This window comes from Shewanella donghaensis, from assembly GCF_007567505.1.
Taxonomy (GTDB): Bacteria; Pseudomonadota; Gammaproteobacteria; order Enterobacterales; family Shewanellaceae; genus Shewanella; species Shewanella donghaensis.
The window spans coordinates 1,557,132-1,672,474 of record NZ_CP041783.1 but is presented as its reverse complement, the minus strand read 5'-3'; the positions used below and the strand labels follow the sequence as shown (position 1 = coordinate 1,672,474).

Annotated in this window: 107 protein-coding genes (1 of these 107 only partly in view); 71 read left to right on the top strand and 36 right to left on the bottom strand. The window is 39.6% G+C overall.

The window, feature by feature from the left end:
* From fliL to FPK91_RS07000, 21 genes are all read left to right on the top strand, one after another.
* Positions 1–278, top strand: the 3' portion of a protein-coding gene (fliL, locus tag FPK91_RS07100) for a flagellar basal body-associated protein FliL (protein ID WP_144209946.1). It extends 247 nt beyond the left edge of the window; 278 of the gene's 525 nt are visible here — the last part of the coding sequence; its start codon lies beyond the left edge, outside the window; its stop codon occupies positions 276–278.
* A 27-nt stretch (positions 279–305) separates the two neighbouring features.
* Positions 306–1,331 carry a flagellar motor switch protein FliM gene (fliM, locus tag FPK91_RS07095; protein ID WP_144209944.1) on the top strand — a complete coding sequence of 342 codons (1,026 nt, stop codon included), beginning with the start codon at positions 306–308 and terminating at the stop codon, positions 1,329–1,331.
* A 110-nt stretch (positions 1,332–1,441) separates the two neighbouring features.
* Positions 1,442–1,828, top strand: a complete 387-nt coding sequence (fliN, locus tag FPK91_RS07090; RefSeq protein ID WP_144209942.1) for a flagellar motor switch protein FliN — start codon at positions 1,442–1,444, stop codon at positions 1,826–1,828.
* Positions 1,829–1,852: 24 nt separating this feature from the next.
* Complete coding sequence (gene fliO, locus FPK91_RS07085) at positions 1,853–2,266, top strand: flagellar biosynthetic protein FliO (RefSeq protein ID WP_227006709.1); 414 nt, start codon at positions 1,853–1,855, stop codon at positions 2,264–2,266.
* A 5-nt stretch (positions 2,267–2,271) separates the two neighbouring features.
* On the top strand, positions 2,272–3,018 hold the full coding sequence (gene fliP, locus FPK91_RS07080; protein ID WP_144209939.1) for a flagellar type III secretion system pore protein FliP: 747 nt from the start codon (positions 2,272–2,274) through the stop codon (positions 3,016–3,018).
* A 12-nt stretch (positions 3,019–3,030) separates the two neighbouring features.
* Positions 3,031–3,300: a flagellar biosynthesis protein FliQ gene (gene fliQ / locus FPK91_RS07075; RefSeq protein ID WP_144209937.1), complete on the top strand. Its 270-nt coding sequence runs from the start codon at positions 3,031–3,033 to the stop codon at positions 3,298–3,300.
* Between the two features lie 3 nt (positions 3,301–3,303).
* Positions 3,304–4,107, top strand: a complete 804-nt coding sequence (fliR, locus tag FPK91_RS07070) for a flagellar biosynthetic protein FliR (RefSeq protein WP_144209934.1) — start codon at positions 3,304–3,306, stop codon at positions 4,105–4,107.
* A 6-nt stretch (positions 4,108–4,113) separates the two neighbouring features.
* Positions 4,114–5,244, top strand: coding sequence for a flagellar biosynthesis protein FlhB (gene flhB, locus FPK91_RS07065; protein WP_144209931.1), 1,131 nt, complete (start codon positions 4,114–4,116; stop codon positions 5,242–5,244).
* A gap of 115 nt (positions 5,245–5,359) precedes the next feature.
* Positions 5,360–7,459, top strand: a complete 2,100-nt coding sequence (flhA, locus tag FPK91_RS07060) for a flagellar biosynthesis protein FlhA (protein ID WP_144209928.1) — start codon at positions 5,360–5,362, stop codon at positions 7,457–7,459.
* A 30-nt stretch (positions 7,460–7,489) separates the two neighbouring features.
* Positions 7,490–8,875 carry a flagellar biosynthesis protein FlhF gene (gene flhF, locus FPK91_RS07055; RefSeq protein ID WP_144209925.1) on the top strand — a complete coding sequence of 462 codons (1,386 nt, stop codon included), beginning with the start codon at positions 7,490–7,492 and terminating at the stop codon, positions 8,873–8,875.
* Positions 8,876–8,879: 4 nt separating this feature from the next.
* A complete protein-coding gene (locus FPK91_RS07050) occupies positions 8,880–9,761 on the top strand; it encodes a MinD/ParA family protein (RefSeq protein WP_144214232.1) in 882 nt (293 codons plus the stop codon).
* Positions 9,754–10,473, top strand: coding sequence for an RNA polymerase sigma factor FliA (locus FPK91_RS07045; protein WP_144209922.1), 720 nt, complete (start codon positions 9,754–9,756; stop codon positions 10,471–10,473). The genes FPK91_RS07050 and FPK91_RS07045 overlap by 8 nt, the downstream gene beginning before the upstream one ends.
* 41 nt (positions 10,474–10,514) lie before the next feature.
* Positions 10,515–10,898 (top strand): chemotaxis response regulator CheY, encoded by a 384-nt coding sequence (gene cheY / locus FPK91_RS07040; protein ID WP_144209919.1) that lies wholly within the window; start codon positions 10,515–10,517, stop codon positions 10,896–10,898.
* Between the two features lie 14 nt (positions 10,899–10,912).
* Positions 10,913–11,650, top strand: a complete 738-nt coding sequence (locus FPK91_RS07035) for a protein phosphatase CheZ (protein ID WP_144209916.1) — start codon at positions 10,913–10,915, stop codon at positions 11,648–11,650.
* Between the two features lie 16 nt (positions 11,651–11,666).
* Positions 11,667–13,886, top strand: coding sequence for a chemotaxis protein CheA (locus tag FPK91_RS07030; RefSeq protein WP_144209913.1), 2,220 nt, complete (start codon positions 11,667–11,669; stop codon positions 13,884–13,886).
* Positions 13,887–13,910: 24 nt separating this feature from the next.
* Positions 13,911–15,035 carry a protein-glutamate methylesterase/protein-glutamine glutaminase gene (locus FPK91_RS07025; protein ID WP_144209910.1) on the top strand — a complete coding sequence of 375 codons (1,125 nt, stop codon included), beginning with the start codon at positions 13,911–13,913 and terminating at the stop codon, positions 15,033–15,035.
* Positions 15,036–15,048: 13 nt separating this feature from the next.
* Positions 15,049–15,468 (top strand): membrane anchored protein in chemotaxis locus, encoded by a 420-nt coding sequence (locus tag FPK91_RS07020; RefSeq protein WP_227006708.1) that lies wholly within the window; start codon positions 15,049–15,051, stop codon positions 15,466–15,468.
* A gap of 29 nt (positions 15,469–15,497) precedes the next feature.
* Entirely contained in the window at positions 15,498–16,289 is a 792-nt protein-coding gene (locus FPK91_RS07015; RefSeq protein WP_144209907.1) for a ParA family protein, read from the top strand.
* Positions 16,273–17,391: a chemotaxis protein CheW gene (locus tag FPK91_RS07010; protein WP_144209905.1), complete on the top strand. Its 1,119-nt coding sequence runs from the start codon at positions 16,273–16,275 to the stop codon at positions 17,389–17,391. The genes FPK91_RS07015 and FPK91_RS07010 overlap by 17 nt, the downstream gene beginning before the upstream one ends.
* An 8-nt stretch (positions 17,392–17,399) precedes the next feature.
* Positions 17,400–17,894, top strand: a complete 495-nt coding sequence (locus tag FPK91_RS07005) for a chemotaxis protein CheW (RefSeq protein WP_144209902.1) — start codon at positions 17,400–17,402, stop codon at positions 17,892–17,894.
* A gap of 85 nt (positions 17,895–17,979) precedes the next feature.
* Positions 17,980–18,378 carry a DUF2802 domain-containing protein gene (locus FPK91_RS07000; protein WP_144209900.1) on the top strand — a complete coding sequence of 133 codons (399 nt, stop codon included), beginning with the start codon at positions 17,980–17,982 and terminating at the stop codon, positions 18,376–18,378.
* 16 nt (positions 18,379–18,394) lie between these two features.
* Here the strand turns inward: FPK91_RS07000 and FPK91_RS06995 are convergent, their stop codons facing one another.
* A complete protein-coding gene (locus FPK91_RS06995) occupies positions 18,395–18,694 on the bottom strand; it encodes an EscU/YscU/HrcU family type III secretion system export apparatus switch protein (RefSeq protein WP_144209897.1) in 300 nt (99 codons plus the stop codon).
* A 20-nt stretch (positions 18,695–18,714) separates the two neighbouring features.
* Positions 18,715–20,820, bottom strand: coding sequence for a hypothetical protein (locus tag FPK91_RS06990; RefSeq protein WP_144209894.1), 2,106 nt, complete (start codon positions 20,818–20,820; stop codon positions 18,715–18,717).
* Between the two features lie 340 nt (positions 20,821–21,160).
* On the opposite strand from FPK91_RS06990, the gene FPK91_RS06985 reads away from it, so the two are divergent.
* Both FPK91_RS06985 and FPK91_RS06980 read left to right on the top strand, forming a co-directional pair.
* Positions 21,161–21,946 (top strand): MlaA family lipoprotein, encoded by a 786-nt coding sequence (locus FPK91_RS06985; protein WP_144209891.1) that lies wholly within the window; start codon positions 21,161–21,163, stop codon positions 21,944–21,946.
* Between the two features lie 50 nt (positions 21,947–21,996).
* Entirely contained in the window at positions 21,997–23,151 is a 1,155-nt protein-coding gene (locus FPK91_RS06980; RefSeq protein WP_144209888.1) for a response regulator, read from the top strand.
* Between the two features lie 104 nt (positions 23,152–23,255).
* Here FPK91_RS06980 and FPK91_RS06975 read toward each other — a convergent pair whose 3' ends face one another.
* On the bottom strand, positions 23,256–24,761 hold the full coding sequence (locus FPK91_RS06975) for a peptide MFS transporter (RefSeq protein WP_144209885.1): 1,506 nt from the start codon (positions 24,759–24,761) through the stop codon (positions 23,256–23,258).
* Positions 24,762–25,370: 609 nt separating this feature from the next.
* On the opposite strand from FPK91_RS06975, the gene FPK91_RS06970 reads away from it, so the two are divergent.
* The 4 genes from FPK91_RS06970 (at position 25,371) to ltaE (ending at position 28,534) form a co-directional block, all read left to right on the top strand.
* Positions 25,371–25,895: an OmpA family protein gene (locus FPK91_RS06970; protein ID WP_144209882.1), complete on the top strand. Its 525-nt coding sequence runs from the start codon at positions 25,371–25,373 to the stop codon at positions 25,893–25,895.
* A 26-nt stretch (positions 25,896–25,921) separates the two neighbouring features.
* The gene (locus FPK91_RS06965) at positions 25,922–26,746 is read left to right on the top strand and encodes a mechanosensitive ion channel family protein (RefSeq protein ID WP_144209879.1); all 825 of its coding nucleotides are present in this window, start codon (positions 25,922–25,924) and stop codon (positions 26,744–26,746) included.
* Between the two features lie 101 nt (positions 26,747–26,847).
* The gene (gene tpx, locus FPK91_RS06960; protein WP_144209876.1) at positions 26,848–27,432 is read left to right on the top strand and encodes a thiol peroxidase; all 585 of its coding nucleotides are present in this window, start codon (positions 26,848–26,850) and stop codon (positions 27,430–27,432) included.
* Between the two features lie 76 nt (positions 27,433–27,508).
* A complete protein-coding gene (gene ltaE / locus FPK91_RS06955; RefSeq protein ID WP_144209873.1) occupies positions 27,509–28,534 on the top strand; it encodes a low-specificity L-threonine aldolase in 1,026 nt (341 codons plus the stop codon).
* A 178-nt stretch (positions 28,535–28,712) separates the two neighbouring features.
* On the opposite strand, the gene FPK91_RS06950 is transcribed toward ltaE, so the two are convergent.
* The 4 genes from FPK91_RS06950 to FPK91_RS06935 form a co-directional block, all read right to left on the bottom strand.
* Complete coding sequence (locus tag FPK91_RS06950) at positions 28,713–30,014, bottom strand: NAD(P)/FAD-dependent oxidoreductase (protein WP_144209870.1); 1,302 nt, start codon at positions 30,012–30,014, stop codon at positions 28,713–28,715.
* Positions 30,015–30,455: 441 nt separating this feature from the next.
* Entirely contained in the window at positions 30,456–30,821 is a 366-nt protein-coding gene (locus tag FPK91_RS06945; RefSeq protein WP_144209867.1) for a cytoplasmic protein, read from the bottom strand.
* A 385-nt stretch (positions 30,822–31,206) separates the two neighbouring features.
* A complete protein-coding gene (yiaY, locus tag FPK91_RS06940) occupies positions 31,207–32,355 on the bottom strand; it encodes an L-threonine dehydrogenase (protein ID WP_144209864.1) in 1,149 nt (382 codons plus the stop codon).
* Positions 32,356–32,639: 284 nt separating this feature from the next.
* Positions 32,640–33,281: a peptidylprolyl isomerase gene (locus tag FPK91_RS06935; RefSeq protein WP_144209861.1), complete on the bottom strand. Its 642-nt coding sequence runs from the start codon at positions 33,279–33,281 to the stop codon at positions 32,640–32,642.
* A gap of 281 nt (positions 33,282–33,562) precedes the next feature.
* Between FPK91_RS06935 and FPK91_RS06930 the strand changes: the two genes are divergently transcribed.
* Both FPK91_RS06930 and FPK91_RS06925 read left to right on the top strand, forming a co-directional pair.
* Complete coding sequence (locus tag FPK91_RS06930; RefSeq protein WP_144209858.1) at positions 33,563–34,870, top strand: DEAD/DEAH box helicase; 1,308 nt, start codon at positions 33,563–33,565, stop codon at positions 34,868–34,870.
* Between the two features lie 87 nt (positions 34,871–34,957).
* Positions 34,958–36,004, top strand: coding sequence for a CobW family GTP-binding protein (locus FPK91_RS06925; RefSeq protein ID WP_144209855.1), 1,047 nt, complete (start codon positions 34,958–34,960; stop codon positions 36,002–36,004).
* Positions 36,005–36,127: 123 nt separating this feature from the next.
* On the opposite strand, the gene nadK is transcribed toward FPK91_RS06925, so the two are convergent.
* Positions 36,128–37,006: an NAD(+) kinase gene (nadK, locus tag FPK91_RS06920; RefSeq protein ID WP_144209852.1), complete on the bottom strand. Its 879-nt coding sequence runs from the start codon at positions 37,004–37,006 to the stop codon at positions 36,128–36,130.
* Positions 37,007–37,104: 98 nt separating this feature from the next.
* On the opposite strand from nadK, the gene grpE reads away from it, so the two are divergent.
* Entirely contained in the window at positions 37,105–37,710 is a 606-nt protein-coding gene (gene grpE / locus FPK91_RS06915) for a nucleotide exchange factor GrpE (protein ID WP_144209849.1), read from the top strand.
* A gap of 113 nt (positions 37,711–37,823) precedes the next feature.
* On the opposite strand, the gene dxs is transcribed toward grpE, so the two are convergent.
* From dxs to xseB, 3 genes are read right to left on the bottom strand one after another with little or no spacing between them, the layout of a single operon-like run.
* Positions 37,824–39,701 carry a 1-deoxy-D-xylulose-5-phosphate synthase gene (gene dxs / locus FPK91_RS06910; protein ID WP_144209846.1) on the bottom strand — a complete coding sequence of 626 codons (1,878 nt, stop codon included), beginning with the start codon at positions 39,699–39,701 and terminating at the stop codon, positions 37,824–37,826.
* Between the two features lie 20 nt (positions 39,702–39,721).
* Positions 39,722–40,603, bottom strand: coding sequence for a (2E,6E)-farnesyl diphosphate synthase (ispA, locus tag FPK91_RS06905; protein WP_144209843.1), 882 nt, complete (start codon positions 40,601–40,603; stop codon positions 39,722–39,724).
* Positions 40,604–40,605: 2 nt separating this feature from the next.
* Positions 40,606–40,842 (bottom strand): exodeoxyribonuclease VII small subunit, encoded by a 237-nt coding sequence (gene xseB, locus FPK91_RS06900; RefSeq protein ID WP_144209840.1) that lies wholly within the window; start codon positions 40,840–40,842, stop codon positions 40,606–40,608.
* Positions 40,843–41,233: 391 nt separating this feature from the next.
* Between xseB and pomA the strand changes: the two genes are divergently transcribed.
* The 3 genes from pomA (at position 41,234) to thiI (ending at position 44,764) form a co-directional block, all read left to right on the top strand.
* Positions 41,234–42,001: a flagellar motor protein PomA gene (gene pomA, locus FPK91_RS06895; RefSeq protein ID WP_144209837.1), complete on the top strand. Its 768-nt coding sequence runs from the start codon at positions 41,234–41,236 to the stop codon at positions 41,999–42,001.
* A gap of 3 nt (positions 42,002–42,004) precedes the next feature.
* Positions 42,005–42,940: a flagellar motor protein MotB gene (locus FPK91_RS06890; RefSeq protein ID WP_144209834.1), complete on the top strand. Its 936-nt coding sequence runs from the start codon at positions 42,005–42,007 to the stop codon at positions 42,938–42,940.
* A gap of 369 nt (positions 42,941–43,309) precedes the next feature.
* Entirely contained in the window at positions 43,310–44,764 is a 1,455-nt protein-coding gene (gene thiI / locus FPK91_RS06885; RefSeq protein WP_144209831.1) for a tRNA uracil 4-sulfurtransferase ThiI, read from the top strand.
* A 181-nt stretch (positions 44,765–44,945) separates the two neighbouring features.
* On the opposite strand, the gene FPK91_RS06880 is transcribed toward thiI, so the two are convergent.
* Positions 44,946–45,182, bottom strand: a complete 237-nt coding sequence (locus FPK91_RS06880) for a hypothetical protein (protein WP_144209828.1) — start codon at positions 45,180–45,182, stop codon at positions 44,946–44,948.
* 181 nt (positions 45,183–45,363) lie between these two features.
* Between FPK91_RS06880 and FPK91_RS06875 the strand changes: the two genes are divergently transcribed.
* From FPK91_RS06875 to rlmM, 4 genes are all read left to right on the top strand, one after another.
* Complete coding sequence (locus FPK91_RS06875; protein ID WP_144209826.1) at positions 45,364–46,275, top strand: transcriptional regulator GcvA; 912 nt, start codon at positions 45,364–45,366, stop codon at positions 46,273–46,275.
* Positions 46,276–46,326: 51 nt separating this feature from the next.
* A complete protein-coding gene (locus tag FPK91_RS06870; RefSeq protein WP_227006707.1) occupies positions 46,327–47,055 on the top strand; it encodes an alpha/beta family hydrolase in 729 nt (242 codons plus the stop codon).
* 21 nt (positions 47,056–47,076) lie between these two features.
* On the top strand, positions 47,077–47,460 hold the full coding sequence (locus tag FPK91_RS06865; RefSeq protein WP_144209823.1) for a DUF423 domain-containing protein: 384 nt from the start codon (positions 47,077–47,079) through the stop codon (positions 47,458–47,460).
* Positions 47,461–47,643: 183 nt separating this feature from the next.
* Complete coding sequence (gene rlmM, locus FPK91_RS06860) at positions 47,644–48,738, top strand: 23S rRNA (cytidine(2498)-2'-O)-methyltransferase RlmM (RefSeq protein ID WP_144209820.1); 1,095 nt, start codon at positions 47,644–47,646, stop codon at positions 48,736–48,738.
* A gap of 95 nt (positions 48,739–48,833) precedes the next feature.
* On the opposite strand, the gene queF is transcribed toward rlmM, so the two are convergent.
* A complete protein-coding gene (gene queF / locus FPK91_RS06855; RefSeq protein ID WP_144209817.1) occupies positions 48,834–49,688 on the bottom strand; it encodes an NADPH-dependent 7-cyano-7-deazaguanine reductase QueF in 855 nt (284 codons plus the stop codon).
* A 59-nt stretch (positions 49,689–49,747) separates the two neighbouring features.
* Here queF and syd point away from each other — a divergent pair, with 59 nt between their 5' ends.
* On the top strand, positions 49,748–50,398 hold the full coding sequence (gene syd / locus FPK91_RS06850; protein ID WP_144209815.1) for a SecY-interacting protein: 651 nt from the start codon (positions 49,748–49,750) through the stop codon (positions 50,396–50,398).
* 315 nt (positions 50,399–50,713) lie between these two features.
* On the opposite strand, the gene FPK91_RS06845 is transcribed toward syd, so the two are convergent.
* Both FPK91_RS06845 and FPK91_RS06840 read right to left on the bottom strand, forming a co-directional pair.
* Positions 50,714–51,487 (bottom strand): Zn-ribbon-containing protein, encoded by a 774-nt coding sequence (locus FPK91_RS06845; RefSeq protein WP_144209813.1) that lies wholly within the window; start codon positions 51,485–51,487, stop codon positions 50,714–50,716.
* Positions 51,488–51,535: 48 nt separating this feature from the next.
* Positions 51,536–51,868, bottom strand: coding sequence for a hypothetical protein (locus tag FPK91_RS06840; protein ID WP_144209810.1), 333 nt, complete (start codon positions 51,866–51,868; stop codon positions 51,536–51,538).
* Positions 51,869–52,062: 194 nt separating this feature from the next.
* Here FPK91_RS06840 and FPK91_RS06835 point away from each other — a divergent pair, with 194 nt between their 5' ends.
* Positions 52,063–52,449 carry a DUF3192 domain-containing protein gene (locus FPK91_RS06835; RefSeq protein WP_144209807.1) on the top strand — a complete coding sequence of 129 codons (387 nt, stop codon included), beginning with the start codon at positions 52,063–52,065 and terminating at the stop codon, positions 52,447–52,449.
* On the opposite strand, the gene FPK91_RS06830 is transcribed toward FPK91_RS06835, so the two are convergent.
* Positions 52,446–52,676 carry a DUF2789 domain-containing protein gene (locus FPK91_RS06830; RefSeq protein ID WP_144209804.1) on the bottom strand — a complete coding sequence of 77 codons (231 nt, stop codon included), beginning with the start codon at positions 52,674–52,676 and terminating at the stop codon, positions 52,446–52,448. The two genes, FPK91_RS06835 and FPK91_RS06830, sit on opposite strands and share 4 nt — an antisense overlap.
* Before the next feature lie 168 nt (positions 52,677–52,844).
* Between FPK91_RS06830 and FPK91_RS06825 the strand changes: the two genes are divergently transcribed.
* Both FPK91_RS06825 and FPK91_RS06820 read left to right on the top strand, forming a co-directional pair.
* The gene (locus FPK91_RS06825) at positions 52,845–53,474 is read left to right on the top strand and encodes a GNAT family N-acetyltransferase (RefSeq protein WP_144214227.1); all 630 of its coding nucleotides are present in this window, start codon (positions 52,845–52,847) and stop codon (positions 53,472–53,474) included.
* A 13-nt stretch (positions 53,475–53,487) separates the two neighbouring features.
* Positions 53,488–53,802: a DUF962 domain-containing protein gene (locus FPK91_RS06820; protein WP_144209801.1), complete on the top strand. Its 315-nt coding sequence runs from the start codon at positions 53,488–53,490 to the stop codon at positions 53,800–53,802.
* 1,703 nt (positions 53,803–55,505) lie between these two features.
* Here the strand turns inward: FPK91_RS06820 and FPK91_RS06815 are convergent.
* Complete coding sequence (locus tag FPK91_RS06815) at positions 55,506–55,892, bottom strand: DUF3301 domain-containing protein (protein WP_144209798.1); 387 nt, start codon at positions 55,890–55,892, stop codon at positions 55,506–55,508.
* Positions 55,889–56,917, bottom strand: a complete 1,029-nt coding sequence (locus tag FPK91_RS06810) for a DUF3549 family protein (RefSeq protein WP_144209795.1) — start codon at positions 56,915–56,917, stop codon at positions 55,889–55,891. Before FPK91_RS06810 ends, FPK91_RS06815 begins: the two co-directional genes overlap by 4 nt.
* Before the next feature lie 120 nt (positions 56,918–57,037).
* Here FPK91_RS06810 and FPK91_RS06805 point away from each other — a divergent pair, with 120 nt between their 5' ends.
* Together FPK91_RS06805 and truC are read left to right on the top strand one after the other, a co-directional pair.
* Positions 57,038–57,355, top strand: a complete 318-nt coding sequence (locus tag FPK91_RS06805) for a YqcC family protein (RefSeq protein WP_144209792.1) — start codon at positions 57,038–57,040, stop codon at positions 57,353–57,355.
* Between the two features lies 1 nt (position 57,356).
* The gene (gene truC, locus FPK91_RS06800; RefSeq protein WP_144209789.1) at positions 57,357–58,238 is read left to right on the top strand and encodes a tRNA pseudouridine(65) synthase TruC; all 882 of its coding nucleotides are present in this window, start codon (positions 57,357–57,359) and stop codon (positions 58,236–58,238) included.
* Positions 58,239–58,369: 131 nt separating this feature from the next.
* Here the strand turns inward: truC and FPK91_RS06795 are convergent, their stop codons facing one another.
* On the bottom strand, positions 58,370–58,552 hold the full coding sequence (locus FPK91_RS06795) for a hypothetical protein (RefSeq protein WP_144209786.1): 183 nt from the start codon (positions 58,550–58,552) through the stop codon (positions 58,370–58,372).
* Positions 58,553–58,710: 158 nt separating this feature from the next.
* On the opposite strand from FPK91_RS06795, the gene FPK91_RS06790 reads away from it, so the two are divergent.
* From FPK91_RS06790 to purU, 3 genes are all read left to right on the top strand, one after another.
* Complete coding sequence (locus tag FPK91_RS06790) at positions 58,711–59,175, top strand: flavodoxin (RefSeq protein WP_144209782.1); 465 nt, start codon at positions 58,711–58,713, stop codon at positions 59,173–59,175.
* The gene (locus FPK91_RS06785; protein WP_144209779.1) at positions 59,127–60,599 is read left to right on the top strand and encodes a PTS transporter subunit EIIC; all 1,473 of its coding nucleotides are present in this window, start codon (positions 59,127–59,129) and stop codon (positions 60,597–60,599) included. Before FPK91_RS06790 ends, FPK91_RS06785 begins: the two co-directional genes overlap by 49 nt.
* Positions 60,600–60,815: 216 nt before the next feature.
* On the top strand, positions 60,816–61,688 hold the full coding sequence (gene purU / locus FPK91_RS06780) for a formyltetrahydrofolate deformylase (protein WP_144209777.1): 873 nt from the start codon (positions 60,816–60,818) through the stop codon (positions 61,686–61,688).
* An 89-nt stretch (positions 61,689–61,777) separates the two neighbouring features.
* Here purU and dapD read toward each other — a convergent pair whose 3' ends face one another.
* From dapD to map, 3 genes are read right to left on the bottom strand one after another with little or no spacing between them, the layout of a single operon-like run.
* On the bottom strand, positions 61,778–62,602 hold the full coding sequence (gene dapD, locus FPK91_RS06775; RefSeq protein ID WP_144209774.1) for a 2,3,4,5-tetrahydropyridine-2,6-dicarboxylate N-succinyltransferase: 825 nt from the start codon (positions 62,600–62,602) through the stop codon (positions 61,778–61,780).
* Positions 62,603–62,620: 18 nt separating this feature from the next.
* Complete coding sequence (glnD, locus tag FPK91_RS06770) at positions 62,621–65,200, bottom strand: bifunctional uridylyltransferase/uridylyl-removing protein GlnD (RefSeq protein WP_144209771.1); 2,580 nt, start codon at positions 65,198–65,200, stop codon at positions 62,621–62,623.
* Between the two features lie 23 nt (positions 65,201–65,223).
* A complete protein-coding gene (gene map / locus FPK91_RS06765; RefSeq protein WP_144209768.1) occupies positions 65,224–66,015 on the bottom strand; it encodes a type I methionyl aminopeptidase in 792 nt (263 codons plus the stop codon).
* 327 nt (positions 66,016–66,342) lie between these two features.
* Between map and rpsB the strand changes: the two genes are divergently transcribed.
* From rpsB to tilS, 17 genes are all read left to right on the top strand, one after another.
* Positions 66,343–67,071: a 30S ribosomal protein S2 gene (rpsB, locus tag FPK91_RS06760; protein WP_144209764.1), complete on the top strand. Its 729-nt coding sequence runs from the start codon at positions 66,343–66,345 to the stop codon at positions 67,069–67,071.
* 115 nt (positions 67,072–67,186) lie between these two features.
* A complete protein-coding gene (gene tsf / locus FPK91_RS06755) occupies positions 67,187–68,038 on the top strand; it encodes a translation elongation factor Ts (RefSeq protein WP_144209761.1) in 852 nt (283 codons plus the stop codon).
* Between the two features lie 67 nt (positions 68,039–68,105).
* Complete coding sequence (gene pyrH, locus FPK91_RS06750; protein WP_144209758.1) at positions 68,106–68,843, top strand: UMP kinase; 738 nt, start codon at positions 68,106–68,108, stop codon at positions 68,841–68,843.
* Positions 68,844–68,952: 109 nt separating this feature from the next.
* On the top strand, positions 68,953–69,510 hold the full coding sequence (gene frr, locus FPK91_RS06745) for a ribosome recycling factor (RefSeq protein WP_144209756.1): 558 nt from the start codon (positions 68,953–68,955) through the stop codon (positions 69,508–69,510).
* Between the two features lie 83 nt (positions 69,511–69,593).
* A complete protein-coding gene (locus tag FPK91_RS06740) occupies positions 69,594–70,418 on the top strand; it encodes an isoprenyl transferase (RefSeq protein ID WP_144209753.1) in 825 nt (274 codons plus the stop codon).
* 21 nt (positions 70,419–70,439) lie between these two features.
* Complete coding sequence (locus FPK91_RS06735) at positions 70,440–71,297, top strand: phosphatidate cytidylyltransferase (protein WP_144209750.1); 858 nt, start codon at positions 70,440–70,442, stop codon at positions 71,295–71,297.
* Positions 71,298–71,301: 4 nt separating this feature from the next.
* Positions 71,302–72,492 (top strand): 1-deoxy-D-xylulose-5-phosphate reductoisomerase, encoded by a 1,191-nt coding sequence (gene ispC / locus FPK91_RS06730; protein ID WP_144209747.1) that lies wholly within the window; start codon positions 71,302–71,304, stop codon positions 72,490–72,492.
* A gap of 14 nt (positions 72,493–72,506) precedes the next feature.
* Entirely contained in the window at positions 72,507–73,877 is a 1,371-nt protein-coding gene (gene rseP / locus FPK91_RS06725) for a sigma E protease regulator RseP (RefSeq protein WP_144209744.1), read from the top strand.
* 30 nt (positions 73,878–73,907) lie between these two features.
* Complete coding sequence (gene bamA / locus FPK91_RS06720; protein WP_144209741.1) at positions 73,908–76,391, top strand: outer membrane protein assembly factor BamA; 2,484 nt, start codon at positions 73,908–73,910, stop codon at positions 76,389–76,391.
* Between the two features lie 55 nt (positions 76,392–76,446).
* On the top strand, positions 76,447–76,944 hold the full coding sequence (locus FPK91_RS06715) for an OmpH family outer membrane protein (RefSeq protein WP_144214225.1): 498 nt from the start codon (positions 76,447–76,449) through the stop codon (positions 76,942–76,944).
* Positions 76,944–77,963, top strand: a complete 1,020-nt coding sequence (lpxD, locus tag FPK91_RS06710; protein ID WP_144209738.1) for a UDP-3-O-(3-hydroxymyristoyl)glucosamine N-acyltransferase — start codon at positions 76,944–76,946, stop codon at positions 77,961–77,963. The genes FPK91_RS06715 and lpxD overlap by 1 nt, the downstream gene beginning before the upstream one ends.
* A gap of 36 nt (positions 77,964–77,999) precedes the next feature.
* The gene (fabZ, locus tag FPK91_RS06705) at positions 78,000–78,461 is read left to right on the top strand and encodes a 3-hydroxyacyl-ACP dehydratase FabZ (protein ID WP_144209735.1); all 462 of its coding nucleotides are present in this window, start codon (positions 78,000–78,002) and stop codon (positions 78,459–78,461) included.
* Positions 78,458–79,228, top strand: a complete 771-nt coding sequence (lpxA, locus tag FPK91_RS06700) for an acyl-ACP--UDP-N-acetylglucosamine O-acyltransferase (protein ID WP_144209732.1) — start codon at positions 78,458–78,460, stop codon at positions 79,226–79,228. The genes fabZ and lpxA overlap by 4 nt, the downstream gene beginning before the upstream one ends.
* Before the next feature lie 8 nt (positions 79,229–79,236).
* A complete protein-coding gene (gene lpxB / locus FPK91_RS06695; RefSeq protein ID WP_144209730.1) occupies positions 79,237–80,403 on the top strand; it encodes a lipid-A-disaccharide synthase in 1,167 nt (388 codons plus the stop codon).
* Positions 80,403–81,035: a ribonuclease HII gene (gene rnhB, locus FPK91_RS06690; protein ID WP_144209727.1), complete on the top strand. Its 633-nt coding sequence runs from the start codon at positions 80,403–80,405 to the stop codon at positions 81,033–81,035. The genes lpxB and rnhB overlap by 1 nt, the downstream gene beginning before the upstream one ends.
* Positions 81,036–81,228: 193 nt before the next feature.
* The gene (dnaE, locus tag FPK91_RS06685; protein WP_144209724.1) at positions 81,229–84,705 is read left to right on the top strand and encodes a DNA polymerase III subunit alpha; all 3,477 of its coding nucleotides are present in this window, start codon (positions 81,229–81,231) and stop codon (positions 84,703–84,705) included.
* Positions 84,706–84,777: 72 nt separating this feature from the next.
* A complete protein-coding gene (gene tilS, locus FPK91_RS06680) occupies positions 84,778–86,190 on the top strand; it encodes a tRNA lysidine(34) synthetase TilS (protein ID WP_227006706.1) in 1,413 nt (470 codons plus the stop codon).
* Here tilS and dgcS read toward each other — a convergent pair.
* Positions 86,167–87,063, bottom strand: a complete 897-nt coding sequence (gene dgcS, locus FPK91_RS06675) for a diguanylate cyclase DgcS (RefSeq protein WP_144209717.1) — start codon at positions 87,061–87,063, stop codon at positions 86,167–86,169. The genes tilS and dgcS overlap by 24 nt on opposite strands.
* 179 nt (positions 87,064–87,242) lie before the next feature.
* Here dgcS and FPK91_RS06670 point away from each other — a divergent pair, with 179 nt between their 5' ends.
* Both FPK91_RS06670 and FPK91_RS06665 read left to right on the top strand, forming a co-directional pair.
* Entirely contained in the window at positions 87,243–89,195 is a 1,953-nt protein-coding gene (locus tag FPK91_RS06670) for a monovalent cation:proton antiporter family protein (RefSeq protein ID WP_144209714.1), read from the top strand.
* A 165-nt stretch (positions 89,196–89,360) separates the two neighbouring features.
* Complete coding sequence (locus FPK91_RS06665; protein ID WP_144209711.1) at positions 89,361–92,597, top strand: DEAD/DEAH box helicase; 3,237 nt, start codon at positions 89,361–89,363, stop codon at positions 92,595–92,597.
* Positions 92,598–92,636: 39 nt separating this feature from the next.
* Here the strand turns inward: FPK91_RS06665 and FPK91_RS06660 are convergent, their stop codons facing one another.
* The 6 genes from FPK91_RS06660 to FPK91_RS06635 form a co-directional block, all read right to left on the bottom strand.
* Entirely contained in the window at positions 92,637–93,848 is a 1,212-nt protein-coding gene (locus FPK91_RS06660) for a CDP-glycerol glycerophosphotransferase family protein (protein WP_144209708.1), read from the bottom strand.
* Between the two features lie 61 nt (positions 93,849–93,909).
* Positions 93,910–94,305, bottom strand: a complete 396-nt coding sequence (gene tagD / locus FPK91_RS06655; protein ID WP_144209705.1) for a glycerol-3-phosphate cytidylyltransferase — start codon at positions 94,303–94,305, stop codon at positions 93,910–93,912.
* A gap of 49 nt (positions 94,306–94,354) precedes the next feature.
* Positions 94,355–95,773 (bottom strand): sugar phosphate nucleotidyltransferase, encoded by a 1,419-nt coding sequence (locus tag FPK91_RS06650; RefSeq protein WP_144209702.1) that lies wholly within the window; start codon positions 95,771–95,773, stop codon positions 94,355–94,357.
* Between the two features lie 8 nt (positions 95,774–95,781).
* Positions 95,782–97,752 carry a WecB/TagA/CpsF family glycosyltransferase gene (locus tag FPK91_RS06645; RefSeq protein ID WP_144209699.1) on the bottom strand — a complete coding sequence of 657 codons (1,971 nt, stop codon included), beginning with the start codon at positions 97,750–97,752 and terminating at the stop codon, positions 95,782–95,784.
* A 302-nt stretch (positions 97,753–98,054) separates the two neighbouring features.
* Entirely contained in the window at positions 98,055–99,113 is a 1,059-nt protein-coding gene (locus FPK91_RS06640; protein WP_144209696.1) for a glycosyltransferase family 2 protein, read from the bottom strand.
* A 10-nt stretch (positions 99,114–99,123) separates the two neighbouring features.
* The gene (locus FPK91_RS06635; RefSeq protein WP_144209693.1) at positions 99,124–100,440 is read right to left on the bottom strand and encodes an oligosaccharide flippase family protein; all 1,317 of its coding nucleotides are present in this window, start codon (positions 100,438–100,440) and stop codon (positions 99,124–99,126) included.
* A gap of 359 nt (positions 100,441–100,799) precedes the next feature.
* Here FPK91_RS06635 and FPK91_RS06630 point away from each other — a divergent pair, with 359 nt between their 5' ends.
* The 4 genes from FPK91_RS06630 to FPK91_RS06615 all read left to right on the top strand — a co-directional run bounded on the left by FPK91_RS06630 (position 100,800) and on the right by FPK91_RS06615 (position 103,440).
* Positions 100,800–101,159, top strand: coding sequence for a hypothetical protein (locus FPK91_RS06630; protein WP_144209690.1), 360 nt, complete (start codon positions 100,800–100,802; stop codon positions 101,157–101,159).
* A gap of 157 nt (positions 101,160–101,316) precedes the next feature.
* A complete protein-coding gene (locus FPK91_RS06625) occupies positions 101,317–102,108 on the top strand; it encodes a glycine betaine ABC transporter substrate-binding protein (RefSeq protein ID WP_168926911.1) in 792 nt (263 codons plus the stop codon).
* Between the two features lie 185 nt (positions 102,109–102,293).
* Complete coding sequence (locus tag FPK91_RS06620; RefSeq protein ID WP_144209687.1) at positions 102,294–102,950, top strand: NAD(P)H-dependent oxidoreductase; 657 nt, start codon at positions 102,294–102,296, stop codon at positions 102,948–102,950.
* A gap of 199 nt (positions 102,951–103,149) precedes the next feature.
* Complete coding sequence (locus FPK91_RS06615; protein WP_144209684.1) at positions 103,150–103,440, top strand: putative quinol monooxygenase; 291 nt, start codon at positions 103,150–103,152, stop codon at positions 103,438–103,440.
* Between the two features lie 105 nt (positions 103,441–103,545).
* Here FPK91_RS06615 and FPK91_RS06610 read toward each other — a convergent pair whose 3' ends face one another.
* The 6 genes from FPK91_RS06610 to FPK91_RS21205 form a co-directional block, all read right to left on the bottom strand.
* The gene (locus FPK91_RS06610; RefSeq protein WP_144209681.1) at positions 103,546–104,826 is read right to left on the bottom strand and encodes an O-antigen ligase domain-containing protein; all 1,281 of its coding nucleotides are present in this window, start codon (positions 104,824–104,826) and stop codon (positions 103,546–103,548) included.
* Entirely contained in the window at positions 104,766–106,322 is a 1,557-nt protein-coding gene (locus FPK91_RS06605) for a GumC domain-containing protein (RefSeq protein WP_227006705.1), read from the bottom strand. Before FPK91_RS06605 ends, FPK91_RS06610 begins: the two co-directional genes overlap by 61 nt.
* A 10-nt stretch (positions 106,323–106,332) precedes the next feature.
* The gene (locus tag FPK91_RS06600; RefSeq protein ID WP_144209678.1) at positions 106,333–107,541 is read right to left on the bottom strand and encodes a polysaccharide biosynthesis/export family protein; all 1,209 of its coding nucleotides are present in this window, start codon (positions 107,539–107,541) and stop codon (positions 106,333–106,335) included.
* Positions 107,542–107,578: 37 nt separating this feature from the next.
* Positions 107,579–107,974, bottom strand: coding sequence for an STAS domain-containing protein (locus tag FPK91_RS06595; protein ID WP_144209675.1), 396 nt, complete (start codon positions 107,972–107,974; stop codon positions 107,579–107,581).
* A 418-nt stretch (positions 107,975–108,392) separates the two neighbouring features.
* Positions 108,393–108,704: a hypothetical protein gene (locus FPK91_RS06590; RefSeq protein ID WP_144209672.1), complete on the bottom strand. Its 312-nt coding sequence runs from the start codon at positions 108,702–108,704 to the stop codon at positions 108,393–108,395.
* Between the two features lie 78 nt (positions 108,705–108,782).
* Positions 108,783–109,283, bottom strand: a complete 501-nt coding sequence (locus FPK91_RS21205; RefSeq protein ID WP_144209668.1) for a type II secretion system protein — start codon at positions 109,281–109,283, stop codon at positions 108,783–108,785.
* A 1,013-nt stretch (positions 109,284–110,296) separates the two neighbouring features.
* On the opposite strand from FPK91_RS21205, the gene FPK91_RS06580 reads away from it, so the two are divergent.
* Entirely contained in the window at positions 110,297–110,845 is a 549-nt protein-coding gene (locus FPK91_RS06580; RefSeq protein ID WP_144209666.1) for a DUF4377 domain-containing protein, read from the top strand.
* Positions 110,846–111,623: 778 nt separating this feature from the next.
* Here the strand turns inward: FPK91_RS06580 and FPK91_RS06575 are convergent.
* The gene (locus tag FPK91_RS06575) at positions 111,624–112,937 is read right to left on the bottom strand and encodes a metal-dependent hydrolase family protein (protein WP_144214219.1); all 1,314 of its coding nucleotides are present in this window, start codon (positions 112,935–112,937) and stop codon (positions 111,624–111,626) included.
* Between the two features lie 201 nt (positions 112,938–113,138).
* On the opposite strand from FPK91_RS06575, the gene FPK91_RS06570 reads away from it, so the two are divergent.
* Entirely contained in the window at positions 113,139–115,181 is a 2,043-nt protein-coding gene (locus FPK91_RS06570; RefSeq protein ID WP_144214217.1) for a S9 family peptidase, read from the top strand.
* The last annotated feature ends 162 nt before the right edge of the window (positions 115,182–115,343 follow it).

Here is a 115,343-nt window from a genome sequence, read left to right as displayed (position 1 = left end):
TCAATTTACCCGGTGTTGATCGTGCAAGATTAGTTGAAATTAAAGTTCAGTTAATGGTACGCGGTGATGATGGCACCACGGCAAAAATGCATATACCGCTTATTGAAGATGCGTTGTTAACCACCTTTAGCGCTGCAGATGTACAAAAACTCAGTACTCAAGCTGGCAAGGATGAACTAAGGCAGCTGGCATTATTAAATGTACAAAATACATTGCAACCAGTTACTGGCCAAAAAGTTGTTGAAAAGGTGCTTTTTACTGGCTTTGTAATGCAATAACGTTGTGAAGAAATCCAAGGTGATGATGTGAGTGATTTATTAAGCCAAGATGAAATTGATGCTCTACTGCACGGGGTCGATGACGTTGATGAAGATGAAATCAATGATAGTGATGAGACCCGTTCTTATGATTTTTCATCACAGGATCGTATTGTTCGTGGGCGAATGCCTACGCTTGAAATTGTAAACGAACGATTTGCCCGCCATTTACGCATTAGCATGTTCAACATGATGCGTCGTGCTGCTGAAGTCTCTATCAATGGTGTACAAATGCTCAAGTTTGGCGAATATGTCCATACTTTATTTGTGCCTACAAGCTTAAATATGGTGCGATTTAGTCCATTAAAAGGGACTGCATTAATTACCATGGAAGCGAGATTAGTCTTCATTCTCGTGGATAATTTCTTCGGCGGTGATGGTCGCTTTCATGCAAAAATCGAAGGGCGTGAATTTACACCAACAGAACGTCGTATTGTTCAATTATTATTAAAAATCATTTTTGAAGATTATAAAGATGCCTGGGCACCTGTTATGGATGTCGAGTTTGAGTACCTCGATTCTGAAGTTAATCCTGCAATGGCGAATATTGTTAGCCCAACCGAAGTTGTGGTGATTAATTCATTCCATATTGAAGTTGACGGCGGTGGTGGTGATTTTCATATCACCATGCCTTATTCAATGATTGAGCCGATACGTGAATTACTTGATGCCGGTGTTCAAAGTGACAAACAAGATACCGATATGCGTTGGGGACAAGCACTTCGTGATGAAATCATGGATGTAGATGTGGGTATTGATGTCAACATCATCGAGCATGACGTAACGTTAAGGGATGTTATGGGCTTTAAAACCGGTGATATTATTCCTATCGAGTTACCTGAACATGTCATGATGCGAGTAGAAGACTTACCAACGTATAGATGTAAGTTAGGTAAGTCTCGCGATAATCTAGCATTGAAAATTAGTGAAATCATACCAAGACCAGAAACCGCAAAATCAGAATTGCAGTTGATCACTCGCCAAGGTAAAGCGCGTGATATTTCAGATTTATAAGCTTAACTGCAATGCCGTACGGCTCTGGAATAAAGATGATATTAAAGATTACAAACAATCATGCAACCAAGAATAAGCTGCATGATATTTTATATTTATAAGGTGATGTAATGAGTGATGATACTGACGATTGGGCAGCAGCAATGGCTGAACAGGCTATTGAAGAAGCTAAAGAAGCTGAACAAGTAGCACTTGATGAGCTTGTGGATGAAGCTGCTCCGATCTCTAAGAGTGAAGCAGAAAAGCTTGATGGAATAATGGATATTCCCGTCACTATTTCAATGGAAGTAGGGCGCAGCTTTATTAGTATTCGTAATTTATTACAACTTAACCAAGGTTCAGTTGTCGAGCTCGATAGAGTGGCAGGTGAACCCCTTGATGTTATGGTTAACGGTACATTGATTGCTCATGGCGAAGTTGTGGTTGTGAACGATAAATTTGGTATCAGACTTACCGATGTGATTAGTCAAACTGAACGTATTAAAAAATTGAAGTAATAAGCTAATTATTAAGGGCTTACTGTGCTAAATGTCATTTCATCTTTAGTCTTATCAAGTAATACTGTAAATGAGACCGCATCAGTCGTGGTCGTAGATAAAGCACCAGAAGCCTCAAATATCGCGGCATTATCAAGCATGATGGGCGGGCTGATTGTCGTTATTGTCATAATATTTGTGCTGGCTTATATCGTAAAAAAATTAAACTTAGTTCAGTCAAATCAAGGGGTGATAAAAACGATTGCGGTAACCTCACTCGGCCAAAAAGAAAAATTAGTCGTAGTTGAACTTGAAGGCCAGCAGTATTTATTAGGTGTGACCTCACAACAGATTAATTTAATTGAAAAGTTAGACTCTTCGGTAGAGATTGAAACTAATACTTTTGCTAGTCGGCTTAAGCAAGCAAAAGCACAAACAGCAGAAAAGGCCAAGGAATAGCAATAATGAAAAAATGGATAGTGATTACATTATTGGCAGGATTGTTTTTTACTCCATTAAGCTTTGCTGAACAAGGATTACTCAAAGCAGTAACTGTTACCGCTGGGGCTGATGGCGGTACGGAATACTCTGTCACCATGCAGATCCTGTTGCTAATGACTGCAATGAGTTTTATTCCTGCAATGGTCATCATGTTAACGTCATTTACGCGGATCATTGTGGTGCTATCTATTCTGCGACAAGCACTCGGTATGCAGCAAACACCCTCAAATCAAGTACTAATTGGTATTAGTATGTTTATGACTTTTTTCATTATGGCGCCCGTATTCGACAAAATCCATGCACAAGCTGTTGAGCCATACATGAATGAAACCATGACAATGCAGCAAGCTTTTGAGGTAGGTAAAGAGCCGTTAAGGCAGTTTATGTTATCGCAGGTGAGAACGACAGATTTAGAAACCTTTATTGAAATATCGGGTTATACCAACATTGCTTCACCAGAACAGGCCCCAATGACAGTGTTGGTGCCAGCATTTATTACCAGTGAGCTAAAAACAGCCTTTCAAATAGGTTTTATGTTGTTTGTCCCTTTTTTAGTCTTGGATCTGGTCGTGGCGAGTATTTTGATGGCAATGGGTATGATGATGTTGTCTCCAATGATTGTTTCTTTGCCATTTAAAATTATGTTGTTTGTACTCGTTGATGGCTGGGGTCTAGTATTAGGCACCCTAGCAAATAGTTTCGGAACATAAGGAGCGACACAGATGTCACCAGAATCACTGATTGATATTTTTCGCGAAGCCTTATCCGTCATTGTATTAATTGTATCGGCAATCATTTTACCTGGTTTGTGTGTTGGCCTCGTTGTGGCGGTGTTTCAGGCAGCGACATCTATTAACGAACAAACATTAAGTTTTCTTCCTCGTCTATTAACCACATTATTCTCGCTGATGTTTTTAGGTCATTGGCTAGTACAAACTATGATGGACTTTTTCTATACCATGGTGGATATGATCCCGCTGGTTATAGGTTAATTTATGGACATTTTATTTGAGGAGATTAGTCAAACAATCGCCGCGTATATCTGGCCATTATTTCGTATTTCTTCAATGTTAATGGTGATGACCGTCTTTGGATCGAAAACGACCCCTTCTCGTATTCGATTATTATTAGCAATGGCTATTACCGTTGCTGTTGCACCAGTTTTACCTCCCATCGAATACATTGAATTATTCTCTTTAAGTGCAGTATTTATTACCGCACAACAAATTCTAATAGGCACAGCAATGGGTTTTGTGACTATTCTTGTCATGCAAACCTTTGTATTAACCGGCCAAATTATAGGTATGCAAACCAGTTTAGGTTTTGCCTCAATGATTGATCCTGCGTCGGGGCAACAAACCCCTGTGGTGGGTAATTTCTTTTTGTTACTTGCGACGCTGATATTTTTGAGTGTTGATGGCCATTTGCTGATGTTTAAAATGCTGGTGGCGAGTTTTGAAACATTACCTATTTCTAATCAAGGTTTTACGATTGCTAATTATAAGAAGTTAGCCGATTTTGGTAGTTACATGTTTGGCGCTGCATTAACAATGTCTATTTCTGCGATTGTGTCACTGTTATTGATTAACCTTTCATTTGGGGTTATGACCAGAGCATCACCTCAGTTAAACATTTTTGCCATTGGTTTTCCTGTAACCATGGTGAGTGGCCTACTCATTTTATGGTTAACCTTAGAGCCGATCATGTCTCATTTTGATCAAGTTTGGATGCAAGGGCAGTTGCTCATGTGTGATATTTTACAATTAACGTGTCAGATTGATGGCTCAATAAGCCAGTAGGGTTATATGGCAGAAGATACTGGTCAAGAACGCACAGAAGACCCCACCGCCAAGCGACTGCAACAGTCGCGTGATAAAGGTCAGGTTGCTCGGTCTAAAGAGCTCGGTACTGCAGCAGTATTATTAGCCTCTGCTGTAGGATTTGCTCTAGTAGGCCCCGATCTCGCAAGAAGTTTACACAGTGTTATGAGCCAGATGCTGACGATGGAAAGGGATCAAATCTTTGATACTAATTCAATGTTCAGAGTTTGGGGGATCATCGGCAACGAACTTGCTTGGCCACTCATAAGTCTTATCGCTTTTTTAGCATTTGTAGCATTCTTGGGGAATATTGTCTTAGGTGGCATCACTTTTTCTGTAAAAGCTTTTATGCCTAAAGGCAGTAAAATGAACCCTGCTAAAGGTTTCAAAAGGATGTTTGGCACTCAAGCTTTAGTTGAGCTAACTAAAGGTATTGCTAAGTTTGCTGTAGTTGCTATTTCCGCATATTTTTTATTAACATTTTATTTCTTGGAAATTCTAACCCTATCTACCGATCATCTACCTGGCAATGTATATCATGCATTGGAATTATTGGTGTGGATGTTTATTTTGTTGTGCTCGTCAATGTTACTAATTGTTGTCATCGATGTACCTTTTCAAATATGGAATCACAATAAACAGCTAAAAATGACCAAACAAGAGGTCAAAGACGAATACAAAGATTCTGAAGGTAAACCAGAAGTAAAAGGCCGTATTAGGCAAATGCAGCACGAAATGGCCAATAAACGCATGATGTCAGAGGTGCCTAATGCAGATGTGATTGTTGTCAACCCTGAACACTATGCCGTTGCGGTAAAATACGATGCTATGCGATCTGCTGCGCCTTTTTTATTAGCAAAAGGTGTTGATGATGTGGCATTTAAAATTCGTGAGCTTGCCCGCGAACATGAAGTTCCGATAGTTTCAGCGCCACCACTAGCAAGGGCTATTTATCACACCACTAAAATAGATCAGCAAGTGCCAGAAGGTCTATTTACTGCCGTTGCACAAATTCTTGCTTATGTGTTCCAGCTTAAGCAATATCAGAAGGGACGCGGTAAGCGGCCCAAGGCCATTCCTCTAAATCAACCCATTCCAGATGATTTAAAACATTAATTGGTTTAATTAATAAGCGTTCAAGTCTGTAATGCTTGGGTTCTCCTAAATTTGGCTTAGTAATTGCAATTCGCTTGTATCAGCGTCAAAATAATTACTAGAAGGTTTATCGCCAATGAATGTGAAAGTAGCACTAGATCAAGCTAAGCAAATTCGGTTTAGCTCATTTAAAGGTATTGGTACGCCTTTATTAGTGCTTGCGGCATTAGGTATGGTTGTACTACCAATGCCACCTTTCTTACTCGATATCTTATTTTCTTTCAATATTGCACTGGCACTTGTTGTCTTACTGGTATCAATTTACAGTGATCGCCCTTTAGATTTTGCAGCGTTTCCTAGTGTGTTACTTGTCGCGACATTACTCAGATTAGCATTAAATGTTGCATCAACTCGTATCGTGTTACTTGAGGGACATAACGGCGGCGATGCAGCTGGTAAAGTCATTGAAGCATTTGGTTCGGTAGTGATCGGCGGTAACTATGCCGTTGGTTTAGTGGTGTTCTTAATTCTGATTATTATTAACTTCGCCGTTGTGACTAAAGGTGCCGGACGTATTTCTGAAGTGAGTGCCCGTTTTACCTTGGATGCGATGCCTGGCAAACAAATGGCTATCGATGCTGACTTAAACGCTGGCACGTTAACGCAAGAGCAAGCGCGTGTACGTCGTGCCGAAGTGACTAAAGAGGCCGATTTTTACGGTGCAATGGATGGTGCTTCAAAATTTGTAAAAGGTGATGCCATTGCTGGCATCATGATTTTAGTTATCAATATTCTAGGTGGTTTTGTTATTGGTATGGTGCAGCACGGTTTAGATTTCTCCAGTGCTGTTGAGATATATACCTTATTAACCATTGGTGATGGTTTAGTCGCACAAATCCCAGGCTTATTGTTATCGATTGCTGCAGCGTTAATGGTCACACGCCAAAATGAATCTGGTGATATGGGCGGAATGATGATCAGCCAGATGTTTGATAGTCATAAATCGATGGCTATCGCATCGGCAGTGTTATTTGTCATGGGTGTTGTTCCTGGCATGCCACACTTTGCGTTCTTAACATTTGCGGTTATAACAGCGGTTAGCGCTTATTTTATTTATAAACGTAATAATGATAATAAAACAGCCGCACTTGAAAAAGCCGTAAAAGGTCCTGCGGAAGTTAAAGATACAGAACCTAAAGAGTTAAGTTGGGAAGATGTTCAGCACGTTGACACCATTGGACTTGAGGTTGGCTATCGCCTTATTCCTTTAGTAGATAAAAGCCAAGGCGGCGAATTATTAAGCCGCATTAAAGGTGTACGTAAAAAACTATCTCAAGAATTGGGTTTTTTAGTACCAGCAGTGCATATTCGCGATAATTTAGATTTGTCACCGAATAGCTACCAAATATCCTTAATGGGGGTTGTCGTTGGTGAAGCTGAAGTAAGACATGATTGTGAGTTGGCAATTAACCCTGGTCAGGTTTATGGCAAACTTGATGGCATTGAGACAACGGATCCCGCTTTCGGTCTTGAGGCCGTGTGGATTGCGCCAGAACAACGTGAACATGCACAAACATTAGGTTACACAGTTGTTGATACTGCAACGGTTGTTGCCACACATATTAGCCAATTACTAACGAATAATGCGGCGAAATTACTGGGCTATGAAGAAGTGCAGCAGTTAGTCGACATGCTTGCTAAAAATTCACCTAAATTAGTTGATGGCTTTATACCAGACATAATGCCATTAGGCTCTGTGGTTAAAGTGATGCAAAACCTTCTTAATGAAGGAGTTTCTATCCGTGATTTACGAACTATTGTTCAAACACTGCTAGAATACGGTACTAAGAGTAACGATACGGAAGTATTAACAGCGGCAGTGCGTATTGCGTTGAAGCGAATGATTGTCCAGGAGATTTCAGGACCAGAACTAGAAATCCCTGTCATAACATTGGCGCCAGAGTTGGAACAGATGTTGCACAAGTCTATGCAAGCGACAGGTGGTGAAGGCCCTAATATTGAACCAGGCCTTGCAGAACGTATGCAGAAGTCATTATTAGATGCTTCACAGAAGCAGGAAATGGTTGGACAACCAGCCATTTTATTGACATCAGGTATGCTTAGATCAACCTTGTCACGATTTGTTAAATATACTATTCCTAATTTACGGGTTATTTCGTACCAAGAAATACCAGATGAAAAGCAAATACGAATCGTATCTGCAGTTGGGCAATAGCAATGACTTTCAGTTTGAAAGAGGTGCGTAGTGAAGATTAAACGATTTTTTGCCAAAGACATGCGTTCTGCATTAGCCCAAGTTAAAGAGACTTTGGGTTCTGATGCGGTAATCATGTCGAATAAAAAAGTAACTGGTGGTATAGAAATTGTTGCAGCAGTTGACTACGATGAGCCTAAAGCTGATGTGGCTGTTAACTCTCCGGTACCGGGCTTTATGAATTTAAGCGATGATCAAGTATCTATTGGTGCGAGCAAGCCAGCAATAAAAGCGCAAACTAAAGTCAGCCCACCACCTGTGGCAGATTCATTACAAGCATTATTAGAGAAACAACATATTCGTTTGCAACAGCAAATGACTCAGCAACAAGAAGAACCAGAACTACCTGATTGGGCTAAGCAGCTAGAAGCAAGCAAACCTGCTTATAAAGAATCCAAAAAACCACAACAATTTGTTGAACCATCTCGACCTTCCCCAAAAGGTCATTCTACTGAAATGGAAGCAATGAGAGAAGAGATGGCATCATTACGTGGTTTGTTAACCCATCAAGTGTCATCATTGATGAAAGAACAAAAAAAGCGTACCGATCCTGTCGGTGCAATGCTTGAAAGTAAGTTAATCGCAGCTGAGTTTTCACCAGCTGTCGCAACAAAGTTATCAGGATTAAGCCAACACTTTTCACCTGCAGATTTAGTGAGGGCTTTACCACAAAGTTTGGCAAACTTATTAGATAACCAAGGTGATGATATTGTTAGAACTGGAGGTGTCGTTGCTTTTGTTGGTCCTACCGGTGTGGGAAAGACAACATCGCTGGCTAAATTAGCAGCAAGATTTGCTGCACATCATGGCCCAGAGCAAGTTGCATTGATAACAACTGACCATTATCGCATTGGAGCCTTTGAGCAATTGGCAACTTATGGCAAAATAATGGGCTGTCCAGTTAAACAAGCACATGATTTAGCTGAATTAGAACAAATTCTTTATCAGTTTAAGAATCGTAAGTTAGTATTAATTGACACTGCAGGTATGGGACAGCGTGATTTACGTCTATATCAACAGTTAGATGACTTGATGGCAAACACTAGAATACCAATTAGAAGCTATTTAGTGATGTCAGCAACATCTCAAAGAAAAGTATTAGAAGATGCTGTGGAACATTTTAAAAGAATCCCATTATCAGGGTGTATACTGACAAAGTTAGATGAATCAGTATCAATTGCTGGTGCATTAAGTGTATTAATACAAAATGGGTTACCATTGAGTTATGTAACAGATGGTCAACGCGTTCCTGAAGATATGCAAGTTGCTGATACACTTACGCTAGCAAAACAAGCTTTAGCAGCATTAAACGAGACAAAACCTCAAACGTCACATGACACTGCGTGGTCAAATGACATGGCCTATGCATTCGAGTAAAGATATGACCCGAGATCAAGCAAGTGGTTTACGTATGATGAATCAACCAAATAACGATAAAGTAAAAGTAATTGCAGTTAGTGGTGGTAAAGGCGGCGTGGGTAAAACCAGCGTGTCTATTAATACCGCAGTTGCACTTGCTGAGAAAGGCAAACGTGTTTTAGTACTCGATGCCGATTTAGGACTCGCTAACGTCGATGTGATGCTAGGGATTAGAGCTGAGAAAAATTTATCTCATGTTCTATCTGGTGAATCTGAACTGGATGACATTATTGTTAGAGGCCCTAAAGGTATTGGTATTGTTCCCGCTACGTCAGGGACACAAGCAATGGTTGAGCTAACACAAGCTCAACATGTTGGCTTAATTCGTGCCTTTAGTGAAATGAAAACTCAGTTCGACATATTAATCGTTGATACTGCAGCCGGTATCTCCGATATGGTGCTGAGTTTCTCTCGTGCTTCACAAGATGTATTGATTGTAGTTTGTGATGAACCGACATCAATAACAGATGCTTATGCACTGATAAAAATCCTCAGTCGTGAGCATGGTGTGTTCCGCTTCAAAATTGTTGCAAATATGGTGCGTAGTTTGCGAGAAGGTATGGAGTTATTTGCAAAACTAAGTAAAGTAACAGATAGATTTTTAGATGTAGCTTTAGAACTTGTTGCAACCGTGCCATTTGATGAAAATTTACGCAAATCAGTTCGTAAGCAAAAATTGGTTGTTGAGGCATATCCAAAGTCACCAGCAGCGATTGCTTATCATGGTTTAGCGAACAAAATTATGAGTTGGCCAGTGCCTCAGCAACCAGGTGGGCATTTGGAATTCTTTGTAGAACGTCTTGTTCAACGTAAAGAGTCACAAGAGGATTCGTCGAGTGAATAAAGCCGCAGCGTATACTCAGTTTGATAATAAAACTTCAATTGTTGAACAGTATGCTCCGTTGGTAAAAAGAATTGCACATCATATGTTGGCAAGGCTGCCTGCATCGGTGCAACTTGATGACTTATTACAAGCAGGGATGATGGGGTTACTGGAAGCATCGTCAAAGTTTGATGGCAGTAAAGGGGCTAAATTTGAAACCTTTGCTGGGATCCGTATACGTGGATCAATGATTGATGAAATTCGTCGTGGCGACTGGGTGCCACGCTCCGTGCATCGCAATCAACGCAGAGTCGCTCAAGTTATTGATGAGTTAGGCCAAGATCTAGGGCGTGATGCAAGGGATACTGAAATTGCAGAAAAATTGGAGATGTCACTAGATGAGTATCACCATATTTTAAACGATGTTTCAGTAGGAAAGATCATAGGGATTGAAGATTTAGGGGTGTCGGAAGATGTAATTGTAACCAATGAATTAACCCATGATGAAAGTTATGATTCATTGGCTGAAACGCAATTTAAATCAGCGTTAGCAGAAGCCATTACAACATTACCCGAAAGAGATGCGCTAGTTTTGTCATTATATTATGACGAAGCATTAAATTTAAAAGAAATCGGTGCCATTCTTGAAGTCAGCGAGTCGCGTGTTAGCCAGATATTAAGTCAGGCAATGCTAAGACTCAAAGGTAAACTCAAGCATTGGACACAGGTATAATTACTAATAAGAGCAGTGTTTGAAGCTCACCGGAGGAAACCTTGGACAAGAATATGAAGATACTTATTGTTGATGATTTTTCAACAATGAGACGTATCATTAAGAACTTGTTGCGAGACTTGGGATTTAACAATACTCAAGAAGCAGATGATGGGTCAACAGCATTACCGATGTTACAAAAAAGTGATTTTGATTTTGTTGTAACAGATTGGAATATGCCAGGAATGCAAGGTATTGACTTGTTAAAGGCAATTAGAGCCGATGATTCATTGAAGCATTTACCTGTGTTAATGGTAACAGCTGAAGCGAAACGTGAGCAAATTATTGCTGCAGCACAAGCTGGTGTTAATGGCTATGTTGTTAAACCATTCACAGCAGCAACGTTAAAAGAAAAGCTCGATAAAATCTTTGAGCGTTTAGCGTAAGCAAAGGATAAGTTATGCAGGAAGCTACGATAGGGCTCATCGATCTTGAGCAAGCCCAGCAACTTGTTAAATTGCTTGAAGATGGTAAACAAGAACAAGCTGATGAGGTCATTCGTGACTTATCAGCGCCTCTCCAACGAGAGTTATTTGATGAAGTAGGTAAATTGACTCGTCAATTACACAGCTCATTAAATGAATTTCAGTTGGATACTCGCCTAGCTGAACTTGCCAACACCGAAATACCTGACGCAAAAGAAAGATTGAACTTTGTCATTGATATGACAGAGCAAGCTGCAAATAAAACCATGGATGCAGTTGAAGAATGTCTGCCTTTGGCCGATACAATAATTAGTAACATTCAATCGGTCACACCAATGTGGGACAAATTGATGCGCAGGGACATATCTTTAACTGAGTTTAAGTCCTTATGTCACGATGTTCAGCACATTATGTCGCATAGCGAACATGATTCAAATCGCTTAAGAGAGCTGCTAAATCAAATATTGATGGCGCAAGATTTCCAAGATTTGACTGGGCAAATGATTAGCCGTGTTATTGATTTAGTTAGAGAAGTCGAATGCAATTTAGTTTCCATGCTGACAATCTTTGGCGAAAGTGCAGCTGACTCAGAACGGGTCGTTGAAGAAAATAATATTGAAGCAGAAGGCCCTATCTTAAATGCCGAAACACGTGAAGACGTTGTGACAGGCCAAGATGAAGTTGATGATCTGCTATCAAGTCTGGGTTTCTAATTAGGAGTCAAATTTAATGTCTTTTGATGTTGATGAAGAGATACTCCAGGACTTTTTGATTGAAGCTGGTGAGATTTTAGAGCTTCTACAAGAGCAACTTGTCGCTCTTGAAAATAATCCTGATGATAGTGATTTACTAAATGCGATCTTTAGAGGTTTCCACACTGTCAAAGGTGGAGCAGGCTTTTTAAGTCTTGGCCCTATGGTCGATGTTTGTCACGAAGCCGAAAATACGTTTGATTTACTTCGAACTGGCAAGCGTGAAGTAAATGCCGATTTAATGGATATCATTTTACAAGCTGTTGATGCAATTAACAGCATGTTTGCACAAACTCAGCAAGGTCAGCAACAAGATGATGCGGATCCTGGTCTTTTACAACGCTTAAAATTATTGAGTTCTGGCGCGCCATTACCATCTGAAGTCTCCGCGGTTGTAGAAGACGTTATCGTTGCACAAGAGCCCATTGCCGATATCGCCCCAAATTTCATTGAAGAACCAAGTGATTCTGCAGGTTCAATAGATGATATCGATGAAAGTGAATTCGAGGCATTACTCGATGCACTTCATGGGGAAGGTAAAAGTCCTACAATTAAAAGCAGCACAGACGCTGTAAATCAGGTTGCTTCTGAGCCAGTAGGGAGTGCTGCAAGCACATCAAGCGATGAAATTACAGATGATGAATTTGAAGCCCTACTTGATGAACTGCATGGCTCAGCTAACGCAAATTCACCAGTAGTTCCAGAACCACAGGTTGTTGCAGAAGTCGTCAGTGCACCAAGTGTAGATTCTGATGATATTAGTGATGATGAATTTGAAAAACTATTAGATGAATTACATGGCAAAGGATCTGCTCCTGCTGCTGTTACAGCGCCTAAAGCATCGACTCCTGCAGCAGTAAAGCCTAGTACTCCGCCAGTGCAAGCAACTGCCACAGTAAAAGCATCAGCGCCATCAACAACTCCATCAGTAACACCTAAACCAGTTGCGCCTGCTAAGGCTCCTGCAGTTGCAGCTAAAAAAGCTGAAGCGCCTAAAGCACAGTCAGCAATGCCGCAAGGTGAAACAACGGTGAGAGTTGACACTTCTCGACTTGATCAGATTATGAACATGGTCGGTGAGTTAGTGTTGGTGAGAAATAGATTAGTCAGCTTAGGGATCTCTCGTGATGATGAAGAGATGTCTAAAGCACTTGCTAACTTAGATCTTGTTACTGCCGATTTACAAGGCGCAGTAATGAAAACCCGAATGCAGCCTATTAAGAAAGTTTTTGGTCGCTTCCCAAGGGTTGTTCGAGATTTAGCAAGAACACTGAATAAAGAAATTGATTTAATCATGGTAGGTGAAGATACCGACCTTGATAAAAACTTAGTTGAAGCACTTGCCGATCCATTAGTCCATTTGGTCAGAAACTCTGTTGATCATGGCATTGAAATGCCAATTACCCGTGAAGCAAGTGGTAAGTCTCGAACTGGTACAATTACGCTGTCAGCGAGTCAAGAAGGTGACCATATTCTTCTCAAAATTGAAGATGATGGCGCCGGAATGGATGCTGAAAAATTAAAAGAAATTGCCATCAGTCGCGGTGTGTTAGATGAAGATTCTGCATCGAGAATGACTGATAACGAAGCGTATAATTTAATTTTCGCTCCGGGTTTTTCTACCAAGGTAGAAATCTCTGATATTTCAGGGCGTGGAGTTGGTATGGATGTGGTAAAAACCCGCATTACTCAACTAAACGGCACTGTGCATATAGATTCAGTCCAAGGTAAAGGCACAATATTAGAAATCAAAGTGCCTCTGACATTAGCTATTATGCCAACGTTGATGGTCGATGTTGCTAAGCAAGTGTTTGCTTTACCACTTTCAAGTGTTAACGAAATATTCCATCTAGATCTAACTAAAACCAATGTAGTCGATGGTCAATTAACCGTTATTGTGAGAGATAAAGCCGTTCCCTTGTTCTACCTCGAGCAATGGCTACATCGTAATAAAACAAATCTAATTCATGGTGACAAAAAACAGGGTCATGTCGTTATTGTTCAACTTGGAACAATGCAAATAGGATTTGTTGTCGATGCGCTAATCGGTCAAGAGGAAGTGGTGATTAAACCGCTAGGTAGTATGTTGCAAGGAACGCCAGGAATGGCTGGTGCAACCATTACTTCAGACGGAGGTATTGCACTTATTCTGGATGTACCGGGCTTATTAAAATATTACGCCAAAAGTAAAAATTAAAAGTTCCAATATTTAAGGAATTAAATGGCTACTAAAGTTTTAGTTGTAGATGATTCAAGCTTCTTCAGACGCCGCGTGAGTGAAATTGTCAATCAAGACAATGACCTTGAAGTCGTTGGTGTTGCAGTCAATGGCCAAGAGGCCATTGAGATGGCTGTAAAGTTGAAGCCGCAAGTTATCACTATGGATATCGAAATGCCCGTTATGGATGGTATTACTGCTGTCCGTAAAATAATGGCGACCAATCCAATCCCAATTTTGATGTTTTCCTCTTTGACCCATGATGGCGCTAAAGCAACACTTGATGCTTTAGATGCTGGTGCATTGGACTTTTTACCTAAACGATTTGAAGATATTGCATCAAATAAAGATGATGCAATAAAGCTACTCCAACAAAGAGTGAAAGCATTAGGGCGAAGACGTCTTTATAAACCGATTCAAAGAGCTAATACAGCCCGCTCGGACTCTGCTTCAAGCCTTGGTTCTGCAAGAGCCTCTATATCGACCAAGTCATCAAATGTTGTTGGAACTGCGCCTGTAAGCAGTGTTTCTTCGATTCGTGCCAGTGGCAAGAAATATAAAGCATTGCTTATCGGCACCTCAACAGGCGGGCCTGTTGCACTTCAGAAAATCCTAACGGCATTTCCAGTAAACTATCCGCATCCAATTTTATTAATACAACACATGCCTGCTGCTTTTACGCCAGCATTCGCTAGTCGTTTGAATAGCTTGTGTAAAATTGAAGTGAAAGAAGCACAAAGTGGAGATGTGCTTAAACCCGGTTGTGCTTATTTAGCCCCTGGTGGCATGCAACTAATGGTTGAAAGAAGTGGTTCTCTTGGCCGTTTGAAGGTGATTGCAGGTAATGCTGACATGAATTATAAACCTAGTGTCGACATTACTTTTGCTTCAGCTTCAAAAGTCTTCGGTAGTGATGTTCTCGCTGTTGTACTTACCGGTATGGGCGCAGATGGCCGTGAAGGTGCTAGAATGCTGAAAGCTGTCGGTGCCAATATATGGGCGCAAGATGAAGCCAGTTGTGTGGTGTATGGTATGCCTCAAGCGGTTACTGCCGCAGGTATTTCAACTCATTCTATTGCTTTAGAAAATATGGCAGAAGCTATTCTTAAAGAGACATCTCGTGGCTAAGGCAAGTCGTTCAATGAGCACTCAACAGATGTTGGTTGTGTTTTTATTAGTGATCGCGGTGATTTCATTCGCGAGCTTGTATTTTGATAGTGCAAAAAAAATGCGAGATTTGCAGTTTCAAGTTGAGCAATTAAAGTCGTCACAAGTGTTGTTGATGGTGCCAGATGACCAAGCCGCAGATATCGCCGCTTGGTTGACAAAACACCCAGATAAAACCAAAGCGTTAGCCCAAAAGGCGGCGAATGGTGAACAAATAACACTAACATTAGGTCCAGGCGTTAGCTCTAATACTAATGAGGTTTCGCCACCTATGCTAGAGACCGTTAATGATACGGTTATCGAAAATACACAGGGCGTGAAAGTTATTCCTCTACCACATGGTGGAATTAGGGTAACGACTCGTGAAACTGATTTACCCCAGAATAACCAGTAAAAGATAATAACAATACTGCGAGGCGTGATTTGAAAGTCTGGACAATTGCAAACCAAAAAGGTGGAGTTGGAAAAACGACGACGGTTGCCAGTCTAGCCGGCGCATTGGTTAAGCGTGGCCAAAAAGTCTTAATGATCGATACCGACCCTCATGCATCGCTTGGCTATTATTTGGGCATTGATTCAGAAGAAATTCCAAGCTCGTTATACGATATTTTTCTGGCCCATAAACAATTAACCTTGTCAGAGGTTGAAAAACATATTGTCCCTACCTCGATTGACGGACTAGATCTAATACCTGCTTCAATGGCATTAGCTACGCTAGATAGAGCTTTAGGGCATCAAGAAGGGATGGGGTTGGTGATACGAAACCTTTTAGCCTTGCTAGATGATAAATACGATATTGCTCTCATTGATTGCCCTCCCATTCTTGGTGTTTTAATGGTCAATGCATTAGCTGCAAGCCAGCACATTATCATTCCGGTTCAAACAGAGTTCCTAGCCATTAAAGGCTTAGAGCGAATGATCAAGACCATGGCTTTGATGGGGCGTTCTAAAAAAACAACGTACAGTTTTACGGTTTTACCAACCATGTTTGATCGTCGAACCAAAGCGTCACCAGTGGCATTAAAGTCATTGGAAGAAATGTATCCAGATACATTGTGGCCAGACGTTATTCCTGTTGATACTAAGTTTAGAGATGCCAGTTTAGCCCATGTTCCCGCATCGCATTACACCCCAAGTAGCCGAGGTATGAAAGCCTACAATCGATTACTTGACGACTTATTATCGAAGGAGTTAACACATGTCAAAATCGGTTGATGAGACTGTTTTTGATTTTTTCTGCATTCTTTTACAGGAGCCTACGGAAACCGTTCCTGATGCGGAAGAGTTTGAGACTGATAAGAAGGCTCTGTCAGCGATTGAAAATGACAACGAAAGCTTAATTAAACAATCCACTTTTGCAGAGGATGTTGTTAAAGAAGTTAATGTTGAAAAAAATAACAAAAATGCACTTTCAAGTGAAATACAACCATCAAGTCATATTAAAAAAGAGCAGGTTAATTCGTCGATGTTTCAATCTCCAGCACCAGCTCGTGTAAATCGGCCTGATACAGCGCAGAAGCACTTTGCTCAATCTAGTGTTGATAAAGATGCGCTATCTAAATTATTATCCGCCGTTTCTAAACCGAATTTAGCAAAAAAATCGGTAGTAGATGTACAACAAAGTATCAAAAATAAGGCTGAAGAGTTACGTCGTAAGATAGAGGGTGACGGGAGTGTTGTTCCCCTGGCTGCAGAAGTGCAATTATCTGAAACAGAAAATAAAGATTTAAAAAAGTCAGCCGATAGAGTTATTAATAAAGCGGTTAATGTTGATTCAGAACAAGAACCACAGCAATTGAAATCTGCTGATATTGCTTTGTCGTCAGTTCCACCTAGTATAACTAACAATATACAAGAAGTATTAGATGATGAATTTCAGGTTTTATTTTTCAATGTTGCGGGGTTAACCCTTGCTGTACCATTGGTTAGTTTGGGTGGTATTGTTAAAATAGAACATATTAATCACCTGATTGGGCGTCCTAAGTGGTTTTTAGGGGTGCAAACTCGTAGAGAGCAAACGGTAAATGTGGTTGATAGTTGTCAATGGGTTATGCCAGAGAAGTATACTAAAGAATTGGCGGATTCAATTGATTATCAATATATCGTAATGCTTGAAGATAGTGACTGGGGATTTGCATGTGAGTCTTTAGTCAACTCGGTAAAAATTAATAAATCTCATGTCAATTGGCGTGAGAAAGCAGGTAAGCGACCGTGGCTTGCTGGTGTTGTTAAAGAACAAATGTGTGGCATTTTGAATGTGCAGGCGCTCATTGAGATGCTAGATGCAGGATTAGGTTGTCAAGATTCGATTGACTGAGGTTATTTATGACAGACTCAAGAAATGTAGCAACAGCAGCTGCAGGTAAAGAAGACGTAGTATTACAGTGGGTTACATTTAAATTAGATAATGAAACTTACGGTATCAATGTTATGCAAGTGCAAGAAGTGTTGCGCTATACTGAGATCGCACCAGTGCCTGGTGCACCTCTTTATGTATTAGGTATTATTAATTTGCGCGGTAATGTCGTGACAGTTATTGATACTCGCTCACGTTTTGGTCTTAATTCGGCTGAAGTGGATGACTCTTCTCGAGTTGTGATTATTGAAGCAGAAAAACAAGTCATTGGTATTTTAGTCGATAGTGTGGCTGAAGTGGTATATTTGCGTCGTTCTGAAATAGATAATGCGCCTAATGTCGGTACTGAAGAAAGCGCCAAGTTCATTCAAGGTGTGAGTAATCGTGATAATGAGCTATTAATTTTAGTTGATTTAGACAAATTATTGTCAGACGATGAATGGGCTGAATTAACACAGTTATAAGATTTTCTTATTCAAACAAAAGCCAGCATTAATTTGCTGGCTTTTGTGTTTTAATAACTTAAATAAGCTTTATCAAGGAATATCAATGACGCAAGAATTACTTATTTTCATTGTTGTCTATGTTTTAAGTGTTATCGGTATGGGAATATTCTTCTCAAAAAGAACCACTAAACTTCAATCCAAAGTCGATGCTCTTACCGTGTTGGTGAAAGAGAATGATAGACAACGAGAAAGTCTAAAACGAGAGTTACAAGAACTACGAAGTGGCACCATAGGTGTCGGTAAGCGTGTATTAGAGTTAGAGCAAAAAATTAGTAAGCAATCTGAGATAATAGAAGAGGCAAGTCAGCAAGATCCGCAATCGAAGTTATATTCAAGGGCATTAAAAATGGTTGCATTGGGTGCGGGTGTAGAAGAGCTGGTTCAAGAGTGTGAATTACCTAAAGCGGAAGCTGAATTGATTATTCGCTTACATAAAAAATAATTCGATAGTCTACTCATTAGGCTTGTTCAATAATTTTTTGGTGTAAGTTGTCCCATTGTTCAGGAAATTTCCCATCTAGCATATAAACAAAGGCGATGAGTTCGGCAATTAATGTATAGAGCTCTTTTGGCACTTCATCTCCAAGTTCTAGAAGCTGTAAAAAATTACTTAGATTTTCATCTTGATGGATAAATATGCCTGCATCTTTTGCAAGCGATATGATTTCTTCAGCGACTAAGTCTTTACCTGTCGCAGTAATTTTCGGTGCACTATTGCCATCAAAACTCAGTGCTACAGCCTGTTTTTTATTTGTCATAATGTGTCTTAATTCTGATGTTACGCATTCGTCTTGACCAGATAATGATCACCTGGTAATAATGTTGCTGGGACTTTAGCCATTTCGGTTGATATCTCTCGTGGTTGAAATCCTGCATGCTGTATTTTAGATGATAAAGTTTGTTGATACTGGTTAACTTTGGTAAGCACTTGCTGATTATCGCCAGTAAATTTAAGATCCAAATACTCGCCTTGTTTATAGGCATTGATCAACAAGGGGCCCTGAGCCAAATTAAACTTCAACTGTAATCGCCAGTTAGATTCATTTTCGTCTTGGTCGCCTTGGCTCTCTTGTTCAAACTTACCTTCTAGTTGCTCATTTCTTTGGCTGATTGAATATGGCACTGCAAAATACCAAGCTTGATTTTGAGTAATATCACTACTGGCCTGCTGATACAACGCTACGCTACTGGTTAGCTTTGCTATCGACTCAAGGCTTCCGGCCTTATCCAATGCACTAAATAGATTCTGTGCCTGCACTGAGTTACTGAAGACCTTTTGCTGAAGCTTAGTGATATAGCTTTGCAGTTTTGGGCTAAGTGTTGAACCATTATTTGGGGATTTAAACCCAAGTAATAACTGGAACAAAGTCGTTATTGCACCACCTGTTAAGCCAATATTGGGTGTTGAGTGTGTATTGGTAACATTAAGGCTAGTTAAGCTTGAAAGCTCACCTTTAAGCAAGCTGATATTAACCAATTGAGTGAGCGGCATCGGATCGAGTTTTGGAATGAATTTCAATAGTTCAGAGGCTAAATTATTTGAAATATTGTTGTTAAGTACTTTTGTTGGCATAGCACCAGCTTTGAGCAAATTTTGGTTAAGCACTTCAAATGGACTTTTAGTGTTATTTTGCTCTGTTCTACTAATGATGGGTTCAATTCTGGTATTGCTGCTGGCATTAGTACTGGCATTAGTACTGGCATTAGTACTGGCATTAGTACTGGCATTAGTTCTGGCATTAGTACTTGAAGTTAGTTGAGCTAGTGTTTGAGATATCTGGCTGCGCTGATCAGCAGTCAGATTTGTAGAGTTAACTTTCTCCGTTAGCTGATTCAAATTATCAATTTTTTGTGATGAAAGTGTTGTTTTGCCTTGAGAAATAACCTGGTTAAGTAAAGTTGTTATTTGGGTTTTCTGCTCTGAAGATATTTTTTGATTACTGTTTAAAATGTTCTTTATGTCCAATGGGACTTTATCACTGCTCAACGCTACTTTTTGTCGTTCCATAACAGATTGATTTAACTGTGTAGGTATTGTTTGCTGAGACAATTTGGCAGGTACAGGTGCTAGTGGAATATTTTCTAGTTTTTTTAGATATTGCCCTAATAATTGGGCTGGTTCATTTTTAGTGATTACAATATGATTTGAATTAATAATTGCTTGCGCGTGCTGTTTTTTTACCGAGGAAAAATCTACCGTCTCAACATGTAAAATAGGGGTTAATTTTAGCAATAGTTTCCCTGAGTCTTGGCTAATATGAGCGAGGTGCTGGCCATTGGGTAGCTTAATTGATGCTGAAATAATCACTTTTGTTCCATTCTCAAATTGCATATTGTTCGCTTTGATATCTACAGAAGGCAGGGGATAACCATTTGACCTTGCGGCTAACTTCATGAGTTGTGATGGTGAAATATCATTGCTTTGAGCAAGCTTTATTAGTTCAATCGGTATTTTGATTTCAAGTGCTTTAGCGACTAACACCAACTGGCTCTGAACTATAATCTTTGCAGGTGCAGGTATAAGTTTATCAGCTGTCAGAGGTGGCATTTTTGATAACGCTAAAACTGCCTCTGAACTAAGCATTAATTTGGCGCCACTTTGCAGTAATCTGGCTATTTTTTCATTAGATTTAAATTGAAAGCTGTCTTGATCAATTTCAACATTCAATGTTTGAGAGTTGACATATTGATTAACGCGATCAGCTATAACAGGTTTAGTATTTGGCGTTGACACTTTTATTGAAACCAAACTAGCTTCATTTTCTACCAATGGCGCTGGCAGTGATCCCTTTGAAGAAGGGGAAGCAAGCAGGGATTTAGCCACTGGTTTTGTGTCTATTAAAATGTTTTTATCTATATTGTTATTTGATTTAGTTACAGGCATTAAATCTATTATCACCTTTAAATATGTTCTATTACAATTTAAGCGTTGATCTCCTAAGCTTGCTAAGTATCCTTAGCGGTAAGCTCATTGCTTAGGTGCTATATTTATCAGGTCGTCATGGTTAAAGACTGCCATTTGAGTCTTCCGCAATAATTAGCGAGTCCGCTGATAAGTCGTTGCTTGAAAATCGACTTATTTCATTTTATTGATAGTCTTTGTATCGACTCAAATCACCTTAGCTTTAATTTTGCTTTTTGTCTTTAATCCCAATATAAATATTAGTTAGTCAGTGTTTTCGATAAATTTACTTTGATTCTAGTTGTCCTGTATAGAGAGATGTATGAAGTATAAATGGATGTTACTTTTTTTGTTGGTGGGTTGTTTTTCATTTACGTTAAAGGCTGAGCAAAAAACGCCTTTATCAGCAGAGCTTGAAGAAAAGCCAGCAGTCGAAATTCTATATAATGATCCGCGCGATCCTATTGAAGGATTTAACCGCGCGATGTGGGATTTTAATTACCTGGTACTAGACCGACATTTTTTCCGCCCTGTGGCGCATGGATATAATGATTACCTGCCAACCCCTGTAAAGTCAGGTGTTAATAATTTTGTGAGAAATTTCGACGAGCCAAGCTCCCTAGTGAACAATGCCTTACAGGGGAAGTGGGATTGGGCAGCTAATGCTGGTGGCCGATTTACCATTAATACAACGCTTGGATTATTTGGTGTTATTGATGTGGCAAATATGATGGGAATGTCACGAAAACAAGATGATTTCAACGAAGTCTTAGGTTATTACGGCGTTCCGAATGGACCTTATTTTATGGCGCCATTTTTTGGGCCTTATGTGACAAGGGAACTCGCCGCAGATTGGGTTGATGGTCTATACTTTCCACTATCAGAGTTTTTATTATGGCAATCCATTGTGAAGTGGGGGTTAAAGAATCTAGACTCTCGTGCTTCTGCCATTGATCAAGAGCGCTTACTTGATAACGCGCTTGACCCTTATACATTTGTAAAAGAAGCTTATTTTCAGTACATGGATTATAAAGTTTATGATGGCAATGTGCCTGTTAAACAAAATGATGATGATTTACTGGATGAATACTTATCTGAACTTGATTAATACTGCCGAGTTTAAAACTTGTTCGGCAGGTGAACTGCCGGAGTCGTTATATGGCATTAACCAATGTCACTGTTTTATTAGTTGAAGATGATGCTGTATTTAGGCAGTTGTTGGCTGATTTTTTAAGCCAGCAAGGTGCTGTAGTATTTCAAGCTAATGACGGTGAAGAAGGTGTCGCTGTTTTTAGTCAGCACCTAGTCGATATTGATATTGTGATAGCCGATTTGAGTATGCCAAGGTTAGGTGGTCTCGGTATGCTCAAACAAATCGTTAAACTCAATCCTGCAGTGCCTTCCATTGTTATATCCGGTAATAATGTTATGGCTGATGTCGTTGAGGCATTACGCTATGGCGCTAGTGATTACCTTGTTAAACCGGTTGCTGATTTGTCGATCATTGAGCTGGCAATTGAGCAAGCTATCGCCCCGCAACAAAATCAGTTTGATGTCATCGACTTTAATGACAGTCATGCTGTAATTAACTCCGCAGCGAATATGAGTGAAGATTTGTCTTACCAGGAGTTAATCGATAACTTCTCTTTGCTTGAGCATAGTGCAGAAGCCGCTAAGAGTGTACAGCAACAACTTTTCCCCGCCTCAGATATTCGTTACCCACAAGCGAGTATTCATTATAGTCTTTGTAAGAATAGTGATGTTAGTGCCTATTTTATTGATTCTACTATGGTTGGCGATAAGCATTTAATTATGTATATGGCACATTTTCATCCTGAAGATAATAGAGCTGCATTTGGTTGTGTGTTATTACGCAGTTTTGTAAATCAAAAGCTCAAAGAGTATCGAAACAGTATCAGTAACACCCTCATTGAACCTTTCAATATGTTGAGTTACTTAAATGAAAGGATGGCCAATTCAGGGCTTAGCTTAAATGTGGATATGGTGTATGTGTGTGTTGAGTTAGAACAATATAGAGTCGCGATAGGACAAGCGGGCAGTGGTTTACGATGTTATTTACGCAATAGTAAAGGCTTGGCTCCTATCGCCATCTCTGAGTCATTACCATTAGGTACTGTTGAGTGGAATAAGCCCAGCATGCAATTTAGGAGTCTGTTGCCAGAAGAAACTATTTGTATAGCGAGTAATGATGCTAAACAGCGACAGCGCTTACTTAATGATCAGTTTGATGGTTTGTTTTATAACGTAGATTTGTCGGCAGGTGGTTTCATGGAGCTCGAACTGACAGCTTAGCGCTATGGGTTAAATGTATTCGCATATCAGCATCAGACACAGTCAATAAAAAACCTCGCATTTGCGAGGCTTTTTTATTTGATATGATTATTTGAGATAATTACTTATCGGTTAATCGCTTCATGTTCAGCTGTTACTGCAATTTCTTCAGCTAAAGCTTGTTCTTCTGTTTCATTGTGACCTTCAGCGCCGTGCATCCAAGTCACTAACTTGTCAGCCATGAAGTATAAGATAATACCTGATATTGCTGAGGTAATCGCGATACCTGCAAAGATACCCATCGCATTGGCTAGTTGCTCTTCTTTAGTGCCATCGTGGCCAATAAATGAACCAACGATACCACCAATTTTATTAGCGATAGCAACGAATAGGAACCATGCACCCATCATCAATGAAGCGATACGAAGTGGAGCCAATTTAGTTACCATTGATAAGCCAATCGGCGATAAACATAACTCACCCATTGTATGGAAGAAGTATGCACCTACTAACCACCACATACTTGACTTAGCACTCGCATCACCATCCATTTCAAGTACTGCACCAATCATGAATAAGAAGCCGATACCTAAAAGGATAAGACCAAGTGCAAACTTAACTGGAGAGTTAGGTTCATTTTTACCTAGACGGATCCATATAGATGCCAGTACTGGGGCGAAAATAACAATAAACATCGCGTTAAGAGATTGGAACCATGTCGTTGGAACTTCCCAGTTACCAATCGAACGGTCAGTAAAGTCGTTGGTAAATAGGTTTAATAAACCACCTGCTTGTTCGAAACCAGCCCAGAAGATAATAGTGAATAGACCCATTATCATAATCACTTTAATGCGGTCACGTTCGATTTTAGTTAGTGGTTCTTTACGTACTTCACCTGCGGCTTCATTTTTTTCTTTTTCCACTTTAGCTGAAGGGTATCGACCGATATCACCAAGAAGCTTTTGTGCAAAAATGAATTGAGTGATTAAAGATAACACCATACCAACACCAGCACAGAAGAAACCTGCTTGCCAGTTATTAATAAAAATTTCTTGGCCTTCAAATAATACTGTTTGTCCAAATGCTGTATAAGCCCATGCAACAACAAAACCAGCTAGCGCAGCACCGACGTTAATACCCATATAGAAAATAGTGAATGCACCATCACGACGATGATCGCCTTCTTCATATAAGTCACCAACCATGGTAGAGATGTTTGGCTTAAATAAACCGTTACCAATGATGAGAGTAAATAGACCTATATAGAATGCTATAGTTTCTGAACCTGGGATCCAGCTATGTGGGAAAGCAAGTGTAAATTGTCCGATGGCCATAAGTGCGCCACCGATATAAATCGCTTTACGTTGGCCAAGCACATTATCAGCTAACCAGCCACCAATGAGAGGGGTTAAATAAACTAAACCAGTAAAAGTACCGTATAGAGATAGTGCATCAGCACTTGTCCAACCTAAGCCGTGCCCGCCTTCACCTTGTACTTTATCTACGAGATATAGAACCAAAATGGCACGCATTGCGTAGTAACTGAATCTTTCCCATAGTTCTGTTGTAAACAGCAGGAAAAGCCCCTTGGGATGACCAAGCATGGTCCCCTGTGGTTTTACATTGCTCATTAAGTCTTCCACCTTAAGCTTGTGATTTGCCTGCGGGACAAGTGTCACCACAGAAATTGTTGTTTGCAATTGTGATTTTTTTCAACGTATTGATATTTTCAGAATGGAATTCTGCGTGTTTCAATTTGGTTGCTATAAAATTAATCACTTTTTGTTTAATTATTATATTAAATGTTGTCATTTTGAGGTTTTAAACATAAAAACCTCAAAAAGCTAACCTTATATACCTCTTAACTGCGTTAAAAGTCAATGGGCATGGGGCATGTCACTGCGTAATCTATTACCTTAAATCACCATTTAAACAGTAACAAACGATACTTTTGTTGGTTTTCTGATGTTTGTGGTGCGGCTGTTGAAGGTCTGAATGCCCAAATCAAGTTTCTAGCCTATTTAGCTTCTAAGCTTGCAACGCCTTTGTTGTGGAGATTCGCGAGTTGTAAAAAAGACCCTATACTTGTTTTAGTTCGCGTTAAAACTTTGCAAAACCTTAACAAACAGATAAAATGTAACTTGTTGGATTTTAGTGGCTAAATGACTTTTAACAGTCAATTGTTTTACCTTTTGGTAACAAGGCTGCTTTGATTAACCAAGTTTGCTTCAGGAGGTGGCATGTTATATCGGCAAATTGCAGGTTTATGTTGTCTCTTTATTTGCTGTTCAGTCCTGGCATGGAGCGATAAAGACCAAGATGGTGTTCCGGATAAAAAGGATGCTTGTCCAAATACACCGTCAGGCGCCGTTGTTCTAGCAAATGGTTGCCAAAGGGTTTCACAACAAGGCGATGATCAATCTTCTAAGGCTGAGCTTAATCACTCAGTTTTTTTTGAATTTGGAAAGCATGCCGTTTTGGCTAGTGAATACACGGCTATAGAGCGTGCTTACATGATGATGGAACAAGTCGGATTTTCTACGGTAACTGTTGTTGGTTATACAGATAACGTCGGGAATGAATTGTTTAACGTTAAGTTGTCAATCGAAAGGGCCGAATCAGTGAAAGCTATATTGGTAAAACAGTATGCAATTAAACCTGATGTCATTGAGGTTATTGGTAAGGGGAGCGATGCACCATTATCAAGTAATAGAACTGCGCTAGATAGAAAAAAAAATAGACGTGTAGAAATTAAGTTTAAATAATAATAGTTAATTAAGGGAGTTAAACAATGGAAAGTATAGAAGGTTTGATGGCTCAGGCACCTGAGTTTTTAATCACTTATGGTCTTAAAGTTGTCATGGCAATTGTGATATTTATCATTGGTAAATATCTGGCAAATGTAGCAAAAAAAGTAACTTCAAAATTACTTATAGGCCGTAAAATTGACGAAACTGTCGCATCTTTTGTCGGTAATCTTGTTTGGGGCGTTGTCTTTGTATTTACTATCATTGCAACACTTGGACAAATTGGTGTTCAAACAGCGTCACTTGTCGCTGTATTGGGTGCTGCAGGTTTAGCTGTTGGTTTAGCACTTCAAGGTTCACTGTCTAACTTTGCTTCAGGCGTATTGATGGTTATCTTCCGCCCATGTCGCGTTGGTGATTATGTTGATGCTGCTGGTGTATCAGGTACTGTTGATGAAATCACTATTTTTTCAACTCGTTTATTAACGCCTGATAATAAAGTTATCATTGCACCTAACTCTGCAATGATGGACGGCACAATTACGAACTACTCAGCACAAGAAAAACGTCGTATTGATATGGTTATCGGTGTGGGTTACGGCGCGGATATTGCTAAAACTAAACAAGTTCTTACAGAAGTATTAGAAAATAATGCTTATGTGCTAAAAGATCCTGCTTATACTATCGCACTTGCTGAATTAGCTGACTCATCAATTAACTTTGTTGTGCGTCCTTGGGTTAAAACTCCTGATTACTGGGGTGCTAAATTTGAGTTGTTAGAGCAAATTAAAAATGCCCTAGATGCAGCTGGAATTGAAATTCCATATCCGCAAATGGATTTACACATGAAAGAAATGCCTGCTAAGTAATTTATAATTTGTTTATAAATAACTAACAGTGTATTAATTAAGTGTATTGATTAAAAGCCAGCATCTAGCTGGCTTTTTTGTTTTTTTAGATGAGGTGAGTTATGTATAAAAAGTTATTACCGGCGCTAACTATAGTGGTTGCTATGGTGGTGCCTAAAATTTGCTTTAGTGATGAAGCGATTCAAATTACTATGGGCGGTAAGCCAATGTTTCTTGAAGGACAACAGGTCCGCGTTCACTCTGCCGCGCCTAGCTTTACTGTTGTTGATGAGATTTTTGAGCCTATCAATTTAGATGACTTTAAAGGCAAGACAGTTTTAATTAGTGCTGTACCTAGCTTAGATACCGGTGTTTGTGCACTTCAAACAAAGCGTTTTAATAAATCTGTTGGTCAATACGATGATAACGTGGTTATGTTGACCATTAGCACTGATTTACCATTTGCACAAAAGCGCTTTTGTCAGGCTGAGCAAGTCGATAAAATGGTTGTTTTGTCAGATTCAGTGTGGCGTGATTTTGGTCAGAAATACGGTTTGCTGATCAAAGATCGAGGTTTACTTGCTAGAGCGATTTTCATTATTAATGCACAAGGCATACTGAAATATAAAGAATTGGTGTCTGAAGTTGCACATCATCCTGATTACGATGCAGCCTTATCAGCACTAAATAAAATATCTGCAGATTAATGCAAGCTTAGCTCGACTTTATTCATGTAGAATAAGATAACTTTGTGGTTGAAAGAACTTATTTTTGAGAGCTAATATGATCGATTTTCGCAGTGATACGGTAACAAAACCAACAGATGCGATGCGCAGGGCAATGGCTAATGCTGAAGTTGGTGACGATGTTTACGGTGATGACCCAACCGTTAATAAATTACAAGACATGGCTGCTGAGCTTTATGGTTTTGATAGTGCATTATTTGTTAGCTCAGGAACTCAGGCTAATTTACTGGCATTAATGAGCCATTGTGACCGTGGCGATGAATACCTATGTGGTCAACAAGCTCATAATTATAAATTTGAAGGCGGCGGGGCTGCGGTATTAGGTAGTATTCAACCTCAACCTTTAAATAATCAAGCGGATGGCACGATTTTACTTGCAGATATTGAAGCGGCAATCAAGCCAGATGATGTGCACTTTGCCCATACACGGTTACTCAGTATCGAAAATACGATTGGCGGTAAAGTTATCCCGCAGCAGTATCTTGCCGATGCTCAGGCATTAGCATTTAATCGTAATCTCAAAATTCATCTTGATGGTGCTCGTGTTGCCAATGCTGCAGTGGCTCAAAACATTTCTATTAGTGATATTACTCAATACTTTGATTCAGTTTCAATATGCCTCTCAAAAGGCTTAGCAGCACCGATAGGCTCGATCTTATTAGGTGATGAGCGTTTAATTGGTAAGGCTATTCGTTGGCGAAAAATGTTGGGCGGCGGAATGAGACAAGCAGGCATTATTGCTGCAGCGGCTCAAATAGCGATTACAGATCAAGTTGAGCGATTAGCAGAAGATCACGATAATGCGTCTTTACTGGCTCAGCACTTATCTGAGATGCCGGAATTTGAAGTGGATACCAGCTTAGTACAAACCAATATGGTCTTTGCTTCTCTTGATAAGCGCTATGACGTTAATCACCTTGCTCTTTTACTTAGCCAAAAAGGGATTATTATCAGCCCATCATATTCATTGAGGCTGGTTACTCATAAAGATATTAGTCGCCAAGATATTTTGACTTTCATTGAGGTGTTAAAACAGGCTATTAGTAAAGTGTCTTGTAGATAATATTCCCGTTTTATGCTGATGATGACTTTTGAATATTTCGTTATCTTATCAATGTCAGACAATAAGCCAAAAATAAAAAAGCCTAAACTCATTGATTGAATTTAGGCTTTTTATTTTGATTTGCAAACAGACCTATTTGCCAAAAGTCCCTTTTACAAAAAAGTCTTATTTACATAAATCAATGCAATTTTAGGTGTGGGTGAATAATCTTGCTAATGCCTTTAGAAAGCATCATCAACGTGCCTTTCACTACACCATGCAATTCAATCAAATGACGACGATAAAGTGAAGTATATACAAACCGAGCAATCTTACCCTCAACGAGTACTCCACCGCCCATAAATGACATCAAATTACCAACAGTATGGAATTTAGACAGGTTGACTAATGAACCTAAATCTTTATAAACATATTCATTGATTGGTTCTTTACCATCTAGCATCAACATAATGTTATCAGCAGTCATTAGAGCCATTTGTCTGGCTGATTGGCCTCTTGGTGGTACCCAACTGCCATCTTTTTGAGGGCAGGCTGTACAATCGCCAATAGAGAAGATACTAGGGTCCATGGTTGTCTGCATATTTTGCTTAACCATGACTTGGTTAATATGATTACTTTCCAGTCCACCAATGCTATTCAAGAAGTCTGGTGCTTTAACGCCCGTTGACCAAATCACCATATCAGACGGGATCAATGTATTGTCTGTAGTGGTTAAACCTTCTGGGCTTACTTCAGTAATACGGGTGTTCGTCATAACGTTAACCCCTAGCTGCTTAAGCTCGCGGGTTACCGATTCTGAAATTTCAATTTTATCAACTTTCGGCAAAATTCGTTCATCAGCTTCTATCAAAGTCACTTCAAGTAAACTGGTATCAATTTTATAGCCAAAACCGCTTAACTGATCGACAGCATGGTGCATTTCTGCTGACATTTCTACGCCCGTTGCGCCAGCGCCGACTACAGCAATTTTAATTTTTTCATCTAATTGATGGTGACTGGCATAACGCATGAATTTATTTAGCAGCAGTTTACGTATTTGCATTGCTTGTTCAGTGTTATCCAAAAACAAACTGTGCTCTTTAACGCCTGGGATTTTAAAATCATTGGCAACACTGCCAATGGCAATGACAACGTAATCGTAAGGGATTTTACGAGCTGGTAATAATTCATCACCATTTTCATCATTAATAGGTGCCAATACGATATTTTTTTCAGGACGGTCAATATCAATCAAGGCGCCTTGCTGAAAATGATAGCCATGAGTTGATGCATGACCGCGATAGCTAATAGCATCGATACCAATGTCTAATGCGCCAGTGGCAACTTCATGAAGTAATGGTTTCCAAACATGGCTTTCTGCACAATCCACCAATGTGACTTTTGCTTTGCCTTTTTTACCCACTTTATGACCTAATTTCGTAGCGATCTCCATACCGCCGGCGCCGCCGCCTACAATGACTATATTTGGAACTGCTTGCATCGTTTGATGCTCCTTTACTGAAGTTTAAATAATTCGGTTAAGCTTCTTTGTTGCTTATTGCATAGATTAGAGTAAAACTTTTTCCAATGAGATGAAGGGAAGTTGATTAAAAATGATTATGCAGCAAGACGAATAAATAAGAAAAATTCATCATCTTTTTAGCGTGATTGCATCAATAACATGTCGCTTTTTATTTGAACTAAAAAGAGCTATGAATGAAATACGCTAAGATAATGTCATTTGTTGAGAACAAAAAAACTTAAGGGGCTGTTTATATATTAAACGAAGGTAGGCTGTCATCTTGGTGGTACTAAAGTGTGATCTAATTATTGGTGGTTATTGAGTTATGCTAGCTTGATCACGTTTATACTGTTTCTGGGTTAATTTTCACCGAAAAACATAAAAGGTGTTTTTCGGTGAGGAAGTAAACTAAGGAGATGTTTACGAGGCTTTAGCTAAACGCTGGTTATAGTCTTCGATAAGGTGAGTAACAATTTTTTCTGGGTCGGCGTCTTCGCAACAGTCATCTAATAATATTTTAAAAGTGACCATAGAGTGGGCGTTATTTAACAGGCGGTTGCTTTGCATTGAGTAATAGGTGTGGTCGGTATCTGATTTTCTTACGACAAAGTCGCCGTTTTCGAATGCTTTTGTACCAGGAACGCCATGCCATTTGGTAATGCGGTTTAATGCGATTTCAGAAGATTGGTTGATTTCGATATGGTTTAACCAACTTGCTGTTTTCTCTTTCTCTTTATAGTGAGGGCATCTTACTGTGTAGTTATATACATGAGTGATTGCAGTCATAGCTTACCTACTTATTTAAGAATGTAACTTCATCATAGACTGCTAATTTAAGTAAGGTCAATGGTTATTTTGAGAAGTTAGACCTAGTTAACAGTTGTGATTTGAAGTGTTTTTTTTATCTAATTAAAATAATGAGTTAAGAATAAAAAGTTGAAGTCTTAACTCATCGTTAATGATCTTAAGTACGTGTTGCTTGTGGATTTAATATGCGTCAATTTACATTGCAACAAACGCCAGATTTAAACAAGCTTTTATTGTAAGATATGAGTTAAAAATCAAGTTTAAAAAGGTTTGATTCTGAATTTTCAACTCATCATATTTACAATCAATAACAGACGAGAAAGCGATATGATTTAAAGTCTAAATCATATCGGCTATACACAAGTTATAGTGCGTTGGTAAAAATTTCGCAAATTTCAGCATGTGTTGCTTGCTTAGGGTTTGTAAAGCCGCAAGCATCTTTCAAGGCATTCTCTGCAAGTACTGGAATATCTTCTGGGTTAACGCCAAGCTCGGTTAGATTAGCTGGAATATTTACTGCAACAGATAAGGCTTTAATGGCATCAATCGCCGCTTTAGCACCTTCTGCATCATTTAACGCGGCAACATCAACGCCCATAGCCTTAGCGATATCTCTTAGCTTCTCAGGTACTACCTGAGCATTGTATGTTTGGACATGTGGCAATAGCAGGGCGTTACAAACACCATGAGGCAAGTCATAAAATCCACCAAGCTGATGCGCCATAGCATGAACGTAGCCCAAGCTTGCATTGTTAAATGCCATACCGGCTAAGAACTGAGCATATGCCATTTGTTCACGAGCATTGATGTCATCGCCTTTCTCAACAGCATCAACCAAATTGGCTTTGATTAATTCAATCGCTTTAATGGCACAAGCATCAGTAATTGGGTTGGCAGCAATTGAAACATAAGCTTCGATAGCGTGAGTTAATGCATCCATACCTGTCGCCGCAGTCAATGCTGCAGGTTTCTCAATCATTAACTCAGGATCGTTAACTGATAGGATTGGTGTAGTGTTTTTATCAACGATGGCCATTTTAATATGACGAGATTCATCGGTAATGATACAAAAACGGGTCATTTCACTTGCGGTGCCCGCAGTGGTATTGATAGCAACTAGTGGCATTTGTGGTCTAGTTGATACATCTAAACCTTCATAATCTTTAATACTGCCGCCATTGGTTGCGACTAATGCGATGCCTTTGGCACAATCATGTGGAGAACCGCCGCCTAATGAAATAACAAAATCACACTCATGGGCATTTAACATCGCAAGGCCAGATTCAACATTACCCATTGTAGGGTTAGGCTGTGCACCATCAAATATGAAAACAGCTACGCCACTATCGATTAATTTTGTTGCGACTTTATCAACTAAACCGATTTTTACTAGCGGAGCATCAGTTACGATAAGTGCACGTTTGAAACCAAGTGCTTTAATGTCTTTGATTGCTTCATTAACGCTGTCTTGACCTAGGATATTTACGCTTGGAATGAAAAATTTAGTCGCCATAAGAAACCTCTTTAACGTTTAAAATTAATAAAGATAAAATTCTGTATGTGGTTAAAATACCAATCTAAATGGCTAATAATTGTGATTCAATTCATGTTTTTAGACTAAGAGAGGTGGCTTTTGTAGTTTTAATACGAAAAAGGGATATAGCTCTTATTTTGAATGTATCTGTAATCTTGGTAGTGTTTTAATGTTATATAGGTTGTTGGTCTAAATAAAAAAAAGCCTCGAACGTTTGACGTCAAGGCCTTAAATCTGGTGGGAGGGGACTTATAACACTCACTTTACATTGTTGGGCAACTAGTTTCAGTGACGCTATTAATGACGATATCCGTTACCGGAACACCGGTACCAGAAAGGACGACATCAACCATATTAATTTGATCCACCACTTCAGCCATACCTTCATAAACTCGACCAAATACAGCATAACCACGCTGTCCGTTACTGTAATCTACGTTGGCGTAGTCAAGCATCGGATTATCTAAGGCGTTAATATAAAACTGTGATGTCGCAGAGTCTGCAACCCCAGTTCGTGCCATGGCTATGGTGCTGCGTTCGTTAGCTAAGCCAACATTGTCTTCTAATGTAATGGCATCAAAACCTGGCTTAGCCACCATACCAGCAGTAAAACCACCGCCTTGAGAGACGAACTGGTACATGATTCGATGGAATAACGTGTCGTTATAATATTCATCTTCTACATAGCGGGCAAAATTAGCCGCTGTAATCGGTGTGTTGGTGTTATCAATAGCTAGGCCAATATCACCCATTGTGGTTGACATAATGTAACAAACGTCAGCATTAAGCTCTCTTGCATCAACAGGCGGGGTGGCCGTTGGCAGTTCTGGTGTAGGAGAGTCTGAGTCTGAGCCGCCACAAGCTGTGAGGCTCAAAGCAAATAATAATGGGTACAACAGTTTCATTAGAAGCCTTTATTGTTTTGTTTTTGTGTGGCTTATGTTGCTTAAATGTTTACGGTAAATCAATAGATAAAACCATAAGATACAAACTGTTACTTTGTACAAGTGATGAAGAGGCGATAAATTGAGCACCAAACAATGTTCTGTTGTTTTACTCGGTTGATTTTAAAGGGATAGTGATTTAGAGCTAATTTACCATCAAGTAGAACAATCGGTTTTTATTTCGCTAATATTCAGCATTGTCGCTACAATAGCGCCATTAATAGTAGTTTTTAGAGAATAATATGAATTTTGATTCAGTAGGCTTATCACAACCGATTTTAGATGCGGTTAAAACATGTGGTTATAGCGACATGACTCCCGTACAACAAATTGTGATCCCATTAGCTATTGAAGGCAAAGACATATTAGCCAGTGCTCAAACGGGTACCGGTAAAACGGCTGCATTTGCCTTATCGATATTGCATCGTTTGGAGCTTGATGTTGCTGAGCAAGAGAACAAAACAGCCTGGCAGCGATTACGGGTACTGATAATGACACCCACTCGTGAACTTGCTATTCAGATTGAGAAGAATTTAGTCAATTACGCTCAATATTTACCGTTTGAAAGTGTTGCTGTATATGGCGGTGCAAACATTAATCCGCAGCGCAAAGCATTAACCAAAGGGGTAGATATTCTTGTTGCGACGCCCGGTCGTTTATTCGATATTATTGGCCAGCATGATTTGGATTTATCATTTGTGACTCAACTGGTGATTGATGAAGCGGATCGCATGCTTGATCTGGGCTTTGTTAAAGACATCGAAAAAGTAAAGCGAATGATTAATCGTCAACATCAAACGATGATGTTCTCGGCGACCTATTCTGATGATGTAAAAAGCTTAGCAGCCAAGATGCTTAAAGATGCCGAGTATGTACATATCTCTAATCAAAAAACCGCAGAAACAGTAACTCAATCTGTATATCAAGTTGATAAACGCCGAAAAGCAGAGCTACTTTCAGAGCTGATTGGTCGTAATAATTGGCAACAGGTTATGGTTTTTACCAGTATGAAAGAAACAGCAGAACACCTTCTAAAAGAGTTTAAATTAGATGGTATTAAAGCTGTAGTCTTCCATGGCGATAAAACCCAAGGCGCGCGCAACAGAGCGTTGGAAGAGTTTAAGTCAGGTAAGCTTAGAGTGATGATAGCAACCGATTTAGCAGCAAGGGGCTTAGATATAGAAGCACTGCCATTAGTGATTAATTTTGAGTTACCGCCAGAGCCTGAGGATTATGTTCATCGTATAGGCCGTACAGGCCGTGCAGGGTTAACGGGTGAGGCTATTTCATTGGTTGCACAAAATGAAATGGAATTACTTGCAGAAATAGAAACACTTATTAGCACATCCATTCCGGTTGTTGTTTTGCCCGGTTATGAGCTAGGTGCGCCACTGCCTGCACGTTATAGAGATGTGGAAGATGATAAACCCAAGAAAGTGTTTAAGCATAAACGTCAAGGTGCCAATCGAAATCGTGGCCCTGCAGGAAAAGGCGCTCAAGCGGATAGAAATACCAAGCCAACAAGACAAGGTAAGTACGCTAAAAAGTAGCTAACTCATTATGGAAATTAGCATTGCTGCAAGTTATTTAATTTCAGTTACAGTGAGTTAATTTCTCTTCTAATTAGGGTTTATATTGTGATCCGTAAACGTATTCGCACTAATCTCATTACCGGCTTCCTAGGTGCCGGTAAAACGACTTTGATTCAATCATTGCTGCAAGTAAAACCAGAAGGTGAAACTTGGGCAGTGTTAGTCAATGAGTTTGGTGAAGTAGGCATTGATGCAGGGCTTCTCAATGGCTCGAATGCTTCTGCTGAGGTGATGATTAAAGAAGTCGCTGGTGGCTGCCTATGCTGCGCAGCTGGCGTGCCAATGCAAGTGGCTATTAATCAAATAATACAAAAAACTAATCCTGATCGCTTGCTCATTGAGCCTACAGGATTAGGACACCCAGCTGAAATAGCTAAAGTATTAAGTAACGAATATAATCAGCGTGTTTTACAGCTACATAAAACTATCTGTGTGGTGGACGCGCGTAAACTCAAAAATAGTAGTTATACCCATAATGTAAATTTCAATCAGCAAATCGACATCGCGGATGTTGTTTATGCCAGCAAAGCAGATTTGTATCAGCAAGCAGATTTTACCAATCTTTGTGACTATTTAGCAGATGATAAAAAAACGATAATTAACTCTGATTCAGCCGCGGCTATTAATGACGTTTTTGCTGAAATTAATCAGATACCTTTCATGAAAGCGAGTGACGCAGTAAACTCGATCAATTCTCCATCTTATTTAAAACCTTCAACAACGCTTCTAGAACCATCAGTTTTTTCTGAGGTTGAACAAGGTTTTGCCAGTGAATTTAATAGCCAAGGTTTTGTCACTAAATCAAATCAAGGTGAAGGCGCTTATAGTATAGGCTGGATTTTTTCGGCTGAGCTGTGCTTTGATTTCGATAGATTAATTGTCTGGTGTGATTCATTACTTAATACGGTCATTCGTATTAAAGCGGTAATGATTACTGAAGAAGGCATTGCAGGCTTTAATGCTGTAGATGGAAAATTATCTATTACAGAACTTGATGAAACCATGGATTCTAGGCTTGAAATAATTAGTTTAAAACCCATAGAACAAGCGCTTTTGTCAGAGCAAATACTTAGCTGTATCGATAGAGGTTAATATTCATCACGGGAGTTAATGTTCCCTTACACTATGAGCTAAACAAAAGCTTATATAAGTCTAAGCATGAATATTAACCCTAAAAGCTATTAGCAAATTGCTCAGCACCGTTTAAAAATGCGCTTAAAACAGTTTACTGCCCCATCCTAATTTAGATCTTAATACATCAAAGTAATTATGACCCTTTGGATGGATCATTCTTAGTCTGTTGTTACTTCGACGTATAAGAATTTCATCACCGGGTAAAACCGCTAAATCCACATGTCCGTCACAGCTTACTTCTAAGTTTTCACCATTATCAGGTGATACCACTAATTTGATCGTGCTGCAGGCATCAACAACAATTGGCCGAGACGACAGGGTATGTGGAAACATCGGCACGAGAATTAATGCTTGTAGGTTTGGGGTTAAAATTGAACCGCCAGCAGAAAGGGCATATGCAGTAGAGCCTGTAGGAGTAGATACAATCATCCCATCAGCACGTTGGCTATACATGAATTGGTCATCAATATAGACTTCAAACTGAATCATGTGCGCAACTTTTCCTGGATGTAAAACGGCCTCGTTAACTGCTGAGTTACTGGCTTTAAGCATACCGTGACGATGTACTTCAGCTTCTAACAGAAAACGATACTCAGTATCATAATCACCTTCAAGGACCTTTGACAATGACTCTTCGAAGTTATCAGGGGGTAAATCAGTTAAAAAGCCGAGATTGCCTCGGTTAACACCAATAACCCCGATATCGAATCGTGACAATACTCTGGCGGCGCCAAGCATATTACCGTCACCACCGACGACAATAGCCAAATCACATCTCTCGCCTAACTCAGTTAAATCAACAGATTCAACGTCAACCTTGAGCTCTGACGCAACACGTTCTTCAGCTAAAATATCGAAGCCTTGCATTGATAACCAGTGATGCAAACGCTTCAAAGTGCGGTTTGTACCTTGATGATGTGGCTTACCGATGAGGCCAATTGTCTGAAACTTTTTCGTCATATTAGTATTTGATTTACACAAAGGCTTGAAAGGAGGAAAATGATCCCCATAATATGCCCATAGTAACCAGAAACAAAGCATTTTTAGCTGGAGTGAAAATGAGTAACGAGTCAAATAAAGTAGATCAAGACATCATTGATGCAGAAGTTGTCAATGAAACAGAAACCGAAGCGCCTCAAGAAGTTGATGAGTTAACTCAAGCCAATCTTAAAATTGAAGCTTTAGAGCAACAACTTGCAGAGTCACAAGCAGCTTTAGCAGACCGAAAAGATGTTGAAATTCGTGCGGCAGCAGAAACCGCTAACATCCGTACTCGTGCTGCCAAAGATGTTGAGAAAGCACGTGCTTTCGCACTAGAGAAGTTTGTTAACGAACTTCTACCAGTATTAGATAATATGGAACGTGCGTTAACAGGTGTTGATGCAGAAGATGAAGCAACCAAAGCGATTGCAGAAGGTGTTGAATTAACCATGAAAGGGTTAATGGCTGCTGTTGAGAAAAATGGCGTAGTGCTTGTTAATCCATTAGGTGAAGCATTTAACCCAAATCATCATCAAGCTATCGGTATGCAGCCTAGTGCTGAATACCCGAAAGATACCGTTATGCTTGTTATGCAAAAAGGTTATACCTTGAAAGACCGTGTATTGCGTCCTGCAATGGTTATGGTATCGCAAGGCGGTCCGAGTGTTGATACACAAGCGTAATTGAGCAAGTTAACGCTTTATTGGTCCATAAAGGCTTTATAAAGTGTGATTAATAAAAAAAGGACTGCATTTGCAGTCCTTTTTTTATGGTTTTGATTAGGTGTTTACTCAACTTATACCAAGTACTCTTGGATTTGCGCTAAAACGCCTGCAGCATCAAGTCTAAGCTCTTGGATGATTTCATCCGGTGCGCCGTGTTTGATAAATTCATCAGGTAAACCGATTTGTAACACAGGCTTTAAGATTTTCATCTTATGTAATGCCTCAATCACACCGCTACCCGCACCGCCCATAATGGCATTTTCTTCAACTGTGACTATCACATCATGACTATTGGCTAATTCAGCCAATAAGGTTAAATCTAATGGCTTTACAAAACGCATGTCTGCAACGGTAGCATCAAGTGTCTCAGCGGCTTCAAGTGCTGCGGCTAGCGTCGTACCAAAGTTAACGATAGCGACACGCTGAGTTTCTTTTTGGCTTTGTCGTTTCATTAAGCCTTTGCCAATGGGTATCGCCGTCATTTCTTCTGTCGGAGCGATGCCTGTAGCGCTACCACGAGGATAACGCACTGCAGTAGGGCCATCTTGGTAGCAATACCCGGTATACAGCATTTGACGACATTCATCTTCATCTGAAGGCGCCATAATAACCATGTTAGGCACACAACGAAGGAAGCTTAAATCAAAGGCACCTTGGTGAGTTGGACCATCTGCACCAACAATACCGCCGCGATCGATAGCAAATAACACTGGTAGTCGTTGTAAGGCTACATCGTGTATGAGTTGATCATAACCGCGTTGTAAGAATGTTGAGTAAATAGCGACAACAGGCTTAAAGCCCTCACAAGCAAAACCAGCACCTAATGTGACAGCATGTTGCTCTGCAATTGCGGCATCAAAGTATTGGCTAGGAAAACGCTGTGAAAATTCAACCATCCCTGAACCTTCACGCATGGCAGGAGTGATGGCTAATAATTTTTCATCTTTATCTGCAACATCACATAACCATTTGCCAAACACTTGAGAGAATGTTGGTGAACTTGGCTTAGCTTTTGGTTTTTTAAATTGAGTGTGGTCAAATTTAGGTACCGCATGCCATCCAATAGGATCTTTTTCTGCTGGTTCATAGCCACGACCTTTCTTGGTCATTATATGAAGAATTTGCGGACCTTTTAAATCGCGCATATTTCGCAGTGTTTCAACTAAAGAATCAACATCATGACCGTCAATAGGGCCGATGTAATTGAAACCTAATTCTTCAAATAAAGTACCTGGAACGACCATACCTTTGAGGTGTTCTTCGGTTCGCTTAGCCATTTCTTTAATGACAGGCATACCTTTAAGGACTTTCTTGCTGCTCTCTCGAATCGTTGTGTAGAAACGACCTGACATCAGTTGTGCGAGGTGATTGTTTAATGCACCGACATTTTCTGAAATAGACATTTCATTGTCGTTTAACACCACGAGCATATCGTTGTGCAAATCACCAGCGTGGTTCAAGGCTTCAAAAACCATTCCGCCAGTCATTGCACCATCACCAATAACAGCAACTACTTTACGGTCTTTTTGCTCTTTCTCAGCAGCAACAGCCATAGCCAATGCTGCACTTACTGAGGTGCCTGAATGACCCACGCTAAAAGTGTCATATTCACTTTCTTCACGCCACGGGAAAGGGTGTAACCCATTCTTTTGACGTATGGTGTGCATTCTGTCACGACGACCAGTCAGTATTTTATGAGGGTAAGCTTGATGACCTACATCCCATACCACACGATCAAAGGGCGTGTTATAGACGTAATGAAGCGCTACTGTTAATTCAACAGTACCGAGGCCTGAAGCAAAGTGGCCACTTGAATTACTGACTGATTTAAGTAGAAACTGTCTTAACTCATCAGATAGCTGCGGCAGCATACCTTGAGGCAGTTTTTTTAAATCATCAGGGGTATTAGCTTGGGCTAATACCGGAAATTGAGAATTATCGAAACTCATATGGAGATAAAATGTCTCTTTTATAATCTTCGCGCAATAATGTAGCGGGCGAAGTCTGCGATTAACTGGCTATTGTAGGTCAATTTTGCCAGCGCTGATAGTGCATCTTTAATTAGTTGCTCGGCGCATTCGTTTGAACCATCGAGTCCTAATAATTTAGGGAATGTACTTTTATTTGACTCTTCATCACTGCCTTGAGGTTTCCCTAACTCTTCGGTACTGGAAGTGATGTCTAAAATGTCATCTTGAACTTGAAAAGCTAAACCAATATTAGCTGCAAATTCACGAATGACTTGTTGTTCAGTGTTATCGGCAGAAGATGCAATGAGCGCTAATTCTGCTGCACAACTTATTAATGCGCCGGTTTTTTTGTTATGTAACTGGGTTAGCTGTTCGATATTTATACGCTTGTTGGTCGCGCTAAGATCAATTGCTTGTCCGCCGCACATACCAGTATAACCTGATGCTTTTGCTAAAGCGGTAACCATGGCAAGTTGTTGCGACGCTGAAATTTTGTCATTAGGCTCGCAAATGAGCTCAAATGCTAGCGTCTGTAATGCATCACCCGCTAAAATAGCTGTCGCTTCATCAAAAGCGATATGAACTGTTGGTTGACCGCGCCTTAGCGCATCATCGTCCATGGCGGGTAAGTCATCATGAATCAAAGAGTAAGCATGAATACATTCAATTGCTGCTGCGGCATTATCAAGTTGTTCAAGATCGGCACCTAACATCTCACCAAGGCTATAAACCATAAACGGTCTAATTCGTTTACCACCTAATAAGGCACCATGGGTCATCGCAGCTTTTAATGCTGGCGCAGTATCATCAAGCTCAGCAAGTTTAGTTGCTAAGACATGATTCACGCGTTGTTGGTATTTTTCAATTGATTGGGCTAACACACTTATTCGCCTTCAACGGTAAATGGGCTTAAGTCAGTATCATCTTCATTTAATAAGATTGAGACTTTTTGTTGGGCTTGTTCTAGCTTAGATTGGCTTTGGCGTACTAACTTTATACCACGCTCAAACTGTTTAAGGGCATTGTCTAAAGTGACTTCACCTTGCTCAAGATCTGCAACAATGTTTTCAAGTTCCTCTAAGGACTCTTCAAAACTTAGATTTTCAGGTTTTTTTGCCACAATGTTTATTCCTTCTGTTCTGCGGGGCACAAGGTATATCAGGCGGAGCTAAGGGTCAAATTCAGTGGTTGTTTATTTGCTCAATAGCACGCTTTGTGAGTGATAATTTATAATATTTATCAGATTTAACTAAACTTGAGATGAGTTTGACCGATATAGTTAACGAATACCAGCGTAACTGTAACGTTTTGAAGTCGTTGTTACTGGTAATATAAATAAAATTATTCGCCTTCATTATGCTGTTTTATATCAATCTCACACAAAAAATGTAGAAATTTGTGCGGTGTGGGAGTTTTTGTTCATTTGAACTTTTGCCCTAGAAGCTCATGGTGTTACATTGGTATCCATAGAGTTTAGGCAGTATCACTAAGACTACATTCAAGGAGACATTGTGGATTTAGCAACCCTGATAGGTTTGATCGGAGCCTTCGGTTTTATTATTGGTTCTATGGTGAGCAGTGGTGGTATTTCAATTTTTATTGATGTGCCTTCTGTGATGATCGTATTTATCGGCTCATTGTTCGTCGTCATGATGAAATATAATTTAAAGCAGTTTTTAGGCGCGGTAAAAATTGGCGCTAAAGCTTTCATGTTCAAAATCGATAATCCTGAAGAGTTAATAGAACAATCAGTCAGTATGGCCGATGCTGCCCGTAAAGGCGGTTTTTTGGCATTAGAAGAAGCGCAAATTACTAATAGTTTCATGCAAAAAGCCGTGGATATGTTAGTGGATGGTCACGATGGCGACGTTGTGCGTGAGGCGCTGGAAAAAGATATTGCTCTAACCGAAGAAAGACATAAAACAGGTGTAGGTATTTTCAAAGCCTTGGGTGATGTTGCACCTGCAATGGGGATGATTGGTACGCTGATTGGTTTGGTTGCCATGCTATCAAATATGGATGATCCCAAATCGATTGGCCCTTCTATGGCTGTTGCATTATTAACAACGCTTTATGGCGCCATTATCGCGAATATGATCGCGATACCTATTGCCGATAAATTACAGTTACGCATGAGTGAAGAGCTATTAAATCGAAATTTGATAATGGATGCTGTTTTAGCAATACAAGACGGCCAAAATCCAAGAGTCATTGAAGGATTTTTGAAGAATTACTTAGCTGAGAAACAACGTCAAATCGATACCACGGACGGAGAGTAACTCATGGCTAAAAAAGCCAAGTGTGATTGTCCACCGCCCGGAGCACCTTTATGGTTAGCGACATTTGCTGATCTAATGTCTTTATTGATGTGCTTTTTTGTATTGCTACTAGCGTTCTCAGAAATGGACGTCATGAAGTTCAAACAGATTGCTGGTTCAATGAAGTATGCCTTTGGTGTGCAAAATAAAGTGGAAGTGAAAGATATTCCTAAAGGCACGTCTGTTATTGCATTGGAGTTTCGTCCAGGTAAGCCGGATCCCACTCCGATTGAAATTATTAATCAACAAACCAACGAAATGACCGAGCAAACCATTGAGTATCAAGCGGGTGATGATGCCAGTGCTGGTGGAGTGCAAAAACAACAAGGTGAAGATCGAGGCGGTAATGCTTCTGCTACTGCTCAACAGCAAGCCCAAGCTCAGCAAGCACAGGCGATGTCTGAACAAGAAAACATTAATGACCAAGTTAAGAAAATGGCTGAAAAACTGAATGAAGAAATTGTCGATGGCGCGATAGAAATTGAATCGTTAGGACAACAAATCATTATTCGGATCCGTGAGAAAGGGTCTTTTGCATCGGGTTCGGGTTTCTTACAGCCAAGATTTAAACCGGTAGTACGATCTGTCGGCGAGTTATTGAAAGATGTGCCAGGCGTGATTACTGTATCGGGTCATACTGATGGTATGCATATCAGCAATGAGCTTTATAGCTCCAACTGGGACTTATCAAGTAAACGTGCTGTAGCTGTTGCTCATGAATTAGTTAAAGTAAAAGGATTTGATGAGGCTAGAATGCGCGTAGTGGGGATGGCTTCAAATGCACCATTGGTGGCAAATGATTCCAATCAAAACCGAAGCCGCAATCGCCGAGTTGAAATATCAATTGAACAAGGCAAGCCAAAAGAGTCTGCAGAAATAGAAGTTACGCCGCCCGAATAGTTTACGAGAAGTGTCAAAACGTGATAATAAAATGCCGTTTATATTCTAAACGGCATTTTTATGTCTGCTAATTTATTTTTCTATTTGAATGAAATTACGAATTCAATCCTGATTAAGCGGATAGATAGTTCATTTTATTCAACTTTGATTGCTGCCTTTTTCTACAAGTATCACACTTGTACTTTTAAAAATTTATTGTGTTTGGTATATAGACAGTTTTTGCTATAATCCCGCCTTTCATGGCTGGTTATATTCCAGCCATTATTATTTTTGACTTTTATGAGTCAGTGTTGAGTGAATCGATTTTGAATATCTGTTAACTCAAGCATCGTAAAAGCTAACATCAAAATCAGTTGCCGCGGAAATCCAATGAAGTTTATCGTAAAGTTATACCCAGAAATCATGATGAAAAGTAAAACGGTTCGTATGCGTTTTACCAAAATTCTTGAAACAAACATTCGAAATGTACTTAAAAAAGTCGATGATGAAGTAAAAGTACAACGTCAGTGGGATCGTATAATGATCCACGTTAATAGTGATGATCAATCTCGTATTAACGCGCTTGCTGAGCGTTTAGAATGCATTCCAGGTATTGCTCATGTCGTCCAAGTGGATGAATATGGTTTTGATTCAATGGATGATATTTATCAGCAAGTATTGCCTGTGTATAAAGAGCAACTAGCCGGTAAAACTTTCTGTGTCCGTGTAAAGCGTACTGGTAATCATGATTTCAAATCTATTGAAGTTGAACGTTACGTGGGTGGCGGATTAAACCAGAATACTGATGCATTAGGTGTGAAGTTAAAAAATCCTGATTTAACGGTAAACTTAGAAATAGATCATGAAAAACTGTATATGGTTGTTCGCCGTATTCCTGGTTTAGGTGGTTTCCCTATGGCGACCCAAGAAGATGTGTTATCACTTATTTCAGGTGGTTTTGATTCAGGTGTGTCTAGCTATCAGTTTATTAAGAAAGGAGCTCGTACTCATTACTGTTTCTTCAACTTAGGCGGCGCACAGCATGAAATTGGTGTTAAACAAGTTGCTTATCATTTATGGCAGAAATATGGCGAGTCTCATAAAGTTCGCTTTATGACGGTGCCTTTTGAGCCAGTGGTTGCTGAAATTTTAGAGAAAATTGATAATGGCCAAATGGGCGTTATTCTTAAGCGTATGATGATGCGTGCAGCCACAAAAATGGCTGAAAAGTACAACATTCAAGCTTTGGTGACTGGCGAGAGTCTAGGCCAAGTATCAAGTCAAACATTAACTAACTTGAACGTGATTGATCGCTGTACCGACCTATTGATTTTACGTCCATTGATTACGATGGATAAGCAAGACATCATTAATGAAAGTCGCCAAATTGGTACTGAAGATTTTGCTAAAGCCATTCCTGAATACTGTGGCGTCATTTCTCAAAAACCTACAGTTAAAGCGGTATTAGCTAAAATTGAATCTGAAGAGTTGAAATTCAGCGAAGATTTAATTGACCGTATCGTTAATGATGCTGTTGTTATTGATATCAAACAAATTGCTGAAAAAGTAGAAACTACAGTGAGTGAAACTGAAACTGTTGACGCTATTGAAGTGGATCAGATTGTTGTTGATATCAGAGCGCAAGATGAAGAAGAGCAAAGCCCACTTCAAATTGATGGCACTGAAATCTTAAAAATCCCTTTCTTTAAGTTAGCAACTCAATTTGCTGATTTAGATAAGAGTAAGACTTACCTACTTTACTGTGACCGTGGCGTTATGAGTAAACTACAGGCGCTTTACCTTACTGAGCAGGGTTACAGTAACGTAAAAGTCTATCGTCCTTAATAGGGTATAGGAGCATCGCTAGTCGCTGCTCCTGATTGATAACTTGCCTCAGATAGTTTTTATAAATAGGTAGGTGATTTTATATTTTGATGAACGTTGAAGAATAAAATCAACCCATAAAAAAACCGCATTTCCAATTAAATGGAGAATGCGGTTTTTTTGTAACTGTTTTTAAAGTAAATTAATCAGCAGTGCGTATTTCAGCCGTGGTGATTGTTTCTTCTGTTTCTTTGTCAGCGACTAAAGTGCTGTTAACATCAGCTTGAACATTATTTTTCATTTCAGTCATACTTTGTTCAAGCTCTGCATTGATTGACGCTTGAAGATCACTGATATCAATTCCTGAATCAGTGGCGTTTGCGCCAAAAGCAAAAGAAGAGAGTAAAGCTACTGTAGCTAATGATTTTAAATTTAACATAAGGGTCGCCTCCGGGCTGACAATTCACACTGTCGGACATTCCCTTTTTACTACGTAGAGATTGTCCAACTCACCATATTTTTGATGGTTATAATTTAAACGAACAGAGTGTTCTTTACAAACGACAAAATATAACGATAATCATTAGAAAAACTAATTAAAAAACGAGAGATTGATCACTATGTCGCGAAGATTGCCTCCTTTGAATGCCGTAAAAGCATTCGAAGCCGCAGCAAGACACTTGAGTTTTACGCGTGCTGCTGAAGAGTTATTTGTCACACAGGCTGCGGTAAGTCATCAGATTAAAGCACTGGAAGATTATCTAGGGCTTAAACTTTTTCGACGCAAAAATCGCTCGCTTTTATTAACAGAAGAAGGCCAGAGTTACTTCCTCGATATTAAAGATATTTTTATCCAACTGGGTGAGTCTACTGAGCGACTTTTAGCAAGAAGTGCTATTGGTTCACTTACTGTTAGTATGTCCCCAAGCTTTGCAATTCAATGGCTTGTACCTCGGCTAGCTAAGTTTAGCGAGAAAAACCCTGATATTGACGTCCGCATTAAAGCGGTCGATAGTGAAGCTGATTCTTTAACTGATGATGTGGATGTTGCCATTTATTATGGGCAAGGAAATTGGGCAGGATTAAGAGCCGATAAATTACGTAATGAAGTCCTTATTCCTGTGTGTTCACCACTGCTACTTAATGGACCTAAGCCATTAAATAAACCTAGTGATCTGAAAAATCATACCTTGCTTCATGACTCTAGTCGTCACAATTGGCAAGCATGGTTTAGGAAATGCGGGATTAGTGAAATTAATGTTAATTCTGGGCCAATATTTAGCCACTCGTCATTAGTTTTGCAAGCTGCAGCTCATGGTCAAGGTGTCGCATTAGGTTATAGCGTACTTGCAAGGCCAGATATTAAAGCAGGAAGATTAGTCTGTCCTTTTTCTGAAGTGCTCGTCAGTAAAGATGCTTATTATCTTGTATGCCAACAAAATCATTCTGAGCTGGGTAAAGTTGCTGCGTTTAGAGAGTGGATGGTCGATATGTTTGCTGAAGAATCTCGCAGCGAATTACTTTCTGGTTAATTGATATTAACTTGAAATGAACACTTAATTATTCATTAAACAAAAAACACCATGGACCCAGTTATCACAACTATGAATGAAACATTAGAAATTGAATCGATATTACAAGGTAAGCCCAGTAAAACCCTAGTGGTATTAGCCCATGGTGCGGGTGCGAATATGCACCATGAATATATGGTAGAAGTGGCTAATGGCCTAGTGGCTATAGGTTATCAAGTGTTACGCTTTAACTTCTTATATATGCAAGCCAATATGCAAGATGGTAAAAGAAGACCTCCGGATAGAGCGCCTAAATTACTAAAACATTTTACCGCTGTACTCAATGAGCTTGAAGTATCAATTACTGCCAATGAACTTGCAGTAGACAATATCGTATTAATGGGTAAATCAATGGGCGGCAGAATGGCTGCGACATTGTTAACCGATGATGAACTCATTATCAATGATGAGTTAGTGTCGCTTTCAGCTCCGCTCAAAAATTTGATAAAAGGCTGCGTTTGTTTGGGTTACCCTTTTGTTCCTTTAAAAGGGGGGGAGCCAAGACTTGATCCGCTAAATAATGGCACCTTGCCTATTATGGTTGTGCAAGGTGAGCGTGATAAATTTGGTGGTATTGGTGAAATTCCACAATGGGATCTCAATAAAAAAATTAAACTGAGTTGGATTACTGATGGCGATCATAGTTTTAAACCTCGCAAGTCGTCAGGGACAACCTTAAGCGCTAATCTTCAACATTGCATAACAGTATGCGATGAATTCATCACAGAGATAACGCAGTAAATTTTATAAGGCGACATTTGAATGAAGAAAGGTTTGTTATTATTAGCGGCATTGAGTGGTTTTCTTGCCGTGGCTTTAGGGGCTTTTGGCGCTCACGGTTTAAAAAGTATTGCTCCGCCTGAATTAGTCGCCATTTTTAAGTTAGGCGTTGATTATCATTTTTATCATACCTTTGCGATTATCGCTGTGGCATTTAGTGGTCACTGGATAAGTTCTAAATTACTTGATTGGGCAGCATATCTATTTTTTGTCGGGATATTCTTATTCTCTGGTTCATTATATTTGTATGCCTTTACTGGCGCCAAATGGATTGGGCCCATTACGCCAATGGGCGGTGCTTGTATGCTACTCGGCTGGCTTTTATTTGCTATTGCTATCGCCAAACATCCGGGCAATAAATCATAATCATTGGTTTTAACCATTAGAATTAAAGCAGCAGAATGGCATTCATTCTTGCTGCTTTTTTTGTTTTAGGCTTTTGTATTTTCTATTTAACACAGTGGCATAAAATTTAAGTATAATGCCCCCATTATTTTGTCGTTAGACCATACTGTGAAGCAGTTATGGTTATAAAGCTTAAGGCTTAACATGAAAAACCTATTTATATTTTGCCGCTCAGGTTATGAAAAAGATTGCGCAGCAGAAATACAACAGCGAGCAGCTGATTTAAATATTGGTGGATTTGTTAAAACAAATACCAATGATGCTTATGTTATTTATCAATGTTTTGATGAAGACGGTGGTGAGCAACTAGCAAAGCAAATTGAACTTAATTCGTTAGTATTTGCGAGACAAATGTTTGCTGCTGGCGATTTACTTAAGGAATTGCCTGAAAAAGATAGAGTTTCTCCTGTTGTGGCGGCTTTGAGTGACATTAAAAATGCCGGTGAGTTACGTGTTGAAACGCCAGATACCAATGAAGCAAAAGAGCTTTCAGGTTTTTGTCGCAAGTTTACCGTGCCTTTGCGTCAGGGGTTAAAGAAATCGGGTTCGTTACTTGCAAAAGAAAGTGACCGTAGACCGATTCTTCACGTTTGTTTCATAGCACCTGGTACGGCATATGTTGGCTATTCACTATCGAATAATAGTTCTCCATATTTTATGGGCATACCGCGCCTTAAAATGGCCTCTGATGCGCCGAGTCGTTCAAGTTTGAAACTAGATGAAGCCTTTGGTCACTTCTTAACAAAAGAAGAGCAAGAGATGCGTTGTCGTTCAGGTCTTCATTCTGTGGATTTAGGTGCTTGTCCAGGTGGCTGGACTTATCAACTTGTTCGCCGAGGCATGTTTGTCGCAGCTGTTGATAATGGTCCAATGGATCAAAAATTGATGGATACAGGGCAGGTTAAGCATTATCGCGCCGATGGTTTTCGTTTCGAACCACCAAGAAAGAATATTTATTGGTTAGTGTGTGACATGGTAGAGAAACCTTCTCGCGTAGCTGAACTTGTTGAAGCTTGGGCGATTAATGGTTGGTTTAAAGAAGCTATTTTTAACCTTAAGCTGCCAATGAAAAGCCGTTATAAAGAAGTTAGACAGATTTTAGATACCATGGCTGAAATTTTGAACGAGAATGGTATTACCGATTTTAAGCTTCAATGTAAGCATCTTTATCACGATCGTGATGAAGTGACTGTGCATTTGTGGGTTAAGCCTAATACTGCTTGGGCATTCAACATTTAAGGTTTAAAAACCTATTTCCTAGTTAAACTGGGTTGATAGAAAAAAGGCACTTTATATTATTAAAAGTGCCTTTTTCGTTTCTGTATTTTATGAGATTACTGTCTTGCGAGTCGATGCGTCTCTGGAGGCTGCTCAAAATCACTTCTAAATGGATTGATATCTAAACCACCTCGGCGGGTATAACGAGCATAAACCGTTAATTTAGAACATTGGCAATAGCGTTTTAGATCAGTAAATATGCGCTCAACACATTGTTCATGGAACTCGTTGTGTTGGCGGAATGATATTAAATAACGCAGTAACTTCTCACGGTCAATTTTAGGTCCCTGATAACGGATCATGACACTGCCCCAATCAGGCTGCGAAGTAATAAGGCAATTAGACTTGAGTAAATTCGATGTAAGCGTTTCTGCTACATTTTTCTCATCAGTACTGTCTTCAAGGTATTCTGGTTTAAATTGGTAATCACTGACTTCTATATCAAGCTCATCAATACAGGTACCCGGTAACTCGACAATTCTTTGGGTGTTGAAATTTTTTGGTTCAATGATTTTTACGGATACATCCCCATTTGCACACAGACTAAGATCGTTAACCAATGTTTGTTGTACTAAATCAACACTATCAAAATGAGTTTGGTTAAAGCTGTTCAAATAAAGCTTAAATGACTTTGATTCAATTAAGTTATCACTTTCTATGGCAAGGAAAACTTCAATAATGGCAACCATAGGTTTGCCTTTTGCATTGAGCCAAGACAATTCATATCCTGTCCAAATATCGGCGCCTTGAAAGGGTAATTCAGCCGTTAATGAAATAGCATCTCTATTTAGCTTACGAGGAACCCCTTGCAGCAATGATGCATCATATTCAGCTTGATATTGCGTAGCTTGTCCTAAAGTTAAACCTTTAAGTGCTTCTGCATCACTATAGGGATCGTGATTGTGTGTCATCTAGTCTGTTTCCGTGTCAAAATAGAGTTTTATTATAACGTATATTTGGAGCTTTTTACGTGTCTTGTTCAACTTCATTAGATCACTTTTCTAACCGCTACATTCAAGCTTATCAAGATAGCTTAGGGGAATTACCGCGTTTTTACCCATTGGGCCAAGGCTCTGATTGCATTGAAGGTGAGTATGATGCTGAATCCGATAAAGCTGTTTTTTGGAAGGCTGTAAAGCGCGAAAATACCTCTGATTTCAGTAATGTAGATCATGCTTTGGATTTAAAGTTACATGAAGATATTAACGAATTTTATGGCCATTTTTTTTCAGCGCCACTGTATTTTGATTCGCAATGGGGTGAAGGGGAATTACTTCAAGTTTGGAACCAACAAGACTTTGAATCTTTGCAACAAAATGTGATTGGTCACTTGATGATGAAGAAAAAGCTCAAACAAGCACCAACCTGGTTTGTTGGCGTATTGGGTGATGGCGATAATATGCTGACAATCGATAATGAAGATGGCAGCGTATGGATTGAAATACCAGGTAATAAGCCACATGAAAAACTTGCAGATAGCCTAGCTGGGTTTATCGATAGCTTAACCCCAAGAGTCACACCAGCAATTGAACCTGTAGAAGAAGATTATGGCCATGTGCCACATCCGGGTATTTGGCAGCGGATGAAAATGATGTGGAATGATTTATTGAAACGTAAATAATAAAACGACGTCATTAAAATGATTTGATAATAGAAAGCCTGACTTATTGAGTAATAAAGTCAGGCTTTTTATTTTTCACTATTTACTTTTCACTAACTAATAGAAGCTTACTGATGATCCCAAGAAATATTAGACACTATGCGGCATGGTTCACATCTCCGAATATGAGTGAAACATATCTTGGTTAGTGTTTCTTATTAGCATTCATCAGTGCGTTATTGATGAGCCCAAGCTATATTAGACATAATGCTGGCAGCTTCTAATATGAGTGAAATATATCTTGGTTAGTGTTTCTTATTAGCATTCATCAGGAGGTTACTGATGATCCCAAGAAATATTAGATACTATACGGCAAGGTTCACACCTGAAATGAAACATATCCAATAATGGTTCATCCAATAGCCATTCTTTTGAGCCGCAACGAGGACAAGCGCGTTTTTTCTCGCTAGCAAGACTTTCACCACCTACTCGATAGAGATAATAATAGGTTGGGATTTTAGTTAAGTATTCGACTCTGCCTCTGATATCCCAACCACGTCTGAATAAGTCACTCTTATGGCTGGTCATTTCTTCTAATGCTGCAAACTCAGCTTTGGTAGCTGCCGCCATTTGCAGTTCATCGCATGCTTGCCACTCTGTTTGCCAACGAATTACACGCTTGTGATCGCCATTAAAACTGGCTGGTATTTGATAAAGCGGAATAGGTAGTAAATTATCGCCACTTCTTATTGGCGAACACATATGAACATAGCTGGTGTAAAGCACTTGCCAGCTTGGGGTCTCAGCATTGCTTTGTTCAGAGTTTATATCTTGGCCGATAAACTTTTCACGTGGCGCTAATAGTTTTGCTTCTGTTAGCAGTGTCAGTGCATGTTTCACCCAAGGGCTATTGTTACGCGCCGATAAACTACTTTTTTCAGGCATCAGCAGTCTCACTTTGAATTCGCCTTCGTTGAAAGCAACTGCAAATTCTCTTCCGAGTATTTGGCCATTGGCTCTTAAGGATTCTAGAAAGTTATTTATCGCTTTTTCAGCGGCAGTGATAGTGGTATCAGCAAAACATTCAAATCTGAGTTCAGTAACAAACATGGTTTTCCATTTTCTTATCGCGGGTAAGGCATCAGGTTAAGGTGATGATTAATTTTCTAATTTTACTATTCGCGCTTCAAGTGCTGTGATTTTTTGATCATAGTCATTTTGAATAAGCTCAAACCTTGCTTGCCACTTTTGTTCTAGCATTACGAGCGGATCGTCAGAGTTTTGAGTTGTAGCGGGTTCCATCATCGCAGCTAAATCGGGTAGGTCTTGCCATTGCTCTTTTGGAATAGCTTTAAATTGCTGTAAACCTTGTATAAGAGTAGGCATAGGTATTCTTTTACCCAATTTACCTTTTATCAGCGCTAATGTTGGCGTATGGCCTGCAATAGCAATGGACTTTGCCGCTGCAAGGACTTGTTCAATTGGACTCATAATTAGTGAAAATCCCTAAGTAGGTTTAGTTAAAATACTCTAAAATTGTGAGAGGATTAAAAATAGTTAATTAAATCAACGTTATAATTTTTGGCACGTTTTTAGCTTAATAAGTATTGAGAACAGTATAACTTACTCTGAAAAACAGTTTCAGAAGAAATTATATAAGAACAATTTATAAAAAGGGACGTATCATGAAATCAAAATTGGGTATTGCATTAATAATGGCTTTTGCGGCGACGTCATTAAGTGGTTGTGTGTTGAATGTTGGCGATCACGAAGGTAATCGCAGTGATTCATACTGGGAAAAACAACAAAAAACTAATCGCAATAATTTGTCAAAGCTGTCAATCGGTATGACAAAAGATCAAGTGTCGATATTAATGGGAACAGCTGATTTTAGTGAGGCTTATGTCACGCAAGCAGATTCTGAAAGTAAGAAGAATGAGGTTCAGGTGTTTTTCTATCGTACGCAATGGAGTAAAGGTGACGGTAAAACAACAAAGGATGAATGTACGCCTGTCGTAATCAGAGACAATAAATTAGTCGGTTGGGGCGAAACCGCTTACCAAAAGATTTAACTTCTTAATAATACGTCCAGTTGGTCAATTAATTCAGACCACTGGGCGTCTTCATTTAATGCTTCTTCCAAAAAATGTTTTTGTGCTTCATTCCAGAATGTGGCCTGTGAAATAGCGATGTTTTTTGGTATTTCATGTTGCTCAATAAATAGTGTAATACTTTCTTCAGATGAGCCTAATCCTAGTTGCTGAAACAAATGTTCCAGTGTCGCTGTTGTTGTATCCATGCGCTTAACCCCTGCCAATGATTGATATACATCTTACTAAGGTTAGGTGACTCTATTTAAATTGCAATATGTTTCAAAGTTGTTAAGTTGAGAGTATCAACTTGACGAGTTAAGAGTGACAAAATGGAAAATAATCCTGTGGCGCAACCGAGTTTGAATCCATCGACTGTGGAACAGCCGAATTTGGAAGATAAAAGAGCAGTCTATTTAACTGCTGAGGATCTTAGAGTCGCAGCCTCGATTATCTACAATGCTTACCATGATGACCCTTTCTTTGTTGAAGCGTTAGCCACCACTAATCAAGTAAATTACGAGCAAAAGCTTAGGGCGGCTATTAGAGAAGAACTTACCGAACTATGGCAACAAGAGCAGCCACTAATTGGTTGGTTTGATGGTAAGCGATTAATTGGTGTTGCTTGCGTGATTACACATCAAGTGCCCCTTGGTGAAAGTCGTTATTGGCACTGGCGCTTAAAAATGGTGCTAGGTACAGGTTGGAACTCCACTCAGGCTTTCATTAAAAAAGAACATACCATTTTGGAAAGCTTGCCAAGTAAGCAATATGGGATTTTGCAATTCATTGCTTTAGGGACAACAGAGCAAGGAAAAGGCAATGGGGCTAAGCTAATTCAAGCGGTATTAAGCTGGTGTGATGATCAACTTGAACTTAATGGTATTGGTGTATTTGTGAATAACCCTAAGCATTCAGCACTATTTATTCGTGAAGGTTTCAGCCATTTAACTGATCAAACCATTGGCACAGTTGATGGTGAAATTCTTACTTATCAAAGTAAATAAACAAGGAAGATAAATGGCTGATAAACAATATCAAGACTTTAAATCATTTTACCCTTTCTATTTGTCACAACATCAGAATCTAGTGTGTCGACGCTTGCATTACATTGGTTCAGGATTAATTGTGTTGCTACTTTTGTTCACGCTATTTAATCAACAATGGTGGCAACTGTTATTTATTCCCGTCATTGGTTATGGCTTTGCATGGGTTGGACACTTTGTTTTTGAAAAAAATAGACCTGCAACATTTGAGTATCCTATTTATAGCTTCTTAGCTGACTGGGTTATGTTTGCACAAATGTTAAAGAAAATTATTTTTAACAAGTTTTAACCAAGACATCTATAACCTTAGTGTGTGAGACTTATCTCACATGCTTGTAGGTAATCTATCTTTACTTCGTCTACATTCTCTCTGGTTATATTTATTTATCATTTTAATACATGATGTTATGAAAATTTTTATAAATATTCATTTGTGAATTTTTTGTTTCATTATGTTTTATCTGTTTTTCCTTTCCTTATTTCACTTAAAATAAATTCATTGAGTCGCAACATGAATAAAACAAGATGTTTTGTTTAATGATGCACTTATTGTGAATAGTCATTTTTGCTTAGCAAAAGCCGTAAAAATACATTTCAGGATGAAGTGTTAATTTAACATTCGGTCGAACTTATTCATGAGAGTTATTCAGGATGAACAACTCTCAATAAAACTAATTCAGGATGAAGTCAGGACACGCTCAAGGAATGGGCATGAGCTCAGTTAAGGATTAACTGAAACAAGGAAGACACCATCATCAGGATGATGAAGGATTGCAGGATGCACAATACTAGGATGGTATTTTAGGAGTAAGACGCTCAGTCAAACGGACAGACTGATTCAAAGGAATGAAAGCTCAAGTATGAAGCGTAAGCTTAAATACAAGGAAATTGAGTCGCAGGGATTGAAGGAGCAAGGAGCACTTAGTCGCATGGATGGAGCAGGGAGCATAATTTAGCAGGATGGCTAACATAGCGTAAAATCGGCGCAATCCTAATTTATTAGGGTTGCGCTTTTTTACATCTAGTCTAAGTGAAATATGCATATGTAAAATTTACATATGTTAAATATGTAAATGTGATATCAGGCCAAACTTCCTTTATACCTTGCTCTTGTGTGCGACATATCTCACAAGAGGTGTGAGATTTATCGCTTTAGTTAACGACTTTAGTTTTGTTGTTTTTTTAACTACTTGTTTTTGAAAGTTTTGATGTTTTTTTGATGGTGCGGTGAGTGTTGCATGATTGTGGTGTGACTGTAGGTGCATACTTATGTATTACAAGTTGCACTATAATAGTCCCCAAGGAAGCAAACTAGCACAGGATGTGTTGAAGTTGTTTACAGGATTTTAAGTAATATCTTTCACAATAGTTTGTTGTGATGATTTATTTCAGGATGAAGCGTTACGATTGAAGTGCTAATCAGGATGATTAAAAACCATTAAATCGTAAGCAGTATAAAGTAATATATTTACAGTGACTCACAGATGAACACTAAGGATTGTGGCATTTTGATGAGAAGAGTGAAAATGGATTTCACTATCAGTATTGACTGTATTTTATGGAAGAATGATTACTTTATCCAAATTTGGACATCAATAAAAGGATTTACGCCATAAAGGAATATGGTGAATGCATTGGATGCATAAATTGATTCAAGGACGTCATGGAAGAAAACCAAGGATGAATTAAAGGACACGCTTAAGGATTTGAGCAGGCTCGGTCAAGGGATAATCGAGTAAGAGGGACAGTACTTAAGTGTACAAGGAATATCAAGGATTGAATAAGGATAGCGCAGGGAGCAAGTTAGACGCATGGATGGTGCAGGGAGCACAAAAATAGCTGGATGGCTTAACAAAAGTACAAGAGACCGCGACAATTTATTGTCGCGGTCTTTCTTTTGGCTGAAGCTTCAAAAAGAGTAAAAATTGGTATTCTCAGTTCAACAATATCATTGCTGAACTTGCGGGGTAGCGTTATCTCATTGATGATAACTTACTTACATTTTCCTGTATTACAGCTAGACACACCGCCACATCCACCAAATTTTCCTTTTGCCATCGGGGCATCCATCCACTCCGGTTCTGGGAAAATAGGCCAATTGATTTTCTCTATTTTCTTACCGTGCATGTGGATATGTGCTCGATATTGATTCATACCATCGGTGCTGAATTCAAACATGAATTTAGCTCGCCAACAAAGGCCTGTTGTACCACCAAAACTGGGTCTCGCCGATTCCATCGCAATAGCAAGAAGTTGCACTTTTTGTTTGCCACAAGCGTTTTCTGCATACATACGACTAATCTCTGCCATTTGTCGTAATTGCCAAAAAAATGCAGCAATAACGACAACCGCTACGATTAAAATAAAATCTGACATCATTTGCTGACTGCCTTAAATAAACCGCCAATGGCCGCTGAAAGCTTTTCACTTCGCTCAGTGTTTCTTAACTCAAGCAATAACGGTTGGCGTAGACTAGGTATAGACACGATATCAGCAAATACTTGGTTAAAGAAGATTTGTGGTTGATTTGCTAAAACTTCTAGATAAAGTTTGCGAGTTTCATCATCTTTTAATGCTAACCAGTTTCTTGCAGCAATGGTAATTAATAGGTTTTCATCAAGTTGTTGGTACTTAATCAATAATTTTATCGCTTTTTGGGTTAACTCTGGTTTTGAAGCGAGTGCTCTAAGGTAGATATGCTTATGCTCAATTGGTGCTTGAGATAGCTTTTCAAACAAGGTTTCGGCTAAACAGTCATCAATGCTGACATGCTCTAGGCATTGGCAAATTGCAGCTTGCACTTCTACTGGTGCAAACTCAAAAGCGGCATTGATTTGTGCGGTGTGATCATGCAGCTCAAGGCGGACACAGACATCCGCAATACCTTGAAGGCCAAGTTGCTGCCAAGCGTCATCGTTTGTTTGAGGGCTTGATAATAATTGCGCAAAATAAGCTGCAGCAAATTGATATTGAACAGAAGGTTGCTGACTGAGTTGACGTTTAACTAAGGCATTAAATAATGCGAGCTTCTCCTGGCTAGGCTTAAAGCTAAAAGGATGATTAGCATATCGCTCTTGTTCTTCATCACTTATTGCTTTAGTTGGATCTTGCCCTAAAGCCTCTAAAATCATTTTAATGAATTGACTTCGCTGCGCTGGAGACAACAAACCTTGTTCATCAAGTGGAAGTTTTAAAAACCAAATAAAGGGTTGTTGGTCTTCTCGCCAAAATACGATGGCAAATTGCGCATGTCCCTGAGTGGGAAAAGGATAAGGGGTTTTCAATGCTTCAATTTGATTAAACAGCATCATATCGATATTTTCGACTCTGCGGCCTAAATCATAAACTTGAAATTGAGTATTAGCGGTGTCTAAAAATTCACTTAGGGTTTCGAGTTGGGTCATGATGTTTTTATATAGCGATTAACTTGAGCGTATTATAGGGTTAACTGCCTCCTGATGATATAATTAGTCACATAAACAACCGTGTTATTTTCAAATTTGTGTGAGCGATAATCTGCAGTTATGCCGTATATTAAAACAGAACAATATTTAATTCTGATAGAACAAAAACTCAAAGATACTGGCTTATGGTCAGCGAATGCCCCTTCAGCCAAAGCACTTGCTAGTACTTCTCCTTTTGCTTGTGACACTCTGCCTTTTGAGCAATGGATACAATTTATCTTTATCAAAAAAATGAAGCAGTTAATTATGAGTCATCAAGTTTTGCCTTCTAAAATTGCTTTAGCGCCTATGGCTGCTCATGTATGGAGTCAACGAAAAGACCTTATTGGTTTGATCGGATTACTAGCTGAATTAGATACCTTATTGGGTGAGCAATAATATGAATGATGATGAATACGTAAAAATATCTGACAGTGAAGAAGCTTTGCTGACAGAAGAGTTTGACCAAGTCATTGAAGCTAGCTTAGAAGGCAATTCAGCAGAGAATTCAGAAGATGAACAACCACCTGAATTGGAGATTCTTTTTGAAGATGAACATATTGTTGTTATCCACAAACCTGCTGGTTTATTAGTTCATCGTAGTTACCTTGCGCGAAAAGAGCGTTTTTTTGCTATGCAGTTAACTCGTGATCTAGTTGGTTGTCATGTCTTTCCTGTACATCGATTAGACAGGCCTACATCAGGCGTGCTGATATTTGCTAAAAGTAGCGAGGTTGCAAGAGGATTGTGTGAACAGTTTGAACATCATCAAGTGACTAAAGAGTATATTGCATTGGTTCGCGGAAATATGCAGGAAGCGGGTCGACTAGATTATGCATTAAAAATCGAGCTAGATGATGTTGCTGACAAAAAAGCGAATAAAGATAAGCCGCCTCAAGAGGCTGTGACTGATTACAAACCATTACTCAATAGTGAAATTCCCTTTAGTTCTGGTCGCTATCCTACTAGTCGTTTTTGTTTACTCAACCTTACGCCTCAAACAGGCCGTAAGCATCAATTAAGAAGACATATGGCGCATTTACGCCACCCAATCATTGGCGATACCACCCATGGTGACGGTAAACAAAATAAATTCTTTAGATCGCACTTTGAGATTAATCGACTATGGTTAATTGCAAAGTCAATCCGCTTTACTCATCCGGTGACACTCGAGAAAATGCACATTGAAACAGAATTAGAACAAGAGTGGCTGACAATATTTGAACAATTTGGTTGGGATGAAGAATCACTGGCTGCTAATCCATCAATGCTGATTTCATAGAGATAGCTACTTTTTTCGAAGCTTATAACCGACTTGTCATAAATGACTGAAATGAGATTAGATATAATTCTAAAGCGATAAATAAAAATCGTAACGTCACAATTTACGTTACGATTTTTTATCGCGTTAAATTAGCTCGCTTTTAACGGTGTTTTATCATGCTTTGATAATAATGCTTTCAACTTTTCAAACTCATCGACCTTAGCAAGAGGCTTACTGGTATCTTGTTGTTCGCATCTGAAATAATAATTACGTCTAATGTGGGCTGACTTATGTTGCAGTTTAAGCAATCTATGTCTATTAGCTTGGCGCATAACAATAACCTTAGATATTAGATAAGTTGTTACTTTTGTTTGTATTTTATACTTGCAGCCCAGCGCTGGAATACAGTATGGTGAAGCTATAAGCTTGAATTAATCGGCATTATGCAGAATTAATCAATGAAGTCAGTTAGCTTGGAGAAAAGTATATCATGGATAAAGTCACTTTAGTGTTCGGAACTGTATACGGTAGTGCGCAATTTGTTGCTGAAACACTTACTGATAAAATTGCTGAGTTAGACTTCATTACGAAACTGGTGCAACCTGCAGAACTGTCAGGTTTTGTGCCTGCCGAAGATGAGTATTTGATCGTGGTGACATCAACCACAGGACAAGGTGATCTGCCTGATGATATTTCATCTTGGTTTAATGAGTTACGCTCTGCAGCGCCTTATTTACCTAAATTAAAGTACAGTATCATAGGTTTGGGGGACTCCAGTTATGAGACCTTTTGTGGTGCCGCCAAACAGTTTGATGAGTTATTGACTGAACTTGGGGCAAAAAATATTACTGAAAGACTTGAGATTGATGCATGTGAAACAATGGAGCCAGAAACTGATGCTACACAATGGGTTACGACTTGGAAAACCGCAGTAGCTCAGTCTCAAAACAACTAAGGCTATTTAGCCAGCGTTGGTTTAAATTTGCTCAGCGCCTTAGTCAGGCGCTGTTAATCCCTATCGCCATTTTACCCGCTGCGGGCGTCATGCTCGGCTTATCAGCTAATCCTCTACCTTTTGTGTCTACCGAACTCGCCATTGTACTGTCTAATGTGGGTAATCTAATCTTTACCATGATGCCGTTACTATTTGCGATAGCGATTGCTATTGGCTTTTGTAAAGATCAAGGCATCGCCGCTTTTGTTGCTGTTTTTGGTTTTGGGGTCTTTGTTTCGACCATGGGGGCACTTACCACGATTTATCAATTACCTTCTAGACCCATTTGGGGAATTGAAACCATGGATACGGGGATTGCTGGTGGTGTATTTGTCGGTGCGTTGACATGCTTTGTCGTGCGAGTTAGTGAGGACGTTAAATTACCCGCTGTGTTTTCATTTTTTGAAGGCCAACGAAGCGCTGCATTAATCATTATTCCATTCTCAATGTTGATGGCATTTATCTTGGCGCATATTTGGCCAAACTTAGCTTACAGAATCGATTCTTTATCCTTATGGGCCGTATACCAAGATCCTGCTGTTGCCTTTGGTGTGTATGGCACCATTGAAAGACTCCTTATTCCATTGGGCTTACACCACATTTGGAATGCGCCATTTTATTTAGAAGTTGGGCAATACTTTGATGATGGTCAATTAGTAAGAGGTGAAATTGCCCGTTATCTTGCTGGCGATCCAGCGGCTGGAAATTTAGCGGGGGGTTACTTAATAAAAATGTGGGGGTTACCAGCAGCAGCGTTGGCTATTTGGCGTTGTGCTGATAAAGCTGAAAGGAACAGAGTTGCTGGCATTATGTTATCTGCTGCAACCGCAAGTTGGCTAACGGGTATCACTGAGCCTATCGAATTTGCATTTATGTTTGTGGCACCATTATTGTTTTTGATACATGCATTGTTAACCGGTTTAGCTTACAGCGTGTGTGTACTATTAGAAGTAAAACACAGTGTGGTATTTTCACATGGCTTAATTGATTTTAGTTTGCTGTTTGCTCAATCTAAAAATACCAGCTGGATATGGTTTTTAGGGCCGTTAACGGGATTTATTTATTACATTATATTTAGAGTTAGTATTGTCGCGTTCAACTTAAAAACACCAGGTCGTTTAGAAGCTGAAAACAACGGCAACAAGGAAAGCCTTCGTTCAATGATCAGTGCTCTTGGTGGGGCAGATAATATCGTGGAGTTAAATGCTTGCCTTACAAGGTTACGACTTTCTGTGGTTAATCCTAAATTAGTGGATAAACCTAGGCTGATGCGTTTGGGGGCTAAAGGAGTGATCAAAGTAGGTAATGGGGTTCAAGTTGTTTTTGGTACTAAAGCTGAAAGTTTAAGAAAGCTACTGCAAAAGTATCTAGATACCCGCAAATAATTATTCATACTTTAAAATAATTACCTAAAAACTGTCTATTTAATAACGTAGTAATACTTTTAGCTGTAATCCTTGAATTATAAAGCCCTTTAGTGACATTTCATTTAACAGCTATGATACAAATAAAGATTGTTTGGTATTTGATATGCTGTTTTTTATATCATTTCAAACCAAGTCTAATTGTTATTGATTTTATTTATTGTGAGCAAAAAGTGTATGAATCCAAAATATAGTCCTATTCAAAGCTCTGAGAGTCTGCAGCGTAAAATTCTAATAACAGATTGTGAAGACGCACAAGGCCTTATCGCAAAAATTACTGGTGTGTGTTTTGCCCATCATCTTAATATCATTAAAAACACCGAATTTGTCGATCATGAACAAGGGCGCTTTTTTATGCGTACAGTGCTTGAAGGTCAAATTAACGATAACGCATTATTAGCTGATTTAACTGACGTGTTGCCATTACAAAATCATATGAAATTGGTTGATGCCGGTCGAAAGAAAATCGTTATTTTAGTCACTAAAGAGGCTCATTGTTTAGGTGATATCTTAATGAAATCGTATTACGGTGGTTTAGATGTCGAAATTGCAGCAGTAGTGGGTAATTACGATGTGTTGCAAAACTTAACGGAAAAGTTTGATATTCCTTTCCACCATGTCAGCCATGTAGGGTTGGATAGGGCACAACACGAGCAAGCCATGTTGGAGGTCATTAAAGATTATGATGCTGACTATATTGTACTTGCCAAGTTTATGCGTATTTTAACCCCTGAATTTGTTGCTGAATTCCCTAATACTATTATTAATATTCATCATTCTTTCCTTCCAGCATTTATTGGCGCTTCACCTTATCGTCAAGCTTGGGAGCGTGGGGTTAAAATCATCGGAGCAACAGCCCATTTTGTTAATAACTGTTTAGATGAAGGGCCGATTATTAAACAAGATGTCATCAATGTTGATCATAGCTTCAGTGCTGAAGAGTTGGCTCATAATGGCCGTGACGTAGAAAAAAGCGTGTTAAGTAAGGCATTGCAGTTGGTGCTTGATGAGCAAGTTGTGGTGTACGGTAATAAAACCGTTGTGTTTTAGCACACTGATTCGAATTTTTGAGCAGATACCTAATCGATAGAAATAAAAAAGGCCTCATTTGAGGCCTTTTTTATTTGTTGGTTAACGAATTAATCAACAATACGAAGTAATTCGTTAATACCCACTTTACCGCGAGTTTTAGCATCTACTTTCTTAACGATAATGGCAGCATATAAACTGTAAGTACCGCATTTAGATGGCAAGTTACCTGAAACAACGACGGAACCTGCAGGTACACGGCCGTAATGAACTTCACCAGTTTCACGGTCAAAGATACGGGTGCTTTGGCCAATGTAAACGCCCATTGAAATAACACTGCCTTCTTCAACAATAACGCCTTCAACGATTTCGCTGCGAGCACCAATGAAACAGTTATCTTCAATTATGGTAGGACCTGCTTGAAGCGGCTCAAGTACGCCGCCAATACCAACACCACCAGATAGATGCACATTCTTACCAATTTGTGCACATGAACCAACAGTCGCCCATGTATCGACCATAGTGCCTTCATCAACAAAAGCACCTAAGTTTACGTAAGAAGGCATAAGAACGGTGTTCTTACCTATGAAAGAGCCTTTACGGACTGTCGCAGGTGGCACTACGCGAATCGCTTCTTCTTTGAAACGCTCAGCGGTGTAATCTGTAAATTTCTGTGGCACTTTATCAAAGTACTTAGTATCACCACCATCGATAACCTGGTTATCGAAGATACGAAAAGAAAGTAAAACAGCTTTCTTTAACCACTGGTGTACATGCCATTCGCCATCAATCTTCTCTGCTACGCGAGCTTGACCTTTGTCTAGCATGCTAATAACAGTTTCGATATCTGCACGAACACTTGGCTCTACCGTGCTAGGTGTGATGTCCTGACGAGCCTCAAATGCAGCTTCAATGCGTTGGCGTAATGCCTCCATTACTTTCTCCCAGTTAATTTATTGTTGTAAAGGTTTTGAAAGCGCCGCTAGGAGCGCTTCAGATAAATGTGTTTGTTGTTCTTGGTTGAGTTCGCTGCCCGAATCTGTTTGTAAGATAAAGAAATCTTCGGCGCGTTCTCCAATAGTGGTAATTTTAGCTGATAATAATGTGACATTACAGCGATGGAGTACTTCAGCTACAGTGGCTAATAAGCCTGGTGAGTCTAATGCAATTAGCTCCATCATACTTGTATCATGGTTTGCACCTGGTAAGAAACTGACTTGGGTACGAACATTAAAAGGTTTCATGATTCGTGACAGCTTTCTAAATTTAGGCGGTTTGGTTTTTTGTGTGGCTAATGCCTTCCCTAACGCTTTTTTAATCGACTGAATGCGAGAAAGTTGGCTGATTGGTTCGCCATCTTGCTCTAAAATAACGAATGTATCTAATGCGTAGTCGTCAGTTGATGTCATTACGTTAGCGTCATGTACATTAATGTTTTTATTATCTAACACGGTCATTACAGTGGCGAACAGTTTTGGTTTATCTTTCGCGTAAACAAATAATTCAGTACCACCACGGGTGGTGTGCTTTGAAATCAACACTAATGCTTTTTTAGGATCGTGCTTTAACAATGCTTCTGTATGCCAAGAAACTTGGTTAGGTTGATGACGTAAAAAGTAATCGTCTTTGAATCTAAGCCATAAGGTATCAATGCTTTTTTGTTTTAAGCCACGACGTAACAACTCTTTTTGTGCTTTTTGTTTTACTTCTAGCACTCTGTCTGCCACATCGACAGGTTTTTCTTTACCGCGAGCTAACACTCTTTGAGTCGAGAAATATAAGTCTCTGAGCAGTGAACCTTTCCAGTTGTTCCAGGCTTTTTCATTAGTTGCGCAAATATCTGCAACGGTTAAACAATATAAATAACTTAGATGCACCGCGTCTTGTATCTTATCTGCAAAGGCTGCGACGACATCGGGATCTGAAATATCACGGCGCTGTGCTGTCACTGACATGACCAGGTGATTTTCAACCAGCCAAGCGACTAAACGACCGTCATGATCACTGAGTCCGTGAAGCTTGCAAAAATCTAACGCATCTTGTGAGCCTAATTTACTATGATCGCCACCACGCCCTTTAGCAATATCATGAAATAAAGCACCTAGAACAAGTAAGCCTTTTTTAGGCAACTGATTAATTAATATTGCCCCTAATGGGAATTCATCTTTTTGATCTGCTTGGGCAAAGCGATCAATATTTAATAATAATCTGTGGGTGTGTTCATCGACGGTATAAGCATGGAATAAATCAAACTGCATTTGACCTTCTATTTTACGCCAAGCGGGTAAATAAGAAGATAAAATACCGTGTTTATGCATTAAAGATAAGGCTGAAATGCCGCGAGGATGCTTTAAAATATGCATTAAATATTTTCGGCATTCAGGGTTATCTTGCAAAGGTCCCTTTAAAGCTCGCCTTGCTTTACGCAATAAACGCAGTGTTGGAGCGTAAATTCGCTGAATATTAGAATTTTTAGCCACTAATAAAAATAAATTAACAATCTGTTCAGGTTGTTGTTCAAAAAGTTGATTATCTAATACTTCTATAAAGTGACCACGACGTTGGTAGTGTTCATTGATAGGCTGAATAGTTAATGGTATGACTTGATGCAACGTTGCGCGTTTAAATAGTTGCAACAACATTTCATTTAATTCCATTACCCGTCTTACAGTACGGTAATAGCGCTTCATCATTTGTTCTACAGCAAGTTGAGTTCCATCTTCATAACCCATTGCGGTAGCGACTTGTCTTTGCAAGTCAAACAACAGTCTATTTTCATCTCTGCCGGCAATCATGTGCAGTGAAAAACGCAGCTGCCATAGAAAGTCTTGGCACTCTAATAATTCGGTTAATTCAATTTGTTCAAGGAATTCGTAATCAACTAACTCTTTTAAGGATGCAGCGTCAAAGTGCCGCATAGCAACCCATGCGATAGTTTGGATATCACGTAAACCACCAGGGCAGGATTTTAAATTTGGCTCTAAATCAAAAGCGTTAGCTCTGGCATGTCTGTCTTGCTGTTCTTCTTTTTTGGCTAAGAAGAAAGCATCAGAAGGCCAAAACTCATGTTCACGAATCGCGTCATACAATTGATCAAATAAGCTTAAGCTTCCACATAACAACCTTGCTTCAAGAAGGTTTGTTGCTGTGCTGATATCGTTTAAGCCTAATTCTATTGTTTGTTCTATCGTGCGGACACTGTGACCTATCTCTAAGCCTGAGTCCCATAGATAAGTGATCAGTTGACTGATTAATTCTTTAGCTTGAAGACTTTCATCCTCTGACTTGGTCAGAATCAATAGATCGATATCGGAGTGGGGATGAAGTTCTCCACGGCCGTAACCACCAACTGCAATAAGTGCAATCGACTGATTGTTAAAATCAAACGATTGCCAAGCTTGTTGAAGTAAGTCATCAACAAATAGACATCGTTGTTTCACAATTTCAGTTATTGGCTTCTTTTCAGAAAATTGCGCCAATAAGCGCTGGTTTAAATCTACAAGGGTGTTTTTAGCTACCAGCGCAGTGTTCATTGATGTCCTTATTTACCTGATTTTTATACTGTTCTTGGGAAATCTTCTTCACTACGAAGAGTAAGTACTTCTACTCCGGTTTTAGTGACAAGCAGTGTATGTTCCCATTGTGCTGATTTTTTACCATCTGATGTGGTGACTGTCCAGTTATCTTCTTTATTAAGGATAGTGGTATGTCGTCCAGCATTGATCATTGGCTCGATAGTGAAGCACATGCCTTCTTTTAATACTGTCTTGTCATTATTTTTATAATGTACAACTTGTGGCTCTTCATGGAAACCTTCACCGATGCCATGACCACAGTAATCTTGAACGATTGAATACTTGTCTAATCCAGACTTACTGGCTTTAATAAATTTTTCAATAACAGTGCCAATTTCACCCAGTTTAACGCCAGGTTTTACTTTGCGAATGGCTAAATAAAGACTTTCTTGAGCAATGCGAGCTAAACGTTTGTCTTTCGGACTAACATCACCGATTAAAAACATTTTTGATGTATCACCGTGGAACCCATCTTTAATCACTGTGATATCGATATTTAAGACATCACCATCTTTTAATGCATATGCACTAGGAATACCATGACAAACGACTTCATTTACTGAAGTACAAATTGATTTTGGAAACCCGTGGTAATTAAGTGGCGCAGAAATGGCACCGTGTTCCTCGGTATATTTTGCACAAATTTCATTTAATTCGTCAGTGGTTGCACCTACTTTCACATGTGGTGCAATCATTTCTAGTACGTCAGCCGCTAATTTACCCGCAACACGCATTTTTTCGATTTGTTCTGCTGTCTTGATGACTATGCTCATGAATATTCTCTTACCGTTATATCTGTCAAATAAGCGCATTAAAAACGTGGCAAAATTTGTACTTTTTGCCTGAATATGGTATAAAGCGCGCCGTTATGTATAAGTCTTAATGAAATTAAAAATGAATTAAGTGTTAAAGCTTTCTTCACTTACGGCTTCACTAAGAGTAAAATATGGCGGCCATTATACATGTTATAGATGGCAATTTAACTAAATACTAAATCACACACGTATCGACACATTCTTCGGGGTGCTCTTAGTCATATTGACAAGGGTCGAAGGTATGGGATCCGTGGAGGTCTAACCCCCCAAACTAAGGTAAATAAAATGACTACTGTTTCAATGCGCGACATGCTTCAAGCTGGTGTTCACTTCGGTCACCAAACTCGTTACTGGAATCCTAAGATGAAGCCTTTCATCTTTGGTGCACGTAATGGTGTTCATATCATCAACCTTGAGCACACTGTACCAATGTTCAACGAAGCGTTAGCTTTCATCAGCAACGTTGCTTCTAAAAAAGGTAAAATCCTTTTTGTTGGTACTAAGCGCGCTGCTGGCGAAGCTATTAAAGAAGCTGCAATTTCTTGTGACCAGTACTACGTTGATCACCGCTGGTTAGGCGGTATGTTGACTAACTGGAAAACTGTTCGTCAGTCAATCAAACGTCTTAAAGAGCTTGAAAGCCAAGCTGTTGACGGTACTTTCGACAAGCTTACTAAGAAAGAAGCGTTAATGCGTACTCGCGAGCTAGAGAAGTTAGAAAAATCTCTTGGTGGTATCAAAAACATGGGCGGCCTACCTGACGTATTATTCGTTATCGGTGCTGACCACGAGCATATCGCTATTAAAGAAGCTAACAACTTAGGTATCCCAGTTGCTGCTGTTGTTGATACTAACTCAGCTCCAGATGGCGTTAACTACATCGTTCCTGGTAACGATGATGCTATGCGTTCTATCCGTTTGTACACTACTTCTGTTGCTGCAGCTGCTAACTCAGGCCGCGGTCAAGATTTAGCTGTTCAAGCTGAGCAAGACGGTTTCGTAGAAACTGTTTAATAAGGTTGATGGTTAACCATCTCCCTTATTGCCAATAACTGATTGGTGAAACAGGGGCCTTCTGGCCCCTGTTTTATAGAAGAATATTAAACGAATTAAATTTGAGGACTTAACAATGGCAATTACTGCTGCCCAAGTTAAAGAACTTCGTGACCGCACTGGCGCTGGCATGATGGACTGTAAAAAAGCATTGACTGAAACCGACGGTGACATCGAGCTTGCGATTGATAATATGCGTAAGAGCGGTGCTGCAAAAGCTGCTAAAAAAGCGGGTAACATTGCTGCTGAAGGTACTATTCTAATCAAGCAAGGTGAAGGTTTCACTGCGTTATTAGAAGTTAACTGCCAAACAGATTTCGTTGCTAAAGATGGTAACTTCTTAGCATTTGCTAACGAAGTACTAGAAGCTGCTACAGCTTCTAAAGTGTCTATCGAAGACTTAAAAGCACAGTTTGAAGAAACGCGTGTTGCTTTAGTGACTAAAATTGGTGAAAACATCAACGTTCGTCGCGTTGAGTACATCAATGGCGAAACTCAAGCGACTTACCGTCACGGCGACCGTATCGGTGTAGTTGTAACGGGTGAAGCTGACGCTGAAACACTTAAGCACATCGCAATGCACGTTGCTGCTTCTAAGCCTGAATTCGTTCATCCTGAAGATGTTCCTGCTGATCTAGTAGCAAGAGAGCAAAAGCTTCAAATCGAAATCGCTATGAACGAAGGCAAGCCTGCAGAGATTGCTGAGAAAATGGTAGTTGGCCGTATGAAGAAGTTTACTGGTGAGATCTCTCTTACTGGTCAAGCTTACATCATGGAGCCTAAGAAAACTGTTGGTGCTATTCTTAAAGAGAAAGGCGCTTCAGTCTCTAACTTCATTCGTTTAGAAGTTGGTGAAGGTATCCAGAAGAAAGAAGAAGATTTTGCTGCAGAAGTTGCTGCACAAATCGCCGCTACTAAACAAGCGTAATCTTACATCTCTTCATACCCTAAAACCGCAGCAACCGCTGCGGTTTTGTTATAATTAGGAAAAAGTTATGAGCACCAATACAAAACCTGCGTATAGACGCGTTCTTTTAAAATTAAGCGGTGAAGCCTTAATGGGCGAAGAAGGCTTTGGTATTGACCCGAAAGTTCTTGATCGTATGGCTCAAGAAGTCAAAGAACTGGTCGAACTAGGCATTCAAGTTGGGGTTGTAATTGGTGGTGGTAATCTATTTCGTGGTGAAGGTTTAGCTCAAGCAGGTATGAATCGTGTTGTTGGTGACCATATGGGTATGCTTGCGACAGTGATGAATGGTCTTGCGATGCGCGATGCGCTGCACCGTGCCTATGTCAATGCACGTTTAATGTCAGCTATCCCTTTAAAAGGTGTGTGTGATGATTATAACTGGGCTGAGGCAATTAGTTTATTAAAATCAGGTCGAGTTGTTATTTTTGCAGCTGGTACTGGTAATCCATTTTGTACAACTGATTCAGCAGCGTGTTTACGCGGTATCGAAATTGAAGCTGAAGTTGTACTAAAAGGAACAAAAGTGGATGGTGTGTATTCAGCCGATCCAATGAAAGATCCTGAAGCTGTGAAATATGACACGCTTTGTTTCAACGAAGTATTAGAAAATGAATTTAAGGTTATGGATTTAGCGGCATTCACGCTAGCTCGTGACCACAATATGCCTATTTTAGTCTTTAACATGAATAAGCCGGGTGCATTACGCCGTGTTATCATGGGTGAAGCTGAAGGTACGTATATTAGCGCTAAAAAAGAAAGCTAACATCAGACTTAAAAACTCACTTGAACGGATATCGACATGGATTAAACTGTGTGCCATTTTCAAGGTGTCGTTCAAGTAGTAAGCATTTGTGACCAAAAGGATATTTAACGTGATTAATACAATTAAAGAAGATGCTCAAGATCGTATGAGCAAATGTGTTGAAGCTACTAAAAATCAAATGGCTAAAGTCCGTACTGGCCGTGCGCATCCAAGCTTACTTGATTCAATTCAAGTATCTTATTACGGTTCTATGACGCCACTCAAGCAAGTTGCTAACATCGGTATTGAAGATTCTCGCACATTAAACGTAACAGTATTTGATGCGACTATGGTGCAAGCTGTAGAGAAAGCGATCATGAGTTCAGACTTAGGTTTAAACCCGATGACAGCTGGCAGCTCAATGCGTATCCCGTTACCAGCATTGACTGAAGAACGTCGTAAAGATTTCATCAAAGTTGTACGTGGTGAAGCTGAAAACGGTCGTATCGCTGTGCGTAATGTTCGCCGTGACGCGATCACTGAAATCAAGAAACTTGAAAAAGCAAAAGAATGTACTGAAGACGATGTTCGCCGCAGCGAAGATGAAATTCAGAAGTTTACTGATGCTAGTATCAAGAATATTGATGGAATTTTAGCAGTTAAAGAAAAAGAATTGATGGAAGTCTAATTCTCACCCTAGCAAAGCTAGAGTTAAAGCGCCGTGTAAGGTTATACTACACGGCGTTTGTCTATTTGAAAGGGTTGTAATAGATGTCATCCACTGTTGGATTTGAGCCAAAAACTAAAACAGGTGTCGATATAGATTCTTCAGAACAATTGCCTGGGCAATTATCTGAGGTTGTAAAACAGTCGCTACCTAAACATGTCGCAATTATCATGGATGGTAATGGTCGCTGGGCTCAGCAACAAGGTAAACCAAGAGTGTTCGGCCACAAGGCGGGTGTTAAAGCTGTGCGCCGTGCTGTCAGCGTGGCAAGTCAGTTAGACATTGAATCATTAACGTTATTTGCTTTTTCAAGTGAAAACTGGCGTCGACCAGATAAAGAAGTCAGTTTACTGATGGAATTATTTTTCTCTGTTTTACAAAGAGAAATCAAGTTACTGCATAATAATCAAGTTAGACTAAATATCATTGGCGATATCAGCCGCTTTTCTGCTCGTTTACAAAAACAGATCCATGAAGCACAACGAAAAACAGCAGATAATACCGGTTTGGTTCTCAATGTTGCAGCTAACTACGGTGGCCGTTGGGACATCTTGCAGGCGACACAACAGTTAGCTGACAAAGTTGCACAAGGTGAATTAACCTCTGACGAGATAACTGAAGAGACGCTAAATCAACATTTATGTATGCATGAGCAAAATGAAGTTGATTTGATGATAAGAACTGGCGGTGATTACCGCATAAGTAATTTTATTTTATGGCAGGCCGCATATGCAGAGCTCGTCTTTACTGAGACATTGTGGCCAGATTTTAATGAGCAAGCGTTCAGGGATGCACTTGCTATTTTTGCCAGTAGACAACGGCGCTTTGGTTTGACTGGTAGTCAAATTGAAGAAATCCGTGCGATATAAAGAAATTTAAGAGGCTAAGTTTTGTTAAAACAACGAATTATAACGGTATTATGGTTACTTCCTTTAGTGATAGGTGCCATTTTTTTCTTACCTGCTGAGTATTTTGCTTGGGTATTAATCCCTGTCTTTATGATTGGAGCAAAAGAGTGGGGCAGCTTTATAGACCCTGATTGTAAAGTGACACAATGGACATTTACCGCGACTGTCACCGTTATTTTATTAGCGCTTAACATATTTGTTCCGGTCGATTCAATGTGGCTTAAAGGCCAGTTACACCCCATTTTTGTCTCTATTATTGCCATTGGCTCATTCTGGTGGGTCGTGAGTACGATATTGGTCGTCACTTATCCTAAAAGTGCTTCAGCATGGAAAGACAGCCCGATGCTTAAGTCTATGTTTGGGCAATTAACGCTCATTCCGTGTTTTATCGCATTGATCACTCTCAAATCCATGAGCAGTAATGTTGATCCTTACTTTGGTGGCACATTAGTCTTTTTAGTTATGTTAATTGTATGGGCTGCAGATACAGGAGCTTATTTTGCAGGACGTGCATTTGGTAAACGCAAATTAATGCCTAATGTGAGTCCTAATAAAACCCTAGAAGGTTTAGCTGGTGGCTTGTTAGCGACTATGGTTGTGGCATTCGGGGTTATGTATTATTCGCCAGAACAAGAACTTGGTTTAGTTATCGTTGTTACCTTGATTACTGCATTAGCCTCAGCTTTTGGTGATTTATCTGAAAGTATGTTCAAACGTGCGGCTAACATTAAAGATTCTGGAAAGATTCTACCTGGCCATGGCGGAGTGTTGGATCGAATGGACAGCTTAACTGCAGCGTTACCAATATTCGCTCTTATTTATCTCGCATTCTGGATTTAACGCAATGCAAAATATGGTGATTCTTGGTGCTACGGGCTCTATTGGTTCAAGCACCTTAAATGTAATTAGTCATAATTCTGAAGCATATTCAGTTTATGGGCTTGTTGCTAATTCAAGTGTTGAAAAAATGCTGGCATTATGTGTTGAGCATCAGCCTGTCTATGCGCATATGGTTGATGAATCAGCCGCTAAAGCGTTAAAAGCACAATTACCTGCTAGCATCACTACGACAGTAACAACGGGTGAAGAAGCCTTGATAGGGCTCGTAACAGCGTCTGAAGTGGATACTGTTATGGCAGCCATTGTTGGCGCTGCAGGTTTAGTCTCCACCTTTGCAGCGGTTAAAGCGGGCAAAAGGGTATTATTAGCCAATAAAGAAGCTTTAGTGATGTCTGGCGAATTGTTTATGCAGACAACACAACAAAGTGGCGCAACATTGCTGCCTGTTGATAGCGAACATAATGCGATTTTTCAATGTCTACCTACTGAAATACAAGCTAATCTCGGTCATTGTGATTTAACGGCTTCCGGTATTTCGCATATTCTGCTGACAGGTTCAGGTGGTCCGTTTTTAACGTCAGATTTAACTACACTAAATGCAATGACTCCCGCTCAAGCGTGTAATCACCCTAATTGGTCTATGGGACCGAAGATTTCAGTTGATTCAGCCACTATGATGAATAAAGGTTTAGAGTTCATTGAAGCGCGCTGGCTTTTCAATACTCAGCCAGAACAATTAAAAGTGGTTATTCACCCACAAAGTGTTATCCATTCAATGGTCCAATACCGAGATGGCTCTGTCATTGCACAAATGGGTAACCCTGATATGCGTACACCAATTGCGCATTGTATGTCTTTCCCTGAAAGAATTAACGCTGGAGTTGAACCTTTAGACTTTTTCAAAGTCCGAGAATTGAGCTTCTGTGAACCTGACTTCAATCGTTTTCCCTGTTTAGGGCTTGCAATGCAAGCGTGTCAGAATGGACAAGAAGCAACAACAGTACTCAATGCTGCTAATGAAGTTGCTGTAGCAGCCTTTTTATCAGAGCAAATTAAGTTCACAGATGTTGCTAAAGTTAATGAAGCTTGTTTATTAAAAGTACCGCAATCGTCACTTTCAACGATTGAAGATATTTTACAGTTAGATGCACAAGCACGTGCGATTGCACATGAAGCAATAAAATCAATTAACTAGTTCATAGGAGAACAATGTTAGATTTTTTTTGGAACCTAGGGTCATTTATTGTCGCATTAGGTATTTTGATTACAGCACATGAATACGGACATTTTTGGGTGGCACGTCGTTGTGACATCAAAGTAGAACGTTTTTCTATTGGTTTTGGTAAAGCTATTTGGCGAAAAGTCGGGCAAGACGGTACCGAATACGTTGTAGCAATGATCCCGCTTGGCGGGTATGTCAAAATGCTAGATGAGCGAGTAGAGGATGTTCCTGAAGAATTAAAGGATCAGGCATTCAATCGTAAAACGGTTTGGCAAAGAATTGCTGTCGTTTCAGCAGGACCAATCGCAAATTTTTTATTTGCAATCGTCGCACTTTATTTGATGTACATTATCGGTGTGCCGTCATTAAAACCCGTCATAGACACTACTAAGCCAAATACTCCCGCTGCTCAAATTAGTATAGATCAGCCAATGCAAATCTTAGCTGTTTCTGGCCAAAAAGTGAGAAATTGGGAAGAAGTAAATTTAGCTTTAGTAAGTCATATAGGTGGTGACGAAGTTGAAATTACATTAGCACCATTATCTGAAAATATTGCTAATAACTCTGTCGGTAAAACATACAGTATTGATATTCGTCAGTGGAAGTTTGATCCGGATAAAGAATCGCCAATCAGTGCTCTTGGTTTAGGGTTTTATCGACCAGGTATTGAGCCAACAATTGCACTGGTATCGAAAGGTAGTGCTGCTGAAATCGCAGGCTTGAAAGTCGGGGATGAAATTATTGCTATCAATGGTAGCCAATACCATGATTGGAATGAGTTTGTAGATGTGATACAAAAGTCTGCCGACAAAACGGTACAGTTAAAAGTATTACGTGATAATCAACAAATATCTCTTGATGTTACACCACAAGCACAAAAGAATGCTGCTGGTGAAACCATTGGTATTGTTGGCGTTAGTCCTACTCAAATTGATTGGCCTGAAAGTATGCGCTTCCAGCTTGAGTATGGCATAGTAGATTCCTTTACAGCAGCTGCTGATAAAACTTGGCAACTTACCGTTGTCAGTTTTAAGATGATTGGAAAAATATTTACCGGCGATGTGTCGGTGAAAAATCTAAGTGGTCCCATATCAATAGCTCAAGGTGCTGGTACTAGTGCTGACTATGGATTTGTGTACTTTCTTGGGTTTATCGCACTCATCAGTGTGAACTTAGGGATTATTAATTTAATGCCTTTGCCAGTACTTGATGGGGGACACTTGCTGTATTACTTTATCGAAGTGATTACGGGTAAGCCTGTACCAGAGAAGGTACAGGACATAGGATTCAGGTTTGGTGCGGCTATGCTGCTGTTATTGATGAGTGTTGCACTCTTTAATGATTTTTCCAGACTCTGAGCAGGGAACACAAATAATTAGAAGTGCTCTATGAGATTGAATAAACTTTTTGCCTCGATGATTTTAGTCGGCGCGTCATTTTCAGGCAATGGTGTGGCGGATACTTTCCAACCATTTGAAGTGACCGACATCCAGATAGATGGTTTACAGCGAGTTGCACTTGGTGCTGCCTTGTTAAGTTTGCCCGTTAAAGTGGGCGATACTGTAGATCAAGTTAAATTACAGCAAGCGATAAAAAGCTTGTATGCCTCAACTAACTTCGAAACCATCAATGTCAGTCATGATGATGGGATTCTAATTGTTGCCGTAAAAGAGCGTGCAACTATTAGCGCGGTTACTTTTGAAGGTAATAAAGATATCAAAGATGAGCAACTCCAAGAAAGTTTGGATGGCTCAGGCATTAAAATTGGTGAATCACTCGATAGAACCATGTTGTCAGGCATTGAGAAAGGCTTGCAAGATTTCTATTATGGTGTAGGTAAATACGGCGCGAAAGTAGAAGCAGAAGTTATTAATCTGCCTCGTAACCGTGTTGAGCTGAAATTCAATTTCACCGAAGGTTTAGCTGCTGAGATTCGTCAAATCAACGTAGTGGGTAATACCGTTTTTTCAGATTCTGAATTGATAGGATTGCTTGAGCTTAAAGATTACGTTGCATGGTGGGATCTATTTGGTGAACGTCGTTACCAAAAGCAAAAACTTGAAGCCGATTTAGAAACCGTTAAAACTTATTATCATAACCAAGGTTATATTCGCTTTGATGTGACATCAACACAAGTGGCGATGACACCAGATCGCAAAGGTCTGTATATCACCATCAATGTTGATGAAGGTGAAAAGTACAAGGTTAAAGAAGTTAACTTAACTGGCGAGCTTATGGGCCGTGAAAAGTTAATGAAAGCCATTTTGCCGATTAAAGAAGGCGATATGTACAACGGCGGTGATGTGACATTTACCGAAGAAATGTACAGTAAATATCTAGGTCGTTTCGGTTACGCATATCCTGAAGTTAAAACTTATCCTGAAATTGACGATGAAACCAAAACGGTTGCGTTAAATATTAACGTTAATCCTGGTAAGCGTGTTTATGTGCGCTCAATTAACTTTACCGGTAACACGGTCACTAAAGATGAAGTTATGCGTCGTGAACTTCGTCAAATGGAAGGTGCGTGGCTAAACTCAGGCCAAGTTGAATACTCAAAAACACTGCTTAACCGTTTAGGTTACTTTGAAACTGTTGATACCGAAACAGTGCAAGTTCCAGGTAGTGATGATCTCGTTGATATTGCCTTTAATGTTAAAGAGCAACCATCAGGTTCATTCAATGCGGGTGTGGGTTATGGTACTGAATCTGGACTAAGTTTACAGTTTGGTGTGCAGCAAAGTAACTTCCTCGGTACGGGTAACCAAGCCGGCGTCAGTTTGAATACCAATAAATATTCTAAGAATGTTAACCTCTCGTATACTGACCCATATTTTACCAAAGATGGTGTGAGTCTTGGCGGAAGTGTCTATTGGAGTGAGTTTGATGCTAACGAGGCTAACCTCGAACGCTATAAAAATAACTCCTATGGTATTGCGGTAAATTCAGGCTTCCCAATAAACGAAAGTAACCGTTTAAATGGCGGGATTGGTTATCGTCATAACCAAATTTCTGAAATTTCAGCTTACGAACAGGCATTACGCTTTTACAATGTTTACCGTGAGTCCGACGATCCTAATGCTGATTTAGCTTTTGATAACTTCGAAGTTAATGGTGGCTGGTCTCGTAGTACTTTAAACCGAGGTACCTTCCCAACAGATGGTTCATCACAGCGTTTTAGTACTAAAGCGACGATACCTGGTTCAGATTTACAGTATTTTAAAACTGATTTAGACACCAGCTTTTATATACCGTTAACCCGCAATCATAGCTTCGTTTTCCTAACGAGAGCTCGATTAGGTTATGCAAATGGTTATGGTCAGTTTAATGATAATGATCAAATCCTACCGTTCTGGGAAAACTATTACTCTGGCGGTAGTAGCTCATTACGTGGCTTTAAGTCGAATTCTGTAGGTCCTCGTTCGTTCTATTTATACCGTGGTAGCGAACCCTGCTCACCGGATCCTGCTGGTGACAGCTGTTCATTACCGGGTGATCCAAACCGAGTTCAAGTGAGTTCTGGTCGTTCTATTGGTGGTAACGCAATCGCTACCGCAAGTATGGAAATGATCGTTCCTGTGCCTTTCTTGGATGAGGCTTATTCAAATTCAGTACGTACTAGTTTCTTCGTTGATGCTGGTAATGTATGGGATACCGAGTTTGACTATGACTCGTATAGAAATCTTCCAGCCGATGAGTTTGACAAATTGGAAGATTATAGTGATCCGAGCCGGATCCGTGCCTCTTGGGGTATGAGTGTCCAATGGCTATCACCGATGGGACCTATGGTGTTTAGTTTAGCTTGGCCGATTAAAGAGTACGAAGATGATGAAACAGAAATATTTTCGTTCAATATTGGCAAAACGTTCTAAAAAAATATCCTCGGCAAGTTTTGCTGATAATAACAAGGAGTCTATTTTGAAAAAGATGTTAAATCGCACGTTAGTTACACTGGCATTTTTAAGTGCACCTATGATGGCACATGCGGAAAAAATTGCAGTGGTTGATATGGGCGAAGTATTTGAGCAACTGCCACAACGCGAACAAATATCACAGTCTTTAAAGACTGAGTTTGGTGATCGAGTTGCTGACGTACAAAAAATGCAAGAAGAAATGCGTACACTTGTTGAGAAACAGCAACGTGATGGCGCATTAATGAGTGAAAGTCAAAAGACTGATCTTGTACGTACAATGGAATCACTAAAGTCAGATTTCCAACTGAAAGGCAAAGCACTTGATGAAGATATGCGTCGTCGTCAAGGTGAAGAGCAAAATAAATTACTTGTAAAAGTACAGCAAGCAATCGACAAAATCGCAGAGAAAGAGTCTTATGACATCGTTCTTCAGCGTGGTGCTGTAATTTTTGTTAAGCCTGAAGCTGATATCAGCGACAAAGTTGTCCAAGCGTTAAGTAAAGGCAACTAATGAAAACTGTGACTTTAAAAGAGCTTGGTCAGCTGTTGGGGGCATCGATTAAAGGTGACGATACTTTGGTTATTACCAGTGTGGCGACTTTAGAAGATGCGACCTCAGATCAACTTTCTTTTTTAGCCAATAGTAAATATCGCGCACAGCTTGAGAGTTCTCAAGCTGGTGCGGTGTTATTGAGTGAAAAAGATGCTAAAGATTACATTGGTAACGCTTTAGTATTGAAAGACCCTTATGTTGGATTTGCGCGCGTAGCTCAACTTTTAGATACCACTCCTAAAGTGACTACTGGCATTCATCCTTCTGCACAAATAGATCCTTCAGCCCAGCTAGGTGAAAACGTCGCTATAGGCGCTAATGCCGTTATTGATGCTAATGTTATTATTGGTAATAATGTGCAAATTGGCGCAGGTAGCGTTGTTGGTGAGCAATCTATCATTGGCTCTGGTACATGTTTAAAAGCCAATGTGACCTTCTATTATGATGTCGTTGTTGGTCAGGATTGTATTTTTCATTCTGGTTGTATAATTGGTTCTGATGGTTTTGGTTATGCTAACGAACGCGGCAATTGGATTAAAATCCCACAAACGGGTGGTGTTCGTATTGGAGACAATGTTGAAATTGGCGCTAATACTACTATCGACCGTGGCGCTTTATCGCATACCAAGATAGATGACGGCGTTATCATTGATAATCAAGTTCAAATTGCCCACAATTGTGAAATTGGACAGAATACAGCAATAGCTGGAACAACATTTATAGCTGGTAGTACCATTATTGGAAAGTATTGCATTTTTGGCGGCGGATGTGGTGTTTCAGGCCATTTAAAGATTATCGATGGCACCCATGTATCTGGTAGTACCAATATAACCAGCGAAATACGTAAACCAGGTTTGTATTCATCTGCTACAATTGCAATGGAAAATAAAACATGGCGTCGTAACACCGTGCGTTTCCGTCATTTAGATGAATTATTCAGCCGTGTAAAAACGATTGAGAAGAAAATACAAGATTAGAAGTCATGGCATTATTGCCATAGCGAGGACTTAAGCGTGTCAAACCAATTGAATACCATGGATATTGAAGAAATTCTGCAATATCTTCCTCATAGATACCCATTTTTATTAGTTGATCGTGTTCTTGACTATACCGTTGGTGAGTCATTACATGCAATTAAGAACGTAACGTTTAATGAACCTTTTTTTCAAGGTCACTTCCCTGTAAAACCTGTTATGCCAGGTGTTTTAGTTATTGAAGCTATGGCACAAGCTACTGGTCTGCTTGCATTTAAAACCATGAGCCCAGAGCCATCTCCGGATGTTTTATATTTACTGGCAGGTATTGATAAAGCACGTTTTAAGCGTGTGATTTCTCCAGGTGATCAAATTCATTTCCACGTTAAAATGATTAAAGAGCGCCGAGGGATTGGTGTATTTGAAGGCGAAGCATACGTCGATGGAGAACTAGCCTGTTCTGCTGAAATCATGTGTGCACGTAGAGAGATCAACAAGTGATTGATAAGTTAGCATTCGTACATCCAGATGCAAAAATTGGTAACAACGTTACTATTGGCCCTTGGAGCTATATCGGCGCAGATGTTGAGCTAGGTGATGATACTTGGGTTAGTTCACATGTTGTGATTAAAGGCCCAAGTGTTATTGGAAAAGGAAATCGTTTTTTCCAATTCTCATCAGTCGGTGAAGAATGCCAAGATAAGAAATATGCCGGTGAGCCAACTCGTTTGATTATGGGTGATAATAATATTATTCGTGAGAATGTGACCATCCATCGTGGCACCATTCAGGATAATAGTGAAACTCGTATCGGTTCAAATAACCTGCTTATGGCTTATGTGCATATTGCTCATGACTGTGTGTTAGGCGATAACATCATTATGGCAAATAATGCTTCTATTGCTGGACATGTACATGTTGGTGATTGGGTTATTTTAGGTGGCATGACCGGAGTTCATCAGTTTGTACACATTGGCGCGCATGCCTTTGCTGCTGGTTCTTCAACTATTTTCCAGGATGTTCCACCGTTTGTTATGGCGGCCGGTAGCCCAGCTATCCCAAGAGGTCTGAACGTTGAAGGTTTAAAGCGTCGCGATTTCACTAAAGAAACCCAACATGCTATTCGTCGCACTTACAAATCGTTATATCGTAAAAGTTTAACGATTGAAGAAGCGTTGAATGAGATCCGTGATGATGCAAACTCTGATGAATACGTTAAAAATATGGTTGAGTTTATCAATAGCTCATCACGCGGAATCATTCGATAGTTTTGGAAATGACAAATAATACCCCTCGTATTTTTGCTATGGTCGCCGGAGAACTCTCCGGCGATATTCTTGGCGCTGGATTAATTAAATCCTTAAAAACACATTATCCTGATGCTCGTTTTATCGGTATCGGTGGCCCACAAATGGAAGCGCTCGGCTTTGAAAGCTATTTTTCCTATGAAGAATTAGCTGTGATGGGAATCGTTGAAGTCCTTGGTCGACTACCTCGATTACTCAAAGTAAGAGCAAGACTAATTGAAAAAATATGCGTAGCTAACCCTGATTGTTTTATCGGTATAGATGCACCAGATTTTAATATAGGTCTAGAGTTAAAGCTTAAAAATAAAGGCATTAAAACGGTTCATTATGTTAGTCCTTCAGTATGGGCATGGCGTCACAAGCGTATTTTTAAGATAGCTAAAGCCACAGATATGGTGTTATCGCTATTACCATTTGAAAAGGCTTTTTACGATAAATACCAAGTTCCATGTACTTTTGTTGGTCACACACTTGCTGATGACATCCCAATGCACAGCGATAAGTTAGTCGCACGAAAATTACTTGGGTTAGATCCAACGGCTGAATACCTTGCTGTTTTACCCGGTTCTCGCGCGGGTGAGCTCAAACAACTCGCTGAACCATTCATCAAAGCCATCGTCATTGTTAAACAAAAATACCCAGACATTAAATTTGTCACGCCATTAGTCAACCAAGCCCGTAGGGAACAATTTGTTGCCGCGCTTAAAGAGTTTGCACCAGATTTAGAAATTGAGTTGATAGAAGGTCAATCTCGGGAAGTCATGGCCGCATCTGATGTCATTCTATTAGCCTCAGGTACAGCCGCTTTAGAAGCGATGTTAGTTAAACGTCCGACTGTAATGTCATACAGAGTTAATGGACTTACATATAGCATCGCTAAGAGGCTTATGAGCCTTGAACATTACTCATTGCCTAATTTATTAGCTAACCGCGCATTAATCCCTGAAGTTGTGCAAGACGAATGCAATGAGCACAACATTGCAGCAGCCGTTGTTGATCAGTTAAATATCGATTTTGCTCCCTTAAAAGCAGAGTTTGAAAAAATGCATCTAACACTTCGTTGTAATGCGAGTGATCGAGCTGCTGATGCGGTAATTAAAGTTATTAACGACCATCAATCACAAGAGTCAGTTTAATGAGTCTAATTCCTGCTGTTATTAAAGATATCACGCCTAAACAAGTTAAACATATTAGCCGCGGAGTTGTGGCTGGTGTTGATGAAGTAGGCCGTGGGCCATTAGTGGGTGACGTAGTCACCGCTGCGGTAATATTAGATCCAAATAATCCGGTTCTTGGGCTCAATGATTCTAAAAAACTTTCAGAGAAGCGCCGTGAAGCTTTGTTTATTGAAATTATGGATAAAGCTTTAGCCATTAGTGTAGGACGAGCATCACCTGTAGAAATTGATGACCTGAATATATTGCATGCAACCATGTTAGCTATGCAGCGGGCTGTGCACGGTTTACCGATTACACCTGAGCGAGTGTTAGTGGATGGCAATCGCTCACCAGAATTTGGTATAAGCAGTCATGCCATTATCAAAGGTGATGGCTTAGTTGCTGCAATTAGCGCCGCATCAATTATTGCTAAAGTGACTCGCGATCGGGAGATGGCAGAGCTTGATACTCGCTATCCACAATACGGTTTTGCTAAACACAAAGGTTACCCAACCAAAGCCCATTTTGAAGCCTTAGAAGAACATGGTGTACTTGATGAACACCGGAAAAGCTTTAAGCCGGTAATGGCGGCCCTTGTAAAACATCAATAAATATCAACTTATCTATTCGTAAAGTTAGCTAGTTTTTGTCATATCCTCTATTAAGCTCTGTCGCTTTAGGGTCATTTTTTCATTTTTCGAAGCAACAAATTCTGTTTTATTTACCTATTAAAAACCAGGGTAGTTTGTTAATCTGGTTGGCGATTTTTCCTTTTAATAATGCATTCCAAAGATACCATAATCTATGTCAGATCCTCGATTTACCCATCTTCGCGTCCACAGTGATTTTTCCATGTGTGACGGTGTGGCAAAAGTAAAACCCATTATTGCCAAGGCTCAAGAATTGGGCATGGGGGCACTTGGCATAACAGACCAAAATAACTTTTGTGGATTAGTGAAATTCTATGGTGGATGTCATAGTGCAGGCATCAAGCCTATTGTTGGTGCTGATTTTTGGATGAAAGTGCCTGGATTTGATAATGAATTTTGTGCGCTGACGGTTATTGCTCTAGATAATGAAGGCTATCAAAGTCTGACTCAGCTAATAAGTGAAGCCTATTTACGGGGACAAATTAAAGACCGTGTCGTCATTGATCAAGAATGGTTGGTTAAGTTTAATAAAGGTATCTTGATTCTTTCAGGAGCTAAAGATGGCGACGTTGGTAAAGCACTATTAAAGGGTAACGAAACGCAAGTAGAGCAACTTGTTGATTTCTATAAAACGCATTTCGAAAACCGTTACTTCTTAGAACTCATTCGCACGAATCGAAAAGACGAAGAACGTTATCTGCATATGGCCGTTAAGCTTGCTTCTGATAACGAATTGCCAGTTGTAGCAACTAATCAGGTGGTATTTTTAAAAGCAGATGATTTTGATTCCCATGAAATACGGGTGGCAATTCATGATGGTTTTACATTAGCTGATCCTCGAAGACCTAAACTTTACAGTAAAGAACAATACCTGCGTACAGAAGAGGAAATGTGCGAATTATTCGCGGATATTCCTTCAGCTTTAGCTAATAGTGTTGAGATTGCTAAGCGCTGTAATGTCACCATACGTTTAAATGAATACTTCTTACCTAACTTCCCAACAGGTGACTTAACGATTGAGGACTTTCTTGTTGAAGTCTCAGAAAAAGGCTTAGAAGAACGATTAGAATTTTTATTTCCTGATGAAAAGGATCGTTTAGAAAAACGTCCTGAATATGATGAGCGCCTTGAAATTGAACTTAAAGTTATTAACCAAATGGGTTTCCCTGGTTACTTTCTCATCGTAATGGAGTTCATTCAATGGGGTAAAGATAACGACATTCCAGTCGGTCCTGGACGTGGTTCTGGTGCTGGTTCACTTGTGGCATATGCTCTTAAAATTACAGATTTAGACCCATTAGAATATGACTTACTGTTTGAACGCTTTCTAAACCCTGAGCGTGTATCAATGCCCGATTTCGATGTCGATTTCTGTATGGATAGGCGTGATGAAGTTATTGATCATGTCGCTGAATTGTATGGGCGAGATGCGGTATCACAAATTATAACCTTCGGTACTATGGCGGCGAAAGCGGTTGTACGGGATGTGGGCCGAGCTTTAGGCCATCCTTATGGATTTGTTGAACGATTAACTAAAATGATCCCCGCAGAGCCCGGGATGACGTTAACCAAAGCTTTTGAAGTGGAACCTTCATTGCCTGAAGCCTATAACGCTGATGATGATGTTCGTGAACTTATTGATATGTGCCGTCGCCTTGAGGGCGTGACTCGTAACGCCGGTAAGCATGCCGGTGGTGTGGTTATTTCACCGACGGTTATTACTGATTTTGCCCCACTTTACTGTGATGCTGAAGGGTTAAACCCAGTTACTCAGTTTGATAAGAACGATGTTGAAACTGCGGGCTTAGTTAAATTCGATTTCTTGGGCTTGAGAACACTGACGATTATTGATTGGGCGTTGCAAATGATCAATCCTCGCCAATTAAAAGAAGGCAAGGAAGTGGTTCGAATTGAATCCATTCCGTTAGATGATCCTAAATCATTCAGACTATTACAACGTTACGAAACCACAGCGGTATTCCAGTTAGAATCACGCGGTATGAAGGACTTGATCAAACGTCTTCAACCTGACAGTTTCGAAGATATGATTGCACTCGTGGCACTGTTTAGACCGGGCCCATTGCAGTCAGGCATGGTCGATAACTTCATCGAGCGTAAGCATGGTCGAGAAGCGGTATCTTATCCTGATGCTGAATATCAGCATGAATCATTGCAAGAGTTGCTAGAGCCAACCTACGGTATTATCTTGTACCAAGAACAGGTAATGCAAATTGCCCAGGTACTTGCTGGCTATACCTTGGGTGGCGCAGATATGTTGCGTCGTGCCATGGGTAAGAAAAAGCCTGAAGAAATGGCTAAACAACGGGGTACTTTTAAAGAAGGCTCAGTAAATAATGGGGTCGATGGCGACCTGTCGATGAAAATTTTCGATCTGGTTGAAAAATTTGCGGGTTACGGTTTTAACAAATCTCACTCAGCAGCTTACGCTTTAGTTTCATATCAAACCTTATGGTTAAAAACGCATTTCCCTGCAGAGTTTATGGCAGCGGTAATGTCTGCCGACATGGATAATACTGACAAGATTGTCATCTTGGTTGATGAATGTGAACGTATGGGGTTGCCACTTATCCCACCTGATGTGAACAAAGGCTTATTCAAATTTACTGTCGATGAAGACCGTAATATTGTTTACGGTATTGGCGCGATTAAAGGTGTCGGCGATGGCCCAGTTGATTCAATTCTTAAAGCTCGCAAAGATGGACCATTTACCGACTTATTCGATTTCTGTGCTCGTATCGATCTTAAGAAACTCAATAAACGAATCATTGAAAAACTGATCTGTGCCGGAGCATTAGATAACTTAGGTCCTCATCGCGCTGCAATGGTGGCGACATTACCTGAAGCGATACTTGCAGCCGCACAGCATAATAAAGCTGAAGCTATTGGCCAAAATGATATGTTTGGGCTATTGAATTCAGAACCAGAAGACAACAAGCAAAACTTTGTTGAATGTACACCATGGCCAGATAAAGTGTGGCTAGAAGGTGAGCGAGATACCCTAGGGCTATACTTAACGGGTCATCCGATAAATCAATATTTAAAAGAGTTAAGGCAATATACTTCAGGACGCTTAAAAGACGTTCATCCTACAGACCGTGGTAAAACCATGAAGGCTGCTGGGTTAGTTATTGCGACAAGAGTGATGATTACCAAACGTGGGTCTAAAATGGGTTTAGTGACTTTAGATGATAAAAGCTCCCGTTTAGAAGTGATGTTATTTACTGAAGCATTTGAAAAATTTAACCACCTGTTAGAAAAAGATAAAATTCTCATTTGTGAAGGTGAAGTCAGTTTTGATGATTTTGCTGGCGGCAATCGAATGACTGCCCGCAATATCATTGAAATAGGAGAAGCGCGCAGCCATTTTGCCAATGCGGTTGAAATCAATATTGCAGCAGATGACATTAACCAAGCTTGGCTAGAGCAGTTTGAACAGGCATTAACACCTTGGAAAAACGGCAGTGTGCCGGTGATTATCCACTATCAGCAACAAGAAGCTGCAGGGCAACTTCGCTTGGGTGATGAATGGCGAGTTAATCCCACAGATGAATTAATGTTAGCCATTGAAACCTTAGTCGGTTCAAACAACGTAAAAATCGTTTTTAACTGATGACGTCAGTTAACAATTAATGCTGATTTACGTCGAAAGGCATTTTAATCATGAAAAAAACTGGGCGATAGAGTGAACGATAAAATAAGTATAGATATTGGCAAAGCAATCGAAGCTCAAACGCTACCGTTAATAAACGCACTACCACAGGCGAAGTTAGTATTAGCTTACAGTGGTGGTGTTGATTCTGAATGCCTTGCTTATGGTCTGAGCCAGTTCTCTCAACAATACCCTCATATCAGTTGTTTGCTAGTTCATGTTCATCATGGCTTGAGCGACAATGCGGATGTGTGGGCTAATCATTGTATAAGCCAAGCCCAGAAATATCAGTTACCTATTCAGGTTGAAAGGGTTCGCTTACAAAAAGCCCCAAGACAAAGTTTAGAAGCGGTCGCGCGCGATGCGCGTTACGGTGTCTTTAAAAAGTACCTTAATAAAGGCGACGTGTTACTCACCGCCCACCATCAAGATGATCAACTTGAAACACTTCTACTCGCGTTAAAAAGAGGGCAAGGGCCAAAAGGTCTTGCATCAATGGGCGTGATTCAAGCGTTTAATTTACACAGCTGGATAGTTCGGCCTCTGCTTGATTTTACGCGGCAGGACATTGAAGCTTTTGCGCAGCAAAAACAACTTTGTCATATTGAAGATGAAAGTAATAAAGATGTGCAATTTGACCGCAACTTTCTTCGTTTAGAAATCATCCCGTTATTAAAAAAACGCTGGCCAAGTATTACGGCTACCGCATCACGCAGTGCCAAACTTTGTGCTGAACAACAAGAAGTTATCGAACACGAAGTAGGTAATCGCTTACCGTTATGGCTAGACACCTCAACCCGTTTTGAATTACCCGCTTTCAAATTAGTCGAATTATCTAGCCAAACTGCTCAATGGCAAGCTTTACTATTTCGTGGTTACACCCACTACTTAGGTTTTAATGCACCTTCACAATCTCAATTAGAGCAGGTTTTACATCAACTCATTAACGCAGCCGATGATGCCAAGGTTGATGTCAATTGTGGTGATTACGCGATAAAACGTTTTAATGGTAAAGCTTTTTTAGTGCCCCAAATTAACAAGCATGAAGTTTTAAATTTGCTCAGTGCAGATGATTCTGGAGACGATAACTTAGCGACTCAAATTGAGTTGTTGTTTACAGGTGACACTCAGCAATTGGATGTGGCTCTTGGTAATACAAGATATTTATTAAAAATAGCGAAAGAGGGCATAAGGCTGAAGCTAGCGAGTTCTGCCAACGTGACTATTGCATATGGCGCTAAGGGGAGTATTCGTTGTCAGCCGCATTTTAGGGATAAAGGCCGCGAGCTTAAAAAACTATGGCAGGAGTTATCTGTACCATATTGGCAGCGAAGTAAAATACCATTAGTATTTTACAATGATACGTTGGTTGCAGCTGTTGGTTTTTGGGTGGATAAACGCTTTTTGGCTGAAGAAAATGAATTAGGCATTTATTTGTTGGCTTAATTTATAGCAATTTTTCCCATCCGCTTTTGCAGCATATAAAGCGATATCCGCAGTTTCGTAGAGTTTATCTTGTGATTGTTTCTGTTGTAGTTCTGCGACCCCAATACTGCATTGAACAGTAAAAGAACTCATTAATGGATGCACGTTCATCGCTTCTATAATACGTTCACACAATGGTGTCAGCGTATGTTCCTTTCCTTGGGCTATAATAATAAATTCATCACCGCCAATTCTGAAGGCTTGATCGGTGTTACGAATAGCGTCATTTAACAGTTCAGCAAACTCTTTTAAAACAGTATCACCCAGTCTATGGCCGTATTGATCATTTAAGCCTTTGAAATTATCTAAATCGAGCACCATAAGTGAAACGTGGCCTTGATTCCTGCTAGCTCTTGCTAGCGCACTCTTAATGCTTTGACGATAATAATAGCGATTCCCAAGACCTGTTAATGCATCAAACATGGCTTGATTAGACATTTCATTGAACTTAAAAGCATTTAGAAATGGCTGATTGAACAAACTTTCTAACGCATTTAATTGTAATGTTTGACTTGGTGTTAACGGTGAAGACAAAAAGTATTTGATGCTATAAGGTTCGCCAAAGCCACTGACCACGCGTTGTACGTTCAAGCCGTGACAACGACCCCAGTTAATTTTTAGTTGGTGATTGAGCTGTAAACCGCAGATCGGCAATAGTTGTCCTACCACTTTGCCGTAACTGGCAAAGACTGTTCTTGGGTCTAGGCTTGCGTGCAATTGTTGCAGGATTTGCATCAGGCTACTTTCTTGATCTACATATGGAACACTTCCGTAAAGTGATGATTTATCTATTATTTGTTCTGGATATGCATGTGAAGTTGCGGCGTAATCCATATGTAGTACCTCAATGTGTTTCTAAACGTAAAAGTTGCAGTTGCACCTGTTGAATTAAAAGCAAGAAGTGTGCCTAGTTTTAATTGTTTATTATTTTCATGTGGTTATTGTTAATGAATTGGTTTATTAATAGACTGTTTCTTTCATCGTTATTTTTTTGACTCGGAGAACATGCATTTATGGAGCACAGTTTTTTTATCCATATTCTCTCAATGCTAGTCATTGCTATCGTTGCTATATCGTTATTAAGACGATTTGGACTGCCAGCTATTCTTGCTTATCTTCTTACTGGTGTTGTTAGTGGCCCGAGTGGTTTTCACTGGTTTACCCAGCATCAGATGCACTCAGTTGCCGAACTCGGCGTGGTGCTGTTGATGTTTAGTCTAGGGTTGGAGTTCTCTGTACCAAAATTATGGTCAATGCGCCGCACTGTATTTGGCCTTGGTAGCGCGCAGGTAAGTTGCACCGCATTAATTGCAGGATTAGTCGCATTCATGTTCGGGCAAAATATGATTGCTGCAGTGGTCATCGGTTCTGCGGTGGCGCTGTCTTCTACGGCGATTGTGTTAAAACTAGTAAATGAACAAGGATGGATGCGTCGTCGCCATGGTGAACTGTCTGTCAGTGTGTTGTTATTTCAGGATATTGCCGTAGTCCCACTGCTCATTGTATTACCGCTATTATCCACTAATGGCGATCCTATCGGTTTCCTTGATATTGCTTGGGGCTTATTGACAGGTATTTTGGCCTTTATCGGGCTGATGTCATTTGGCAAATGGATTCTGCCGCGGATATTTGATGAAGTGGCGCGTTCTCGATCTAATGAACTGTTTGTATTATCGACATTGGTGGTTGTGTTAGTGACAGGTGCATTTACCCAATGGTTAGGACTTTCAATGGCATTAGGCGCTTTTATTGCAGGGATGTTATTAGGGGAAAGCCAGTATCGCCGCCAGTTAGAAGCTGATATTAGGCCATTTCGCGATCTGCTAATGGGACTGTTTTTTATCTCCATTGGTATGTTATTGGACTTTGCTATCGTCGTTGAGTTTTGGTGGCAAATTTTACTGATTCTCTTTGCGGTATTAATCACAAAAGTTTTGGTTGTATTTGGCTTATTAAAGTTAGGTGGTGAGCAATTTAAAGTCGCGCTCAGTACTGCGATTAGTTTGGCGCAAGTTGGTGAGTTTAGCTTTGTATTGTTAGCGTTAGCGGTAAATTATGAGCTACTCGAAACTCAAATGAGTACGATATTAGTGATGGTTGCGGTGCTTTCTATGTCGATAGCTCCCTGGCTTGTCCGGCACAGTGTCGAAATTGCTAGTAAAATAGATGGTAAAACCAATAGCAAAGAACAAATGGAAGAGGAGTTTACACTTCCACCACCTGAAGATGGCGATTTAGTGTTGATACTGGGTTATGGCCGAGTAGGGCAAACCATTGCGCGATTCTTAAAAACCGAAGCGATTCCGTTTGTAGTTTTGGACTTAGACCCAACACGAGTATCAGAAGCAAAAGCCGCTGGAGAGCCAGTATTTTTTGGCGATGCTTGTAAGATGGGCTTGTTAAAACAAATCGGTATTCGCCGCGCGAGTATGGTGGTGATTACTTTTGGTGATTCAAGGCAAGTTGAAGACTGTTTAGCACTATCCCGTAAGTTAGCACCAGAAACTAAAATTATTGTCCGCACCACAGATGACGAAGAACTTGATAATTTGAAAGAAGCTGGGGCTACCCAAGTCATTCCTGAAAAACTTGAAGGCAGCTTAATGCTGGTATCTCAAGTGTTGTATAAATGTGGGGTGCCGCTACCAAGAATTATTAAGCGTTTGGAATCAGAGCGTCGTAATCATTATCAATATTTACATGGTTTTTTCACCGGTGCAGATACTGATTTCACTTTAGAATTACTGCATGCCGTAGCGCTTGATACCGGTGCCGATGCTATTGGAAAAAGCATGGCTGATATTCCCTGGTCACGCCTAGGCGTCGAAATTCGTGGTGTTAGACGTAAGGGCGAAGAAATAAGCCCGCCACCTGATAATTGGGTGTTTGAGCGACGGGATATCGTTATGATTGTCGGTAAACCACGCTCGATAGAAGCGACAGAGGAACATTTACTACAAGGTTAATATGAAGGGGATGTGCCTTTAAGGGGTCAAACTTCAACGCAAGCTTTAAAATAAATCACTAAAGCGCATGTCACGGTAGAATTTTACAGACATCTTCCATACAATGGATGGTTACGCTCGTTGTTGTGTAGCCATCTTTTTGCTACAGCTTGTATGGAATAATGCATGTCGGCCAAATTGTTTAATCTTCCAATAAAAATTACCTTAGAACTCGTTGCTAAGTTATTTTCATCTATTCAACTGCAAAAGGCGCAGAACTACCTGATTGAAGGGCGGGTTCTAGACGTTCATGCCAGTCAAGAAAATCATAATATTGAATCTTATGTGGTCGGTTCTGCTACCGAGCCTTATCGCCAAGACATTACGCTAGTGAACGTGAATCACAAGATTGTGATGAATTCTCATTGTACTTGCCCAGTTGCGACTAATTGTAAGCATGTTGCCGCGGCGCTTTTAGCATTGGTAGATAAAAAGCCTGTTGAAGAGCAAAGGCTCAGCCAATGGTTACTACAATTAGATAAGCAAGATTTGCTAAATCAACCAGAAGAAGATGAAGAAAAAGAACGGATTATTTTTGTTCTATCAAGTGATCATCATGGGATTTTTGTTGAGTTTAAGCGCAGTAAATTAAACAAGAAACAGCAATTTAATAAAGGCAGTAAAGTTGCCCTTAATGATGTGAAGTACCATCTTCCTTGGTGGATCAATGCAGAAGATAGCCAAATTATCAGTCTACTTCTTTCTTCTTCTAAAAGTGCTTCTAAGATTTACCTTGAAGGTGAGATTTGTGCATTAGCGTTGAATAAAATGATTCAAATCGGCGCTTGTTTTTGGGAAGAAAATCGTACCCCAATCAAAATGACTCATGCCGTTGCACCAGATTTTATTTGGAAAGAAACAGATGCTCGTCATACTCAAATTAGTATGAGTATGCCAGAGCTTGATAATTGGGAGTTTATTGCCACTTGTCCACCGATGTTTGTGGATTTGGATTATCTTAAGGTTGGGCATTTAGATACTGATTTGACGGTTGAAAAACTGAAGTTATTACAACAAATGCCACCAGTGCCATTGGATAAAGCCGATTCCATTAGTGATAAAATGCTACGACATTTTTCCCCTAAAAGTGTGCCAGTGCCAAGCGAAATAGAATTTTATGAAATTGAGCAGCCTCTTGAAGTAAAGCTCACGTTTACTATGGTTCAGTTAAGTGACTCTCCCGTGATGCAACCGGTGTTGCAGCTAGAGTTTAAATACGGTGAAGTGACACTTTCAGGAAAGTTAGCTCGTGAAAAAATTAGCTTAATCAAGCAGGGTAAAGCGCAATATCAGATCCATCGCGACCCAGAGCAAGAGTTACAGGTCATCGATATTTTACAAAGTCTGCAATTAGAGGCTATCGACAATTCTTTACTCAAATTCAATCAGGCTAAAAGTTTTCATAGTCTTGGCCTCATGCCTGACATGGTCAACGAATGGGCACAATTGACGACTTTCGGCATCATGACGTTAGAAGACTTAGGTTACCAGATAGAATTCGCGGCTGATTTTGACCTTAATATTATTGAGGCTGATATTGAAGTGGATCTTGATGATGACGAAGATAGCGGCTGGTTCTCATTATCCCTTAATGCCGACATCGAAGGACAAAGTGTTCCGTTACTTAGCTTAGTGGCTCGTTGGCTTCAGCAAAATGGTGAACCTGATGACGAACAAGAACTTATTTTACCTGGGCCGAATGGCCGCTTTGTAAAAATTAAAGCTAAAACAATCAAACCACTGATTTCAGTGATTCAAGAATTATTCCAGCGCGGCGGTGGCGATCAACTTGAAGTGCCTCGTAACCGTGCTGACTTACTAAATGAGCTTTCTGAAAGCGATATACGTTTGCTTAATGGTGAACGGGTACGAAAACTGGCAAACAAACTCACAGAGTTTAAAGGTATTGAGCCTGTAGAGTTGCCAGAGGGTCTGAATGCTACGCTACGTGACTATCAGAAACAGGGCTACGATTGGTTATGCTTTTTAAAAGAATACCAACTAGGTGGCATTCTTGCTGATGATATGGGCTTGGGTAAAACGCTGCAAACCTTGGCTTTCTTGTTGAAAGCTAAACAGTCAAAACTGCAAGAACAATCATCACCATTATCGCCACGCGCATTTAGACCAAGTTTAATTGTTTGCCCAACTAGTTTAGTGGGTAACTGGTTAAAAGAAGCTCAAAAATTTACGCCAAGTTTACGGGTGTTAGTGGTTCATGGCAGCAAGCGACAAGCCATGCTTGAGAAAATCGAAGACTATGATGTGATTGTAACCACTTATCCACTGATCTTACGTGATGAGATGGTGTACAGCGATTATAGCTTTGAACATATTATATTAGATGAAGCGCAGCAGATTAAAAACGCGCAAGCTAAGGTGACGCAGGCGCTAAAAACCTTTAAAGGTCAATTTAGATTATGTTTGTCGGGCACTCCGCTTGAAAATCATTTAGGTGAATTAAAATCGCTAATGGATTTCTGTTTACCTGGATTATTAGGCCAGCATGCTTACTTTAATAAAGAGTTCAGAGGGCCGATTGAGAAACAAGCTGATACTGAAAAATCGGCTATTTTATTAAATCGTATTGCACCATTTTTACTCCGTCGTACAAAAAGCGAAGTAATGTCTGAACTACCAGAAAAAACCATCATTATTCAGACGCTTGAATTAGAAAAAGACCAACGTAATTTATATGAAAGTATCCGTTTAGTGATGGAGAAAAAATTGCGTGAGTTGTTTGCTAAGCAAGGTGTATCAAGCAGTCACATTGAGTTTTTAGATGCACTGCTCAAACTTCGCCAAGCCTGTTGTGATCCTCGGTTAGTGAAACTAGAGCAAGCTCAGTATGTAAAAGATAACGCCAAGCTGACATGGCTGACACAAAACGTACCTGAGATGGTGGAAGAAGGGCGTAAAATTCTAATATTCAGTCAATTCACTGGAATGTTGGCATTGATTGAACAAGAGCTTATAGATTTGGGTATCGGCTACAGTAAGCTCACGGGACAAACACGTCATCGCCAAGTTGAAATCGATTCGTTTCAAGAGGGCGACAAACCCGTATTCTTGATCAGTCTTAAGGCTGGTGGAACGGGCTTAAACCTTACTGCTGCAGATACCGTTATTCACTTTGACCCTTGGTGGAATCCCGCTGCTGAAAAACAAGCAACAGATAGAGCGCACCGTATTGGTCAGCTAAATCCAGTGTTTGTTTATAAGCTGATTGCCCAAGGAACAGTAGAAGAGAAGATACAAGAGATGCAACAGCACAAGCAAAGTCTTGCAGATAGTATCTTGTCAGGCAGCGCTAAAAGCCAGTGGCAGGGCAATGCTGATGATTTACTGTCGTTGTTAAGGTAGTGATTGTTAAGATAGCCATTGTTGAGATAACTGCCGTTATTAATGGTGAGCGTTAACGAATTCATCTAAACGTTCAAATGCATTGGTTTGCTGATATTGCCAATAGAGCTGAGTTAACTCAGCTCTATTTTTTTTGTCTACAGGATCATCTGAGCTGAACTTGAATGTATCGAGATAAGACATTAATTCAATGAAGTCGGTAATAACCACGCCAGCTGGTGGAATATTTTCTGCGTAGTCATAGCACTGGCGGCTGTCTGTTTGATATTCCAATTGATCAAACTGATAGAAAATAATACCTGCTTTAGTTTGTAACATATCAATATACAAAGAAGAGTAATCGGTAATTAACAAATCTACATCATCAATAATTTCATAGGTATCTTGCCAATCACTGATATTAATTATGTTGTCATAATCACTGAAACCATCAGCTAGGTAAGCTTCATTTGGGTGAAGTCGAAGTAACAATAATTGCTCATTATTTACCAGTTGTGAAGATAGCGCTTTAAAATCAAATGCTTTTAAGTAAGGATTGCTAGTGTTATTGGCAAGTGCAGTAGAATCTCGCCATGACGGTGCATATAAAATAACAGTTTCAACGTTATTCAATTGTTTTAGCTCATCAATTAATGAATCCGCTTGTGGATATTTTTTGAAATAGTCCGTTCTTGGATTGCCGCAATGTAGCATCTTGGCTTCATTTATTTTGAAAGCGCTAGCAAAGAGTTTTGATACCAGCTCACTGGGTGCCACCATGTTATCTGGGGCTATGTTTTGCTGATGAAATAAACTTGCAGAGGTCAATTTCTCAGCCAGATTCTGTGGGTGGTAAACCTTGAATAAAGGCCCATTGTTAATATCGAATTCAATACGTTTTAATGGCGAACCATGCCACAGATTAATTTTAATAGCGCCTTTGGCAAGATATTGATTAATATCGCCAATATAGCTGTTGTAGATATAATATTTGGCGGTTAAAGCATGGTAAATGCCGTTAAGGCTCCAGCGATGGTAAGCTTCATATCCTTGCAGGGATAACTCGTTGACGGTAATTCTGCTGCCACTAATCCAAATCGCGCGTATGACCTGTTTTTGTTGCCAGTGTAAATATAGATACTTGCTGTTATCGGCAAATTTATTTTTATAACATCCCATAACCGCTTTGTGTTGCCTTGGGAAAAAACCGGAAAAGAAATACAATACTTGAGTCACGACATATCGAATGCTATTGATTATGAATTGGCTCATACTTTGTCTCCGTGACAAAAAATCCTTTAAATACAAAGATAGCACTAAACTGCTGATAACGTCAGGCTGCTTTTATCGCAAGGTTATCTTTTATTTCAGTAGTCGAAATACTATCGGTTCTGGTTAAGTAGAGCACTTCACACTGGCTTTTTAAGAAATCAAACTTGCCTTCCCAGTCATCGCCAATGGCAAAAATATCGACATCATAACGACTCACATCTTCAGACTTTTGTTGCCAGTTTTGCTCAGGGATTACCTTAGTCACAAACCGGCATGCTGATACAATTTCTGCTCTTTGTTCAAAACTGAAAAAAGCCGCTTTTCCTTTTAAGGCATTAAACTCGTCTGTTGATACCCCAACAATAAGTTCATCACACATTTCACTGAGTCTCTCAAATAATCTCACATGCCCGTAATGGAATAAATCAAATGTACCGTAAGTAATAATGGTTTTCATAATGAGTATCCTTTTATCTGATAGCAAACAATTTACTGAAATATCGATGTTAGTTTTTAATTACAATGCTTGGTTTGGTGGCTTTAAACTGATTTTGTAGCATATTAACCAAGTAACGGGGTTTGCTGGATTGCTCGAATTCCATCTCCACCATTTGCACTTCTTCCTTTGGTGTATTGTCATCAAAATTTAATTGTACAGGACCGTAAACACCATAAGTTGCAGTACTATTATGCGAATTTTGATGCAAGTTTTGATGTAAGTTTTGATGCTTACTGGAAGCGCCAAATAAAGCTAAATCACCTTTTACCGCTAACCAAACTTGTGGCAATAGGGCAACACTTTCATTTTTGAAATTAAATTTGTGAGCTTTTACTGATTCATTTTGATTGTTCATCACGGTTTCAGTCACGATAGGCTTTTTAGGCTTCATAATGAATGCGCCCACAAATAAGGTGATTAAAAGCGGTGAAAGTAAAATATATAACATCAACAAAATGGCTCTTTGAAATACGCCGTTATAGTTCACTGCACTCTTAGATGATTTCGCTATTAAGGTTTCATCTTCAACCTTGCTCCAGCTGTTAGTTTGTGGATCAATTATCAAATTTTGAGAGATGATTTTATTCTCAACACTTAGCTGAGGACCAACATAGGTGTTAGGCAAAATAATACTATTACGAATTTTGCTATCTTCAATGAAGCAGTATTTTCCAACAACAACACTCTCAGTGAGTTGCGCCTTATTTGAGACTTTAGTGTATTCTCCAATAGCACCAAATACAGAGATATTCTCTAACAGGGGTAATTCACACTGCGCTTCAACAACAAGGTTTTTATCGTTGATTTGTGTTTTCATTTTGCGCCCCTTAACACTGAAGTCGTCATTCGCGATAACGAAATCTGATGCCTCAACATATGCCATCAAACTATCTACATAGAAACAGTGGCCATGAAGTACCTGTGCAATGCTATTATCGTGATTAACCGAAGTGACCTGTAATGGCCAATTTAATAATTGATTATGTTTCCAACCTGCAGGTAGCATCATCATTCCTGGGTTTCTATCGTCCATTTTTGCATGCACAAATTTACTAGGTACTAGGCGTGAGAATTCTACAAAACGGTTTAAACATGGGCTTCTTAAAATATCACCACGAACAACCAGTGCCTGAGCTGTTTTATCGATATGCATTCTTGCAAGTACACTGTTAACTTGTTCCTCAGGCTTACTTAAAAAATACTCGATAGTTAAGCCCCATTGCTCGCCATTGCCTATTCGGGATTGGACTTTTTTAGCGTCGGCGCAAATGACCATTTTTACTTGAGTAACACCTGCATCAGCTAAATCTTCTAGGGTATATGCCACTAGCGGTTTGTTCGCTACTGGTAACAAAGCAGGGCAATACTGTTGGTTCAATGGTGCTAATTCGTTGCCATAGCGGTTTGCAAATACGATTGCTTGCATAACATCTCCTAGTAGGCGCCACGCGCCAAAAGTACAGCTGGAATAGTTTTCAATAACAAGGTGATATCTTCTTTAAGCGATTGTTTGTAGATATAGTCAATGTCTAGTTCTACTTGCTTATCAAAAGGAATATCTGAACGTCCGCTTACTTGCCAAATGCAGGTTATACCTGGTTTCACTCCTAATCTGCGACGGTCACTTAATTGATATTGGCTTACTTCATTAGGTAGTGCAGGTCTTGGGCCAACTAGTGACATATCGCCGATTAATACGTTCCAAAGCTGTGGTAGTTCATCTATTGATGCTTTACGGATCAACTTTCCCATTGCTGTAATACGGGGGTCTTTTTTCATTTTAAAAAGAACGCCACCTTTCATCTCATTGTTTTGTTTCATTTTTTCTAGTCTTTGTTCTGCATCAATAAACATTGAACGGAACTTCCACATTGTGAAAGGTTGGTTATTTAGACCACTACGGGTTTGTGAAAAAAAGATTGCGCCTTTTGATTCAATTCGAATACAAGCAGCAGTAAATAGGAATAGCGGGGCGAGTAGAATTAGCAAAATGCTAGCGGCGACGATATCAAATGTGCGTTTTGCAAATTGACCGCATTTTATTTTGAAAAAGTACCAATGGCGGTTTTGTCCTGTTAATCCCAGTTGCGGCTGATTAACAGTTTTGTTTACTGCCATTGTTGCAGCTAGAGTTTTATTGATTAATTGTTTCTGCTTTAAAACTCGGGCAATAAATACAGGGTTACCTATGACATAGCGTTTCCACATTCGCGTAGGTTCTTGCGCTAAACGCCATACCCATTCCATACCGACTTGTCTAACAGCGATAGGCGCACGAGAGACATTATTGGCAAAGTAATCAAATAGTCCTCCTACACCGATAGCGACGTTAATATTTAAATTTTCTTTATGCTGTGTAATCCATTGTTCTTGTTTAGGTGCTCCCATGCCCACTAGTAATATTGCCGCTTTAGATTGATTGATTTGCTCTATCAAACCTTGTTCATTTTCTTGATTTACATAACCATGGTGACAGCCCACAATCTGCAAATTAGGAAATTGCTGTTTAATATTATTGGCCGCATTTTCAGCGGTACCTTCTTTACCGCCAAGGAAGAAAATTTTGATGCCTTGTTCCGCTGCGCGTTTTGATAGTAGCGGCAACATATCAGTACCGTTGACATTATCTTTTAAGCCGATGTTATGTAGCTGACAGGCAATGCGGATACCACTTCCATCAGCAAAGACTTGATCACAACCATTGATAATATTCGAATATTCACTATTGTCAGCCGCCATATTTAAACAGTCTGCATTAACAAAAGAGAAATGTTTTGTCGGTTTGAACTCAACATCACAATGGCTGTTCTCTAGTGCCGCATTGATGATCAATTCAACACTTTCGCTCATTGTATTGTTATCTATATTGACCCCAAGTAAGTTAAATTGCTTAGGATAGCTTAGGTCTGTTTTAACAACGATTAATTTGCAGAAAAGACATTTAGCAATATTGAATAAATAGCTTAAAAGGCTATTAAATTGAGGTTCACGACTCAATTTATCTTCAGAAGGGAGATGTTGGATACCCATTCTATGCTGCATTTTCTCTATTGAGAAAATGCCTGGACGGCTATTTGAAGATGTTGGCTCGAAGACAGAGTATTCAAATGCGCTACCTAATAAACCTATATCACCTTTTAGGACGCTATAAAATAATGGTAACTTTGAAAATCGGCCTTTACTGAATTGATATACGGTGACTTCTTTACCTGTTGAATAAATGAAGAGTGTTTCGAAAATCGCTTGTTTAGAACACGCTAGCATTACGCTTTTTATTAGCATGATAGGAAGCGCTAACAACAACAGCATTAATGCCACGCACCAATCGAAGATAAGCACAGACGTTAGCGTTTTTACCGAAGAAACAGATTTAGCTTGAGTGTTAGCAGTTTGATGACTGTCCATACAATACCTCATAAGGTGCAATTATTAATTGTTAGTTACCTTGTTAAAGCATGAAGTGTTCCATGTTTTGTAAGGTATTGATTTATAACTGTTATGTTGGGTATTGCTATGGTTTTTTTACATTGTAAGATGAGAGATAAAAAGCTGACTTTGCAGAATGCGAACCGCACTGCAAAGTCAGAACAGGGAAGGTGATGACACTGGGTATCCTTATTGTTCGAGTAAATAACAGCAATTAATGACTTATGACTAAACGGCTAATGGATAGCGCGTTACTCACAGCGAGTAAATTGGTAGTAGGTTTAAAGTTTATTATCTTGCATGAATTCACTTGAAACACCGTCACGTGAAATACGCATTTTTTGCATCACACTAATACATTTTTGCCCTACACCTTCTATTGCAATATAACCCCATGAAGGCATTATCCATTGGGCGTAGGCCGCAATCATTGTGGTGATCGTTCTACCAGTTTCGTTTTTCAAAATACTGGGTGAAGTCGCCATGGCTTGGTTGAAAAGTTTAACCGCAGCGCTGCCATCTCCAGTGCGGATTGCTTGTCTTGATAAATAACGTAACTGGTAAGCTCGCGCGGCTTGTTCGTGACGTTGCAGTAGTAACGGTGCAAAGCCTCTAGCTTTCTCAATCATCAACTCCCAAGAAGCATATTGCTTTTCTAGATTAGCTGACAAACCGCCATGATTTAAACGATAGTAAGTCAGTGGCTCTGGTAAGCCTTCAATTTTCCAAGAGGTTGTTGCGGCAATACGTAACCAACATTCAATATCTTCTGACTGACGGAATTTCTCATCAAAATAACAACTGTGACGGTCAGCACTTGTTACAGATAGGAAACGAATATCATTAAGGGTTGTTCTGCGGATAACAGGAGCGGAACCGTTCCCTACAGGATTACGACATAGTAAATGCGCCGCATCAATCCCCGTTAACTTAGGCATTTGATAAAAGTCGATAAACTTACCATCAAAATCGATAAAGCTAGAGCGAGAAAAACTCAGGCCTATTTGCGGATCATTGTCTAAATGCGTTACATGACGTTGTAACTTTTCTGGGTGCCATAGGTCATCTGAGTCAATAAAAGCGACAAACTCACCTAAAGAATGACGAATACCGGTGTTTCTTGCTGCCGCTAAACCTTTATTGCATTGATGACGAATAATATGTACGCGTGGGTCACCAATAAACTGATTACATATTTGGATACTACGGTCATCACCTCGGTCATCAACAATCAACAATTCAAAGTTGTCATAGGTTTGTTTTAAAACAGACTCAATGGCTGATTTAACAAACTTTTCTACGTTATAAACAGGCATTACTACTGAGATTCTAGGAGACATAATGTTTTCCTTAACTGTTTGAAACAGCTGATTGTTGAAATGAGATGCGGCTGCTGTACCAGCAAAGCCAAGGCATAATGATTAAATAAGTCACCATCACGCTAAGTGCGACAGTGGTTAAACTAAATTGGCTGGCAATACTGATAACCAAAGTTAAAATTGCCGTGATTGATAAGTTAAGTTTGAAATTCAAGCGACTATGGCCGTTAGCAAGTAGTAACTGACTTGCTGCTTCTGCCATTGGGCGAACTAAGCCGCTTAAACATAAGAAGATAAATACCGATATTGCATCAGTGCTTAACCATTGCTCGCCGTATACAAAAGGCACATAAAGTGGTGCTAACGTGGTTTGTAAGATGATGATTGGCGCTGTGATGGCGGTAATGGCTAAAACGCTATTACGAAATTTTTGTTGTGCGCTTGCTTGGTTGTTTGATTCGTTACTCTCATTCGTACAAAGGTGAGAGTAAAATGCGGTACCAAAGCTTTGAACTAACCCTAAGCTAATCCCTAAACTCACGTTGTAAGCAAAGAAGTAAACCCCAAGTGCTTCAACACCCATGAAATAGCCAATGACCAAGTAATCAATGCTTTGTCTTAAGGTGTTTATTAAGTCACTAGAACTCACTGGAAGGCTAAAGTTAAGTAATGACTTAATATTTTGTAGTGATGTTTTTTGAGTGAATGTAGGCAACGGATTACCATTTTTGTGAAGGTAAATCCAAACGAAAACCATAACCACTTTAGGGATGATGATTGCCCACAAACCAAAGCCACTTAATGCAAGAATGGCAGTAAGGATGCCATCACCCACTGTTTGCCATAAGTTGGCACTGGCAACTTTACGCATATTGTTGTTACGTAAGTTGACGGTTGCGTATAGCATGCCAAAAGGAAGCAAAAGGTAGCTGCTAGCTACAAATAAGATGGGTAAGATTAATTGGGTGTCTTGGTAGTAATAAGCTAATGGGAAGCTGATTAAACTCATTAATAAAAATGCGATGATACAAGCGCTGAAGTTGATAACATTGGCACTGGCTAAATTATCGGTAAAGTCTGCATCATTCATGCGAATAAGGGCTGCAGAGGTGATACGACGTGTTGGGGTGCAAATTAATTCAAATAAAGTCAGCGTAATGGCAACTTGACCGAAAATCTCTGGGGTGAGCAATCTGGCAGTGATAACACTTGCACCTAATCTAACGATACGACCACTAAATTGCGCACTAGCCAACCACAATAGGTTTTTACCTAAAGTACGAATGCCTTGGTTTAGCATTTGGTTGATGGTCGTTTTATGACCTAGTGATTTAGTGATGCTTTGCATTATTAGAGTCCTTGGAGGTTGTTGGCAATTTGACGTTATTTTGCGAATTCAAATTACTTACTTACAAGGTGTATTACACTAATCGTGCCATCTTTTATTTGATTGTTTTTATTAGGTTTTATGCTATTTGTCTTGTTAGGGGATTTACTGTTTTAGCAAATTGAGAGTGAGTTATTGCAGTTTGCAATCTAGGAATAATGCTTTCTTTTATGGGCTTGAGGGCTATTTAATCGTAAGCTTTTAGGACCTGTAATGAAAAAATGTAAGGCATTACGGATTAGTTTAGGCTTGTTGTAAACATTAAATTAGTCGCTGAATAATCAGCGTCTAATGGGTCACAGATTAAAAAGGAGAGTGAGATGAAAAATATACCTGCTTTATTAAGTCGTATCGGGTCAGTTAACGGACTGGTTACCGGATTAGCTATTGCTTTGGTTATGGGACTATCGGCCTGTAGTCAAAGTACTGAGGAAGGTAAAATCGTTCAATTACCCAGTAAAACCGAAATAACAGTCACGTGTAATGAAGCTTGGTTTAAACAAGTCGAGCAACAACTGGTATCTGCCGATGGCCAAGGGCATGGACCCGATTTAGGCTCTGATGAATGGAAATCTGTGATTGAATTCAAGCTTGGTGTTAGAGGTGATAACGATGTGCCTGATAGAAATTCTGAAGCCTGGTGTGCATTTGTTCAACAACAATTAGTTAAAGGTAGCTAATTAGAGCAACAAATAATGAGAAAATATTATCAATTTAAAATTGATAATATTTCAACTGTTAGCCTGTTTAAAACCATGGTGATTGCTTTTATTCTAAATGCATTGAATCAACTCTGTATTTGATTCCCGCAAGTAAACACGAATATTGGTGATTAATATGAAGCAAACACTCACAATTGGCGTTACGGATTTATCCTTTCACCATGTGGCGGCATCGCTTGTCAGTCATGCCTTAAAATCAATGGAATTTGAGGTTGAACGCATTTATTCACCTCATCAAGAAAACTTTAAAAAACTCAAAAGTGGTCAAGTTGATTTACTCAGTTCTGCGTGGTTGCCTTCGAGTCACGGTGTTTATAAAAGTGATGTTGAAGAAGTTATTCCTCTTATAGAACTGGGTCTGCATTATGAGCCATACGCGTTATGGGGAGTCCCTGATTATGTTCCAGAGGCTGATGTTGCTGAGATTACTGATTTATTGAAGCCTGATGTGTTTGCAAAAATGCAGTCACATATTCAAGGTATTAACCCTGGAGCAGGTATAACCCGTTTTTCAATACAGATGATGCAAGATTATGGTTTAAATGAAGCTGGTTATTCTTTTTCACCTGGAACTGAAGAAGATTGTTTTAGCACTTTTGAGAATGCGGTTCAAAAACTGCAATGGCTGGTGGTTCCGCTTTGGAAACCGCAATTTTTACATCATCGCTATAATATCCGTGAATTAAAAGACCCTAAAGGTTTACTCGGTATTGTAGATAGAGCAGTACTGTTAATGCGTGAAGATAAAAAATCATTATTTACTGATGATCAACTTGCTACTTTAGATTCATTACGTTTCTCCAATGACATCATTGCTGAACTTGATTATCAAGTCTGCCGTGAAGGTAAAAATTTAGATGATGTTACTCAAAAGTGGTTAATGAATAATGGTTTTCTATCACGTTAGTAATGAGTTGTATGATAATTGAATGAAAGCGCTAATCTAAATTTAGTTTAACTAAGCAAGATATTATTTATCCCCCATACTATAGAACTATTACGTCAGAGCTATTACGTCCTAACTATTATTGTCGACAGTTATATTCCCCAATTTTTGTATTGGGCTTATTTAAGAAAGTGGAGATTATCAACATGACACATCCAATTATTGAGGATTTAGCTAATCGCTATACTGCAAAGCGTTACGACCCTTCAAAGCGTGTCTCAAAGGAAGATTTAGCTGTGATTTGCGAGGCGATGAGACTGTCTGCATCTTCAATTAATTCACAACCTTGGAAATTTATCGTCATTGAAAGTGATGCCGCTAAACAAAGAATGCACGACACTTTTGCCCATAAATTTCAGTTCAATCAGCCTCATGTAAAAACGTGTTCTCAGGTTATCTTGTTTGCTCATAATCCGCATTATACTCGTGAAGATTATGCCAAAGTCGTTGATAAAGGTATTGAAGATAAGCGCACTAAAGCAGCAGACCGCGAACAAGCGTTCGGTGGTTTCGCTTTTGTTGATTTAAATACAGATGAGACTGGAAACAATGCTTCATGGACTAAGTCTCAAACCTATCTTGCTTTGGGTAACACTTTACATGTACTTGCAAGGCTTGGAATTGATTCCACTACGATGGAAGGGGTCGATAGTGAGATGATTAGTCAGATTTTTGCTAAAGAGCTTGATGGTTTTGAATGCAACGTTGCATTAGCTATTGGCTATCATCATAGCGAAGAAGATTATAATGCTAATTTACCTAAGTCGCGTTTAGCGTTAGATCAAGTGGTACAAATTCTCTAAGGTGGTTTATTCATCAATGAGCCGCTTTCAAAGCGGCTTTTATAAAACCGTTTCTTGATTTAATAATACTTAAATTATCTCTCTTTATTTTATTATCAATTTTAATTTGATAATAAATCAAAAGAGACCCTGTTTAAGGTAGGTTGATATGGCGCTATTATTTAATCATCAAAACACAGGCAAGCAAGAGGCAATAATCATGGCTACATTAACTATCGTTGCAAACATCATTACTAAAGCTGACAAGGTCGAGTTGGTCAAAGCTGAGTTATTAAAATTGATGGATATTACTCGTGCAGAAGCTGGCTGTATTAATTATGACTTACATCAAGACAATACTAATCCAGCACATTTTATGTTTTATGAAAATTGGGCGTCTCGTGAATTATGGCAAACGCATATGGGCAATGACCATTTGAAAGAGTATATGGCAGCCACTGAAGGTGCAGTAGAACAATTCATTTTAAATGAGATGACTCAAATAGCGTAAATACTATTTGAGTGTTTTATCTGAATTCTGGGTTATTTAAAAAACGCTCAATGAAATACTCATAAAGGCTGCTGTTATTGTTTAGTGCGTTAGTGCTTGAGATATTTACTCTTCTAGCGCAGCAGCTTTAGTGAATACATCTTCAGGTTCCTCAGCCCTAAGCGCGATTCCTAACACAATTAATCCTGGCCAGTATAAGTAAGCTAAAATCTCTAAGTTTTCCCCAAAAGTGTACAGACCCAGCATCAATAAAATGGCCATGCCGACTCTGGCCATTGGCTGGCTAAATAATCTAATTAGTAGCATGATAAAAGTAACTAACATAGGTATTGCCAAAGCTATCGCGCCAACAACTCCTTTAACAAATAATAATCCATACCAAGTATGGTGAGATCCAATGGGCATGTACTCCACCATATGGGGGCCGCGCTCTACAATGCCGTGACCAAATACTACCGCTTCGTTCATCCAGCGCTCTAGTGCTATATCAGCTAACGATTGGCGAACTCTTGTGGAGTCTGCTCGAGCGGCTTTAATCGCAGTAATGCTAAGTTGTATTCTATTTATGGTTGCTTCGCCAACCACGCCTACAAGTAACATTAACGGGCTCAGTAATAAATATAACCAGGGCGATCGCACGAATCTAAACATGGTAAAAAAGCCAATTAATGCCAAATAGCAGACTAAGCCAAGGCGTGATTGAGACATTAATACCATCAGTAAACTGCCGGCGATGCCCCATCTTTTCCAAGAGGTATTTTTCTCTTGCACTGCAAAAATGAAATATAAGTTACCCAACATGCCAAGGGCTGGGGCCCAAGGGGTAAAGAGTCGCCACCGGGGGACACCACTACCAGGATCTATCTCATATAAACTGACACTGAAAAACTCAGGCCCAGGCCCACCAATAATACTGATTGGCGATACGTATAATGTGCTGGGTAAACCGATTTTCCAGGCGATTAGAAACAGCGGGAAAAGTAAGATGGTGTGCTTACATACCTTACAGCTGGCGCGATAAATGATTTCTGGTCTAATCGACATACAGCCAATCAGAGGGAATATTGCTAGTAATGCCCAGCCTTTTGCCCAGCCGATAGAAGATTTAATCAGTTTACCTGCGCCTAAACCAAATTGCAGGTGGCCAACAACTAACGCGATTAACATCACCCACATGCCCAATAACCACACGTAATGACTAATGCTGACTCTATAGGCAGGTTGGCGTGAGATTTTTTTATATATTAAGCGTAAAAATAGTATCCAAGCAATCACAGGTGCAACGACATATAACGCACCAAACAACCAAAATAAGTAACTGTAACTTATGCAGTTGTAGATGATTTTTTCGTCAACATTTTGCGCAACAATGGTTTGCGGATCCATAGAATGCTCAACCCTACCAGTGACATGAAAGAAGCGCTTAACCCACCAAATGTAATTAGCATAATCGCTAACTTATCAGATGATGAAGGTAAACTCGGAGAAGACAATAATTGCAGCATTGGATAGGCCGAATAAATATCAGATTTACCCACATCCATTTTTGCCATTGCTGAGGTTAATACCGCAGAAGCTAATTGATGTTCACGCTGTAAATCAGCAAGCTTAGCAGCATCATCATTGCTGTATTGTAAGCGTTTTTCCCACTGATTAATTTGCTCAATCAAAGAGTCAACTTCTGATTGTGTTGCAGAACGATTGGATGAGATAGCAATAAATTCTTGCATCATTACCGCTCGGCCATCGACATCATCCACGGTTAACATCATCAGTATTTTTTCATCTTGGTAACCAATGACAGTATTAAAACGTTTTTTCATACTATTTAAAATACTGTCTAGCTCAGCTTTAAGCGATACCAATATAGGGTGACGGCTGCCTAAAGTCCCTGCATTTTCAATGTAGGTTGTATTGGCGGTATTGTGTTTTTCAAGTAACTGCTGAAATAGCTTATCGTTGTTGAGTTTAAGCAATATGGCCGCTTGGGAATCAGTGATACCAAGGTGTTTTTCATATAATGCATAACTGGCGTTTAACCCTTGCAGTTTCGATGACATCGTGACTTTACTATGGCGTAAACGTTCAATGGTAACGGCAAGTTCTTTGAATTGATCTAAAGTGACCAAGCCACGCTCAGATTGGAAATCAAGTAATTGATTTTGAGTTTCTTTGACGCGAATATTATAACTGTTGAGTCCGCGTTGAATGCCACGTTCGCGTAGACTAATCTCATCAGCGCGCAGATCATCTAGGGTGTTTTGCAGTGAGCGATACATGGCCCAAGCGCGTTCTTGTGCTTGTTCAGGTGATGAACCTTTAATACTAAACTCCATTAAACCCGTTTGGCTTGGCAGTTTGAGTTTAGGATTTTGAATTTCACTGGTTGGTACTTTTAGATAGTGCGCAGTGCTTTGTTTTAAAATACTGCTCATCGATATCGCTTTATAATTTTCTCTTGGGTCAATGGCGGAACTGGCGTATGGCGAGTTACTCAAACTGCTTGCTTGACCTAAGCTGTCAAGGCTTAGCGACGAACCTGCTGCAGCGCCGGGTAAAATAAGCACCCATTTACTGATGTATTTTGTGGGTGTTAAAGCAATGAAGATAGCGACAAGAACCCATATGATTAATAACGCACCAATTGCTGTTTTAAGATAAAGACGTTTGCGTGCTTTAGGGGTTAACTTACTGCCCTCTAAAGTGGCGCGTTTAATCCAGAATAAGTAAGCCAGCTCAGAAAAGCTTGTTTGCTCTGATTCAGTTTCCTGTTCACTTTCAAGTTTGTTCTCAGGTTTTGTATCAACGATAGCATCGGTAACAAGTTTTGAATCATCTTGAGCGTTTGGCTCATTGTTATTATTAGTCTTTTCTGAGCTCATAGCTGTCTCCTTACAACCAACCGATAAGAGTAGTAGGAACTACTAATTCAGTTATTGTTCTCGCTATTTCACGCATGTTGGTTACACGTGAGTCATAACAAGCAAGTCCATCACCCGGTAACAACACAGGGTTTGATTCATCATTCCATGCCGTTTGGATTAAGCCATCAATTGAACGTTCAACAACGTCAATTTGATTTGATAAAGGGTTTTTAGTCACGAGAATAATGTAGCGACTGGCATTCGTTGTTTGTGCACCACCAACGCAGTTAGCTGCAATAGCACCATTTAACAAGCGGGTACCATAGGGGAAACGCGTGGCCTCACGGTCAACTGCAGACTGACTATTTGAGCTTGCTGGTTGCGTTAAGTTTGACATAAATACCCTGATCCCTGGTGCTGTCAGTTGAGAAGGTCTTGCTAATTGTGCATTAAATGAATGCGTTGAAGGAACATGTACATGATCGCCAGCCATTAAAGTCATGTTTGGCACTTTCTCTCCAGTTAGCATACCACGTAAATCCATATTGAAAACCTGACCGTTTCGAATCACTTTTATTGCCGAAATATCAGCATCTGGACGAATGCCTCCTGATGATTTTACTGCTGAAGCGACACTACGTTTAATCGCCTGGTCACCAGAATAATTGCTGCCGTCATCTTTCATTTCAATGGGTAATTTTTTATTAATCATGTGTTGGCCTGGTTCAAACACAGCACCAGAGGTGGTAATTTCAATCGGTGCCCAGCTAATCGGTAAAATGCTGATACGTACCGCATGCGCTAACATCAAGTTCTCATCAACCAACAAATCATCGATGGTGTTATTAAGTTGCTTTAGGGTTAAGCCTTTTGCTGAAATAGCCGGTAGATAAGGTAGATATATATTACCGTCGGCATCAATCTCAACATCTTTACTGAACTCTTCGCCATTTAATATTTTTATTGAAATTTTATCGCCAACAGAAAGTGATAGTGCTTGCTTGGTATCGACTATCATCGCTTTGTTACCAAAAATAGGCGCGGTAGGAAATGTCGTGTGGTTTGAAGTGACGGCGCTAACCTTTCTGTTATAAGGTGTTGTTTGTCCGAAATAATGACAGCTAGTCATTTGATTATCTAAATCGCAAACGTCTTGCTGAGCGGGCTGCGAGGGGGTTACGCAAGCGGTTAAACCTGCGATCATAGCGAGTGAAATGAGTGATTTGATAGTATTCATTTTGATTTGCCCCTTAACGTCCTTGATGTAGACTTTCTTAGCTAGCTAATTGAGAGATGATTTTTTCATCAAAAGTAGATGCTTCAACAATGCTGCTGTGACGCAAAAAATCTAACGCTAGCTCTTCAGTTTCAAAAATTTCAAAAATATGGTGTAAGCGTGTTAATTCAATTAACGCTCGCACTGCAGGGGTTGGTGATAATAAAACGATATTGCCTTGGTAATTCAAAGCTTGATTACGTGCAGATATCAGCACCGATAACCCACTTGAATCGATGTACTCTAAATGCTGCATATCGATAACTAAACGGGTATGACCTCTATCTATATAATCAACAAGCGCTGCCCTGTAAGTTGGGGTATGTGCCATAAACATTCTAATGGGTAGTGTTACTACGCTCGCATGTTGCGCTACTTTAAGTTCGAATTTCATAACCTGCTCCTATACATCTTTCGATGTGGTAAACCTTGATGAAGTAAATTGCGATGAGATAAATGAACTTTGAAACCATCTATTTTTTCGTAATCTTACTTTCTTAAACTATAGGTAGCAGGATGCGTGCCAATTATTTAATTGATTCAAATCATTGGTTTAGGGTTGTTTGTTTTGATTTAGGATTAACGAGTTGCTTAATGCGAAGAAATTATTGCGCTTTGAAAGCGTGGTATTGCAGAATGCAAAAGTACTGATTATTAATTGAATAGTTAATATTCGCAATTTGCAGTATTTGTTTAAGCGTATTGCTGGGTGAGGATAGACTGAGTAGATATGATATGAATTTTCGATAAAAGCAGGATTTAAGTTAGCATTATTTGATGGCGTTGCAGTTAATGCACTGAACTCTTTTTCGTTATACGTATCTTAACAATACTAAAAAAAAGGCCAGTACATATGTCGCTGCAAAAATTGCATTGATAATAAATAAGCTAGACCAAAGCCAACCGGTAAATTGTCTTTTAGTTCTCTTTTTTTCTGTTCTTAAAATGATGGATGTCGGAATAAGTAAAAGAGCTGAAACAGCGAAGAAAGAGAAAACGACAGCAACACCAATACCTAAGCTAGAAGAACTCGGTTCACCCAGCATTAGGTCATCATAAAATAAAGATAAATACCAAGCACCAATGACACTGAATATGAATCCTATTATTTGAGCAGGTTTCATTAGCCTCCATGGATATTTTCTTGTTAGCTAAGCTAAATATAAAGTGCGATTTATTTTGTACCTATTCACAAATAGGCATTAACATTCTCTAAATTCAAAATCGATAATCGGCCTAGCGTTTACAGCCACGGATTGGCGATAGCGTAAATAGCATTGCAGTGAACCCGCATCTTCATCAAAACTGCCATGCCAATATATCCAAGCTCCAGGATAAACACTTGCTCGGCTGTGCCAATCGCTATCTCGTTGATTATTATTCCAATCACCTTCATCAAAATCAATTACTGCACTAATGCCATTTTTAGTGCCAGCAGGGTAACCATAAACAACCTCAACTAGTTGACCATTTATCATGATTTCTGCAGACGGAGATTTTTCCACTCCCTCAATCACTGATTTACTGTATACCAATGTTGAAGTGCTATTGATAACTCCTTTTAAGTTTTCAGAAGTTGCAATTACTCCCTCTGAACTTAAATCGAGAAACTTAGGAGCAGCCGATACCGCCAATACACCAAGAATAATAATAACAACGACTAATTCGATAAGAGTAAAGCCGCTGGTTCTCGCTCTGTGCATAGATATAAATATCCTTATTTATTTTACTCTGGGTAGCTTACTGTAATTATTGATAAATATATACGTACTGGATTAGAAAAAATGAGACTGAGAAGGTAATGCGGAAATATTTATGTTAATTAAATTCCAAACTTAATAGCGCATATAATGCGCTTCGAGTGACCATATCTTCAATTTAACGAATTGCCTGCTGCAGGTGATGTATAGGATATACGAATATCGCGATGACATGTTTGTGAAATAGATACCTTATGTGCAGATGCATCCAAGACTCGCCGTGAACACATTCCCCTTGTTTTGGAAGCTCGCTGCTGCATCTATACTGGTATTATTGTCTCTTCGATTTGACTGCATTCGTGGTAATTAAAAGAGCTAAAGTTAGAAAACCCATAAATTTAAGAATCTAAAAGACTCAATATGTATTGAGCTCATCGAGAAAAGGCTGTGAGCTTGGCATGGATGCCACAAGCTAGCTTTCGTTGGGGCAGGGAAGGCCCGTCGGAAGCGTTAGGTTTTTTCGACAATGGCCGAAGCTGATTCATTAATCCACAATAAACGAGTTAAAGCTGGATTAATTCCCATCGAAAATTATGTGCTTTCAGCATTTTTCCCTTTTAGTCTGGTGTGGGCGAAGCGCCATATGACTTTGATTTGTTCAAAATTACAAACAAGGAATAGGACGTAAGTTAGTTAAGCCTATTACCCACTCAGGAAGATAACGGCACCACGACGTAATCCAAAGGTAAACTTAATCCCTATGGTGGCTAATGAAACTGGCAGTTTCATCGTGCCTGTCTAGTTTTTAAGGCATATATGCCTAAGTAACTTTCCTCTTTTATAGCAGTTTCCCCCCCAATATTACATGTTAGCCATAATTTCACTTAATAAGATACAAAATGTAACGAGCTCCATCTTGCCTTATTATCAATCTCGAAAGTATTATAACTTCGGAGTAACATTCTTCAATTTAAGAAGTACTAATAATCAAGATTTAATAAACGGAATTTAAATATATGAAATGGACTTTACCGTTTGCAGTTTTATTAATCACACTATGCTTACTCACTGGATGCAGTGATTCAGATAGTAGTGATGAGCAAAAATTACAGCGAGAAATTTGGAATGTAGTCGGTAACCCCAAGCTATGTCATAGTGTTATTCCAAGATTTTGTCTCGGGTATACACTAGAAGGAAATGATGAAGAAAAAATATTGTATGCTCCTGTAGAAGGATATAACCATACTTGGGGGATAAGTGACAGAATAGAAATTGAAATAAGTCCAATTTCAAATCCACCTGCCGATGAATCGAATATGAAATATACCTTGTTAAGTATTATCAATAACGATACAGATCCTCTAGGTAGCATTTATACTTATAATGATGTTCCTTTCAATCCCAACACTTTTATTCAAAAGGGTGATATATTTTTTATTTTAGGCTACGAAGTAAATTGCGCTGCGATGTTATGTAGTGAACTTTTGGACTTGGCAGAAAATGATGTCATTCTTAACCTTGAAATAAAATACAATAATGAAGGTGAAATAATTCGTTGGTTTTAGTTTTTTTAATAGGTTTTTTTAATAGGTTTTTTTGATGACATCTATCTTTTTCATAAATAGTCTCAATTTAAGTGCTTAATCCTCGAATATAAAGATCAATAGTCGAACATCCAAGGCCTCAGAATTTACCACACCATTAACGCAAGTTATTAAACAAGACTGGAGAGTGTTTGTTGATAAAGATTGAGAACCTGCATAGCCCAAGTTGTTTATGAAAAAGACATTCAAAAATGATAGGAGTGGCAGTCGTACCATTTTCTGACTACGTAACTGAATAGATGCCAGAGCTCAATTTTTGATTATCAGTATCTTTGCCCAAAATATTAGATGTCTTAAAAAGCTTTTAGGTAACTCGAGAGGTTTAACAACTGACTTTATGCACCCAAACGTTTTAGTGACGTCGAAATAGAGGGCAGCTTAGAGAATCTTGTCTACAGTTTTTTACTGGCTTTGTTTCATAGCTTCCGTTTTTCGGCATAAATCGGCTCAACCTACCTAATGTAAACGAGAAAAGACCGAGGATAAGTATAATTCGAATGTAGCGTAACTAAGCAGGCACAGGTGCGGAATTCATTAGGGGCGCTTGCTATCACAAAGATAGCAAGCTCGTACTTTAATTTAGACCAAACAAGGCAGTACAACTGCTTAGCGGTATATTATTGGCATCAATAACAACAGCAAGTGGTATCGTTTAGAAGTAACTAAGGTTAAACGACTTGGTTAGGCTGACTATTGCCATACTCACTAGGAGTGTCCATAAATGGACATGTTATTCTCCTTATTTTTTGTAAATCACGCCACCCTTCATTACAAAATCAACATCAAGTAACTCTTCGATGTTCTCTAATGGGCTTGCGTCTAACGCAATAATATCGGCATATTTTCCAGCCTCAATAGTGCCGAGTTTATCGCTCATATCAATTAAGTCTGCGGCATTCACTGTGGCAGACTTCAAAATATCTGCAGTCGTCATGCCAGCTTGATACATCAATACTGCTTCATGTGCATTGATGCCGTGCTTAGATACGCCACTATCAGTGCCAAAAGCGATTTTTACCCCTGCTTTATATGACTTTTCGAAATTTTCCAACATATCAGGTCCAACACGTATAGCCTTTGCTTTTATTGGATCAGACATAAAATCTGAGGTTTCGGCCATCTCCACAACGGTCGCCCCAGCTAACAAAGTGGGCACTAAATAAGCACCGGTTTTCTTGAATAGTTTAATTGTTTCTTCATTGGCATAACTGCCATGTTCTACGCTATCAACACCCGCCCTTAATGCGGCATTAATCCCTTCAGCGGCATGAGCATGACTGGCCACTTTACGACCTAAACCATGAGCAGTATCTACAATTTCCTTTAACTCATTATCTGTCATTTGTTGGCCAGTACCTGTATTAGTGTCAGATAATACCCCACCCGTTGATGCAACTTTAATGGCATCCGCGCCATATTTAATGGCTTCTCGCGTTATTTTGCGGCACTCATAAGGGCCATCACATATTGTTGTCGAGGACTTTAATGCAAGTAAATCTGGAGCCATTCCATCAACATCCAAATGCCCTCCGGTAATCGCAACGCCTGCAGCAGCAATAATGCGTGGGCCTTCAATCCAACCTTTTTCAACGCCATCTCGCAATGCATACATTTGTTCAGGTTCGCTTAATAAGTCGCGTACTGTTGTAAACCCAGACAGCAGGGTTGTCTTAGCGTAATGAACGCTTTTCATTGCGATATCGGCATCCGACAATTTTACAGTATCTCTAATATTGTTAGGTCCTAGTTGCATCTGTAGATGAACATGCATGTCCATCAAACCAGGCATTACAAAACTGTCTGAAAGGTCAATCAAGACTGCATCTTTACCAAATTCATTGGCTGAGATAAATCCCTTCTTAACAGCTGTAATTTCACCATCTTCTATTACGACAGTGCGATTAGTTAATGGCGCTTTGCCCGGTGTTGCCAGTAGTTCACCTGCATGTATGACCTTAGTATCAGCGATCGCAGACTGGCTAAGTAGTGCTGCTAGTGCAATAGATACTGCTGTTAAGCCTTTAGTAACGCTATATTTTGTGAAAGAAGTCATCATCATTGTCCGACATTGTTATTTTTATTGAATTGGTCATTAATATATAGAATAAACACAGAATGTAAATATGAATTCACATCGTGTTGTCATTTACGCTGCATGTGGTAATTTAAGAAGATTGTGCAAATAAAACATACGCAGTTAACAATAAATAAAGCGCAACGACTTTCGAATAAAGGACTTTATTACGTGATTAAAATGAATAGAACCATCGGTATTTTATTAATTGCACCTTTCGCATCAGCGATAGCGTTTGCTCAAACGTCTGATTCCTTACTGCAATTAGAGGATGTATTTAATTTAGAATACGCTTCAGGGCTGACAATCAACAATGACGGTGATGAGGTATATTTTGTTCGTAACTATATGGATATACAAACAGATAAGAAGTTGGGCAATATATGGAAAGTAGACAAAAACAAAAATCTTACGCCTGTAACCAATGGTCTGCATGTCGATTATTCACCCACACTATCACCTGATAACACTAAGCTGGCTTATATTTCTACCGCTAGCGGCAAACCTCAAATTCATATGAAATGGCTATCAAGTGGCGATACAGCCCAAATGAGCCATTTAACCCATGCTCCAGCTAATTTATCTTGGTCACCGAACGGTAAACAACTGGCTTTTACACGTTTTGTCGACAGTAAACCGAAATCGGTAGTGTCGTTACCAGGTATGCCAAAAGGCGCTAAATGGGCAAAACCAGCAATATTTATTGATGATATGTATTACCGCTTTGATGGAGCAGGTTTCAGTAAGCAAGGTAACAGCCATATTTTTGTCATGTCTTCAGATGGTGGCTCTGCCCGTCAGCTCACATCTGGTCAATTTGATCATGGCGGTAAACTTAGTTGGAGCAAAGACGGTAGCCAATTGTTTTACGCCAGTAATAAACGCCCTGATAGTGATTTAGAGTGGACTGATAACAACATTTATTCGCTCAATTTAAAAAATAAAAAAACACATCAATTGACTGATCGTGTTGGGCCCGATCGCAGTCCAATGGTGTCACCTAATGGAAAAATGATTGCTTATTTAGGTGCCAATCAACACTATAAAAATTATGAAAACACTGAGCTTTATATCATGAATATTGATGGCTCAGATAAACGCTCATTAACCGCAAACTTAGACCGTTCAATTAATAGCATTAAATGGGCTGACAACAGTAAAGCGGTTTATTTTAATTACCATGACCATGGTGAAACCTATGTCGCTTATCAACCTTTAAGTGGTAAACGAAAAATTGTAGCGCAAAACCTTGGTGGACTTTCTTTTGGTCGTCCGTATACGGGGAGTCAGTTTGATGTCGCTGAAGATGGCACGATTGCATTCACATATTCAAACCCCCAACGTCCTGCTGATGTCGCTATCACCAAAAAAGGAAAAACAACGCAATTAACCGCGCTTAACAATGACTTTTTAGGCTATAAAACGCTTGCAACGATAAAAGAACTCAATGTTAAATCTTCATTTGATCAACGCAACATTCAAGCTTGGGTCGCTTATCCGCCTGGTTATGAACAAGGTAAAAAATCGGGCAAAACCTACCCATTAATTCTAGAAATTCATGGCGGACCAGTCACAAACTACGGCCCACATTTCTCAGCTGAAGTTCAACTAATGGCAGCGAGTGGATACGTTGTGGTATATGCCAATCCTCGAGGCAGTGATAGTTACGGTAAAGAATTTGCACAAACTATTCATAATAATTATCCAAGCCAAGATTATGATGATTTGATGTCTGTAGTTGACGGTGTGATTGAGCAAGATGCCATTAATAAAAATGCATTGTTTGTTACTGGTGGATCAGGTGGTGGGGTATTAACGGCGTGGATTGTGGGTCACACAGATCGCTTTAAAGCGGCTGTCGTAGCAAAACCTGTTATCAACTGGTTTAGCTTTGTGCTTACAACTGACATCTATCCTTTTGTTATTAAAAACTGGTTTGAAAAAATGCCATGGGAAGACAGTGCTCACTATATGAAATTGTCACCTATTAGTTATGTCGGCAATGTCACGACTCCGACAATGTTACTTACAGGAGAAGCTGATCAGCGCACACCAATAGCTGAAACAGAACAATTCTATCAAGCACTTAAATTACAAAACATCGACACTGCAATGGTTCGAATCCCGGATTCACCGCACGGGATTTACAAAAGACCCAGCAATTTAATGTCTAAAGTTGCACATATACTTTGGTGGTTTGATCAATACAAAACTGAAGAATAAATACTTATAGCTATTTATTACTCATAAGCAATAGACAATAAAAAGGTGACATCGGCTAAATGCTGTCAGCTCATCAGCAATAGGAGATTGGGAGTCTTTATATTTGCAGTTGAATTGCCCTGAATATAGTACTTAAGGGTTAAAAAAGTGTGAGATATGTTT

Coding starts and splice junctions, on each gene's coding strand:
- FPK91_RS06875 (WP_144209826.1), top strand. CDS start 45,364: ATGTCGCGAAGATTGCCTCCTTTGAATGCCGTAAAAGCATTCGAAGCC.
- map (WP_144209768.1), bottom strand. CDS start 66,015: ATGAGCATAGTCATCAAGACAGCAGAACAAATCGAAAAAATGCGTGTT.
- tagD (WP_144209705.1), bottom strand. CDS start 94,305: ATGAAAACCATTATTACTTACGGTACATTTGATTTATTCCATTACGGG.
- FPK91_RS07025 (WP_144209910.1), top strand. CDS start 13,911: ATGGCTACTAAAGTTTTAGTTGTAGATGATTCAAGCTTCTTCAGACGC.
- FPK91_RS07030 (WP_144209913.1), top strand. CDS start 11,667: ATGTCTTTTGATGTTGATGAAGAGATACTCCAGGACTTTTTGATTGAA.
- tsf (WP_144209761.1), top strand. CDS start 67,187: ATGGCAATTACTGCTGCCCAAGTTAAAGAACTTCGTGACCGCACTGGC.
- glnD (WP_144209771.1), bottom strand. CDS start 65,200: ATGAACACTGCGCTGGTAGCTAAAAACACCCTTGTAGATTTAAACCAG.
- rlmM (WP_144209820.1), top strand. CDS start 47,644: ATGAAAAACCTATTTATATTTTGCCGCTCAGGTTATGAAAAAGATTGC.
- rpsB (WP_144209764.1), top strand. CDS start 66,343: ATGACTACTGTTTCAATGCGCGACATGCTTCAAGCTGGTGTTCACTTC.
- FPK91_RS06840 (WP_144209810.1), bottom strand. CDS start 51,868: ATGAGTCCAATTGAACAAGTCCTTGCAGCGGCAAAGTCCATTGCTATT.
- rnhB (WP_144209727.1), top strand. CDS start 80,403: ATGAGTCTAATTCCTGCTGTTATTAAAGATATCACGCCTAAACAAGTT.
- FPK91_RS07010 (WP_144209905.1), top strand. CDS start 16,273: ATGTCAAAATCGGTTGATGAGACTGTTTTTGATTTTTTCTGCATTCTT.
- FPK91_RS06595 (WP_144209675.1), bottom strand. CDS start 107,974: ATGAAATTCGAACTTAAAGTAGCGCAACATGCGAGCGTAGTAACACTA.
- dgcS (WP_144209717.1), bottom strand. CDS start 87,063: ATGGATTACGCCGCAACTTCACATGCATATCCAGAACAAATAATAGAT.
- purU (WP_144209777.1), top strand. CDS start 60,816: ATGAATCCAAAATATAGTCCTATTCAAAGCTCTGAGAGTCTGCAGCGT.
- truC (WP_144209789.1), top strand. CDS start 57,357: ATGAATGATGATGAATACGTAAAAATATCTGACAGTGAAGAAGCTTTG.
- lpxB (WP_144209730.1), top strand. CDS start 79,237: ATGACAAATAATACCCCTCGTATTTTTGCTATGGTCGCCGGAGAACTC.
- FPK91_RS06870 (WP_227006707.1), top strand. CDS start 46,327: ATGGACCCAGTTATCACAACTATGAATGAAACATTAGAAATTGAATCG.
- FPK91_RS06795 (WP_144209786.1), bottom strand. CDS start 58,552: ATGCGCCAAGCTAATAGACATAGATTGCTTAAACTGCAACATAAGTCA.
- FPK91_RS06835 (WP_144209807.1), top strand. CDS start 52,063: ATGAAATCAAAATTGGGTATTGCATTAATAATGGCTTTTGCGGCGACG.
- fliR (WP_144209934.1), top strand. CDS start 3,304: ATGGACATTTTATTTGAGGAGATTAGTCAAACAATCGCCGCGTATATC.
- FPK91_RS06815 (WP_144209798.1), bottom strand. CDS start 55,892: ATGATGTCAGATTTTATTTTAATCGTAGCGGTTGTCGTTATTGCTGCA.
- FPK91_RS06985 (WP_144209891.1), top strand. CDS start 21,161: ATGAAGTATAAATGGATGTTACTTTTTTTGTTGGTGGGTTGTTTTTCA.
- FPK91_RS07005 (WP_144209902.1), top strand. CDS start 17,400: ATGACAGACTCAAGAAATGTAGCAACAGCAGCTGCAGGTAAAGAAGAC.
- FPK91_RS06950 (WP_144209870.1), bottom strand. CDS start 30,014: ATGCAAGCAGTTCCAAATATAGTCATTGTAGGCGGCGGCGCCGGCGGT.
- FPK91_RS06970 (WP_144209882.1), top strand. CDS start 25,371: ATGTTATATCGGCAAATTGCAGGTTTATGTTGTCTCTTTATTTGCTGT.
- FPK91_RS06740 (WP_144209753.1), top strand. CDS start 69,594: ATGTCATCCACTGTTGGATTTGAGCCAAAAACTAAAACAGGTGTCGAT.
- FPK91_RS06650 (WP_144209702.1), bottom strand. CDS start 95,773: ATGCAAGCAATCGTATTTGCAAACCGCTATGGCAACGAATTAGCACCA.
- FPK91_RS06615 (WP_144209684.1), top strand. CDS start 103,150: ATGGCTACATTAACTATCGTTGCAAACATCATTACTAAAGCTGACAAG.
- FPK91_RS06630 (WP_144209690.1), top strand. CDS start 100,800: ATGAAAAATATACCTGCTTTATTAAGTCGTATCGGGTCAGTTAACGGA.
- nadK (WP_144209852.1), bottom strand. CDS start 37,006: ATGACGAAAAAGTTTCAGACAATTGGCCTCATCGGTAAGCCACATCAT.
- fliP (WP_144209939.1), top strand. CDS start 2,272: ATGAAAAAATGGATAGTGATTACATTATTGGCAGGATTGTTTTTTACT.
- FPK91_RS06790 (WP_144209782.1), top strand. CDS start 58,711: ATGGATAAAGTCACTTTAGTGTTCGGAACTGTATACGGTAGTGCGCAA.
- ispC (WP_144209747.1), top strand. CDS start 71,302: ATGCAAAATATGGTGATTCTTGGTGCTACGGGCTCTATTGGTTCAAGC.
- FPK91_RS06670 (WP_144209714.1), top strand. CDS start 87,243: ATGGAGCACAGTTTTTTTATCCATATTCTCTCAATGCTAGTCATTGCT.
- dnaE (WP_144209724.1), top strand. CDS start 81,229: ATGTCAGATCCTCGATTTACCCATCTTCGCGTCCACAGTGATTTTTCC.
- ltaE (WP_144209873.1), top strand. CDS start 27,509: ATGATCGATTTTCGCAGTGATACGGTAACAAAACCAACAGATGCGATG.
- flhA (WP_144209928.1), top strand. CDS start 5,360: ATGAATGTGAAAGTAGCACTAGATCAAGCTAAGCAAATTCGGTTTAGC.
- FPK91_RS06995 (WP_144209897.1), bottom strand. CDS start 18,694: ATGACAAATAAAAAACAGGCTGTAGCACTGAGTTTTGATGGCAATAGT.
- FPK91_RS06990 (WP_144209894.1), bottom strand. CDS start 20,820: ATGCCTGTAACTAAATCAAATAACAATATAGATAAAAACATTTTAATA.
- FPK91_RS06975 (WP_144209885.1), bottom strand. CDS start 24,761: ATGAGCAATGTAAAACCACAGGGGACCATGCTTGGTCATCCCAAGGGG.
- tpx (WP_144209876.1), top strand. CDS start 26,848: ATGTATAAAAAGTTATTACCGGCGCTAACTATAGTGGTTGCTATGGTG.
- FPK91_RS06635 (WP_144209693.1), bottom strand. CDS start 100,440: ATGCAAAGCATCACTAAATCACTAGGTCATAAAACGACCATCAACCAA.
- FPK91_RS06830 (WP_144209804.1), bottom strand. CDS start 52,676: ATGGATACAACAACAGCGACACTGGAACATTTGTTTCAGCAACTAGGA.
- FPK91_RS07035 (WP_144209916.1), top strand. CDS start 10,913: ATGCAGGAAGCTACGATAGGGCTCATCGATCTTGAGCAAGCCCAGCAA.
- FPK91_RS21205 (WP_144209668.1), bottom strand. CDS start 109,283: ATGCACAGAGCGAGAACCAGCGGCTTTACTCTTATCGAATTAGTCGTT.
- FPK91_RS06570 (WP_144214217.1), top strand. CDS start 113,139: ATGAATAGAACCATCGGTATTTTATTAATTGCACCTTTCGCATCAGCG.
- FPK91_RS06890 (WP_144209834.1), top strand. CDS start 42,005: ATGGCTAAAAAAGCCAAGTGTGATTGTCCACCGCCCGGAGCACCTTTA.
- FPK91_RS06665 (WP_144209711.1), top strand. CDS start 89,361: ATGTCGGCCAAATTGTTTAATCTTCCAATAAAAATTACCTTAGAACTC.
- grpE (WP_144209849.1), top strand. CDS start 37,105: ATGAGTAACGAGTCAAATAAAGTAGATCAAGACATCATTGATGCAGAA.
- FPK91_RS06640 (WP_144209696.1), bottom strand. CDS start 99,113: ATGTCTCCTAGAATCTCAGTAGTAATGCCTGTTTATAACGTAGAAAAG.
- queF (WP_144209817.1), bottom strand. CDS start 49,688: ATGACACACAATCACGATCCCTATAGTGATGCAGAAGCACTTAAAGGT.
- lpxD (WP_144209738.1), top strand. CDS start 76,944: ATGAAAACTGTGACTTTAAAAGAGCTTGGTCAGCTGTTGGGGGCATCG.
- FPK91_RS06935 (WP_144209861.1), bottom strand. CDS start 33,281: ATGAAACTGTTGTACCCATTATTATTTGCTTTGAGCCTCACAGCTTGT.
- FPK91_RS06880 (WP_144209828.1), bottom strand. CDS start 45,182: ATGTTAAATTTAAAATCATTAGCTACAGTAGCTTTACTCTCTTCTTTT.
- FPK91_RS06820 (WP_144209801.1), top strand. CDS start 53,488: ATGGCTGATAAACAATATCAAGACTTTAAATCATTTTACCCTTTCTAT.
- rseP (WP_144209744.1), top strand. CDS start 72,507: ATGTTAGATTTTTTTTGGAACCTAGGGTCATTTATTGTCGCATTAGGT.
- yiaY (WP_144209864.1), bottom strand. CDS start 32,355: ATGGCGACTAAATTTTTCATTCCAAGCGTAAATATCCTAGGTCAAGAC.
- FPK91_RS06965 (WP_144209879.1), top strand. CDS start 25,922: ATGGAAAGTATAGAAGGTTTGATGGCTCAGGCACCTGAGTTTTTAATC.
- dxs (WP_144209846.1), bottom strand. CDS start 39,701: ATGAGTTTCGATAATTCTCAATTTCCGGTATTAGCCCAAGCTAATACC.
- FPK91_RS07020 (WP_227006708.1), top strand. CDS start 15,049: ATGAGCACTCAACAGATGTTGGTTGTGTTTTTATTAGTGATCGCGGTG.
- FPK91_RS06715 (WP_144214225.1), top strand. CDS start 76,447: ATGTTAAATCGCACGTTAGTTACACTGGCATTTTTAAGTGCACCTATG.
- FPK91_RS06600 (WP_144209678.1), bottom strand. CDS start 107,541: ATGAATACTATCAAATCACTCATTTCACTCGCTATGATCGCAGGTTTA.
- fliQ (WP_144209937.1), top strand. CDS start 3,031: ATGTCACCAGAATCACTGATTGATATTTTTCGCGAAGCCTTATCCGTC.
- FPK91_RS06805 (WP_144209792.1), top strand. CDS start 57,038: ATGCCGTATATTAAAACAGAACAATATTTAATTCTGATAGAACAAAAA.
- fliN (WP_144209942.1), top strand. CDS start 1,442: ATGAGTGATGATACTGACGATTGGGCAGCAGCAATGGCTGAACAGGCT.
- FPK91_RS06945 (WP_144209867.1), bottom strand. CDS start 30,821: ATGACTGCAATCACTCATGTATATAACTACACAGTAAGATGCCCTCAC.
- bamA (WP_144209741.1), top strand. CDS start 73,908: ATGAGATTGAATAAACTTTTTGCCTCGATGATTTTAGTCGGCGCGTCA.
- FPK91_RS06580 (WP_144209666.1), top strand. CDS start 110,297: ATGAAATGGACTTTACCGTTTGCAGTTTTATTAATCACACTATGCTTA.
- FPK91_RS06810 (WP_144209795.1), bottom strand. CDS start 56,917: ATGACCCAACTCGAAACCCTAAGTGAATTTTTAGACACCGCTAATACT.
- FPK91_RS06620 (WP_144209687.1), top strand. CDS start 102,294: ATGACACATCCAATTATTGAGGATTTAGCTAATCGCTATACTGCAAAG.
- FPK91_RS06605 (WP_227006705.1), bottom strand. CDS start 106,322: ATGAGCTCAGAAAAGACTAATAATAACAATGAGCCAAACGCTCAAGAT.
- FPK91_RS06575 (WP_144214219.1), bottom strand. CDS start 112,937: ATGACTTCTTTCACAAAATATAGCGTTACTAAAGGCTTAACAGCAGTA.
- FPK91_RS06625 (WP_168926911.1), top strand. CDS start 101,317: ATGAAGCAAACACTCACAATTGGCGTTACGGATTTATCCTTTCACCAT.
- FPK91_RS07000 (WP_144209900.1), top strand. CDS start 17,980: ATGACGCAAGAATTACTTATTTTCATTGTTGTCTATGTTTTAAGTGTT.
- FPK91_RS06980 (WP_144209888.1), top strand. CDS start 21,997: ATGGCATTAACCAATGTCACTGTTTTATTAGTTGAAGATGATGCTGTA.
- FPK91_RS06610 (WP_144209681.1), bottom strand. CDS start 104,826: ATGGATCCGCAAACCATTGTTGCGCAAAATGTTGACGAAAAAATCATC.
- FPK91_RS06590 (WP_144209672.1), bottom strand. CDS start 108,704: ATGAAACCTGCTCAAATAATAGGATTCATATTCAGTGTCATTGGTGCT.
- FPK91_RS06865 (WP_144209823.1), top strand. CDS start 47,077: ATGAAGAAAGGTTTGTTATTATTAGCGGCATTGAGTGGTTTTCTTGCC.
- flhB (WP_144209931.1), top strand. CDS start 4,114: ATGGCAGAAGATACTGGTCAAGAACGCACAGAAGACCCCACCGCCAAG.
- FPK91_RS06930 (WP_144209858.1), top strand. CDS start 33,563: ATGAATTTTGATTCAGTAGGCTTATCACAACCGATTTTAGATGCGGTT.
- pyrH (WP_144209758.1), top strand. CDS start 68,106: ATGAGCACCAATACAAAACCTGCGTATAGACGCGTTCTTTTAAAATTA.
- FPK91_RS06645 (WP_144209699.1), bottom strand. CDS start 97,752: ATGGACAGTCATCAAACTGCTAACACTCAAGCTAAATCTGTTTCTTCG.
- FPK91_RS06660 (WP_144209708.1), bottom strand. CDS start 93,848: ATGAGCCAATTCATAATCAATAGCATTCGATATGTCGTGACTCAAGTA.
- dapD (WP_144209774.1), bottom strand. CDS start 62,602: ATGGAGGCATTACGCCAACGCATTGAAGCTGCATTTGAGGCTCGTCAG.
- FPK91_RS06845 (WP_144209813.1), bottom strand. CDS start 51,487: ATGTTTGTTACTGAACTCAGATTTGAATGTTTTGCTGATACCACTATC.
- FPK91_RS07050 (WP_144214232.1), top strand. CDS start 8,880: ATGACCCGAGATCAAGCAAGTGGTTTACGTATGATGAATCAACCAAAT.
- thiI (WP_144209831.1), top strand. CDS start 43,310: ATGAAGTTTATCGTAAAGTTATACCCAGAAATCATGATGAAAAGTAAA.
- FPK91_RS06785 (WP_144209779.1), top strand. CDS start 59,127: ATGGGTTACGACTTGGAAAACCGCAGTAGCTCAGTCTCAAAACAACTA.